A 115,343-nucleotide genomic window follows, 5' to 3' on the forward strand; every position below is an offset into this window, starting at 1 on the left:
AAGTGGAAGCTTCCAAGCGATGGGCTCGAAGGTTTCGCCGGCTATGCGAAGGAAACGAGCGGCAGGCAGAAAACAGGCACGACCGGCGGGCTGCTCGGAAAAGTCGTCTACGTCAACAACCTGGGCGAACTGAAGGCCAATATTGAAGATTCAACACCGCGCACCGTTGTCGTCTCCAGCAATATCGGTGCTTCAGCCAAAACGGTATTGACGGTGGGCGCCAATAAAACGATTGTCGGCTCGTTTGAAAAACATAAGCTGAACAATGTTTACTTTAAAACAAAAGCGGAGTCTGGCAACGTCATTTTCAAAAACCTGGTCATTGCCCATGATCAATCGATTCACGAAAACAATGACATCCCTGTTTATATTACAGATTCGCGAAACTACTGGATTGACCATGTTACATTCCAGGGCCACAGCTATTCGGCAAACGGCCACGATCTCGACAAGCTCTTATACGTCGGCGCCAAAGCCGATTACATCACACTGTCTCACAGCATGTTCACAGACCACAGGTACGGCCTGATTCTCGGCTGGCCTCAAGATGACAAGCAGTACCACAGTATCTATAATGGATATCCGAGAATGACGATCAGCCACAATCGGTTCGAGAATCTCTACGTCAGGGCGCCCGGGTTGATGCGTTACGGTTATTTTCACGTAAAAAACAATTATATTAACAATTTCCATCTCGGCTTCACGATTACGACATTGGCCAAAATATATTCTGAAGCCAATTACTTTGGCACGGGCAACGAGAAAGGCATATTGGATGATTACGGAGACGGTGCGTTTAAAGATGTCGGGTCATACCCGGCGATAAAGGGGCAGAAATCACCCGAGACAAGCTGGAAACCTTCATCCAATTACAGCTATCGAACGATGAAGGCGGGTAATGCCAAAGCTTTTGCCGAACGGTACGCAGGTGCGCAAAATTCCGCATTGTATTACGCGAATTTCAGCCAGTTCAAGCAATATTGAACAAAAAAATGAGTGCGGTTTTCCCGCACTCATTTTGACCATCTCTCCAGAAGGTCTTGAAGCTGTTTTTCCGTGTCCTTCAGGCTGCCGCTGTTATCTATGACCGCGTCGGCCTTTTTCTTTTTTTCATCAAGGGGAAGCTGGGCTTGAATTCGACTAAGCGCCTCTTTTTCATTGAACTTGTTTCTTTTCATCAGCCGCTTTAGCTGAAGCTCTTTTGGGACCCAGACGACGATCACTTTGTCTGTCAAATGTTCAAGCCCGCTTTCATATAAAAGCGGAATATCAAGAACAACAAATTGTTCTCCGGCCGAAACGGCGTCATCGCGTTGTTTGATCATCGCTTTTCTCACTTCCGGATGGACGATCTCGTTTAATTGCACCCTTTTTTCTTCGTTCGTAAATACAAGCTCTCCGAGTTTTTTCCGATCGATATCGCCTGTCTCAAGCAGGATGCCATCGCCAAATGCCTCGACGATTTTCCAATATGCCGGCATTCCCTTTTCGACGGCTTCTTTTGCGATGACATCGGCATCAACCACTGTGATGCCGGCCTGCTGAAACATTTGCGCGACAGTGCTTTTTCCGCTGGCGATGCCTCCGGTTAAACCGATGACCAATGTCACGTGCTTAGCACCCCCTTCTTACAGTTTCCAAATTCCGATCATGATCAGCAATATACCGGGAAGGAAAGTCAGTTTATCCATCCAGTTCCATTTTGATAAAAAACGGCCTGACTTCATGCCAAAAAAGACAAATAATGAACTCATCACGGCTACGGTTATGCTCATCGGAACCGGTGAAAAACCGAGTGCCGCTGCTCCGATCCCTGCGCCAAAGGCGTCAATCGATAAAGCGAAGCCGAGCAGTACCGCTTCCATGCCGGTAATGATTCCCGATTTATCAATATCGGCGCTTGTCGGCGTTCTTAAAATATGAATGACGATTCCCAGGGATTTCAATTCAAGGTTCAACAAGGTTTTTTTCGAAATGGCAACTTCCTGCTCTTTCTCCGGCCTGAAAAATTGGTACAGCACCCAAGCGCCGATCCCCATTAAAATAACGGCGCCGAGCCTTTCCGTTACAACAACGGGGAGGAACTTCTCCAAAAGCGATCCGATCATCATAGCAGTCAGCATAACGGCGCCCGAACAAAAAGCGATGATCAATATCGCTTTAAAAGGAATTTTCAGCTTTCGCAAACCATAGGTTAATCCGACTGAAAAACTGTCCAGGCTGACGGCAAATGCCAGAAGCAAGAAAGATGCAAATATCATATCCGGTCTTCCTTTCTGTTGATGCAGCGGTGCAAGTTTTTAACCTTAGGCATATTTTTTAGGCTTCTTATATATATGAGAAAAGAAAACCATCTGTGTATTGTTCATTCTAAAAAGCAACAATACCTAAGGGTTGCACCGAAAGGATTAAACAAGGATACGACTCGATTTGCCTTTATCCGCTACTGTCATTTTTTTTGGCATTTCACACAGTAATGTGTACCTCTTCCTCCAACGACCGTTTTTTCAATTTCAGATCCGCATGTTTTACAAGGTTCACCTTTTCGTCCGTAGACGTACAGCTTGAGCTGGAACATGCCGATTTCCCCTTGTGAATTAATGTAGGATCTGACTGTGCTCCCTCCGGCTTCAACAGCTTCTTTTAACGTCTGGACGATTTCTTTATGGAGGAGAACCGTCTGTTTTTTCGTCAGCCTGCTCGCAGGTGTTTCCGGATGGATTCCCGCTCTGAACAGCGCTTCATCCACGTAAATATTCCCCAATCCGACGACCGTCCGCTGGTCGAGAAGCGCGGTTTTCACCGAGCGGTTTGTTTTCATCAAGCGCTCTCTTAAATATCCGGCTGTAAATTCGCTGCTGAACGGCTCCGGGCCGAGCTGCCTGAGCGGCAGCTCTGTCTGTTCTTCACCCGGCTTAAACAAATGCATCGTGCCAAACTTCCTGACATCCCGATAGCGCAGCTCCGTTCCGTCCGTGAACTTGAAAATGACATGCACATGTTTATCAAGGGGCTCTCCGTTTTGATGGAGACCGTACTTCCCTTCCATTCTCAAATGGGAAACCATGACGCAGTGATCAAGATGAAACAATAAAAACTTTCCTCTTCTGTCTATCGACTGAATCGTCTGACCGGCAAGAAGTCTGGCGAATTCTTCAGGTTCCGCCGGACGTTTAATGATGTTCGTCCATCTAATATCAACCGCATCTATTGTTTTTCCTTTGACAAGTCCGGCAAGAGTGCGCCGGACCGTTTCAACTTCCGGCAATTCCGGCACATGATCACTTCCTTTTTTTATTTTGCGTCATACCATGATGGGCCTGAAGAACAATCCACTTTCAACGGAACATCGAGCTCCAATGCGCTCTCCATTACTTCAGGGACCAGCTTTTCAAGCTCTTTAATCTCTTCTTCAGGCGCTTCAAAGATCAATTCATCATGCACCTGCAGCAACAATTTGGCCTGAAGGCCTTTTTCTTTCAGCTTTTTCGCCATTTGGATCATCGCTTTTTTAATAATGTCAGCGGCGCTTCCCTGGATCGGCGTATTCATCGCCGTCCGCTCGGCAAAGCTGCGGAGGTTGAAGTTCCGGCTCGTCAATTCCGGAATGTATCTTCTCCTGCTTAAAAGCGTTGTGACATAGCCTTTCTGCTTGGCTTCCTGAACGGTTTCTTCCATGTATTCCTTGACTCCCTGGAAGCTGTTGAAATAGCGTTCGATAAACGCGGCGGCTTCCTTCCTTGTAATGCCCAGGTTTTGCGAAAGCCCGTAGTCGCTGATGCCATAGACGATGCCGAAATTGACGGCTTTCGCCTGCCTTCTCATCGCCGATGTGACTTCTTCTTCAGCCACATGAAAAACATCCATCGCCGTTTTCGTGTGAACGTCCATGTCATTTGTAAAAGCTTCGATCAGGTTTTTATCCTTCGAGATGTGTGCGAGGACCCTCAGTTCGATCTGCGAATAATCCGCGGCGAACATCAGCCAGCCTTTTTGAGACGGAACAAACGCCTGCCGGATCTTCCGGCCTTCTTCAAGACGGATTGGAATATTTTGCAGGTTTGGATCTGTCGAGCTCAGCCTCCCGGTCTGTGTTAAAGCCTGATTGAAGCGCGTGTGCACCTTATGGCTGTCTTTGCGGATGACTTTTAAAAGCCCTTCAACATATGTGGACTGCAGCTTGCCGATTTGCCTGTAATGCAGGATGTCTTCGATAATGACGTGTTTGTCGCGCAGCTTTTCCAACACATCCGCCGATGTGGAATAGCCCGTTTTTGTTTTTTTGATGACGGGCAGGCCGAGTTTTTCGAACAATATCACGCCGAGCTGCTTCGGCGAGTTGATGTTAAAGGTCTCTCCAGCCGACTCATGGATTTTCTTTTCATACTCTTTTAATTTTCCTGAAAGCTCTTCACCCATTTTTTTCAGCCTGTCCACATCGACCTGGACGCCGATGGATTCCATTTCACCGAGAATATGGGCCAGCGGCATTTCGAGATCTTCAAACAGCTCGAGCTGTTCGTTCTCTTCCAATTCATCAAGCAGTTTGTCGCGGAGCAGGGAAATCGCCTTTCCTTTTCTGGCCAAATGATCGGCAAGTTCCTGTTCAGCGGGAACCGCCTGTTTGGCACCTTTTCCATAGACCGCTTCATCGGAGGATACAATGCTCAGCTGATGGGTCTTTGCAACGCTTGCGACATCATCGTACGAGTGGCCAGGATTGATGATGTAAGCCGCGAGGAGAACGTCAAATTCCGCGCCTTTCAGTTCAACCCCCTGCCAGCGCAAAGCGACCGCCGCACGCTTTACATCAAATACCCATTTCTTTTTCGAGTCGTCCTGAGCCCATTCTTTAAAACGTTCGGAAGCAATGGCCGTCTCTTTCGGGATAAAGAAAGCGCCGTTTTCATTCACGATCGAAAAACCGAGTATCGGGGCCTCGTGATAATTGTCTCCAAGCTGTTCGACAACGAATGAAGCCGGTGACGCAAACAATTCCTCAGTGATCTCATTTGTGATCTTGACGTCGAGCTCCTCGAACTGTTCCTCTTCTTTTTCTGCGGTGTCTTCCCCGAGCCTTTCAAGCAGCGAATGAAAGCCGAGGTCCTTAAAGAGCTTAATGACGGCTTCCCTGTCAAAGCCTTCATAGCCAAGGGCGTCCAATGTAATCTCAAGGGGAGCTTCAGTGGTGATCGTCGCGAGCTCTTTGCTCATCAAAGCCTGGTCTTTAAATTCCTCAAGCTTTTCTTTTAGTTTTTTTCCGCTGACCTCGTCGATTGACGATAAAAGCTTTTCGACCGTATGGAACTGCTTTAGGAGCTTGATCGCCGTTTTTTCACCGACGCCGGGAACGCCGGGAATATTGTCTGAGGCGTCGCCCATCAGTCCTTTCATGTCGATGATTTGCGGAGGTGTGAGCCCGTATTTTTCCCGGACGTGTTCAGGCGTATAATATTCAACATCTGTGATGCCTTTTTTCGTGATCGCCACCGTTGTTCCTTCCGTCGCCAGCTGTGTCAAATCTTTATCACCGGAGAAGATCTTGACCTCAAAGCCGTCTGTTTCGGCTGATTTAGCCAGCGTTCCGATGATATCGTCGGCCTCGTAATTTTCAAGCTCATACCTGGAGACCCGGTAGGCATCGAGAAGCTCCTGAATAAACGGCATTTGCTCGGAAAGTTCGGGCGGCGTTTTTTGCCGGCCTCCTTTATATTCTTTAAACGTTTTATGCCTGAACGTCGTTTTTCCCGCATCAAAAGCGACCAGCATGTGGGTCGGCTTTTCTTCTTCAAGCATTTTCATCAGGATCATCGTAAAACCGTACACGGCATTTGTATGTATTCCTTTTTCATTGCTGAGAAGAGGCAGTGCGAAAAACGCACGGTATGCCAGGCTGTTTCCGTCAACCAACACTAATTTTTTTCGTTCTGTCATCTTGATCCTCCTAAGAAGCCGTGATTTTCCAGCTTCCATTCAACTTCATACACATATTTGCTTATTTTATTTTAGCAAAGTTCATTTTGAAAGGAAAATCAGAGTCCTTTTTTTAGAAAGAAAACAAAAAAAGGGACGCGCTTGATGATCGCGTCCGTCCATATGGCTCCTTGGATGAAGGGGTTCACTAATGATCCTATCAGCCAAGTTTTAAACGTGTTTATCAAAGTTGTAAAGCCTTTGTAAAGTTTCTTTTATTCCTCACCGTTTGCAGCAGCTCGTGTTAAGCGGACCGTAAACACAGTGCCTTTTCCCCGCTCGCTTTCGACATCGATTTCTCCGTGATGCGCTTCGATCAAATGCTTGACGATGGCAAGGCCGAGACCTGTTCCCCCCGAATTCCTGCTTCTGTCTTTGTCAATCCGGTAGAACCGTTCAAAAATCCTCGGGATTTCCGAGCGCTTGATGCCGATCCCCGTATCTTTTACTTTGACCTGAACCGCATCTTCCAGCACTTCCGCATGAATCGTCACACTGCCTTTTTCCGGTGTGTATGTGATCGCATTGTTAACCAAATTCAAAAAAACCTGCTTTAGTCTGTGCGGATCTCCGGAAGCAACGGCAGGCACTGCCGGTTTTTCCAGGGTCAGCGCAATCCCTTTTTCCTCCGCTTTATTCTTTAACAGCATCTCGATCTCTTCGAGAATTTCGCCGATGTCACATTTTTGAATATTTAAGGTGAAGTTCTGCTGTTCGATTTTCGAAAGGTCCAATAGATCCTGAATGAGATTTTGCAGGCGGCCGCTTTCTTTTAAAATGATCGAGAGAAACTGCAAAAGGGTTTCCCGTTCGTTCATGGCTCCGTCCAACAGCGTCTCTGTGAATCCTTTGATCGAGGTAATTGGTGTTTTCAGCTCATGAGAAACATTCGCGACAAAGTCCTTCCTCATTTCTTCAAGCTTCTTTCTCTCCGTCATATCATGAAAAACGAGGACGATGCCTTTCCATTCATCATTGATGCCGATAATCGGAACACCGTCGACTTCAAAATATCTTCTCTCGATTTTGATCGGCAGCTTAAACATCTTGCGGACCTTTGTTTCCGTCATAAAGATTTCTTCGATGAGATTGATGATCTCTTCATGTTCAAGCACTTCATGGTAGAAGTGGTAGAGAAGCTGGTCGGCTTCTACATGGAACTGCTTTTGATAGGCCCGGTTTACAAGATGGATATAGCCTTTGCCATCGATTAAAATCAGGCCTGAATCGATATTTTCAATCACGGTTTGCAGCCGGTCCCGCTGCATTTCCTGCGCTCTTGTCATGTCCTGCAAATTTTGGGCGAGCATATTGATGGACTGGCTCAGCATCGTTTCATCTTCATTGAACGTCCTTGCTTTATAGTTTCCTTTCGCAAGCTCAATGGCAACTTGTGTCGCGGATTCAATCGGATTCGTGTATTGGGACGTAATTCTCGCCCCAAGCCCGGCAATGATTAAAAAAGCCGTTCCCAGGCTGACACCTAGAAGAATCCAAATTTTTTGATTGATATCCTGCAGAGAATCGACCGGAGAGCTGATCAGAATATAGCCTTGCAGCTCCCCCGCCTCTTTGAGCGGCTGGACATAGCGGAACACAGACTCATCACTCGGCCTGATTCTGAAGCCTCCGCCTTCGCCATCCAAATCGGTTTCAACCGCTTGTTTGATGACGGACTTGTTTGCCGCATGCTCTCCAAAATGAAAAAGAACCTGACCTTTTGTATCAATCAGTGATACATCACTGTCCAGTTCACGGCTTGCTTTCTCTAAAATTGCGCCTTGTTCAGAAGACTTAAGGTTTCCGGCATCCGTCAGCGAGGCTAGCAAGCCGGCCTCTTTTTCAATGTGGCTGCTTAATTTTGCATTGTAAGAGGAGTGGAACAAGTGAACAAGCAGAAAACCGAGTGAAGCAAATACGAGAATCAACAGCGTCAGCAGGGCAGCTAAAAGCCTGGTCCGGAATTTAATCATTCAGTTTCGGCTCCTCCATTTTGTAGCCAAGACCTCTAATCGTTTTAATGTATTCCGGTTTTTTCGTGTTTTTTTCGATTTTATCGCGAAGATGGCTGATATGGACGTCGACGATGCGCGTGTCTCCGGCAAAGTCGTAATTCCAGACAGCGTTCAAGAGAAGATCCCTTGTCAGCACCCTTCCTTTATGTTTTCCAAGATACAAAAGGAGCTCAAATTCCTTCGGCGTCAGCTCGAGACGCTCATTTTGAAAATACACTTCGTAATGTTCAGGCAGTATTTTTAGGTCGCCGATAATCAATTCACCCGCATCGATTTCTTCAGGTTCTTCGGGCTGAACAGACATCGTCTGTGTTCTTCTTAAAATCGCTTTGACCCTAGCCGTCACTTCTCTCGGGCTGAACGGCTTTGTCATATAATCGTCTGCGCCCAGCTCAAGTCCGAGCACTTTGTCAAATTCATCGTCCTTTGCGGTCAGCATCAAAATCGGATACATCAGCTTTTTCTGCCTAAGTTCCTTGCAGACTTCGATTCCGTCCATTTTCGGAAGCATCAGATCGAGCACGATCAGATCAGGCTTCTCTTCTATCGCCTTTAACAGGCCCGCCTCTCCGTCCATGGCCGTCACAACGTGGTAGCCTGACCTTTCAAGGTTATATTTAAGAAGCGTAACAATTGATTCCTCATCGTCTACAACTAATATCTTTTTGCTCATGACATGCCTCCAGGCTTCATATTTCCCCGACATCTCTATCTCTATTTTTATATGTGCGAAACGTTTTCACTCTTATTTTAACGAAAGCCTTTCTGTTCGACAATTTGATTTTTCATTGTTTTGAATAAAATCTCTTTTTTCTGCCAACATCCGGCCGTTCAATGGTGAAAAGTGAGATGACTGGTTCAAATTCCATTCAAAGACGAAAATGTCCGGGCAGATGATTATGATTAGGTATATGCTGACAGCCTCTGTTTATGTCTTTCATTTTCATTTTCTATATTATGTAATCCGAAAAACAGGCAGGCTTTTTATTAAGCCTGCCTGTCTGTTTGTTTTATGAGAGTACTTTCATCACGTTTTTAACCGATTGTACGGATTGATCAAGCTGACTTTTTTCAGACTCGGTCAGATCAAGCTCAATGATCTTTTCAAGACCGTTTCCGCCGATAATCGTCGGTACGCCGAGGTAAATACCGCTGTAGCCGTATTCGCCTTCAAGGAAGGCAATGGTCGGCAGCACGCGGCGCTGGTCTTTCAAGATCGCCTCAACCATCTCAGTCAGAGAAGCGGCTGGCGCATAATAGGCGCTTCCGTTTCCTAACAGGTTGACAATTTCTCCCCCGCCTTTTCTCGTCCTTTCGACAATGGCATCGATCCGGTCTTTTGGAAGAAGCGTTTCAAGCGGAACACCGCCTGCATAAGAGTAACGAACGAGCGGTACCATATCGTCGCCATGACCGCCCAGCACAAAACCGGTGATGTCTTTGACAGACAGGTTCAGCTCCTGAGCGACAAACGTTCTGAATCTTGCAGTATCCAGAATTCCGGACTGTCCGATGACCCGCTCTTTCGGAAAGCCCGATTCTTTGTATACGGCGTAAGTCATCGCATCAACAGGGTTTGTCAACACGATGATGATACAGTCAGGCGAATATTTGACAATTTCTCTGGTTACACTTCTCATGATTTTTTCGTTCGTAGCCACGAGGTCGTCCCGGCTCATTCCAGGCTTTCTTGCGATGCCCGCCGTAATGACGACAATATCAGAACCGGCCGTGTCTTCATAGTTCGCCGTCCCTTTCACATCCGCGTCAAATCCTTGGACAGGACTCGCTTCAAGCATATCGAGCGCTTTCCCTTTCGTAGGGTTCTCCAGCTGCGGAATGTCGACCAAAACGACGTCGGCCAATTCTTTTTGAGCCGTTAAGAATGCAGTTGTTGCACCTGTAAAACCCGCTCCGATGACAGATACTTTATTTCGCTTCTTTCCCATTTTTTCTACCCCTTTAATTGTTGTTTTTTTGTTATGAAACCCAGTTGCCGCTTAAGACATGTTTTTGATGAGCTCATCCCCGAACTCAGAGCATTTTACTTCTGTCGCGCCGTCCATCAGGCGGGCAAAATCGTAGGTCACGACTTTGGAAGCGATGGTTTTTTCCATCGATTGAATGATAAGGTCGGCAGCTTCATTCCAGCCTAAATGCTCAAGAAGCAGAACGCCGGAAAGGATGACCGAAGACGGGTTTACTTTGTCCAGTCCGGCATATTTAGGCGCTGTTCCGTGTGTCGCCTCAAAGATGGCATGTCCTGTTTCATAGTTGATGTTTGCTCCAGGTGCGATGCCGATTCCGCCCACTTGTGCTGCAAGGGCGTCTGAGATGTAGTCCCCGTTCAGGTTCATTGTCGCAACGACGTCAAACTCGGCCGGACGCGTCAGAATCTGCTGAAGGAAAATGTCGGCGATGCTGTCTTTAACGATGATTTTTCCGGCTGCTTCAGCTTCGCTTTGCGCTTTGTTAGCCGCGTCTTTGCCGTCTTTTTCGACGATGCGGTCGTATTCGGCCCATGTGAACACTTTATCGCCGAATTCTTTTTCAGCCACTTCATAACCCCAGTTTTTGAAGGCTCCTTCAGTGAATTTCATGATGTTTCCTTTGTGTACGAGTGTGACAGATTTGCGGCCGTGTTCAATCGCATACTCGATCGCCGCTCTGACAAGCCTTGATGTTCCCTCTTCAGAAACAGGCTTGATGCCGATGCCTGATGTTTCAGGGAAGCGGATTTTGTTGACACCCAGCTCGTTTTTCAGGAAAGAAATCAGCTTTTCAACTTCTTCAGAGCCTTTCGCATACTCGATGCCGGCGTAGATATCTTCGGTATTTTCACGGAAGATGACCATGTCTGTATCCTCAGGGCGCTTAACCGGGGATGGTACGCCAGTGAAGTAGCGGACAGGGCGCAGGCATGTAAACAAGTCAAGCTCTTGTCTGAGAGCGACGTTTAATGAACGGATTCCGCCGCCTACAGGAGTTGTTAAAGGACCTTTGATCGCGATGAGGTATTCGCGGATCGCGTCAAGCGTTTCCTCTGGAAGCCATTCACCGGTTTTGTTGTATGCTTTTTCCCCGGCGTAAACTTCTTTCCAGGTAATCTCTTTTTCGCCGTTATAAGCTTTTTCAACGGCTGCTTCCAAAACCCTGGAAGCCGCTCTCCAAATATCAGGACCGGTTCCGTCCCCTTCAATAAACGGGATGATCGGGTTGTTTGGAACGTTTAATACTCCGCCAGAGACTGTAATTTTTTCACCTTGTGCCACAATAAAACCTCCCATAATATGTAATTCATATAGAAAAACATCTGTTTCCCCCGTGAGTGCGGGGGACAAGCATGTTTTTTTCATAGATTCAATGTTTTAGAAAGAACCGTAAGAGGCCGGCCAGACGAGTCGCGGGCAAACCTCTTTACATCGGTCAGCTTCTTTCTTCAATCGGAATGAATGTCTGCATGTCAGGGCCTGTATAATCTGCGCGCGGGCGAATCAGACGGTTGTTTTCATACTGTTCAAGAATATGGGCAAGCCATCCTGATACCCTGCTGATCGCAAAAATAGGCGTGAAAAGATCATGGTCGATTCCTAAGCTATGATAAACCGATGCAGAATAAAAGTCTACGTTCGGCGGGAGCTTTTTTTGAGATGTGACGATTTGCTCAGTCCGCTCGGAAATCTCAAACCATTTGCTTTCACCGGTTAAATTCGTCAGCCGCCTGCTCATTTCCTTCAAATGTTTTGCACGCGGATCTCCCTGACGGTATACGCGGTGGCCGAAGCCCATAATCTTTTCTTTCTTTTCGAACTTGGCTTGAATATATGAATCTACATTTTCCACTTCACCAATCTCTGAAAGCATTTTCATAACAGCTTCGTTTGCTCCCCCGTGAAGCGGGCCTTTCAAGGCGCCGATTGCCGCTGTTATACCTGAGTAGACGTCAGAAAGCGTGGCTACGCATACTCTGGCCGTGAAAGTCGATGCGTTCAGTTCATGATCCGCGTGCAGGATCAAAGCTTTGTCAAACGCTTCCACTTCTATCGGCGAAGGTTCTTTTCCATTCAGCATGTAGAGAAAATTAGCGGCAAAGCCGAGTTCCGGATTTGGCTCGATCGGCTCAAGCCCTTTGCGGATTCTTGAAAATGCGGCGACAAGCGCAGGCATCTTGGCCTGTAGACGGACCGCTTTTCTGTAATTTGCATCCGAATCCATTTGATCTGCTTCTTCGTCGAACAATCCCAGTAAAGAAACGGCTGTGCGCAGTGCTGCCATCGGGTGGACTTTTCCATTTGAGTAGGATTTGAAATGATCAATTACTTCTTTGGGGATACCGGCATTCTCAGAAAGCTGTTTTTTTAGCTCGGTAAGCTCTTCCCTGTTCGGCAGCTTTAAATGCCAAAGCAGATACACAACTTCTTCAAAGCTGGCTTTTTGTGTCAAATCATCGATGTTATACCCTACATATGTAAGGGTGTCATCAATAATTGAACTCACTGATGATGTAGTGGCGACTACCCCTTCTAGGCCGCGTGTTGCTGTCATATACATCTCTCCCTTATTTAAAGATTTCCCCTTTTAAAATTAAACCAAAACCCTGGAGCAAAAACAACGCAGAATGTAAACACCACCTTTTGGCTCAAAAGAAAATGCTTACATAAAATCGTTTTTCAAATAAAACAATCGCGGTGTTTTATATACCATTCAATACTCCGATATGCTTAATGAAGATTAAGCCTATTTATATTATAAACAAATTTCAGACATTTGTTAAATGTTTAACTATAGTTTTTTTTTCTTATTTTCCCCCCCAATCGGCTTTTCTTTACAGATTTCTAGTAGTTTTACAGGCTTTATTTATATTCAATTATGTTTTTTTGAAAAAATACGATGCTGAAATTTTTTCGGTTCCGAAACGTTTTATTCTCTTATCAAACGAAAAAACCCCTTTTTTAAAGGGGTGCATTTTTTCGAGACTGTCTTGCCATGTATGCCTACGGAGTGAAATGCTGTACCGCCTGCATGACAAGATATGCGATGCCGGCGCCGATTAAAGGGCCGACCGCGACACCTTTAAATAAAGCGACGGCTAAAATCGTTCCGAACACAAGGGCGGTTGTAATATGCGGATCTTCCGCAAGCAATGTGATGCCGTTTTTGGCGATCAGCGCTACGAGGATGCCGGCGCCGAGGGCGATCCACGCATAATATGATTTCACCGCTTCACCGAGCTGCTTAAATCCGATCTCGCCTGTTGCAATCGGCACTAAAACGGCGATCGTAATCACCGTCACGCCCCAGTTGATTCCCTTGGATTGTATGGCGGGAAACAGCTTTTGGTCGAGGCCGACCAGCTTGATTAAAAGCAGGACGGATACGGCAATGATTAAAGACTGGTTTTTCGCGACTAAAGCGATCGCCAGCAAAAGTAGCAAAAATAAATTGGCTTGAGTAAACATCTGCTTTCATCTCCATTTTTTATTGACCTTTCTCATAATAACAAGACTCATGAATAAAATGAAATTAGGACACGCTTTCTGATCAGGAGGATTTTGACGTGAATCAATCCCATCTTGCAATTGCACTTCGGGCGGGCTCTGTGCTCATCCTCGCTGCGGCTATCGGAACGCTCGGCTACTACTCTTTCCCGTTAACCTATCCTTTTGTGATTGCCCTTATTCTCGCTGTCATCATCAATCCTTTTGTGGAATGGCTGGAAGAGCGGTCGGGCTTTCCGAGGGGTCTTAATGTCGCCATTGTACTGTCCGCTTTTTTGACAGCGGGGGCCGGTTTTTTAACATTGATCGTCGCCGAAATCGCCTCCGGTGCTGCTTATTTGGCCAAAATACTGCCCGCCCAGCTGAATCGGGCAGCTCTTTATGTCGAGCATTTTTTCACAAACAGAATCATGCCGCTGTACAATCAGCTTGCCGCATATTTTGACGGGCTCGAAGCCGGCCAGCAGGAATCCATCATCACGCAGATCGAACATTTGGGCAGTAAAATCGCTTCAAGCACCGCCTTATTCCTTTCTAAAATTCTTGAAACGGTGCCGCTTTTTTTCGCATTTCTGCCAAATACGGCAGCCGTGCTGATTTTTTCACTGCTGGCCACTTTTTTCATCAGCAAAGATCTTCATAAATTGAAAAAAGGAGCGCAGGCATTTTTACCAGAACGCCTGGTCTCGGGGGCAGCTGCGGTCTATGCTGAATTGAAAAAAGCACTAGCGGGATTTTTAAAGGCTCAGCTTGCACTCGTGACCATCACGATGGTTCTCGTGATGATCGGACTGTTCGTATTAAAGGTCAACCACGCGATCGCCATCGCCTTTTTGATCGCGATTGTCGATCTTCTCCCATATCTCGGGGCGGGGTCTGTGTTTGTCCCATGGATCGTCTATTTAGCGATAACCAAACAGCTGCCGCTTGCGATCGGCCTCGGGGTTTTGTACGTTGTGGTCCTGCTTTTCAGACAGCTTGCCGAACCAAAAATTTTGAGCAAATCGATCGGACTTCACCCTTTAAGCACGTTAATCGCCCTTTTTGCCGGGTTCAAGTTGTTTGGGTTTCTCGGACTGATCATGGGTCCCGCGCTTCTCGTCCTTATTCAAGCGCTCTTTACGACGGGGATTTTAAAAGATATATGGCTATTTATTATAAAAGGAGAGCAAAAATAAACGACAATCCGCATTACAGCAGGCTGCCGCACCAATAAAACTATTTGATGATTTTCACCCGCCTGCCTTCAGACATCCTTTTCAGCTTGCGGGACAAGAATGGCTTCAGACGGTTGCGTGAAGCCGGAAACAGAAGCAGCAATCCGATGATATCCGATAAAAACCCGGGCAAAAGAAGCAGCATGCCGCCAATGAAGATACAGAGCCCGTCTAAAATCGCATCTCCGGGCATCTTTCCGTATTGAAGATCCCGCTGCACCTTGTGGTATACCTCGATCCCTTGTTTTTTTGCGAGAGCTGCACCGAGAAAGCCCGTCAGGATGATCAGCAAAACGGTCGGAAGCACGCCGATCCAATTAGCCGACAATAAAAACAGACCGATTTCACTAGCGGGGAAGATGACGAGAAATAATAAGAAAAACTTCATTGCTTTCACCTCGTGTTCTTAGATAGAAGCGAACGGCCGCTCTTTTTTTGTGCACGTTTTCATAGCTTGCAAAAAAAGAAGGGAAATGGATTCCCCTTCTTTTCCGGAAAATGACAAGATATTAAAGAACGCTTGCACGTCCTCTGTAAACTGCTCCTCTGGCTGAGTCGACCGTAATTTCTTCACCTTGTTTCAAGATGGAAGTGGCATTTTCGACACCGACAATAACAGGAATGCCGAGGCTTAAGCCTACAACAGCCGCATGGCTTGTTAAGCCGCCTTCTTCCGTGATCAAAGCACCCGCTTTTTCGATCGATGCGATCATATCGCGGTCCGTGCATTTTGTCACCAATACGGCGCCGTCTTTCATTTTTTCGCTCGCGTCTTTCGCGTTTTCGGCAATGACCACTTCTCCTATCGCCGATTTACGGCCGATTCCTTGTCCTTTTGCCACCACATCACCGACAACATATACCTTCATCAAGTTCGTTGTACCGGCTTCACCGACAGCACCGGCTGTAATCACAATCAAATCGCCATGGCGGACAAGGCCTGTATCAAGCGACTTTTGCACCGCATTTTCAAGCATCTCATCCGTAGAGCTGTGATTTTGGCCGCTCGTAGCGAAAACGCCGAAGACAAGAGACAGCTTTCTTGAAACGGAGTCATTGACAGTAACGGCAACGATCGGCGCCTGCGGGCGATATTTGGAGATCATTCTCGCTGTATGGCCGCTTTCTGTAGGCGCCACAATCGCCGAAACATCGAGATTAATCGCTGTGTGTGCAACGGACTGGCCGATTGCATCGGTAATCGACATACCGACTTGTTTGCTCCTTGCAGAAAGAATTTTTTTATGGTTGAGCGCTTCTTCTGAGCGGGATGCAATATTGTGCATCGTCTGCACGGCTTCTACCGGATAATTTCCGGCTGCCGTTTCACCTGAAAGCATGATCGCATCTGTGCCGTCAAAGATCGCATTTGCGACATCGCTCGCTTCAGCGCGCGTCGGACGCGGGTTGCGCTGCATGCTGTCCAGCATCTGTGTTGCCGTGATGACAGGCTTGCCGAGCGCATTACATTTTTTGATCAGCTCTTTTTGAACGAGCGGCACCTCTTCCGCCGGGATTTCAACGCCCAAATCGCCGCGGGCAACCATCAGGCCGTCAGACACTTCCAGAATGCGGTCGATATTATCGACGCCTTCCTGATTTTCGATTTTCGGGATAATTTGGATGTCTGTTGCGCGATGCTCTTCAAGCAATTCGCGGATTTCAAGAACATCTGACGGGCGGCGCACAAATGACGCAGCGATGAAATCGACGCCTTGTTCAATTCCGAAGACGATATCCTTCGCGTCCTTTTCCGTAATTCCCGGAAGGTTCACACTGACACCCGGCACATTGACGCCTTTTTTATTTTTGAGTGTTCCGCTGTTCATGACTTTCGTCAAAATTTCGCCATTATCTGCGTTCACTTCGATGACTTCAAGACCGATCAGGCCGTCGTCAAGTAAAATGGTTGAACCTGCTGACACATCATCAATCAAACCGTCATATGTAACAGAAATTTTTTCTGTCGTCCCAATGACTTCCTCCATTGAAACGATCAGCTGTGAACCGGCTTCCAGCTCAATTGCACCATTTTCCATCGTGTGCGTGCGGATTTCCGGCCCTTTTGTATCAAGAAGAATCCCTACATCTTTTCCGAGCTTGGCGGCCGCTTCGCGGATGTTTTTGATCCTTGCGCCGTGCTCTTCAAAATCTCCGTGGGAAAAGTTGAGACGCGCCACGTTCATTCCGGCTTCCATCAGCTGAGTGAGCTTTTCCACACTTTCGCTGGCCGGACCTATTGTACAAACGATTTTAGTCTTTCTCATATTGCTTCCTCCTCGGGTTTACACTAGATTGACAGTTCTTGAGACAGGCGGTACATGCTCTGGTCAACGGTATGTTTCTGATCAAGAATTTCAATGATATCATGATGAACAAGTTTATTATTTTGAATGCCTACACAGCGTCCGCCTTTTCCTTCAAGAAGCAGTTCAACCGCAAAGGCTCCCAGCCGGCTCGCCAATACGCGGTCAGCGGCCGTCGGTGATCCCCCGCGCTGAATGTGTCCAAGAACGGATACTCTAGTTTCGAGATTTGTGGCTTCTTCGATCCGTTTGCCGAATTCAACTCCGCTTCCGACACCTTCTGCAACGATGATGATGCTGTGTTTTTTGCCGCGCTCATGTCCTCTTTGCAGTCTGGCGAGGATCTCTTCCATATCGTAGTCGGCTTCAGGAATCAGAATCGATTCCGCTCCTCCGGCCAGACCTGACCATAGTGCGATATCTCCGGCATGGCGGCCCATTACTTCGATCACATATGTACGTTCATGAGATGTCGCCGTATCCCTGATTTTGTCAATGGCGTCAATCACGGTGTTTAAGGCCGTATCAAAGCCGATCGTCAAATCTGTTCCAGGAATGTCGTTGTCGATCGTTCCCGGTACGCCGACGCAAGGAAAACCGTGTTCTGTCAGCTTCTTGGCTCCCATATAAGAACCGTCTCCGCCGATGACAACTAATCCTTCTATCCCATATTTTTTCAGGTTCGCTATGCCTTTTTCCCGTCCTTCTACCGTTTTAAACTCTGGACATCTTGCTGTATAAAGCTTTGTTCCGCCGCGGTGGATGATATCTCCGACAGAACCGAGTTCTAGCTTTTCTATTTTGCCGTTGATTAAACCTGAATAACCATTATAAATTCCGTAAACTTCCACATTATGGTATATCGCTTTCCTGACAACCGCGCGAACAGCCGCGTTCATTCCAGGGGAATCCCCGCCGCTCGTCAATACTCCGATACGCTTCATCTTTTTCACCTCTAAAACTTATATAATTTACCTTAACACGTACATTGCCGCAAAAACAATGAAAAAGGGATGTAATTTTTCTGAAAATCCCTTATAAAACCTTAATCATTATACAATTAAACAAACAGTTTTTAAATAAATTTTAAACAAACTCTTTGAAAAATCGCGGCAAATGACACAATCCTTTCACTTTCTTCGCTCTCATAAAAAATAAACGTGAGCCAAAAGGCCTCACGTTTACTTATTTTACCCCAACATATTGGTTTTCAGTCGAGATTTTTCCAATTGATTTATATTTGTCATATCTTTGCTGGATTAACTCCGTTTGATCCAGTTTCAACAGGGACTTGAGCGCATCTTTCAGCACTTCATCAATATATCCGGCCTGCTTCTTCACATCGCGGTGTGCTCCGCCTCTTACTTCTTTTATAACATGATCGATAATATCTAATTCTTTCAGATCGGGAGCGGTGATTTTCATTGTTTCAGCCGCTTTTTTGGCGAGCCCTGAATCCTTCCAGAGAATCGCTGCCGCGCCTTCTGGAGAGATCACCGAATAAGTTGAGTTTTCCAGCATGAATAAGCGGTTTGCAACGCCGAGCGCAAGGGCTCCCCCGCTTCCTCCTTCGCCGATGACGATGGAGATGACGGGCACGGAGAGTCCTGCCATTTCAAAAAGGTTTTTCGCGATGGCCTCGCTTTGCCCTCTTTCTTCAGCCGCTTTTCCCGGATAAGCTCCTTTTGTATCGATAAAGCAAATGATCGGCCTGTTAAATTTATCAGCTTGATGCATCAGCCTCAGCGCTTTTCGGTATCCTTCCGGATGCGGCATCCCGAAATTGCGGCGGATGTTCTCTTTTGTATCCTTCCCCCGCTGTTGGCCGATGACGGTAACAGGAAGCCCCTTGAACTTGGCGATGCCGCCGACAATCGCTTCATCATCACCGAAATAACGATCCCCGTGGCATTCGAAAAAATCGGTAAAGAGATGTTCGATATAATCGAGCGTTGTCGGACGGTTCGGATGCCTTGCAATCTGGACTCTGTCCCAGGCTTTCAGGTTTGTATAGATATCTTCTTCAAGCCGTTCCAGACGCGCTTCAAGCTTTGTAATTTCAGCGCTTAAATCCATATCCGAATTCTGTGTAAACTTTTTCAGTTCGGCAATCTTATCGCGCAGTTCGATTACCGGCTTTTCAAATTCTAATTCTCCAGCCACTCGAGATCACCTCCAGTTTGGTGCATGCTTAAAATGCTGCCGAGCGTTTTTCTCATGTCGGCTCTGTGAACGACGGAGTCAAGCTGTCCGTGTTTCAGCAGGAATTCTGCCGTCTGAAAATCCTCGGGCAGTTCTTCACGGATCGTTTGTTCAATAATTCTTCTGCCTGCAAAGCCGATCAGGGCGCCTGGCTCGGCGAGATTGTAGTCTCCGAGGGACGCAAAGCTTGCGGACACCCCGCCTGTCGTCGGATGTGTCATCACCGAAATGATCAAGCCTTGTTCTTCGCTGAAGAGCTTCAGTGCGGAGCTTGTTTTCGCCATCTGCATCAAACTGAGAAGGCCTTCCTGCATTCTCGCTCCTCCGGAAGCTGTAAAAATGATGAAAGGAATTTTTTCTTCTCTCGCTTTTTCAATCGCCAGCGTAATTTTTTCACCGACAACAGATCCCATGCTTCCCATTCTGAAGCTTGAGTCCATTACTGCGACGACCGCCGGATGCCCGTCGATCATGCCTTTTCCGGTTACGACAGCCTCGTTTAAAGACGTCTTTTCCTTGTCTTTTTCAAGCTTCTCCAGATAACCCGGGAATTCGAGCGGATTTTCCGAGACCATATCCTGATTAAATTCTTCAAAAGTCTGGTCGTCAACCAGGCTTTTTATACGCTGCTTCGCGTTCATTTGCAGATGATAGCCGCAGTTCATGCAGACCCTTAAGTTTTTATCGAGCTCTTTTGTGAGCATGATTTTTTTGCAGTTGGGGCATTTGGTCATAATCCCTTCCGGCACATCTTGCTTCGCCTTTTCCGCGGGAACGGAAGCGTATTTCTTTTTCTTTTTAGTGAATATATCTTTTAACAAAAGATTACCTCCCTTTTTGAAGGGTTCTTCATATATGCCTGTCCTGCTCATAGACTAGAACATCACTATACCGAAACTATTGTACTTTTTTTGTCAAACCGTGTCATCCTCAATTCGACATTTTTAATCGGCAAACGCGGAAATCAAGGTGAACGGGATCAGCGGGCGGCAATTTGATATATCAGCCTTGAGAGCGGATACAAAAGATTGAAAAAGCAGGCCGAAAAAAATTTCCCGGAAGCGTCTGACTCCCCTGGCGCATCTCCAATAAGAGGAAAAAACGCGCAGTTCATTTGAGAAACAGCGCGTGACAGCTCCCTGAAACAGGGCTGTCACGCGCTGATCAAAATGAGAAGTTTTAGTTTTCTTCGATCACTGCCAGTTTTCTTGTTTTTTCAGCGACTTCTTCAGGATCTACATCGATCCTCGCCACCCCTGTCTCCATCGCGGCTTTGGCAACAGCTTTGGCAACGGCCGGGGCGACCCTCTGATCAAATGGAGCCGGAATCACGTATTCAGGTTTTAGTTCTTCGTCGGAGACGAGCGATGCGATCGCTTCAACAGCGGCGATTTTCATCTCTTCGTTGATGTGGGTTGCGCGTACGTCAAGCGCTCCGCGGAAAATGCCCGGGAATGCGAGGACATTGTTCACCTGGTTAGGGAAATCTGAGCGGCCTGTGCCGACGACGCTTGCTCCGGCTTCATGCGCTTCGCTAGGCATAATTTCCGGATTTGGGTTGGCCATGGCGAAAATGATCGGCTGATCCGCCATGCTTTGAACCATTTCTTTTGTCAGGGCTCCTTCTACAGATACACCGATAAAAACATCCGCATCCTTGATCACGTCTTGAAGCGATCCTTCTATTCGGTTTTTATTTGTGTACTTGGCAACCTCGGCTTTTACAGCGTTCATGCCGTTCGGACGCCCTTCATAAATCGCGCCCTTTGTATCGCACATAATGATGTCGCGAACGCCAAAATGATAAAGCAGCTTGATAATGGCGATTCCGGCCGCACCGGCTCCGTTGGCCACAACTTTAACGGAGGACATCGATTTGCCTGACAGCTTAAGGGCATTGACAAGGCCTGCTACAGTAACGATTGCGGTACCGTGCTGATCATCGTGGAACACCGGAATTTTCGTTTCTTTTTTGAGGCGTTCTTCAATGACAAAGCAGTTCGGAGCCGCAATATCTTCCAGGTTGACACCGCCGAATGTCGGCTCAAGCAGCTTGACCGTTTCAACAATTTTATCCACATCCGATGTATTTAAACAAATCGGGAAAGCGTCCACACCAGCGAAGCTTTTGAAAAGCACCGCCTTTCCTTCCATGACGGGAAGGGCGGCTTCAGGGCCGATATTGCCGAGGCCGAGCACAGCCGTCCCGTCTGATACGACTGCTACCATGTTTCCCTTCATTGTATAATCATATACTTTGCTGTTGTCATCATAAATGGCTTTGCATGGCTCCGCTACACCGGGAGAATACGCAAGGCTTAAATCATCCGCATTTCGAACCTGCACTTTTGATTTTGATTCTAATTTACCTTGGTTTACTTTGTGCATATGCAGCGCTTTTTCTTTCAATGACATATTAACAAACACTCCTTCAAGGGAATTCTGTCTAAAATTTTGCTTCGGGTCCTGCTAAGATTCTTGTAAAACGAGCAATAGAATCTTAAAAATGATAACACAATTCCCGCATTTTTTTAATCGAATATGCTCATATCGGCTGCTATCTGAGCACAACATTTCTTTCGCCGACGACGCTTTTCAGCCTGTAAAGCACGGCGTGATCGGCCGTTATGCTGTACGCCTCGGGAAGCTTCATCGTTTGTTTTTTCTTTTCGTAGTAGATGCAGACCGGTGTACCGCCTTTGTGCTCAAGCAAAATGCTGCTGATTTTTTCAAGGATTTCTTGGTTATGCTGATTTTCCTCCACTTTGATATAAACGGAAGGCTGCCTTTTGGTGTGCAACGATTCAAGCAGGGAAACTGAGGCGACAATCAGCTGGCGCTTTTCGTTTCTTGTCTCGATGCGCCCCTCCGCAAAAACTTGCGCCCCCTCTTCCAATATCGGCGAAAGCTGTCTGAACTGCTCTGGAAAAACGACCGCTTCCATTTCCCCGCTTTCATCGCTCAATTCAAGAAAAGCCATCGTCTGTCCCGTTTTTGTCCGGATCGTTTTCATTTTGGTTAAAAGCGCGCCGAGCGCGGCTTTTTTCTGATCTGAGGCGAGAAGCTGAATGATCGGATGCGCCCCCGCCTCAGCCAATCGCTCGCGATGAACGGAAAGCGGATGGTTTGAGAAGTAGATGCCGAGCGTTTCTTTTTCGCGGGCAAGCAGGTCGACGAGCGGCATTTCTTCCACTTCTGCATATTTCGGCTTGATGGTCAAGCCTTCATCAAGGAAGAAGCCGAGCTGGTCATTGTCCCCGGCAAATAATTCAGCATGCTCCAATGCGATGTCTATCGAAGCCAGCAATGTGGCGCGGTTTTCGCCGAATTCATCCATTGCCCCGGCGAATATTAACGCTTCGATCGTTTTCCTGTTCACGCTTTTCACAGAGGTCCTGACGCAGAAATCGAACAGGTCGGAAAATGGCTTTTCCCTTCTCGCTCTGTAAATGTCTTTCACCGCGGAAATGCCGACGCCTTTCACTGCTCTCAGGCTATAGCGGAGCGCGCCGTTTTCAACAGTGAACGGGTAGCCGCTTTTGTTGATCGAAGGCCCCAAAACGTTCAACCCTTTGCCTTTTGCTTCATAGATGTACTGGGCAAGCTTCTCCTCATTGCCGATCGCGCTCGTCAAAAGCCCGCACATAAAATACAGGGGAAAATGAGCTTTTAAATAGGCGAGCTGATAGCCGATCATGCTGTAGGCAACCGCATGGCTGCGGTTAAAACCGTAATTGGCAAATTTCACAATCAGATCGTATACCTCATTTGCTGATTGAGCGGAATATCCTTTTTTCAAACACCCATTAATAAAATGATTTCTCTCTGTATCAAGGATTTCCTTGTTTTTTTTGCCGACGGCTCTTCTGAGAAGGTCGGCTTCCCCCAGTCTGAAGCCCGCCATTTTTGATGCAATCATCATGATCTGCTCCTGATAGACAATGACTCCGTACGTGTCTTTTAAAATGTCCTTCAGATCTTCGTGCGGGTAAAATACCGGAGATTGGCCGTGCTTTCTCTTGATGTACAGCGGAATATTTTCCATCGGTCCGGGGCGGTACAGGGCGTTGACGGCGACAATATCCTCAAGGCTAGTCGGCTTCAGCCTTTTTAAGACATTTCTCATGCCGGCTGATTCGAGCTGAAAAATACCCGTTGTATCCCCTGCCGACAACAGTTGAAACGTTTGCTCATCGCGATAGGAAATATCCGAGAGATCAATCTTGATCCGTTCCTTTTTTTCAATCAGCGCCTTGATCGACTCGATGAGCGTCAAGTTGCGCAGGCCGAGAAAATCCATTTTCAAAAGTCCCAAATCTTCCAGATAGCTCATGGAATACTGTGTTAAATATACGCCGTCATGGCCCTCCTGTATCGGTATTACATTGGTCAGGGGCTCTTCGCTTAAGACGACCCCTGCCGCGTGAATCGATGTATGGCGCGGCAAACCTTCGATTTTTTGGGCCGTTTTAAATATCTCCTGCAGCTTTTTTGATTCTTTGAGTCGTTTGCCGAGCTCTGAAGAATGTTCCAGGGCTTCTTTTAATGTGACTCCCGGCTTGGAAGGAATCAGCTTCGCCAGCTGATCGGCTTCCTTCGGGCTGATGCCCATCACCCGTCCGACGTCTCTTAGCGCCGCTTTGGCGGCCAGTGTTCCAAATGTAATAATCTGGGCAACATGCATGTCGCCGTATTTATTTTTGACGTACTGAATGACTTCATCCCTTCGCGTATCCGGAAAATCGATATCTATATCAGGCATGCTGATCCGCTCGGGATTTAAAAACCGCTCGAACAGCAGCTTATGTTTGATCGGGTCCACATCTGTGATAAACAGCGTATAGGCGACAAGAGAACCGGCCGCAGATCCGCGGCCCGGGCCTGTAAAAATTCCGTTTTCGTGCGCAAATTTCATAAAATCCCAAACGATTAAGAAATAGTCGCTGAAGGCCATGTCTCGAATAACGGCAAGCTCATATTCAAGCCGCTCGGCATATTCCTGTGAAGGCGGTTCGGCAAGCCGCTTCCTAAGCCCTTCAAAGCAAAGTTCGGCTAAGTAATCGTCGGGATTCTTCCCGTCCGGCGCCGGATATTTGGGCAGACGCGTCTGGCCGAGGCTCAAATCGACGCGGCATTGCCTTGCGATCTTGATCGTGTTCTCCAATGCGTCGGGCTGGTCCTGATAAATCTCCAGCATTTCAGCTGGCGGTTTTAAATCAAGATGCTGATCGTTCTTCCCCTCCAGGTTTTCTCCGAGTTTTTCCCCCGCTTTAATCGCTTTTAAGCACGTATAGGCTGTGACATCCTCTTTCTCGATGTACCTGACGTCTCCAGAGGCGGCGATCGGAATTCCCGTTTTTGCCGACAGCTCAAGAATGCGTTCAGAAAGGAACGGGTCTGCTTTGTACGGCTGATATGACAAATAAAAGCTGCCTTCGCCAAAGATGGACTGATAGCGGAGCGCGGCCTCTTCGGCCTCTTTTGTCAGACCCTCTTTTAAAAGGGTTTCAACATAGCTTGTCTCACCTGTTGTCAGCGCGATAATGCCTTCATGATAGCTTTTGAGCCATTTTTCCTTGATGCCTGTTTTTGATTTTGACTGTAAAACACTGCTGATTTTCAGCAGATTATTGTATCCGTTATTTGTTTTCGCTAACAGAACGAGCGGATATGAAAGCTGTTCTTTTTCATCTGTCAAAACGGCTGCGGTCAGCCCGATAATCGGCTTGATGCCGCGTTTTTTGCACGCTTTGTAAAACTCCACCGCTCCGTACATGACCTCATCATCCGTCAAGGCCAGTGCGCTGTAACCCAGCTCTTTCGCCTTGGCCGTGAGATCCTCTACAGATGCGGCGCTGTTTAACAAGCTGTAGCCGCTATGTACTTGCAGGTGAACAAAAGGCATTCTGTCACCCCTTCCTTTTTCGAGCCATCTCTTTTCATTATAAGATGTGAGTGAATGAGAAACAAATGTTCTTTCTTGTCTTTTCGATCATACTTGTCTCGCTTTGTCCATATCATGTTAAAAGGTGAGGTGATCGAAATGGACCCTGAACAGCCCTTTTTGCCAAACTTTATCAGTTCTTATTTTATTGCGCTCGGCGTTCTTCTCGGCGGTGCATTGATCGGCGGCATCGGCGCTTACCTGTCGGGGCAGCCGCCTTTGTCGATTATTACAAGTCTTGCCAACCGACTGAAGATCTGGGCACTGGTCGCCGCCATCGGCGGTACATTCGATGCCGTTTACAGCTTTGAAAGAGGCATCATTGAAGGCAATACAAGAGACATCGTAAAACAGCTTCTCCTGATCCTTTCGGCGATGGGAGGAGCGCAGACAGGGTTTTTGATCATCAATTGGCTCACACAGGAGCATATCTCCTCATGAGAATTCCTCCTTACTATAAAAAGCCGGGATGGCAGCGTTTTTTTGCCGGAATGATGTGCGGAGCCATCGTCAGCTGGCTCGTTTTTCTGTTTACGTACGGCACCTTTCAGGAAAAGCAGGTCGTGATGATTCGTGAACAGAAGGAGCGCATCGAAGACTTGAATGACCAGATCACCATTTACCGGGAGGATCTCCATAAACTGAATGAAGACAATAAAAGAAGACTGTTGATTCAAAGCGTGGACGTCAAGCTGATCAACGGGAAACAATACAAGCTGTCACAGCCTGACATGATGAATTTTGAAGAGCACATTCGCGATGATATTTCAGATGTCATTACAAAGGATATCGAAAGTGTTTACCGGACAAAAGAGCTTTTAAAGCGCACGATTGAAAACAAGGAATATACGATTAACGATAAAACCTACAAAGCCAAAGTGACAGAATTGACGATCTATACGAGGCTTTCTGTGGAAATTAAAATATCTTTTTCAGAATGAAAATATGGATTTTTTTTAACTATTTAAAGACATTCGTCGCTTTTTTCCATATTTTATTTTAAACTGACAGTAAGCGATACGAAAGCTAAAAAAGGGAGGAAGGCAGAATGTACATTTACAGTTACCATCAGCTGGCAAGAGATAAAGTCAACCGGATCAAGCTCGGCTACTCGGCTTATGCGGAAACTGAAAGTCTCGCGTCCCTTATCAAAAAAGAACTGCAAGCGCAAAACATTCATGTCTACGAAGATGTGACAGATCTCGGTTCCTGGTTTATTCCCGAGTAAACCGGAGCGCATGCAGCCCGTGCCGTCCAGGCTTTCTTATCTGACGGCGTATCAATAACGCAAAAATTGCAAACGCATACAATCATACTGCAAAAAGAGGGGATCCCCCCTCTTATTTGTATTCCGTGCAAATACGCTCCAAATCAGCGATGACCAAATCGGTGTCTTTCCAGTCATAAATGGAAGCCCCTGCTGCAAGCGGATGGCCTCCGCCGTTGTATTTTTTGGCCACTTCATTGACAATCGGCCCCTTTGATCGAAGCCTTACGCGGATTTGATCGCTTTCCTCAACAAAAAACACCCAGGCCTTGATACCGGAAATATTGCCGATCGTGCTGACGAGCTGTGAGGCTTCAGACGGCGTGATATTGAACTGATTCAAAATATCCTTTGTAATAAAAACGGAAGCCACACCGTTTTCCGATAACGAGACATTTTGATAAATGTATCCGTTCAAACGCACAACATTTAATTTCGTCTCATATAATTGATCGAAAAGTTCCTGTGAAGAAAACGGATATTCGATCAGCTCGCCGGCGTATTTTAACGTCTTTTTCGTTGTGTTCGGAAAGAGAAAGCGGCCGGTATCACCGACGATGCCGGCGTAAATCAGTTCTGCTCCTTTCACGGGAAGCTTCCATCCCGCCTCTTCTTTTCCGGTCAAATACAGTTCATAAATCATTTCACTCGTTGAGCTCGCGCTTGTATCCACCCACAAAAGGTCGCCATACTGATCTTCATTCGGGTGATGGTCGATTTTGATCAGCTTGCTGCCCAACTTGTAGCGCTGATCGGAAATTCTCGCTTGATTGGCCGTATCACAAACGATGACGAGTGCATCTTCGTAAACCGAATCTTCAATCTCATCAGGGGTATATAAAAACGACAGCGATAGTTCAGGCGCTCCGACTGCAAAAATATTTTTTTCCGGATACGTTTCCTTCAGGATTTCCGTAAGGCCGCATTGAGATCCGTAGGCATCCGGGTCAGGTCTCACATGTCTATGTATGATGATAGTGTCATATAATGATATGGTTCTGATCAATTCTTTTTTCATGCCGTGCCCCTTCTTTACTTGTTTTTAACCATTAAATCATAATAAGTTGTTGGTGGAAAGTGAAAGTCATGACTTTTTATTGTAGAAAGCGGACCCGTTTATGTATACAATGGGTTTGTAAAACTTACAATGGAGGATGTCGATTATGCCGTTTTTTGTTTTTTTCATTGTGGTTTCAGCCATTTTGTATGTGTTCTACAAAGTAAAATATGTGCGCACAAAAAGGGCGGTTGAAAAGGAATACTTCTCCGCCAAATCGAGTATGAGCTTAGGCCTTTTTATCATGTTTTTCGGGATCAACCAGCTGTTTTTATACAGAGGGGCGCTCACCGCCGTGATCGGCGTCATTTTTGTGTTGACCGGACTCGGAAGCATGTGGGCCGGATATAAAGCTTATAAGCACTATGTCCCTCTCCTTGCCAAAGAAAACGAAAGGGAAAACGCCTGAGAAAAAAAGAGGGACATCGGCACGTCCCTTAGCTTCTTTCCATCAGCTGAATCATCATCATCGCTTTGCCGACGAGAGCACCTTGGTGAAAGACTTCTATATCCATTTTTCCGAATTTCCTTCCGGCTTCAAGTATGTTCGGTTTAATTTCAATGACAGACTCCATTTGCACCGGCTTCAAAAAATAAATCGTCATGCTCTCGATGACAAGGTCGCCTTTTTTGCGCGAACGCAAAAAGCGGTTTGCCGCTTCGGTCAGTATAGTCGTAAATACGCCGTAGGAAATCGTCCCCAAATGATTCGTCATTTGCGGTGTAACTTCATATTGATATACAGGTGTGGGCTTGGTCTTGTCGTTTTCCGATTCCTTGAAACCGCCCGTTATGATGTCATCGAGCTTTTCACCGACCTGCGGCTGTTTTTGAATCATTTGCAACGCTTTTAAAACATCCTGTCTGCTGATCATGCCGATCAGCTTTTGGCGTTCATCGACAACAGGAAGCACTTCAATTCCTTCCCAGACCATCATCTGCGCCGCGGAAGCAACAGATGTTTTGCCGACCACCGTAATCGGATTTTTCGTCATGACTTTTTCAATCAGCACAGAGCGGTCATACCCCGCCACATCCTTTGAGGTCAAAATGCCGTGGATTCTCATCTGATCATCAACGACCGGGAAGCGGCCGTGACCCGTTTCAAAGTTTTTTTCATACCATCTTTCCAACTTTTCATGCGGTGATAAGCAGACCGTTTTTTCGAGCGGGGTCAAAATGTCTTCAACAAGCACGACTTCTTTTTTGATGAGCTGATCATAGATCGCCCTGTTGATCATCGCTGCGACGGTAAAGGTGTCATAGCTTGTCGATATAACCGGCAGCTCGAGCCTGTCAGCGAGCTCAATAATTTCCGGCTCCGTGTCAAAGCCGCCTGTTACCAAAACAGCCGCACCCGCTTCCAAGGCCTGGCGGTGCGCATCGAACCGGTTTCCGACAATCAAAAGGTTGCCGGCTCCGGTATATCTCATCATCGCATCAAGCTTCATGGCACCGATGACGAATTTATTGAGCGTTTTATGGAGCCCTGCTTTCCCGCCGAGGACATGCCCGTCAATCACATTGACTACTTCTGCATAGGTCAGCTTTTCAATGTTTTCTTTTTTCTTCTGTTCGATTCTGATCGTTCCGACTCTTTCGATCGTGCTGACATACCCTTTGTTTTCAGCTTCTTTAATCGCTCTGTAAGCCGTCCCTTCACTCACTTTCATCTCTTTGGCAATCCGTCTGACAGAGATTTTTTCGCCGACGGGTAAGGAATCGATATATTTTAAAATCTGTTCATGCTTTGTTGCCACTCGTTTCACCTTCATCCTCTGACTGCTAGATATGATTTTATTATAAATGCTTGGGCGTTTTGACCGCAATCCGGCTCAAGGCATTCAAGCAGGGGGCTCGCCATCCTCCATCAGCTTCAGCGCGTTCTCCAGCCAGGAACAATAACCATTTTCCCGCTCCAGCGCCCTTGTCAAAACCAAGTAATGGCCGAAGTGCGGAGACTGAAAGGAAACCGGATCATCCGCTTCATCTTTCAGCTCTTGAAGCCTTTCTTTTAAAAAGGCGGCTTTTTTCCTTCGTTTCAGAAGCTGGTCGGAAAAAAGGCCTCTGGCTTCATCAAGCTCCATCGAAGAGATAAAATATGCCTTTAGCATAAATTCGTCTTTCACCGTATCGGGGACAGGCTTGTAGGCTGTGAGCCACTCGTGGAGCTCGCGCTTGCCTTCCGGTGTGATGGAGTACATTTTCTTTTCCAATTTCTCCCCTTGAATCACGGTTTGAAATTCAATAAACCCCTCATCTGTCAGCTTTTTCAGCTCGGGATAAATCTGGCTGTGCTTCGCTGACCAAAACTGGCCGAGCTCAGCTTTAAAACGGCTGGTCATATCATAGCCGCTGAGGCTGCCTTTATCAAGCAATCCTAAAATCGCGTATTTCAATACCCTCATCATCATCCTCCAACACTGCTTTAATCGTCTCTCGCTCTATTTTATCATGATCGACATGTTTTGATTGACATATAAGATCAAAAGACCCCATAAATCTCTTCCCGTTGAGGTTCCATGATTCATAAAAATCATGATTTTAATCTTTTTCTAGTGATCTCCAATCAGGGTCTTTTATATCATCCTTATTTGGTTTTCGAACAAATTCAATACATCTTTCTTCACAAGCCCCAAATTCAAGAAAGTTTTTTTGCGCTTGCTTTAATGAAGGAATATTGGCACCGCCGGAAAAATCGGGATCATCGTATTGGACTTCGTCATCCTCCCAAAAACAAACAGCGCAAATGTCAAATGTGCCTGGGGGTTTTTCATCGAGGGTTTTGTAACCACAACATGGACAAGTATATTTCAATTTTCACACCCCCAGTTCACATCTATTTTTGCACATTCGTTCTCACCGCACAACAATATTCATACGTAAAAACCTGAAGCGAAATGGATAAAACACTGGGTTCGTTATCAATCAAAATAAAAGCGTGAATTCATTTGCGAATCCACGCTTAAAAGCTTATTGCGATTGATCCCGTTAGAAAATCCGGTGCGGCCAGGCCTATTTCAATTCGATCGAACCGCCGACCTCAAGCACCTTTCCGACGCCGCCCGGCAGGCTGTCTGCAAAGGCGTGCGGATCCTGCTCGATCACAGGGAATGTGGAATAATGGACGGGAACGACTTGTTTCGCCCTGAGCCACTCTGCAGCAAGCTTTGCATCTTCCGGGCCCATCGTAAAATTGTCGCCGATCGGCAAAAATGCGAGATCAATATGATTCAGTTCACCGATAAGCTTCATATCTGAAAAGAGACCGGTATCCCCTGCATGAAAAATCGTCTTCCCTTCAACAGTCAAGAGAATCCCGGCAGGCATTCCCGTATAGACCAGCTTATGGCCGTCTTCTTCGGTATAAGCTGAGCCATGGAAAGCCTGGGTTAATTTCACTTTCCCAAAATCGAACTGATGAGAGCCGCCGATATGCATCGGGTGTACATTCAGCCCCTTCCAGCCGAGATAAACCGCCAGTTCATTCGGAGCTACGACAAGCGCGTTGTTACGCTTGGCGATGTCCACTGTGTCGCCGACATGGTCATTGTGGCCGTGCGTTAGAAGAATCACATCCGCTTTGACGTTTTCAGGCTTTAAATCTGTTAATGTGTTTCCTGTGATAAACGGATCAAATATGATATTATGCTTTCCCGTCTCAACTGAGATCACTGAATGGCCATGGTAAGTCACTTTCATCATATCCACCCCTAATATCTTTTTTAAAAACGGCTTAGAGAGAATGGCGGTTTATCACATTTAAGCCGCCTGTCGCCTCAATCACCGTTCCTGTAATGTAGTCTGAATCTTCGTCACAAAGAAATGCGATGATCCTCGCGATGTCTTCACCCGTTCCCGACCTGCCGATCGGTGTTTCGTTGTCAAGCGAAGCCCTCGCTTCCGAGATCGAGGCTTCCTTCATCTCCCCGACGATGTTGCCCGGGCAGACCATGTTGGCCGTAATGCCCGAGCCCGCTTCCTCGATGGCGATCGTTTTCGTCAATGAAGCAAGTCCGACTTTCGCCGCTCCAAAAGCGGAGCGGTGCAGCCAGCCGGGCGCGTGATCTGCTCCCTGAAATCCGTAGGTGATAATACGGCCGAACTTGCGGCTTCTCATGCTTGGAATGACCGCTTTAAACAAATGGAAGACAGCGCTTAGATTGCCTTCAAGCATGTTATACCATTCATCATCAGTATAATCCGCCAGCTTTTTCCGTTCAAATATGTATGGGCCGGCATTATTAATCAGCAGGTCGATTTTTCCAAACCGCTCGAGAGCAGCGTTCACCATGTGAAGCAAATCTTCCTTTTTCGTGACATCTCCCTTTACAAACTGCAGACGGTCGAGGCATGACCGCCATTCTCTTTTGAGGCGGCTGACGGCTTCTTCATCCTGCCTGTAATTGACCGTCACTGAATACCCTTTCTCCAAGAGCGCTTCGGTCACTTTACGCCCCAAACCTTTTGAGCCGGCTGTAATTAACGCATGGCGCACATCATTTCCCCCCAAGCATTGGTTCTCGGAATTCTCCATCATTGGCATGATATTCTTTTCTACTTATACTTTACTACAAAACCATGAGGATATCACATGTAGAGCATCGGCATTTTTCAAAAATGCAGCCATTAAAAAAAGCTGAAGCCGTCGATTGTTCAATCGGGCTTCAGCCTGCGCCGGCTTTTTATTGTTTGTCTTGATCTAAAAGCGGCTGTTCGTCATCATGAGCTACAAATCCGCTGAAATAGGCATCAGAGATTTGCTGGACGGTTTCTTTCTCGCCATCGGCATCAAACAAATATGCCGATTGTAACTGATCCTTTTTCATTCCTACACCCCACTTTTTCGATTCACAGCTTTATTTTGCCTTTGATCAGCATAGTTATGAATCGAAATCGGGTCATGTTAAAAATTGTTTAAAGATTGTTTTGCTTTTTGGATCGCTTCCGCCACTTTTTTAAATCCGGTTCCGCCTTCGCTCATTCTTTTCTCAACCGCATGATGGGGGTCAAGCACGATGTAAACATCTTCCTCAAAAAGCCCGCTCGCCTTTTTGAATTCTTCCATCGGCAGACCCTTCAGGAAAATGCCTTTCTCAATACAAGTATAGACAAGCTTGCCGACGACCTCATGCGCTTCTCTGAACGGCATTCCCTTTTTCGCCAGATAATCGGCAAGCTCTGTTGCATTTGAAAAGTCCTGTTCCGTCGCTTTTTTCATCATGCTTTTGTTGACCGTCATCGTTTGAATCATGCCGGCAAAGATCTCAAGGCTTCCTTCCACCGTTTGAACCGTATCAAACATGCCTTCCTTATCTTCCTGCAAATCTTTATTGTAAGCCAGCGGAAGACCTTTCATGATCGTCAGAAGCCCAAGAAGATCGCCGTATACCCGCCCGGTTTTTCCGCGGATGAGCTCAGCCATGTCGGGATTTTTTTTCTGCGGCATCATGCTGCTGCCTGTCGCATATGTGTCGTCAAGTTCGATAAACTTAAATTCCTGTGAGCACCAAAGGATGATTTCTTCGGAAAATCGCGACAAATGCATCATCAAAATGCTGCTTGCACTTAAAAACTCAAGGATGAAATCCCTGTCGCTGACCCCGTCAAGACTGTTTTCATAAATCGAATCAAAGCCGAGCAGTTCGGCCGAATATTCACGGTCAATCGGAAATGTCGTCCCTGCAAGGGCTCCGCAGCCCAGCGGCGATTTATTGATCCGTTTTAACGAGTCATTGTAGCGTTCTTTATCACGCTCAAGCATCCAAAAGTATGCTAAAAGGTGATGGGCGAAAGAAATCGGCTGAGCCCGTTGCAGATGCGTATAGCCGGGAAGAACCGTCTCCACATGTTCCTCCGCCTTCTCGACAAGCACACTTTGAAAGGCGGCAATCAGCTCGATGATATGCTCTGTATGCTGTTTTAAATACAGATGCATATCGGTCGCAACCTGGTCGTTTCGGCTTCTGGCCGTGTGAAGCTTTCCGCCGAGCGGTCCGATTTCATCGATGAGCATTTTTTCAAGATTTAAATGAATGTCTTCATAATCAACCGAAAAATCGAGTTCGTTTTTTTCCGCTTTATTTAAAAGAGATGTCAGACCTTCTTTTATTTTGGACGCTTCAGCTTCGGTTAAAATGCCGCATTTTTCAAGCATGGAAGCATGCGCGAGAGACCCGGCGATATCTTCTTTTACAAGCGCTTTGTCAAAGTGGATCGAGGCCCCGAACTCATCGACCCATTTTTCCGGTGTTTTTTGGAACCGGCCTCCCCAAAGCTTTTTCATGCTTTAATCTGCTCCTTTTTTTTGACGATGCTGTTTACTTTTGTCGGAAGTCCCCACAGTTCGATAAAACCGACTGCCGCATGATGGTCAAAAGCATCATCTTTCGTATATGTCGCCAGTTTTTCATCATAGAGAGAGTACTCGGAATGACGGCCTTCAACGATGGCATGGCCTTTAAACAGCTTGACGCGGACGACGCCTGTGACATGCTGCTGCGTTTCTTTCAGGAAAGCGAAAAGGGCATCTTTCAAAGGAGAAAACCACAGTCCGTTATAAATCACTTCCGCCATTTTTTGCTCGATCAATGGCTTAAAGTGCGCCACTTCTTTCACCAATGTCAAATCTTCCAGCTCCTTGTGCGCTTTGATCAAAGTCATCGCGCCCGGACATTCATAGACTTCACGGGACTTGATGCCGACAAGGCGGTTCTCCACATGGTCGATACGTCCCACGCCATGCTCGCCTGCCAGTTCATTCAGCTTCAAAATCAAGTCTGACAGGGAATACGGAACACCGTCGATTGATACCGGAATTCCTTGTTCAAAAGCAATTTCGATCACTTCAGGCGAATCAGGGGTTTTTTCAAGCGGCTTCGTCAAATCATACGCTCCTTCAGGAGGCGCTGCCCATGGATCTTCAAGAACGCCGCATTCATTGCTTCTGCCCCACAGGTTCTGGTCGATTGAATATGGGCTGTCAAGATTGATCGGAATCGGAATACCGTGTTTTTCTGCATATGCGATCTCTTCGTCGCGGGACCACTTCCATTCGCGGACGGGCGCAAGAACTTCCAGATCCGGATTCAACGATTTAATGGACACTTCAAAACGGACCTGGTCATTTCCTTTTCCGGTGCAGCCGTGTGCTACGGCTACGGCATTTTCCTTTTCTGCCACTTCAACCAGCTTCTTTGCGATCAGCGGTCTTGAAAGAGCTGAGACAAGCGGGTACTTCCCTTCATACAGCGTATGAGCCTGAAGGGCGATCAGAGCGAAATCCTGTGCAAATTCTTCTTTTGCATCGATGACATAAGAATGAACAGCTCCAACCTGAAGCGCTTTTTGCTGAATGAATGCCAAGTCCTTCCCTTCGCCGACGTCAAGGCAGCAGGCCACCACATCATATCCCTGCTCCTGAAGCCATTTGATCGCGACAGAGGTATCAAGCCCTCCCGAGTATGCTAAAACCACTTTTTTCTTTTGCGTCATTTTGTAAAACTCCTCTCATCTAGGTGCTCTTTTTTGTATAAAAATAAGTTTTGTCTAATAAAAATACATTTAATATGTATACACTTTAACAAGGAAGTCTCGTTTTTTCAACCTTTTTATAAAAAAAACTTCATTCATTTTTAATGAATGAAGTTCATATTCAGCCTGTTTTGGTTGCATCAATCGGATTTTGTTGACTGCTTGTCTTTTCTCAGCTCTCTGATGACATGGGCGATTTCAGGAACAATCAGCATTGACATCGCAAGCTTCACCGCACCGCTTGAACCAGGCGTCGCAAAAACGGCCTTGTTTTGGATAACGCCCGCCGCCGCTCTTGAAAGAATCGCGCTTGCACCGATATCCTCCGTGTAGCTGAGCATGCGGAATATTTCCCCGAAACCCGGAATCTCTTTTGAAAAGAGGGGGACAATCGATTCGATCGTCACATCCCTTGCTGCTATGCCTGTCCCGCCGTTCAGCAAAATCGCATCGATGCGGTCATCAAGGCAGCCTTCAAACACTGCCGCCTGAATGGCTTCTTTTTCGTCTTTGACAATGTCATATGAGATCACTTCATGGCCCGCTTCCTTCAAGAATTCTTTCATCAGCCGCCCGCTTTTATCCGTTTCTTCCGATCTCGTATCACTAACAGTAATGACCTTGCAGAAGACCCGGTCGGGCGCTTCTTTTTTGTGCTGCTCAACACTCATGGATGACGCCTCCTTTTTTGCATTCCTTTTTTATTATAAAGGGAAGCGGTGATAAAAAAACAGCCTTCTCTCTAGAGAAGGCTGCCATTTTAAAATTACTGGGCCAATCTTACAACATCTCTTGCAATCATCACTTCTTCATTCGTCGGAATGATGATGACTTTGACAGGAGAATGCGGATAGCTGATAAACGCTTCTTTTCCGCGGACATTATTCAGTGCAGGGTCCCAATATACGCCCATGAACTCCAGTCCGTGAAGAACGCGTTCTCTGACTTCAACGCTGTTTTCGCCGATGCCGGCAGTGAAAATGATCGCGTCTACACCGCTCATTCTTGCTGCATAAGAACCGATGTATTTATGAATTCTGCTTGCGAACACTTCGAGCGCTGTTTCCGCACGCTCATTGCCTTCTTTAGCCGCTTCAACGATGTCGCGCAAATCGCTTGAGAAACCGGAAACACCCAAAAGACCGCTCTTTTTGTTGAGCGTGTTCAGGACTTCGTCAGCTGTTTGTCCCGTTTTTTCCATAATGAACGGAATGAGTGCAGGGTCGATGTTTCCTGAACGCGTCCCCATCGCCACACCCGCAAGCGGAGTGAAGCCCATTGATGTATCGATTGATTTGCCGCCTTCAACAGCTGCGATGCTCGCCCCGTTTCCGAGGTGGCAGGAGATCAGGCGAAGTTCTTCAAGCGGACGGCCGAGGAGCTCTGCCGCACGTTCAGTTACATATTTATGCGATGTACCGTGGAAACCGTATTTACGGATCCCGAATTTTTCATAATATTCATATGGCAGACTGTATAAATAAGATTGTTCCGGCATCGTTTGATGGAATGCTGTATCAAAAACGGCCACGGCAGGAACATTTGGAAGAACTTCTTTAAACGCTTTGATTCCGACGATATTGGCCGGGTTATGAAGCGGCGCGAGTTCTGAAATCTCTTCGATCTCATGGATCATTTCATCCGTCAATAAAACGGAGTCGCTGAACTTTTCGCCTCCGTGAACGACGCGGTGGCCGATTCCGTCGATTTCATTTAAATCCTTGATGATGCCGAATGTTGTCAGTTTATCCAGCAGCATTTTTACGGCTACGGAATGATCCGGAATATCAGTTGTTTCACTTTTCTTTTCATCGTTGACAGAAATGGTGAAGATGCCGTTGTCCAGCCCAATTCGTTCAACTAAACCTTTTGTTAATACTTTTTCGCTGGGCATGTCGAACAGTTGAAATTTCAGTGATGAGCTTCCAGCATTGATTGCGATAATTTTGGACATAAAATGACGCTCCTTTTTACCTATAGTCCGGTGACTTTATGTTCGACCCGGATCATAAAAAATATGTATAAAATCGTTCTTAGTAAATTCAAAAAATATCTGCCTTACTCATTTAAACACTAAAGAACAATCCTTTTCAAGTCGAGATCTTGAATGATAGCGTTTTCAACAAGAAATTATTATTTTCTGAAAATAAAAACAGTCAGAGAATACCATCTCTGACTTGCTTAGTTCTTTTCCTGCCGAATCCAATTGTCGAGTTTAGCCGTCATGTTGAGCATCGCTTCTTGATTTGAAAACGACGGGATTTGAGCAAGCAGCACCTGTTTCGGCGCGATCGCCTGTTCCCCGTGCTTTTGCAGGATCAGGATGCTTTTGGCATGCGCCTCATCTTTAAAAATCGATGATGGCAGCTGGAGAACTGCATTAATATGCGCATGATCCTTTAAAAAGGTGCGCAGTTTTTCACTCTGGCTGCTTTCAAACAAATGGTTCGGAATCATGAAAAATAAATATCCGCCCGGCTTTGCGTATGTCAGGCTTTGTTCAATGAACAGATGATGTGAAAAAGAGTGTCCCTCATCGGCTTTCAGCTGGAATGCCGCAGCGCTTTCATCATCCGGATAGTATCCGACAGGAAGATCGCAGAGAACCGTATCGACCGGGTCCATAAAAATGGGCTGCAAGCTGTCCTGGTTAAACAATTCAATTTCTTTTTGCTGAAGGTTGGCCTGAACATACGCGAGCTTGATCAGTACATCGTCAATGTCTGAGCCGAAGGCTTTGCCCGCCTCATGAGAAAGCTGGTTTAAAACGGCAAGCAAAAGGTTGCCGGTGCCGACTGCCGGATCAAAAAGCGTCATCCCTTTTTTGCTCTCCATGAATTTGTTGACAAGATATCCGATAAATAAGCCGATGGTATCCGGCGTCATCTGTCTGTTCGGATGGGGAATTTCCTTCTGGCCTTTCAGTATGGCCAGCTGGAACGCTTTGCGTATCGATTCATGGCTGCATTCAAAAAAGCGGACTTTGCCGATAAGAGCCTCCAGTTTTTGTGCAGCTGCTTCAGACAATCCGCGGTTTGCATCCTCAGAAAAGTACGCCTCGCCAGCCTCTGCCAGAGCCTCTAAGTATGGAATGTCCCGATCGCCGGCAATGATGTTCGCCCCTACGTCAAGCCATTCATATATTGTTTCCACTTGATTGTTCTCCATAATGTCTCTCCTTATTAAAAAATCAGAGTCCATGAAAAGAGCTCCGGGGAGTTGATCACCTGGAGCCCTTTAAACGTTCATTTTACTTCACGAGCGATTTGGCAGCTTCAATCGCTTTTTCATAATCCGGATGATTTGTCGCTTCACTGACATATTCAGTATAGACGACTTTTCCGTTTTCATCTAAAACAAATACAGCGCGGGCAAGCAGCCTTAATTCCTTGATATAAACGCCAAACGCTTCCCCGAATGACATCTCGCGGTGATCTGACAATGTTTCCACATTTTCGATACCGTTTGCCCCGCACCAGCGTGCCTGTGCAAACGGAAGATCTGCACTGATTGTATACACTTTCACTGAACCGAGGCTTGCGGCTTCTTCATTGAAACGGCGGGTCTGTGCATCACATACCCCTGTGTCAATAGATGGGATGACAGAAATAATCGCCGGTTTGCCTTTGATATCTTGAAGTGTCACTTCTTCTAGCGAGTTGGAGAGCACCGTGAAATCTGGAGCCTGGTCTCCGACATGCACCTCTGACCCTACCAGTGTCACAGGGTTTCCTTTAAATGTAATTGAAGCCATCATCATTCCTCCTTCACTTATGTATGACTCTACTATAAAAGAGTTTAGGCCAAACTGCAAAACTTACGTTTAAAAACGAACAGAAAAAAGTTAACTGCATCAGGCAGTTAACTTTGAAGGGCTGCTATTCTTTAAAACGGTGTGTTGTTTTGCTGATTCATCTGTTGTTTTTGCTGGGCGTTTTTCTTAAACATTTGCTGAATCCGTTCAATCGTTTGCGGGGCCGCTTCCAAAATTTTGTCAACGACATGCGTATTTTCATCCAAATGCAGAATTTTGACGCCCGATGAGCCGACAATCAAAAAGGCGATCGGTGTGATTGAGACACCTCCGCCGCTGCCGCCTCCAAACGGAAGCTTCGCTTCCTTCCGCTCGCGCTCTCCGTCGCTTGCTTTTGATTCCGCTGGTTTATTGCCGCTGAACTCGCTTCCTCCCGCTGCAAACCCGAAGCCGACTTTGGAGACGGTTAAAATGACACTGCCGTCAGGTGTTTCTACAGGATCTCCGATAATGGTATTGACATCGATCATTTCTTTTAAATTTTCCATTGCGGTTTTCATCAAACCTTGAATTGGGTGTTCAGCCATATTCATTTCCTCCTATACTGATGAATCATTCTTTGTTGAACCCGACAGATGTTTAGGCAGCTTAAACAAGCCGCGCATTTTCCCTTTCCAATGAATAACGATTCTGAAAGCTGCGGTTATAGCATGTCCAAGGCGAAAATGGAATATACATGTCAGGTGCGTTTTGGAGGACGGCTGGTTAAAAGCAGGGATCACTTCATAATCGGGTTGATGATCAAAGCAAAAAAGCAGATCCAGCACAGCGATCACCCATGCCTTAACAGACCAGGCAGCACCCGTGATTATTCCGGTTAAAGCGGCATCGGAAAATCCGAGTACAGACGTCCATTCCAGTTTTGTCACATGTATTCGCTTCAAAAATCCGCGGACGATCGGCTGAAGATTGATGACCTGTTCGACCAGCTGTTTCATCTGCCTTATTTGATCCAGCATTTCCCCGTGGCCGACTTTTCTTTTCTTTTGATCTTTTTTTAAGGCTGTTTTCGTCCGTTCTTTCACATCGATCGTCATATCATCCGGATTGACTTTTATCAGGGGAATTTCCTTTTTGATGTGAAGAAGGCCGAATCCCGTTCGAATCTTAACTGTCAGGCGGTCATCATCAGATGAATGAAGGTATTCAACCGCCACGCGGATTTTCATGATCAAAACCGCTGCCAACAGAAGCAGCGCTCCGGCAATCCATATGTATACCATGATTTCACTTCCTCTTATACTAGGCATTATGGGAAGAAATCCGACAAAATAAACATGGCGGCTTCAGACAGCAAAAAACCCGGCTTTAAATAGCCGGGTTTTCATCTGCTTTATTTGTTTTCCGATACAATTTTTCATGTACAACTGCTGTATCGGCTATAAAATCGTGGACACCTTGTTTTTTCGGCGAAAACGCCACTACGATATACGTGATATACAGGCTGTTGATGTAGCGGCCGATGAATTCTCTGAAGAGGATAACATCCCATGTCAGCCCCTTTTCCGGAATCAGTGACACAACCTTCAGTCCGAATACCATTTTGCCCAATGTCTGCCTAAAGTACTTTGTCATGACGGCGAAGTAGGCAAAAAACACGATAGCCGTCGTGACCGAGTATAGTGAAAACGTAAATAACCCAGATTCTTTCGGTAGATTGAGCAAGCTGAAAACAGGAGATATCACTAAGCGGTTCAAGCTGCCGACGACAATGCCGTCGAGCAGAAAAGCCCAAAATCTGATCCAAAAACCGGCATAGGCATGCTCCAACAGCGGGGCCGATTGTTGCTCAGAAGCTTCAGCGGGCGGTGTTAATTCATGATGACCTTTTTCATCATAAGTCATATCCATTTTTCGGTCCCCTCCTATTTAGCGTATAAATACATCGCTCTCGGTGCGCCTGCTTGCGAAATCGCTTCTTTAATGTTTAAGAAGTCCACTTCGCTTTTAAAGATTTTGTTGGCGCTCATAGATAAAAGCGATGAGAGGCCTGTTGATTCTTTATAGCTGACAACGGATGCGCCCGCCATGCTTTTATGGTCTTTTTTCATCGCTTTCACCACATCTTCATAGTAGCCGAGTTCATCAACGAGATTGATCTTCTTCGCCTGGCGTCCGTCGTAAACACGGCCGTCGGCGATTTTCTTCACATCGCTTTCCGACATATGGCGTCCGTCAGCGATGACATCTACAAATCCTTCGTATGCATCATCGACCATGCCCTGCATGATTTCCCGTTCTTTTTTCGTCATGTCGCGAGTCGGAGACATGATGTCTTTAAATTCTCCGCTTTTAATCGTTTCGGTTTTTAGTCCGAGTTTTTCCGCAAGTCCGCTGTAGTTCAGGCTTTCCATAATAACCCCGAGAGAGCCTGTGAGCGTATCGGGGGCTGCGTAAATTTTATCGGCTGCCGTTGAAATATAATAGCCGCCTGATGCAGCCATAGACCCCATGGAAACGTAGATCGGCTTTTTCGTTTCCTTTTTGATTTCTTCAAGCTTCTTATGTATCTCAGCGCTTTCGTATACTCCGCCTCCCGGAGAATTGACGCGCAAAATAATCCCTTTTACCGCGGAATCATCCTTTGCTTTTTCAAGCGTTTTTAAGAATGCTCTGTGATTATACCCATCAGACCCGAGCAGGCTTGAAGCACCCCCATTATCGGCGATCGTTCCATTCACTTCAAGCACGGCGATTTTGCTTGATGAGCTGCCTTGTTCAAGCACCGTTTCCTCCTGTGTGTCATTGAGTCCAAACTGCATCTTGCCGTCCTCGCCAAAGCTGTCAAATACAGACAGCACAAGACTTATAACCGCAGAAAACCCGAAAATCCCCAATGCGATTACAAGCGCGATCCATCTTTTAGGATTCATCCTTTGTTCTCCTCCTTTAACATTTAAACGCTGCATGTCTTTGTACGTATATGAAGAGAAAAAGTTCATTATGATATGGCTTCATATACAAGAAATATTTAGGACATGGTAAACTAGGGTCACTGGTCATTTTAACACAATGTGAAATGGCAGAAAAATCTAAACTTCAACAGACAAAGGGGAGAATGATTGTGACAGACCGCCGGAACATTTATTTCTTTTACAAAAAAAGCGAAGAAACCGACGAACAGTGCAACAATCTGAAACAGCTCGCGGGAGAACACGGATTTCGCGTCGTTCATCATCATGAGGATGCCAATATTATCGCAAGCATCGGCGGTGACGGCACCTTTTTGCAGGCGGTGCGAAAAACGAATTTCAGGGATGACTGCCTTTACGTGGGTATCGCGAAAAAGGGGAAAGCTCATTTATATGCGGATTTTAATATACATGACACCGATAAAATGATTGAAGCGACAAATTCCGAACAAATCGAAGTCAGAAAATATCCGCTGATTGATGTGACAGTCGACGGAACCAACCGTTTTCAGTGCCTGAACGAAGTCTCCATTCGCTCCAGCATCATCAAAACGTTTGTCATGGATGTGTTTATTGATGATCTTCATTTTGAAACATTTCGGGGAGACGGTATGATTGTCTCTACTCCTACGGGCAGCACCGCCTATAATAAATCTGTCGAAGGTGCCGTTGTCGATCCGCTCTTGCCTTGCATACAAGTCACAGAGCTCGCATCGCTCAACAACAACACTTACCGGACGCTGGGGTCTCCGTTTATTTTAAGCGCGGACCGCAAGCTGACGTTAAAAATCGTCCAGGACGGCAATGATTATCCGATCATCGGCCTTGATAACGAAGCCTTCAGCACGATGCATGTAAAAGAAGTCGAGGTCAGCCTTTCCGGCAAGGTGATCAAAACGATTAAATTAAAAGACAACTCATTCTGGGAAAAAGTAAAGCGCACATTCCTTTAATTTTTTAAAAAAAGAGCAAGACTCCCGTCTTGCTCTTTTTGATGAAACTTATAGCGTAATTTTAACTTCTGCATTCATGCCGGGCAGCACTTTGGCGGACGGATTTTGAATCGAGATCTTCACTTGGACTTTTTCGGTGACTTTCGTATAGTCCCCGCTTGTATTGATTTGCGGAAGCATCGAAAATACCGAATTTGTCACATATCCGATCTCCTCGACTTTTCCTTCAAACGTTGCATCAGGGTCTCCATCAACTGTAATCTCCACTTTATCGCCCTTTTCGATGTCGTGCAATTCCGTTTCTTTAATATTGGCTGTAATATAAAGGTCATCCATATGAGCAGTTTGGCCGATGACATCCCCCGCGTTTACGATTTGATGATTGACGGCTGCATGTTTGACCAGTGTTCCGTCGGATAGAGCCTTGACGGATACCGACTGCTGGCCGTCTGATATTTCTCCGAGCTTGTCTCCGTCTGAAATATGATCACCTTCTTTTGCACTCCAGCCGCTTAATTTCCCTGATGCCGGAGCCGTTATTTTTGTCATGTTGGCGGAAACCTCTGCTTCATCTGTCGTGACATAATGTTGATTTTGATAATAGTAATACCCGCATACAGCGATAAGCGTTAAAAGTGCGATAATACCGATCATATTGATGATCACCAAACGTCCTTTACTCATGTTTATCCTATCTCCTTTTGTTGATTTGCTGAAGGCTCAGGCAGATGAAGCCGCTTTTGAACGAGCGATCTTCCCTTTCCGGTCGCCGCCTTTCCAATCGAAGCCGCGAGCATGATCACGCTAAGCCACAGCAGTATGGTAAACAAGTCATGATATGCACCGAGAGCTGAAGCTTTTCTGGCATTCGCAACAACCGTATAGGCCGCCATGTTTTTCGCATCACCGAGAGAGAGCCCGGTGCTGACAAAATGATGAATCATTTTTGACAATTCCAGCTGGATTTCAGGATCAGTCTCGCTGACATGGCCCCTGATCATCTCATAGTGGACGGCATTCTTCATTGAAGCAAACCAGCCGAACACCGGCGCAGCCCAGGCGCCGGCGAAATTGCGGATAAAATGAAGCGAAACCGACCGTTTTGAAGCTTGATGGATATCGCCGGCCAGCGCTGTGCCAAGCGCTCCCGACACCAATACCATACTGACGCCGCTGCCAAGCAAAAAGGCATGAAGATATAACGATTCCATCGGAACACCCGGTTGAACCGATCTCCATTCCAATCCGACGATGATCATTTCCACAGCGCCGACGCAGCCGAGCAATCCGGCGCCAACCTGATCATATAAAAGCGTGCTGAGCACGGCTGTCGCTAAAATCCCCGTGAAAAAACACATATAAAAGCGGGTGAGATTGTCAAAAGAAGCATCTGCAATATTTTCCAAAAATCCGTTTATCCCGGCAAGAGAAACAATGAGTGCAATGTGTGACACAACGGCCATGACTGTCCCGGAAACGGCTTTTGCAGACCACAGCGAACGAAACGGCACAAGCGGATCCGGGGGGCGCAAGTCTGTGATGATAAACAACGCCAAGATGATGAATCCAGCCAAAAAGAACGGCCACACATAAAAAGAGTGAACACCCGTCTTCTGCAAATTGATAAGCGGCACCGCCAACACAATCATGAGTAATGAGAGCATCAATACTCCCGTCTTATCAATCGAATGATGCTCCCGCTCTTCTGCTGTTTGTTTAGGCAAAGAAAAGAAACCGATCACCAGACAAAGGGCAGGCGAACAAATATTTAATATAAACACCCAGCGCCATGCATCCGCGCTCAATGACAGCGAACCAAACACCGCCCCGATGGCAGAGGCGCCGAACAATCCGCTGATGACGAAAAACAAAAACAAGTTGCGGATCTTGTTCGGAAACGAAATCAATTTGACAGGGAGAATCGTCAAAAATAACATCCCGGCGCTCAATCCCTGTATCACCCTTCCGGCGATAAGCGACAGCAAACCTGTTGAAAACGCGTCAATCAGTGAACCAAATAAAAATAAGGTGATGAAGGTCAAGTAGCTGTTCCTAATCCCGAACCTTCTTGAAAATATACGTCCAAGCGGAACACCGAGAGCAAAAGCAAGGTTTGACAAAATGGACGGGATCCGCATATCGTCCGGTGACAGATGCAGTCCATTTTGAATGACGACCTGGCTCAGCGTATAGGAAAGATTGAGAAAGTATTGCGGGCCAATGGCCAATATCGTTAAAACCGAAATGATAAAATATTTCGGAATGCCCATTTTTTTAGACCCTTGAATTGTCGCAGCGGATGGACCCATAAGAGCCCCTCCTTTCATTATATATTTCATAATACAAGTTGTATAATACAAGTTATATTATACATCCTTCTTTCAATAAATCAACAGGTTTAAAAAAGAAAAAGGCTGGTGATCTTCTGATCAACAGCCTTTAGCCGATTATTTGCTCCACTTTTTAAAATCCCGATTCAGCCTGGTTAAATGAGTTTCCAACGTATTCAGCTCTTCTTTTGTCCAGTCTTGAAGAACTTCGGTGTATACATGATAGCGGGCTCTTTGCACTTTGTTCAGAGTGTCAATGCCTTCTGAAGTCATTTCGACAAGGCTGATCCGGCCGTTTTTAGGATCGGGAAAACGCCTGATGAGCTTTTTCCGTTCCAAAGCGGAAACCTGCCGGCTTGCTGTCGAAAGGTTCAGCATTAAAGTTTCCGCCAGCGAGTTGATGGCAAGAGGACTTTGCTTATCAAGCTCACTCAGCAGCAGATATTCCGAGCGGTCCAGATTTCCAAACCGCGGACTGTAAGCTGTTGTCAGACGGACCAAAAGCGCGATTTCCTTCTCGATGTTCCGGAGTGAGTCACGCCCCAAAGGATATTCCCCCTCTTGTTTGGTTATTCAGCTTTCGTTTTACGGGCGATTTCCCGTTGTCTGAGTTCAAAACGCCTGATCTTCGCTGAAGGCGTTTTCGGCAATTCTTCAATGAATTCAATCTCCCGGGGATATTTATAAGGCGCGGTCATGGCCTTCACATGATTTTGCAATTCTTTTGCGAGGCGTTCGTCCCCACGGGACATATCCTTTAAGACAACGTACGCTTTGACGATCGATCCCCTAATGTCATCAGGGCTCCCGACCACCGCACATTCATTGACCTCCGGATGTTTGATGAGCGCATCTTCGACTTCAAAGGGCCCGATCGTGTAGCCGGAACTGATAATAATGTCATCGCTGCGGCTTTCAAACCAAAAATACCCGTCTTCATCTTTCCGGCCCTTATCCCCGGTGATAAAATAATCCCCTCGTCTTTGGTGTTGCGTTCTTTCCGGATCTTGATAATATTCTTTAAACAAAGCCGGTGTGCTCAAATGCACGGCAATATCCCCCGTTTCATTCGGGGCGCAGACTTTCCCGTCCACGTTCACAATGTCAACGATGTTTCCGGGAGTCGGTTTTCCCATGCTTCCAGGCTTGATTTCCATCCCTTTCAGCACACCGACGAGCAGCGTGCTCTCCGTTTGTCCGTATCCGTCGCGCACATCCACATGAAAATGCTTTTTAAACGTGTCGATGACTTCCCTGTTTAAAGGTTCACCCGCTGAAACCGCGCTATGTACGGATGAAAGATCAAAGGTTGACAAATCATTGACCTTCGCCATAAACCTGTACTCTGTCGGGGTGCAGCACAGCACATTGATTTGATAGCGCTCCATCAGCTCCAAATAGGTTTCCGGATCGAATTTTCCATGATAGACAAATCCTGTCGCACCGCTTCCCAGTACGGCTAAAAAGGGACTCCACACCCATTTTTGCCATCCGGGTCCAGCCGTCGCCCAGACGAGGTCGTTTTCTTCGATCGCAAGCCATGCGGCAGCCGTCGTTCTTAAATGGGCATACGCCCAGCCGTGTGTATGAACGACGCCTTTCGGCTGACCTGTCGTGCCTGATGTATAGGAAATAAATGCAATATCATCCCGGGATGTATCCGCAGCTTGAAATTCCGCTCCGTTTGCTTGGTCCATTTCTTTAGAAAGATCGATCCATCCTTCTTGGCCTTCTCCGACTGAAAATGCCGTCAGCCCACCGACAGACTCGACTTCCCGGAAAGAATCGGCAAATGACGAATAGACAATTGCCCCCTTTACACCGGCATGTTTGATTCTATATTCCAAGTCTTTTCCCCGAAGCATTTCAGAGCAAGGGATGACCACCATTCCCGCTTTTAAAATCGCCATGTAGACAGCATACGTTTCCAAAACGCGCGGCATCATCACGATCAGCTTGTCGCCTTTTTTCAGTCCCTTCCCCGTTAAAACGCTGCCGATTTTATCCGCCTTTTCGATCAGATCATGATAGGTCCACGACAATTTGCGCCCTGCTTCATCTTCCCAAATGAAAGCCGTTTTATTTGAAGAAGCCTTAAACTTTTCAATTTCATCAACCGCATTGTACTTAAGCGGCGCTATCAAATCTTCTCTTCTCAACGCATACACCTCTCATCTTTTGCCGTCTTTCTATTATACATAACCCTTTATGTATTCTGAACCATTTTCCTTTTTTGCCAATATAAAAAGAGTGGGGAAAACCCCACCCATTATCCATTGCTTTTCAATTTTCAGGTTATTGTTGTGGTCCACCCATTTGCTGTTGAGCGAAAGAAACTAAACGCTTAGTGATTTCTCCTCCAACTGAACCGTTTGCACGAGAAGTAGTGTCTGCACCAAGGTTAACGCCGAATTCAGAAGCGATTTCAAACTTCATTTGGTCGATAGCTTGAGCAGCGCCAGGAACCAATAGTTGGTTAGAACTGTTTTGTCTGTTTTGTTGAGCCATGTGTTCTCACCTCCTTGTGAGTATAGATTGTGTAAAAACACATGACTTCATGCAAATAATGATTGGTAATTGTATGCAATAAAAACAGACAAAACGGTGTGCCGCTAAACAGCTTTAAAAAAAGTCGGCAAATTTATCTTTCGCTTCTTTTTTGCTGCTTAATACGATCGTTTCCGTTTTTTCGACCGCTTCTTGAATGAGCGGTTCAAAATCCGTATAGCTTTCAAAGTGCTCGATTTTTTCTTTTTTCGGGCGTGTTTTCGGCGCTGTAGGAGTAAAGATCGTGCAGCAGTCTTCATATGGACGAATGCTGATATCATACGTGTCGATTTCTTTCGCTTTTTCGATGATCTCTGTTTTATCCATTCCGATCAGCGGCCGCAAAACCGGTGTGCTCGTAACGGCATTGATGGCATACATGCTCTCCAGCGTCTGGCTTGCCACTTGCCCGAGGCTTTCTCCGGTAAAGATGGCCAGGGCATTATGCCGTTCGCGAAGCTTGTCTGCAATCTGCAGCATGAGTCTGCGCGTCGCAGTCATCGAATAGTTTTCCGGAATTTGTTTTTGAATGAGTTCCTGCGTTTTTGTAAACGGAACGATATGAAGCTTGATGTCCCCGCCGAACGCTGTGAGACGCTCGGTCAGATCAATGACTTTTTGCTTGGCCCGTTCACTTGTGTATGGCGGGCTGAAGAAGTGGACGGCTTCAATTTCAAGTCCGCGCTTCATTGCGTAGAAGCCGGCAACAGGGCTGTCAATCCCGCCCGAGATCATCAGCATCGCTTTTCCTCCGCTTCCGACAGGCAGACCTCCGGCGCCTTTTTCATCCCTGAATGTCAAATAAGTGGCATCCTCTCTGATCTCGATCCTTAAATGGATATCAGGCGAGTGAACGTCAACGGACAGGCCGTCTGTATTTCGCAAAATATGACCGCCGATTTCGGCATTCATTTCATTCGTGTTTAATTCAAACTGCTTATAGGCTCTTTTAGTGGATACTTTAAATGTGTCCCCAGGCTTGTATTGCTGTTGAACAGAGGCGAGAGCCGTCTCTTTTATGCTGTCCAAGTTTGTCTCGCATTTGACGGCGAGGCTGAAGGACTGAATCCCGAACACATGCTTTAAGCGGGCGATGACGGGCTCCGCATCCTCGCCGTTTAACATCAGGGTCATTCTGTCACGGGTTGACTCATAACGGATGTTCTTAAAATCGCGGAGGACCATTTTCATGTTCCTTTTCAGCCGGTCGACAAAAAGCCGTCTGTTCTTTCCTTTTGTTGAGATTTCACCAAAGCGGATTAAAATGTAATCGTATTTCATCTGTTTCCCTACCTCATAATTCCTTTTAATTTGTGTAAACTTTCTTTTAAGGCCGTCATAAACGGCTCGACTGTTTCTCTGCCATCGCGGTAAGTCAGGCTGACTCTGATGCTGCTTTTGGCGGCCTCGTCCCCTTTGCCCATGGCTGACAGCACCTTGCTTGGTTTATGCTGTTTTGATGAACATGCGGATGTCGTCGATACAAAAATATCTCGTTCTTCAAGCATATGCAAGAGAACTTCAGCTTTCATTCCGGGAACGGAGAAATTAATAATATGCGGCGCACTGCCGGTTTCCGGCGTATTTAATATCACACCTTTTATCTCTTTTAGCTCTCTGATCATGTCCGATTTTGCCGCTTTCATTTCTTCTATATAATCGTCATAATCCTTTGAAGACATGTTGACGGCTTTTGCAAGCGAAACTGCGCCTGCGGTGTTTTCGGTTCCGGCTCTTCGGTTGTTTTGCTGTTCTCCGCCCGAGATTAACGGAAAAAGCGTAAGCTCCTCTTTTAGTATAAGGGCGCCGGTTCCTTTTAACCCGTGAAATTTATGGCCTGAGATCGTGCAAAGGTCAATCGCTGAACGGGTGATGTCGAGAGGAACCTTGTTGATGCCTTGAACATAATCAACATGAAAGTATGCACGGCTCTTTTCTTTAACGATTCTTCCGATTTCTTCTATCGGCTGAATGGCGCCTGTTTCATTATTGACATGCATAACGCTGACAAGAATCGTATCTTTGCGAAGCGCTTTTTCCAACTGTTCGGGTGAAACAAAGCCCTGGCCGTCAACAGGGAGATATGTGACCTCAAAATCGAACGCCTCCTTCAGCTGCTCCAATGATTCTGAGACTGAAGGGTGTTCTATGGAAGAAGTGATGATATGTTTTCCCTTATGCTGATGAGCCAGTGCCGTTCCTTTGAGCGCCATATTGTTGGCTTCTGATGCACCTGATGCAAATACGACATCATAGCGGCTGAGAGACAGAGCCGATTTGATCTGCTGTCTCGCCTCAGTCAATAATTGATCTGCTTCAACACCATGGCGGTGCAATGACGAAGGATTGCCAAAGAAGCGCTGATTTACTTGTTCATAAATTTGTAATATTTCCTGATAAGGTTTGGTTGTCGAACTGTTATCAAGATAAATCATGACCTTCTCCTTTAAAATTGAACGTTCTTTTTCATGACTGTATATGTTATCATAACAACTTGTAATTGAAAATTAAAAATAAAAGTGTTTGACTTCTCTGATTTTTAAAATATAATAGTCTTTGGACTTTTGTCATACTATATCGCAAAACTAATTGACAGAAAATTTAAACATCGCCAGGAGGTTCTTTTTAATGAAAACTTCACTATCCGCTAAGGAAACGACTGCGATCGGGCTCATGCTCTTCGCTCTCTTTTTCGGAGCGGGAAATATGATATTTCCTCCCCAGCTTGGTCAGGCTGCGGGAGAACATGTATGGCCGGCCATCACCGGATTCTTGCTCACAGGCGTCGGGCTGCCGCTGCTTGGGGTTATTGCGGTCGCTCTGACCGGGAGCGCAAAAGGATTGGCCGACAAAGCGCACCCGGTTTTCGGAACGATTTTAATCGTCAGCATCTATTTAACGATCGGACCGTTGTTTGCGATCCCGAGAACGGGGAACGTTTCGTATGTTATCGCTGTTGAACCTTTTTTAGGAAAACATTCATCAAATCTTTACCTGTTTATTTTTACCTTAATTTTCTTCGGTATCACATACTTTTTAGCATTAAATCCAAGCAAGCTTGTTGACCGGATCGGCAAAATATTGACACCGATATTATTGGCTGTCATCGCCATCTTAGTCATTAAAGCGTTTGTGACGCCGATGGGCAGCATTGGTTCTGTGACAGAAGCTTATCAGTCCGCACCGCTGTTCGTCGGATTTTTGGAAGGCTATAAAACAATGGATGCCATTGCATCGATCGTTTTTGGAATTGTTGTCATCAATGCGATTAAAGATCGCGGTGTAACAAACCCTAAATCAATTGCCGCTTCCTGCATCAAAGCAGGGGTTGTGGCTGCCGTCGGTCTTGGATTGGTATATGTCTCACTCGCTTATTTGGGAGCCACGAGTGTTGATACAGTGGGATCACTGGATAACGGCGGGGAAATCCTGTCAAAAGCTTCGGCGTATTTATTCGGATCACTCGGCAATGCCGTTCTCGGAATCGCGATTTTGTTCGCCTGCCTGACGACGAGTGTAGGACTTGTCTCTTCTTGCGGCGAGTACTTTTCAAAGCTGATTCCAAAGCTTTCCTATAAAACTGTCGTGATCATCGTCACTCTTTTCAGTCTTGCGATTTCCAATTTCGGTCTGACTGAAATCATTTCGTTTTCCGTGCCGATTCTTTCGGCGATTTATCCGCTTGCCATCGTCGTTGTATTGTTTTCATTTATTGACAAGCTGTTTAAAGAACGGCGCGAAGTGTATATCGGCGCCCTAATTCCGACCGGAATTTTCAGTATTATTGACGGTTTAAACGCTGCTAAAATTCCGTTAGGACCGCTTAATGACATTTTAGGCCAATACATTCCGCTCTACTCTAACGGTGTCGGCTGGGTTGTTCCGGCCCTCATCGGTGCTGTAATCGGATATATTACGACCTTTTTCATCCCTTCACAGGCCGACCGTTTAAGAAAAGTAAGCTGATGCAGACAACAAACCCCTCCGTGTGATGCGGAGGGGTTTTGATGAGGGGAAATCGAAAAGACCGGCACTTTCTAGAAGTGCCGGTCTTTTTATTCAGTGTCGCGCGCCTCTGCTTCCAAACGGCCTACCGCTCCGGGAGACGCTTTTTCCACCGCTCTTGCGGCTAACTCGTAAGCTTCATCATACTCATAGGAGTAGAAGCGGTTCTCCGCTTCCTTCAACTGCTCAGAAAGCGCATGGTTCTGACTTCTGAAGCGGTTGCCGTACTGAATGATGCGCTCGATCATCCTTACTTTATCGACTAAATCATCTGTTTCTTGTTTCACTTCTGTGACAAGGCTCTCAGCGCCCTGTAAACGCTCGTTGACCGCCTCCATGTTGAGCGGCAGCATTTGCAGCTGCTCATTCACTTTTTGTACGGCGGAGCGGGACTGCTCTATTCTTTCTGTTATAGATGCCGGAATTCCCGGTACATTGCTTTTTTCCAAGCGCCTTGCGGTATGTGTAATCGTCTGCTTCAACTGCTGAAGGAGCTCTCTCGCCTGGAGTTCTTCTTTTCTCAGCAATTGCAGCATGTCTCTGTACTCATCATACTCCTTTTGAGCCGCTTCCAGCTGCTTTTCGATGTCCAGAAGCTCTTCCTTCAGGAGGGAGTATGCGACATGCTTCTGATCAAGCCTCTCTTTTACCTGTTCAAATTGTTTTTCTATCAGTTCAAGACGCTTTTCATACGACTGCTGCTTCTCCAGTTCACCCGTTGAAAGCCGATAGCTTTCCTTCACAAGATCGGTCTCTGCTTTTGTATCCTGCTTGTTGGTTTCAAGCTTTTCCAATGCGGCGGCCAGCTCAGGCATTTTAGCGAGGATCACCCTGCCGGCTTCGACCTCTTGTTCAAGCTGGGTGTACAACGTCTGAATCGTTTCTTCAATCATCTGCATCGTCGCAGCGGCTTCTTCCAAATTCAGCTCGCTCAAAAGCGCATCTTCCGCGCGTTTCAGTTCTTTTTCAAGGTTTTCCAGTTCCTTTTCAATTTGAATATGATCGAGCTTGTAGCCTTTATCGATCATTTCCTGATAGCCGGCTTTCAGCTTCACCAGCTCGTTCGGCACCGTCTGTTTGCAGCCGGCAAGCAGCTTCGGCACGTCGTCTATATGTGATTGAAGCTCTTCAAGCAAGCGGTCCTGCGCAAGCAGCACTTTTCTTGCTTCTATGTAGTTCCCGCCGTCTGTTTCGGCTTCGAACTGTTTAATTCCTTCCCACACCGAATCAAGATCCGCCTCTATTTTCGGATAGAGATCTCCGTATAGATGGCTGTAAGCCAACAGATTTTTGCGTATTTTTGTATACTGCTCTTTAATTTCTTCAATTTCCTTGCGGTTTTGTTCTTCGCTTGAGACGAGATTGGCGATTTCCTTTAAAATCTCTTCAATATTGGATTCAGCCGCCGACAACAGGTTCTCGATGTGGGCGAGCACCTGCTTTGATTTTTGAAAGCGGTACTTGTCGGCGCAATCCTCCGCCTCAAACAGCAGCTCTTCAACTTTGGGCATGTGCGCAGTCACGATTTCATCCCATTCATTGCGCCATCTCTCAAAGAACTCTTCCGTCTGACCCGTCATCTTTAAATGCTTGATTTTTGACATCTCTTCCACAATTGAACGGTTCAGTATTTCAATTTTCCACGCTTCCAAACGGTCAATTTCTTTATATATATTTCTCCTGAATAAGTAGCCTGTAGCGAATAAGATTAAAAATAACGCCAATAAGCCGATGACAAACTCCATAATGAGCCCCCTTGCTGTTTAACTTGTTCTGTCAGGGTATGATATTTGAAATTGTATGTAAAACTAAAAGTTTAGCTATCGTTTTCATTGTTCTTATGATACCATGTAACCAACATTTTTTGAGCAGAATTTTTAATTTTTTTACATCAAAGTGACAACATCTGACTATTTTTTTACGGGGTGACATCATGCTGAAACGAGACGGTCATGTTCATTCTCCTTTTTGTCCGCACGGATCAAACGATCAATTCAGATATTATATAGAAGAATTATGCAAAAAAGGCTTCGATTCCGTTTCCTTTACGGAGCATGCTCCGCTTCCGCCCTCTTTCATCGATCCGACCCCCAAACAAGACAGCGCCATACCGATGTCCGCCCTTGAGGATTACCTTGGAATCCTCAAGCGCTTGAAGGAAGAGTATACAGGACAGATCGATATTTTGATCGGCCTGGAAGTTGACTATATCCGCGCCTTTGAGCATGAAATCAAAACGTTTCTTGATACGTACGGGTCTTTCCTTGACGACAGCATCCTTTCGGTTCATTTTTTGCCGGCGGACTCCTCACACATCTGCCTTGATTATGATGAAGATGCATTCCAAAACCTGATTGACTGTCATGGGAGCATCGAGCAGGTGTACCTAACCTATTTTCAGGAAATCTTTTCTTCCATTGTATCACCGCTCGGCACCTATAAGCCAAAACGAATCGGCCATATAACGCTGGTGAAAAAATTTGTTCAGCTCTACCCTTATTCCATGTCTGAACCTGTCCGGAGGCTGGCTTCCTCCTGTTTGGACGAAGCCGCAAAACGCGGCCTTGAGCTCGATTTTAATACAGCGGGTCTGCGCAAGCCTTATGCCGGTGACATTTATTTGGAAGAGTGGATGATCGAGGAAGCGGCGAAAAAAAACATCCCGCTTGTTTATGGGTCTGATGCCCATCAAGCTAAGGATGCCGGGTTTGGTTACGAACATTTTGAACGCCGCTTTGGCTAAATGGCGGCAATGTGCTGCTGTTCTCTGTACAAGAGGCTGATGATCCAAGTTTTCACCTCTTTATAATACGCCTGATAAAAATAAGGTTCATGAGGCTGCAGATAAAGCACTTCAGAGATATACTGAGGCTGCAGATAGGGCATCATCAAAAGGGACTTCAGCTGAATCATAAAATGAGAAAGCGGAAAACGGGAGAATTCACCGTCCTGTTTTCCTTTTTCGATGATCAGGTGGAGAATGTACTTTTCTTTTGTCAAATATGTCGACATCACTTCGCGGATCAGCGTCGAATCAATCGTCACTTCACGGTAGACGAATCGAGTTAATTGACGGTGTTCATGCTGATACGATAGAATATCAAAAACCAATTGAAGAAGGCAGTCTTTTGCATTGAGGTCCTGAAGACGCTCATGGCCGTTCTCAAGGATTTTTAAATAGCCTTCATAAAAACGGGATACTAAATGCTCCATCAAACCGCCTTTTCCGTTAAAATAATAGGAGATGTGGGCCACATTGACATTCGCTGCTGCTGCAATTTCACGGACGGACGTTCCTGTAAACCCCTTTTGGTTAAACAGCGCAATAGCGGATTCGATGATCCTGTCCTTTGTGGTTAAAAAAGAGTTTGATCCCATTTTGCTTCACCCCTTCTTACTTAAAACAATTCCACTTCATCTGGGATTGTTCCTGTAAAAAGTGCTCGACAAATAGCATCACGCCAAGCGCAAAATTGGCATTTTAAAGAAAAAGCGAGGGAAATACAATGTTTCATGTCGAAAAAACAGAAGGCGGCAAAGAAAAAAAATACGAGCTGCTTCTCAAACAAATCGATGCGCTCACAGAAGGCGAAACCGATTTGATAGCGAATGTGTCGAACGCCTCCGCACTCTTGTATCACTCATTGGAAAACATCAACTGGGCCGGCTTTTATTTCGCCAAAGACGGTGAGCTTGTGCTCGGGCCATTCCAAGGGCTCCCTGCCTGTGTGCGGATTCCGGTTGGAAAAGGGGTCTGCGGCACAGCTTATGCAAACGCCCGGATCGAACGCGTTGCCGATGTCAACGCCTTCCCGGGACATATCGCATGTGATGCGGCATCACAATCCGAAATCGTGATCCCTCTTGAAATCAACGGAGAGATGGTCGGAGTGCTTGATATAGACAGCCCGATTAAAAACCGTTTCGATGAAACCGATGAACTTTACTTGAAAAAATTCACCGAAAAACTTGGAGAACGCTTAAGCGAAAAGAGCCGGTAAAACCGGCTCTTTTTTCATGAAGAAGCGTTGTAGACGCTAAGTTTGTTTTTACCGTTTCGCTTGGCATCGTACAGGGCAATATCCGCCTGTTTTACAAGAGACGCCAAGGTTTTCGGACAATTCATTGACCAACAGGATATCCCGCAGGAGATCGTGACTTGCGGATTCGTGCACTCCCTGACAAGCGCAATCAATCGGCCTGCCAGCATTTTCCCAGCATGCAAATCGGCTTTCGGAAGGTATATCGCCAGCTCTTCTCCGCCCCACCTTGCCCCGACATCCTGCTCGCGAATGTTTCGCTGAATCGCCCGGGACACTTGGATGAGAATCTCATCGCCTTTCTGGTGTCCGTAGGTGTCATTGATCTGTTTAAAATCATCAATGTCGATTAACAAAAACACTCCGCTTTGGTCAGCCTTCATGCTGTGTTGAATCTTTTCATCAAGAAAGCTTCTGGAATATAGCTCTGTCAGGCGATCCGTCTGAACAAGATACTTCAGCCGATCGCGAAGCATTGAATTTGAAACGGCCAGAGTGGAATGCCTGATAAGCGTCTGGAACAGCTTGAACATCTCAAAAGTAAACGAACAGGCGTTTTTTTTCAAAACGATGACAAACCCTTTGTTTTCATTATTTTCAAGCATAGGAACACCCATTAATGAAGCATATCCGTCCTGTCCGAACAGTGTAGAGCCGTTTCCGACAAACACTCCGTTCTCTTCGGATACTTTTTCTTTAACATAGCGAATATAAGGATCTGCTGCATCCGTTTCAAAAAAGCTTGTGCTCCCTGGCAGCAAATTCTCTTCTTCCAAATGATTGTGATAAAAAAAGCCGACTTCCTCAGCCCCGAATGAGCCGATCAGCCTGTCGGACAAGTTTTTCATCATATCAGGAAGCTGTTTTGTCCTGTTCAGCTGATGGGAGGTTTCGTTGATCAGCTCCAAATTCGAAATCATATTTTTGGATTGCTCATAGAGCCGGGAATTTTCAAAGGCTGTACCTGCCGCATTCGAAATGACGCATATTTCCTCAGCCATTCCGGCAGCATCGGGTCCCGATGCTTTCAAAACACCGTAAGTCCCCTGTCTTCCTTTAATCGGAATATAAACGATTGAATCATCCTTCTGCTTCCGCTTCCCTGACAAATAAGCCTCCAATGCAAAGGGATCAGTCGTCTCATTTTGAACATCGATTTCTTTTGCAGGAAGATTGATGTATTGATCCTGATCAAAGGATAAAAAAAGGCAGTAGGTTAAATCAGGAAAAATACCCCTCAAACTCTCGAGCATCGTTTTGAGAACTTTTTCTTGATCCATCAGCCCATGAACCCGTTCCGTCTCTTTATAAATTCTTGTTTTGCGAAGCGTATCCCTATGTGTTTTTTCGAGCTCTGTACAATGTTTCAAAAACATATAAATCGATTCAGCCAGATTTTTCGGTATTTTACGATTCTTTAGACTTATAAGTTCGATATATTTACTGTTTCTTTCTATTGTTATAATGGTATAATAATCATTGATACAGCTGATTGAATCGTTACGGTCTTTCAGCTTCGCCGGCTTATGAGAAGAGGCTTGCAAAGTCAAGGAAATCGGCGAGAAAAATGACTCTGCTGCCTCTTTCAGCCAAACGACAGAGTTATTGTATGAAAGAGCCGGCTTTTTTAACAAAAATTGGAGAATCTCCTGATGAAAAGATAGATATAGGTCTTCAGTTTGTCTATTCATTAATATCACCCAAAAACATCCATTGAAATCTAATCTTATTTTCCTAATTATATCATAAAAACAGGACTATATCCCGGTATGTGTTTTAAATTCATTTTAAGCCTGTCCATATGTGGTTGACTTTAACCCTAGGACATTATATAATCGACTTTGTGTGAAATATTGCAGCCTTTTTGTTCTGCTTCCGTGTTTCATTTTGTTCCTTATATATAAGGTGTATCGTGTAACTCTTTGCTGCTGGAGCGAGGATACATGAAAACAAAATGGACATGGCTGAATTGAACAGATGGGTTTTATTTTCACAAAAATAAAACCAAAGGAGGAGTCACATTATGGCTCGCTATACAGGTCCAAGCTGGAAAATATCCCGCCGTTTAGGAATCTCCTTAAGCGGGACGGGTAAAGAATTAGAAAAACGTCCTTACGCGCCAGGTCCGCACGGTCCGGGACAGCGTAAAAAATTATCAGAATATGGTTTGCAATTGCAAGAAAAGCAAAAGCTTCGCCATATGTACGGTGTAAATGAGCGCCAATTCCGCAATCTTTTTGACAGAGCTGCGAAAATGGCCGGTAAACACGGTGAAAACTTCATGATTCTTCTTGAATCTCGCCTTGACAACATCGTATACCGCCTTGGCTTAGCGCGCACTCGCCGCCAAGCACGCCAATTGGTAAACCACGGTCATATTCTTGTTGACGGAAGCCGCGTTGATATTCCGTCTTACCAAGTAAAACCTGGTCAAACAATCGGCCTTCGCGAAAAATCAAAAGATCTTTCCATCGTCAAAGAAGCGGTTGAAGTGAACAACTTCGTTCCTGAATACGTAACATTTGACGCTGAAAAACTTGAGGGTACGTTCTCTCGCCTTCCAGAGCGCTCTGAGCTCCCTGCTGAAATTAACGAAGCGTTGATCGTTGAGTTCTACTCTCGTTAAAACAAATGCTCTGTAAAGAGCATCGGCAAAAACCCTAGAATCGTTGATATACCAACGATTCTAGGGTTTTTTGTTTGCTCTCTGCTTTGTGGAATATTGTATTCTCTCCCCCATTGGTTTGGGGGAAGTTTGGGAGCCGTTCCCTTTTTAAATGGAGCGGAAACCGGGGAGATCATTTATATGGAAGGAAAAATTCATTACATAAATCAGATCCGCAAGGTTTTTTTCATGTCGGGATTCAAAAGGAAACACCAACAACCTCATTAAATTTAAAATGTCGTCGGCGTGGAAATAAAGTAAGCCCTTCTCACAGCTGGAAGGGCTTTACTCATCATAGGGTCTGTATTTTTTCGCCATTTCAATCAGAAAGGATCAATTTTAAAGCCAGATGAGATGGATACCCTGAGTGGAAATCAAGAAACAGCGATGGGTGTTATGTTGAAAAAAGTCGGAAACAAAGAAGACACTGAAATGAATACTCTCGCCGACCCTGATCGAACAACAAAATTGGCGGCACAAAAAGTTTCTAAGAAAGTGTATAGTGAAGAGGAGTTAGAAAAGCTAGAAAAGAAATATACTCTTTATAATGACACAGTGTACTGAGCTTATATAGATTGTGATATAATCGTCAAGCTAGAACCTACTTACACCGTTCCTGAAGATGTTGAAAAAAGCGAATGGGAAAGACTGGTTTGGAATTTGCAGGAGTTTATGATGAGTTAGAGCCGGATTTGGGTACGACCTTGAGAGCTTATTGAGGAAACTATAGAGGAATTAGAAGGAAACGTTGAAAATCCGTATTCAAGATTAGAATAAAGTAAGAAACAAACATAATTTTTGTTTTCAAGGCGCCGGTTGCGGCGCCTTCTTTTCTATTTCAGTAACGACTCAAGTTTCCCCTTAGTCTTTGGTCCGTAAATGCTATCTGCCGCAATTCCCGCTCTTTTTTGAAGGGATTTGACAGCCTGCACAGTTTCATACCATAAGAGCCATTGGCCTCGAATTTAGGTAACGAGAAGCCCGCGGCAATCAGACGTTTTTGCAAGGTCTTGACTTTGGGTCCTGACGATCCTTTTTTCAAGATCGTGCCGGTGGATTTGCTCGACTGGCTTGCGGATGCTTTCTTTTCTGATACCGTTTGACCGAGCAGGCTGTCAAATTTTTTGCGTAATGCCGATAATTGACTTGAATCTCTTACCCACGGAGCCGGGCAATTTTTGTTTGTTACGTCGTAATGGCGAACGATCTTATTTGTAGACAAACCGTAACGCTTGCACAGATGGGTGACCAGTTCAGCAGTATTCTGAACTGTTTCACTGTGAATCTTGCCGTCTTTTTCGACACACATTTCAACGTCTATCGCTGTTGTATTTTCGCTCGGCTTTAAAAAACTGACATAACAGCGATTTTTGTCGTGTGCATATGTAGGTGCCCTCATTTTCAGGAATAATGTACTGATACCCCGGCTGATGTTCATTCATTTCTGCTTGAATCCCTTCATCCCAAACTGTATCTCCTGCTGCATACAACATCTTCTCCTCTTCCGCGTTCGCCTTTTGATTTGATGAATTGAATTCCCTCAAAAACCGCATCTTTTGTTAAAACCTCTACATTAGAAAACCGGTCTTTCTCTCTTCCCCAGCATCCGCTTCATTTTGGACAAGCACTTCTTTGACAGCATCATCAAAATGATCCAAATGCGGATATGTTACAATCACAGCATCCGGATTCCGAATCAAATGATCCATTGATGTCGGCAGCCTTAGCGAATTTGGAAAAGGCGGTAAGTCCCTTTCCCAGCTAACATTGGATCTATGAGAAACTTTTTGCCTGCATATTCGACGACTAGTGTAGCATTGCGAATTTGTTGAATATCCATGGTTATGATTCCTTTTCTTTGTCTTATCGATAGTTTATACTATGATCCCTTGAGATTTACATAGTTAAGATCAAGTCTTTTTTCTGTTTGACTTGATGTTTGAAAAAACGTATTTTATTTTGTGCCGGAATGTTTTAGGTCGATCGGATTTGAGAAAGGATTTGATTAGATGCTTGATCATACAGATTTGCGGATATTAGAAGAGCTTTCGAAAAACAGCCGGATGACGATGAAGGAATTGGGAGAAAAAGTTCATTTGACAGGGCAAGCTGCCGCAACCAGAGTTGCGAAATTAGAAGATAGCGGGGTGATTGAAGGCTATACCATTAAAGCGAATCAAGTGAAACTAGGGTGTTTTATCCACGCGTTTATCAATATCTACACCAAAAGCACTCATCACCAGCCTTATCTTTCATTTATCAACGCACAAGAGAAACACATCATCAACAACTATAAAATCAGCGGGGATGGCTGCTATCTGCTTGAATGCAAATTTCCATCCAATGAACATTTAGACCAATTTTTAATCGGCTTGAACAAGCATGCCAATTATAAGTTGTCGATTGTGATTAGTAAATAGTGCATCCATTCTTTGCGGGATTATATTGCTCTGCTCTTTGATATTCTTGGATCTAAATGAATGCGCGTAGAAGAATATGAATCTATTTGGTGGGGCTCGGCATTATTCGCATTCATATTTTTTCGATTAATAACATCACAATGTCGGCATTTTTAATGAATCAACACAAAAAGAAAAAGCGGGATGATCCCTGCTTTTTCGGTTCCATTTTATTAGAACGTTTCCGGGTTCGAATGTCCCGGGCTCATACGTTGCTTTATAATGTCTGCTAAAAGCCGTCTGCTTTAGAACGGCGAATTCATGATGACAGTGCCCCCCGGCATGAATTCGCCGTTTTTTTATTTTAAACGCTTCGTCTCTTCCGAATCGTTCAATTGATTAAAGCCGTCCACTGTCTGTTCGGCCTGTGTTTTTCGTACAGCTTCAAGCTGCTTTTGATAATCTTCTTTGAATTTTTCTTTCGCGGCAATAAACAAGTTCATTCTGAATTCCTCCCGACTAGAGAATGGAAACGCTTTACTTTCTATATCTATTTTTGACATTTCCTGAATGAACATACATCAAACGTTTTGATAAAAAAACCCTTGCCGTTTAAGCAAGGGTTTCAATGGATTATTTGTAAGTCAGCAGGAAGTATTTCTTTTTCCCGCGGCGAATGACGGTAAACTGGCCTTCGATGCGGTCTTCGCTGCCTAGGACGGCGCCTACGTCATTACGGCGTTCGCCGTTGATGTAGACCGCGCCGTTTGTAATGTCTTCGCGAGCCTGACGTTTTGAAGGCGAAAGTTTTGATTGGACGAGCACATCGACAAGCGGCAATTCGGCTGTCTGATCGAGTTCCAGCGAAGGTACGCCTTTAAAGCCGACCTTCACTTCCTCAGCTGTCAATTGTTTGATATCTCCGCTGAACAGTGCTTTTGAGATGTTGACAGCCTGCTCAAGTGCTTCACGACCGTGTACAAGATCGGTTACTTCTTCGGCGAGGCGCTTTTGCGCTTCGCGTTTTTCAGGCGCCGTCTCTGTTTTTTCAGCGAGATCTTCAATTTCTTCTTTGGACAAGAAAGTGAAGTATTTCAAGTATTTCACGACATCTCTGTCATCTGTGTTGATCCAGAATTGGTAGAACTCGTAGGCCGATGTTTTCTCTTTATCAAGCCAGATCGCGCCGCCTTCGGTTTTTCCGAACTTCGTGCCGTCTGCTTTTGTCACAAGCGGAATCGTCAATCCGAAAGCTTTTGCATTCTCTTCGGATTTGCGGATGAGCTCGAGGCCTGATGTGATATTACCCCACTGGTCGCTTCCGCCGATCTGCAGCTTGCATTCCTTGTTTCTGTACAAATTCAAGAAATCGAGAGACTGCAGGATCATGTAACTGAATTCAGTATAAGATATGCCCGTCTCGATTCTGGAGCTTACCGTATCTTTGGCAAGCATGTAGTTGATGCCGAAGTTTTTGCCGACATCGCGCAGGAAATCAATGACGTTCATTTGCCCGATCCAGTCGTAGTTATTCGCCATCACCGCCGGGTTGTCACCGGCTTCAAAATCAAGGAAACGCGAAAGCTGATTTTTGATTTTTTGCGACCATTCGCGGACGATTTCTTCATTGTTCAGCGTGCGCTCCGCTTTCTTTCCGCTCGGATCACCGATCAGACCCGTTGCTCCGCCTACGAGTGCAATCGGACGATGTCCGGCCAGCTGGAAGCGGCGAAGCATTAAAATCGGCAGCAGATGCCCGATATGCAAACTGTCAGCTGTCGGATCAAATCCGGAGTATAAGCTGATTTTCTCTGAATCCAGCAGTTCTCTCAAGCCTGCTTCATCGGTTTGCTGCTGAATCAGTCCCCTGAAGGACAAATCATCAAGTAAGTGTGTCATCATCATTTAGCTCCTTTTTTCCAAAAATAAAACGCCCCTTCGCAAAAACGAAGGGACGATAAAAATCGCGGTACCACCCTGCTTAAAAGAACGCATGACCGCGCTCTTTTCACTCTCATTGATAACGGAAAAGCTTCCGTTCTTCTGCTACACAAAGCCCGGGAGGCTTTTTTCGCAAAAGCGGTTCATGAGTGTAATTCAAACCATCCATATGTGCTGATTTTCACCGGCCATCAGCTCTCTAAGACAGGGAAGGATCGTTCTACTGGTCTCAGTCTTCACCTTTTAAATATTCGACTAAATCTTTTTTAACATAATATTTTTTCATTGTCAATGAGACATCAGTCTTCCATTGTGGAAAGATCCCCGGCCGGCAGGTTCAATTCCCAGGCTTTCAGGACACGCCTCATGATTTTGCCGCTTCTCGTTTTCGGCAGTTTATCCTTAAACTCGATTTCCCTTGGCGCGGCATGTGCGGCCAAGCCTTGTTTCACGAACTGCCTGATTTCTTCTTTTAACGAATCTGACGGTTCATAACCTTCTCTAAGCGCGATGAACGCTTTAATAATTTCTCCGCGGACCGGATCCGGTTTGCCGATGACACCCGCTTCGGCGACAGCTTGATGCTCGACAAGCTTGCTCTCGACTTCAAACGGGCCGACGCGCTCGCCTGATGTCATGATGACATCGTCGATCCGTCCCTGGAACCAGAAGTATCCGTCTTCATCCATGTAGGCGGAATCGCCTGACACATACCAATCACCCGGCATAAAATAGGAGCTGTATTTTTCAGGGTTGTTCCAGATCGAATGCATCATCGACGGCCAGCCTTTTTTAATGGCGAGATTCCCCATTCTGTAAGGAGGCAGTTCATTTCCCTGATTGTCGACGATCGCAGCCTCTACGCCGGGAATCGGCTTGCCCATTGATCCCGGTTTAATTTCCATGCACGGGTAATTGCAGATGAGCTGCGCTCCTGTTTCAGTCATCCACCATGTATCATGAATCCGGTTGCCGAAGACTTTATGCCCCCATCTGATGACTTCAGGATTTAACGGCTCCCCTACGCTTAAAACATGCCGTAGTGAACTCAGATTGTATTTGTTCACAAGATCGTCGCCTGCACCCATCAGCATCCGGAAAGCCGTTGGCGCGCTGTACCATACCGTCACTTCCATTTTTTCAATTGTTTCGTACCATGCCTCAGGACTGAATCTGCCGCCTACGACGACATTCGTTGCTCCATTCAGCCACGGACCGAAGATCCCGTAAACCGTTCCGGTGACCCAGCCGGGATCAGCGGTGCACCAATAGATGTCATCATCATGCAGATCAAGAACCCATTTGGCTGTTTGATAATGTTGAATCATTGCTTTGTGGACGTGGAGAACCCCTTTTGGCGCGCCGGTTGAACCCGATGTATAGTGAAGCAGCATCCCGTCTTCCTGATCCATCCATTCAATCTCAAGATCAGTGCCTGCTTCCGCCGCTTTCGCGTAATAATCGATGACAGGTCCTTCTTCCTTTACGCCTTCTCCAACGACAATGATTGATTCAAGGTCCGGAAGTTCATCGGCCGGCACCCGTTCAAGCAATTCCGGCGTCGTCACGATGACCTTCGCTCCGCTGTTTGCAAGCCTGTCTTTGACGGCACCTTCCATAAATGCTTCAAATAACGGCCCGACAATCGCTCCCAATTTGACAGCGCCGAGAAGAATAAAATAAAGCTCGGGTGATCTCGGCATAAAAACAAACACACGGTCTCCCTTTCTCACATTGGCATGCTGCTTTAAGACATTCCCGGCTTTATTGGTTTCATTTTTCATCTCTCTGAAGGTGTACTTTTCTTCGCGGACCGGATCTTTGTAGTAAAATGCCACTTTGTTTTTCAAATTTGACTCAGCGTGGCGGTCGATCGCTTCATAAGCTGCATTGATTTTTCCCGTTTTGTACCATGAAAAATGCTTTTCGGCATCCTTCCAGTCAAATGTCCGATATGTTTCATCATAGTCAGTCAAGTTGTAATTTCCCTTTTCTTCCGGCAGCGCTTTCAATTCCATGTCCATCCCCCTTTGTTCGATCATCAAAATATATTATAGTATAGATTTTTTATTTTCTCAATTTTTAAAAAATACTGTTCTATCCTATGAAAACGCTTAATATTTTGGTATGTTATGTATAAAAGACTTCAACTAAGATGTAAGGCGGTGGATACGTGGAGCATCACAAAACCTATCATGCCAAAGAATTGCAGACCGAGAAAGGCGCATTGCTGATAGAAGGTCCTATCAGTCCCGAAAAGCTTGCAGACTATCAATTTCATGGCGAGCTTACAGCCTTTCGCCCATCTGAAAAACAGCACGAAGCATTGATCGAAATCGCAGGACTTCCCGAAGGAAGGATCATCATCGCTCGTTTCAATCACACCATTGTCGGCTATGTCACCTATGTTTATCCGGATCCGCTCGAAAGATGGTCAGAAGGAAATATGGAAAATTTAATTGAACTCGGCGCCATCGAGGTGATCCCTATGTTCAGGGGGCACTCCGTCGGAAAGACGCTTTTAGAGGTCAGCATGATGGATAAGCAGATGGAAAAATACATTATCATTACAACCGAGTATTACTGGCACTGGGATTTAAAAGGGACAAATATGGATGTTTGGGAATACAGAAAGATGATGGAGAAGATGATGAATGCCGGAGGGCTTGTCTGGTTTGCAACAGACGACCCGGAAATCAGTTCTCATCCCGCCAACTGTTTAATGGCCCGCATCGGAAAAGAGGTCGGTCAGGAATCGATCGAGCAGTTCGACAGGCTCAGATTCCATAATCGTTTTATGTACTAAGGGAGCAAAGGGGATGTGAATATGATTGTTGAAAAGATCATGAAAAGGGATGTTGTGACGCTTTCCAGAACAGATACGATCGAAGAAGCGATCAGGCGGATGCGGATGTTCCATATCAAGCACCTGCCTGTCATCAATGAACGAGGCACTGTCGTAGGCATCGTCACCGACAGGGATGTGAAGACGGCAGCCCCGAGCATCTTTAGTCAAGGCAGCTCCGCAGAGGAACTGCAAAAGCCTGTTGACCTGATCATGTCAAAAGAAGTGGTCACAGGACATCCGCTTGATTTCGCCGAGGAGATATCCGCTGTGTTTTTCGAACATGATATCGGCTGTCTCCCGATCGTGAAAAACGGAAAGCTCGTCGGCATCGTGACAAAGTCAGACTTGCTTCATACACTTGTTCAGCTGACAGGCGCTCATCATCCAGGGTCGCATATCGAAATTAAAACCCGTGATATCGCGCAGAGCCTCGCCGATATCAGCGCGATATTCAAAAAGCGCCAAATCGGGATTTTGAGCGTACTCGTATATCCAGGCGATGAAGAAAGTTCGAACATTCTCGTTTTTCGCGTGCAGACAATGAACCCCGCCTCCATCATAAAAGACGTGAAGTCAAAAGGGCATCAGGTGCTCTGGCCGGCTGAACAAAGGGAACAGCTATGAAGGACAGCGTGTTTATTTTCTCTCCCTCCTACCAAACCTATCAATTTCATCAAGACCATCCATTCAACCAGCTCAGAGTGTATGTGACATACGATCTTCTGGGCGCCATGGACGCATTCGAACAAGGGGAGATCATCCCTCCGCGCATGGCGTCGGAATCCGAGCTCGCACTCGTTCACACAAGCGATTACATCAGCGCCGTCAAGCTGGCCGGGGCGGGGAAACTGCCGGCCGCTGAAAGCGAAAACTACGGTCTTGGAACAGAAGATACGCCCGTATTTGCCGGCATGCATGAAGCCGCCTCTCTTTTGGTCGGAGGAACACTGACAGCCGCCGACTATGTGATGACGGGAAAAGCCAAACACGCCCTTAATCTGGGTGGCGGGCTTCACCACGGATTCAGAGGGAGAGCATCGGGTTTTTGCGTTTACAACGACAGCTCAGTCGTTATTCGCTACTTACAGAAAAAATACCACGCCAGAGTGCTATACATTGATACAGACGCCCATCACGGAGACGGTGTGCAATTCACGTTTTATGATGACCCTTCGGTCTGCACGGTATCGATTCATGAAACCGGCCGCTATCTTTTCCCAGGAACGGGCCAGGTTCAGGAACGGGGTCATGGGAAAGGTTATGGATATGCTTTTAACATCCCGCTTGATGCGTTCACTGAAGATGAATCTTTTCTGGACTCCTACCGAACGGCTGCGGCTGAAATCGCTGAATTCTTCAAACCGGATGTCATTTTGACGCAAAACGGGGCTGACGCTCATTACTATGACCCGCTCACACACTTATGCACAACGATGAGGATTTACGAAGCGATTCCAAAGCTCGCCCATGAATTGGCGCATGCCCACTGCAGCGGAAGATGGATTGCCGTCGGCGGGGGCGGCTATGATATTTGGCGGGTCGTGCCAAGGGCATGGGCAAGAATTTGGCTTGAAATGAAAGGGATCAAAGCTGAGGGGAACCTGCCTGAAAAATGGCTGAAAAGATGGGAAAAGCAAGCATCGGTCCCGCTCCCTGGAAAATGGTGTGATCCCGAAGCATTATATCCTCCGATTCCCAGAAAAGCGGAAATTACAGAAAAAAACGCGCAAACCGTAGCAAAAGCTCTTTTCCCGATTCGCTCTGCCCGGCGGATGATGTAGCCGACTGAAAGACCCGGAATTTCTTTTATCGATCGCGTAAAACATAAAACAAGCCTTGCTTGCGGCAAGGCCTTTATTTCTTTTGGTTCAGTTTTCCAATTACGATCTCGACACGCCTGTTTTCTTTCATATGGCTTTCGGTGCGGTTGTCCCTGACTGGTTTTGTATCCGCATAGCCGACGGCTGTAAACCTGGAAGAATCGAGTTTTTCTTTTTCCGTGAAGTACCCGATCACAGTGCTCGCTCTGGCTGCAGAAAGCTCCCAGTTGGAAGGAAAACGGTAAGTGGAAATCGGCCTGCTGTCTGTATGCCCCTCTACACTGATCGGATTGGACACCGTTTTGAGCAAAATGGCGATTTTATCGAGGACAGGGTAAGCCTTATCTTTGATATCCGCTTTTCCCGAATCAAAGAGCACCGCTTCCTGAAGGACAAGAATGACGCCGCGGTCATCACGTTTAGCTGTAATCGTGCCGGACAGCTGATTTTTTTCAATATAGTCATTGATTTTCTTTAACATATCATCTTCGCTTTTGGCCGCTTTTTTCGAATGACGATCATGGCTCTCCACTGTGTGCTCCGCGGCGGACTTTCCATCGGCTCTCTCCTGAAACGAACCTACCGCCGCTTTAAATTTATTTAAATCGATTTGCGACATCGAAAACAGCAGAATAAAGAACACGAGAATCAGCGTAATCAGATCCGAAAACGTGATGATCCAGTTTGACGATTTGCGGCCGGGTTCACGCTTTCTTCTCTCATGCCTAAGCTTCATGAGCCGTACCCTTTTGCTTCGTGTTTTCCGCCTGCTTTTTTCTCCACTCTTCCTTGGAGCCGAAAACGACAAGCTGGCTTTCAAGGTTGCGCGGATTTCTTCCCGATTGAATGCCGATGATGCCTTCTATCATCACCTGCTTCTTGAAGATTTCATTTTCCGTCTTTTCTTCAAGCTTCGCGGCGATCGGAATAAACAGCATGTTGGACAGAAGCGATCCGTAAAGCGTCGTCAAAAGGGCGATGGCCATGTTCGGCCCGAGAGTTTCAGGTTTGTTCAGATTTTTTAGCATCATCACAAGCCCCACGAGGGTACCGATCATTCCCCATGCAGGTGCAAACTCCCCCGCTTTTTCAAAGATTCTCCTTCCCTTTCTGTGCCTTTCTTCCATCGCTGCGATTTCGGCGTTCATCACATTGCGGATTGTCTCCTCATCCCAGCCGTCAATAGCCAAGAGAAGGCCCTTTTTTAAAAACGGATCTTTCATTTCATTCACATCAGCGTCAAGCGATAATATGCCTTGCTTGCGCGCCTGTTCGGAAAGAGTGACAAAGGTTTTGACCAGATTCCGCACATCGTCATCTTCCGAAATAAACACCTGCTTCAATACAGATGGGGCTTTTTTTAAGTCTTTTGGAGAAAAACTGATGAATACAGCTGCACATAATCCGCCCGTCACGATAAAAAAGGACGTTAAATCGATAAATGAATAAAAACCGGAAAGACCCGCTCCCGAGACAACGCCGATCACCAAAATGAAAATGCCTAAAATCAAGCCGACCGGTGTCAGATAATCAAATCGTTTCATATTTCATTCTCTCCAGCTCATGGAAAAGAAAGCAAGGCATCCGTGTCAAAAGCCCGCGGATACTTGCTTTCTTTTCTTGGTTTGTTATGTTTAAGATGTAGTTGATTGTCTTAATTCAATTCGGTGCGGAAGCTGGACAATGTGCTCTTCGACCTCTTCCTTGTTCATCAGTTTTGTCAAAAGTCTCATGGCCACTGCACCGATGTCATACGTCGGCTGCACGACTGTTGTGAGCTGCGGACGAACCATTAGTGAAAGCCTTGTATTGTCAAATCCGATGACCTCAAGATCGTCCGGAATGGAAAGACCTTTGTCCTGAGCGGCATGAATAATGCCAAGCGCCATTTCATCGGTGGCCGAAAGAATCGCCGTCGGTTTTTCATCGAGCTTCATCAGCGATTCGAGTGCTTCCATACCGGAATCGTACGTATAATCGCCTTCTGCGAGATATTCTTCTTTAAAGTCGATCCCTTGATCCTGAAGCGCTCTTTTGAAGCCTTGGAGCTTCTTGGCTTTATTGATCGGCTCCAAGAGCGGTCCTGAAACAAACGCCAAGCGCTTATGGCCTTTTTCAATCATCATGCTTGCAGCATCATATATGGCCTGTTCATAGTCGATGGCAACGGACGGCGTCTCTCCTTTCTCTTCGACAGACGCGGCAAGAACGATCGGCACCGGTGAACGCTTGAATTCTTCAACATGTTCTTCTGTAACATTCCCGCTCATAAAGACGATTCCATCGACTTGCTTTCCAAGCATCGTGTTGAGCAGGTGCAGCTCTTTGTCCATATTTTGGTCAGAGTTGCTTAAAATAATGTTGTATTTATACATTGTGGCAATATCTTCGATTCCCCGGGCAAGCTCTGAATAAAAGATGCTTGAAATATCGGGGATGATCACGCCGACGGTCGTTGTTTTCTTGCTCGCCAGTCCTCTTGCGACGGCATTTGGACGATATCCGAGGCGCTCGATTGCTTCAAGCACCTTTTTCCTCGTTGTCGGCTTCACATTCGGATTGCCGTTGACAACCCGTGAAACCGTCGCCATACTTACATTTGCTTCCCGTGCTACATCATATATTGTCACATTACTCATTTTTACCACTCCTTCAACTGGGTACACTTTTCTTATTCTATAGCATAAACATTTTCATGTAGAGAAATGTCAAAATGTAATACTTTATGTAAAATAAACAGATCACCAGTTTACATTATTTTTCATAATTGTTCAAAGCATAAGCTCTCTTCTGAAATTATACACGGTTTTACCTAATATGAAAACGTTCCCTTTATTTTTATAATTAATTTAAATAGAAAAAAACAGCTTTTTAATTAAAAATAAGAAATTTTTTCGACAATTTGCACATAAAAAAGGACCGCTGTGCGCGGTCCTAAATGAAATGAGCGGCTTATGCCTTTACTTGTACAAGCGGCTTCAATTCGTTCAGCCACTTTTCAAATGTCGGAATATCCATTTGCTGAGCGGAGTCGGATAGTGCGACTGAAGGATCAGGGTGAACCTCGGCCATTACGCCGTCAGCTCCGATCGCAAGCGCTGCTTTTGCCGTAGGGAGCAGGAGATCGCGGCGTCCTGTTGAATGAGTGACATCAACGAATACCGGAAGATGCGTTTCCTGTTTAAGAATCGGCACCGCAGAAATGTCCAGGGTGTTTCTCGTCGCCGTTTCATACGTTCTAATGCCGCGCTCGCAAAGGATGATCTGGTCATTTCCTTGAGACATGATGTACTCCGCTGCATTGATGAATTCCTTCAATGTTGCAGCAAGTCCGCGTTTTAGGAGAACAGGCTTTTTCACAGATCCGGCCGCTTTCAAGAGCTCAAAGTTTTGCATATTGCGGGCGCCGATCTGAATAACATCGATGTAGTCGAGCGCCTCTTCGATATGCTGCGGATTCACGATTTCACTGATCACCGCCAGATCATATTCATCAGCAACACGCTTCAAAATCTGCAAGCCTTCAACACCGAGGCCTTGGAAATCGTACGGGCTTGTACGCGGTTTGAAGGCTCCGCCGCGCAGCAGCTTCAAGCCTTGTTTTTTAGCCGCCGCTGCTACTTCTGCGACTTGCTCATAGCTTTCAACTGCACAAGGACCGACGATGAATCTTTGCTCGCCGTCACCGATTTTTTCGCCTTTCAGGTCGACAATCGTATTTTCCGGCTTTTTCTTCCGGGAAACCAGCAGCGCTTTGCTGTGATCATCTTCCTGTAATTCAAGCCCCGCTTTGAAAATTTCTTTGAAAATATGCTGGATTGTAGAATCCTCAAACGGGCCGTCATTATTTTCAATAATGCTGTTCAGCATCGTTCTTTCCCTGACTGGATCATAGCGGTTAATCCCTTGCGCTTCCTTCGCTTTTCCAATCTCTTGGACGATCCTGCCCCTCTCGTTAATCAGCTTTAAAATCTGCAAGTTTAATTCGTTCGCCTGCTGCCTCAGCAAATCAAGTTCAGTGTTGCTCATGTTATTCATCCTTTCTTTTTGGCTTCACCCTATATGAGAATAAAAATGATTCAGGTTGATTAGGGTTAATTATAAACAATGTTTACTGAAATGTCACGAAAAAATTCTTTATTACCCAAACGCTTTTAAGCGATAAAGTATTATATGCGCTTTCATCGTTGTTGTGTAGGTTTTTGATCGAAAATTTTACAAAAAAAAAAGAATCCATGCATGATTCTTTAACTTGATTGTTTATATAATCGCTGTATCTCGGTTTCTACGGCAAAAACCCGCTGATTGAGAGCGGCGCTCTTAACATCGACGTATTCAGTAATGTTGTCCGTATAGCGCCCGATGCTTTCAATGATATTTTTTTGCAGCAGCTCCTGCCCTTTTTTCAAGTCTTTAACATCTGTTTCAAGGCGGTTCAGACGCTGATCCATTCCGTCAAAGCGCTTGTCCATTTTATTCAAGCGCTGATCTACTCCGTCAAAGCGCTTGTCCATTTTATTCAGACGCTGATCCATTCCGTCAAAGCGCTTGTCCATTTTATTCAGGCGCTGATCTACTCCGTCAAAGCGCTTGTCCATTTTATTCAGACGCTGGTCTACTCCGTCAAAGCGCTTGTCCATTTCACCCAGACGCTGATCCATTCCGTCAAAGCGCTTGTCTATTTTATTCAGACGCTGGTCTATTCCATCAAAGCGCTTGTCCATTTTATTCAGACGCTGGTCTACTCCGTCAAAACGCTTGTCCATTTCACCCAGGCGCTGATCTACTCCGTCAAAACGCTTGTCCATTTCACCCAGACGCTGATCCATTCCGTCAAAACGCTTGTCCATTTCACCCAGACGCTGATCCATTCCGTCAAAACGCTTGTCTATTTTATTCAGGCGCTGATCCATTCCGTCAAAGCGCTGGTCCATTTCATTCAGACAATGATCAATTTTGTCTAGTCGTTGATTGACTGGGTTTAGCTCTTCCTTTAGGACAGATTGAAGCATATCCTTTAATTCGCTGTTCACCACTTCACCTCCCGCTTGTTTTATTATATCGTAGTCCAACGGTACTCACTATGCATCTTGGTAAAAAGGCATTTCTAAGAGGTAAAAGGTGAAAAGACCAGTAAAAAAGACCAAAACGCTGGATGCGATTCGGTCTTTTTGATTACGATTATGTTGTATTCGGCTTCAAAAAGCCTATTGGCTGTTTGCTTCAAGCGCTGGCTCGGTAATTTGTGAATGGGAGGCATGCCATTTGACTTTGCCATCTGTAAAAATAATCGCTTGAGGGCTTTCATGCTTAATCCCGTACCGTTCAGCAATATAATTTGAGAGCGGACGGCTTTCCTGCACCTTCAGATAATAGGCGGGAATGTCTTCATGATGTTCGGCGAAAGCATTAAATTCCTCGAAGGCGCGCCTGCTGATCGGACATGTTGTGCTGTGCTTCAAAAAGACAAACGTGCCGTCCGATTCTTCAAGCCGTCTAAATTCGTCCTCTGTTTGAATGAGCTGCTTCGACATGGTGAACTCCCTTTCCGTATTTATTTCTGGACTGTGTCCGCTGGTTCTGCTTCACTTTTCATTTCGTTTTCAGCGACCTCTGCTGTTTCTTCGATTGCGGATGAAGTTTCCTCCTTCATCTCATCCGCTTTATCGGCACCCTTGCTCCGCAGATCTTTGACTTTCTCCATAAGCTGTGAGGATTGATCCGCCATGAGCTGTGAAATCGAAGATGTCTTCTCCTTTGCGAGGCTGACATATTCGGAACCTTTTTCTCTCGCTTCATTTGTCAGTCTTTCGGTTTTGTCTTTAAGAACAGCGGCCTGCTGACCGATATCGCCGCGAAGCTCTTTTCCCGACTTCGGCGCCAGAAATAAGGCCGTTGCCGCACCGATGATGCCTCCTACAAATGTCCCGATGAGAAAATCTTTAGCATTCATTCCTTCTTTACTCATTTATGATTCCTCCTTCATCTTCTTTCGCTTCCATTTATTCCAAATTTCCAAAGCTGCATTGCTCCAGCTGACAACTTGAGAAATTTTTTCACGGTTTTCTTCCGCGGCGGTTGCAACCGAATCAGACACCTGCTGTATGGAGCTGTTAAACTGTCTGACAGAAGTTCCGACTTCCTGAACGGCATCAACAACACGATTCAATTTCAACGATTTTTCCTGAATATCCTCCGCAAGACGGTTTGTTTTATGAAGGAGCTCTGTAGTTTCTGCCGTAATGCCCTTCATCTGACCTTCAAGTCCTTCTAAGGTTGAAGCGACATGTTTCAGCGTCATTTGCAGCGATTTTAGCATTTTTGATAAATAGATTACTAAAATGAAAAAAGCGATGGCAATAAGTGCGGCGCTTAAATAAAGAATAATTATCATCATATCCTCCTTAAAGCTTCCGGGCTTACAGTTGATGTTTACCCATTTGGCCAACTTGTAAACCCCTTTGTATATTTTTTTCTACACATCCGGGTGAATTCCTTTAACAATTGCTTCGTCGATATGTACAAAAAAGCAGCGGATCGACTCACACTGCCTTTTTTATCTTATGCTAAAACATTTTCATATGCTCTCAGATATTTCTGAATGTCTCCTGCACCCATAAAAATTAAGACTCCGTTTTCATGCTCTTTTAAAATGGATGTGTCATTTTCATCAATCAGCTTCGCGTGAGCGATTTTTTCCTGAAGGTCACCGATCGTCAGCTTGCCTGCATTTTCACGGGCTGATCCGAAAATGTCGCAGAGATAGACATAATCGGCTTTCTTCAGGCTTTCGGCAAATTCCTCAAGAAAAGACTGTGTCCGTGTAAAAGTGTGCGGCTGAAATACGGCGACAATGTCGCGTTCCGGATACTTTTGCCTTGCAGCTTCAATCGTCACCTTGATTTCGGTCGGGTGATGGGCATAATCGTCAATCAGCACTTGATTTCCGATGATTTTTTCGTTAAATCTCCGTTTTACGCCGCCAAAGGTTGTAAGCCCTTCTTTAATAATGTCGACATCCACTTGCTCGTAATGGCATAGGGCGATGACAGCCAAAGCGTTCAGAACGTTGTGGTTTCCGTATGCCGGTATATAGAATGTGTCATAGAATGTATTTCTGACGAAAACGTCGAAGGTTGTGCCTTCAGTGTTTTTGATGACATTTCTCGCCTGAAAGTCGTTTTCCTCGGCAAAGCCGTAGTAGACGACCGGAACGTTGGCATGGATCTTCATCAAATACTCGTCGTCACCGCAGGCGATAATTCCCTTGTTCACCTGAAGAGCCATCGTTTGGAACGCGTCGAATACATCATCGATATTGGTGAAATAGTCAGGGTGGTCAAAATCGATATTTGTCATGATGGCATAATCCGGCTGGTAGCTCAGGAAGTGCCTCCGGTATTCACAGGCTTCAAGGACGAAATACTCGCTGTTTTCGCTGCCTTTTCCCGTACCGTCTCCGATCAAATAAGATGTCGGTTTTGCTTTCTGGATCACATGGGACAGAAGTCCTGTCGTTGAAGTTTTGCCATGTGCTCCTGTTACAGCGATGCTCGTGAACTTTTTCAGATAGTCACCGAGAAATTTATGGTATCGCACGACAGGCAGTCCTTCGGCATGCGCTTTTTCGATTTCGGGATGAGTGTCGGGAAAGGCATTCCCGGCAATAACGGTCATTCCCGGCTTAATGTTTTCCGGGTCAAATGGAAAAACAGGAATGTTTCTTTCTTCCAACGCATTTTGTGTAAAAATATACTTTTCGATATCCGATCCTTGGACAGTATATCCATTATCATGGAGTATTTGGGCAAGCGGACTCATACCTGTCCCTTTTATTCCGACAAAATGATAAACAGTCATAATTGTACCTCCAACAAACGTCTATCTGCTTTCCAGTATATGACGCCTATTTCAATTTGCAACCTAAAGCCCGGCCGCATCAATTTTTATTCTTAGTGTGAACTATATTCATTATCAGGCATTTTTAAGAGTGAATAAACCCGTTACTTGAATGATTTTTTCATCCTTTCAGCAAAGCTCTTAAAAACCGATTAAAACGCCGCAAGCGGCGCTTTCATACGCGGCGCTCTAAAAAAGCGCCCATCAGCTATCATACCACGTTTAGCTGAAAAGTGAACTACTTTCTATGAGCTGTTCCAGATCTGCCTTTGTAATCAGCACTTCTCTCGGCTTGCTTCCTTTTGCTTCCGAGATCATGCCTTCGCTTTCCATCATATCGATTAATCTGGCGGCTCTGTTGTAGCCGATGCGGAAACGCCGCTGCAGGCTTGAGGTGCTGGCGCTGTTTTGTTCCACGGCAAATTCGCATGCTTCAAGAAACAGTTCGTCCTGATCAAACCCAGCCGGATTCTGTCTGATTAATTCTTCCTGTTCAAATAAATAGGACGGTTTCTGCTGCTTTCTGACATGTGAGACGACCCGGTCGATTTCATGGTCGGACACAAAGTTGCCTTGAAGGCGGACCGGTTTTCCGGACCCGTTCTCCAAGAAGAGCATATCCCCTTTTCCAAGCAGCTTTTCCGCTCCAGCCATATCGATAATCGTTCTGGAATCGACGCCGCTGGAAACGGAAAACGCGATTCTGGTTGGAATATTAGCTTTAATTAAGCCGGTGATGACGTCGACAGAAGGCCGCTGTGTCGCGATCAAAAGGTGGATGCCGCAGGCTCTGGCTTTTTGTGCGATCCGGCAGATGCTTTCCTCGACTTCATTTGGCGCAACCATCATTAAATCGGCAAGCTCATCAATTACGACGACAAGATACGGAAGCTTTTCACCCATTTTCGTGTCGCGAACCTTTTCGTTGAAGCGCTCGATTTCCCGGACACCGGAATGAGCAAATAATTCGTAGCGCCGCTCCATTTCTTCAACAACCCATTTCAAAGCAGCAGTGGCCGCTTTTGCATCTGTAATGACAGGGCTGACGAGATGCGGAATTTCATTGTACGGCGCAAGCTCAACCATCTTAGGGTCGATGAGCAGAAGCTTGACATCAGTCGGCGCCGCTTTAAACAGCAGGCTGACTAAAATCGTGTTGATACAGACGCTTTTCCCTGATCCTGTGGCGCCTGCGATCAATCCGTGAGGCATTTTTTTCAGATCGGCCACAACCGGTTTTCCGGAAATGTCGAGCCCTAGTGCCGCCGTCAGAGGGGACGGATTCGTTCTGAATTCCGAGCTGCGAACCATTTCGCGCAAATAAACCATTTTGCTATGTAAGTTGGGTACTTCGATTCCGATTGTATTCTTTCCCGGAATCGGCGCTTCGATGCGAATATCTTTCGCTGACAGGCTGAGCTTAATATCATCCGAAAGATTTGTGATTTTATTGACTTTCACTCCTGGTTCAGGATGCACTTCAAACCTCGTCACAGATGGGCCTTGTGTGACATGTACGACATTGGCTTTAACATTGAAGTTTTCAAGCGTCACATCCAAGAGCTCGCGCTGCTCGTTTATCCATACATGGTCATCCTGCTTTTGGGCAGGAGGCACATCAAGCAGAGACAGGTTCGGGAACTGATAACCGGAAGGTGTCTTCTCTTTCTGCTTATCTGTCGGAAGCATCATCACATTAAACGGCACGGTGCCTTGGCTCGGTTTTGAGGTGTGTTTTACTTCCGGTTTGTGCGGTACTGTTGGAGAATGTTCCGCTTTTTCGGCTATTGGCTGCTCATCTTGAGCCTCGCTGTCCGCATGATCAACATCTCGGGCTTGATCTTGTGCCGCGGTCTGTTCATTCTGCTCATCCGCATAGGGCTCTACGCCTTGTTCAGGTGCGGCTGATTCTTCTAGCCCGCCGGTCTGCACTTCATCCTCGAAAAACACCGCTTCCCCGGCGTATATTGCTGTTTCACCTGTCTCCGCCGGACCAGCCGATTCGGCGGACGCTTCCCGCCATTCATCTTCTGCAGGTGATTGCGCATCTTCGTAAAAGCTCCGGTTCTTTTCGGCTTCTTCTGTTAACGGGAGAGCGATATCTTCGGCTTCTTCTTCCGCGCCGACCGGTTCATCTATATCGTGCGGCACAGATTTTTCTTCGTTTCCTTCTGAATGCGGTTCTCTTCCCATGCCGTCAGGGTTCTCTTGGACACTGATTTGCGGTACAGACTGTTCTTCCGTTCCTTCTGGTTCTCCGCTTTCTGCCGGCTGTTCCATACCGGCCGGCGGTTCCTGCACGCTGATTGGCGGCTCAGGCTCAGGTTTTTCTTTCGTTCGTTCCGGCCCTGGACCGCCTTTTTCTGCACGTTTCTCCATGGGTGCATGCGGCTCCTGCATGCTGACTTGCTCCATCGTGCTTTCCTTATCGAAAAAATTCCGGCTTTTTTCAGCTGCTTTCGGGCGTAACTGCGGATCGTTTGCAAAAGGCGTTGGATCCGTTCCGGCCGGCTGCTCTGGCATTGGCGGTTTGCTTTCGGCGAAGTTCTGCTGATTTTTGATTTCTTCACTAAAAAGCGTTACACCTTCTTGCCTTCGACCGCCGTATGTATTGTTTTTGGCCAAATCATTCGGTCTGGCCCTTTTTTGCTCGTTAAAGCCATAAACCGGTGAAGGTATGACAGAGGGTCTAAACGGCTTTTTGGCCGTTTGTTCCGCTCCCTTCGCCGAATGGTTGGTCTTTGGCTGATAGGCTGAAGGCCGGCTGCCGGTGCGGCGGTTCCTTGTATGGCGCCCTTCGTTTTGTTCCCTTTGCGGGGACTTTTGGTCAGGTATGACCGGAAAGCGGAATTTTCCCTTTGGGTATTCATAAACAACTTTTGCATCCGCGATTTGCGGCATTTCTTCATTTTCTTCAAAAGACGAATCCGACATGGTTTGCTCTGTCTGGTTCGTCTGTTTTTCACTATTTTCATCATCGCCTAAAAACAGGCTGAACATTTTATTAAACCAGCTCATGAATCATCACTCTCTAACTCCCTTATATTTTTCGGGGACGATTTTTAGTATACCACTGCTTCATCAGTCAGAAAAGGACAAGGTCATCCTAATCCGTTTCGTCCGCCGAATAAAAAAACCGCTAAGTTTGGCTACCCAGCGGCTTCTTTTTACATGTATTCGAAAGTTTGTTTCATTTTATGCCGTTTTAAAATGTGAAGGCTTCCCCTGTCTGATGACTGTCATCAAGGACGAGGATTCCTTTTTCCTTCGGTGCATCGGGAAGGTTCAGTTCTTTTGCCGAGCAGATCATGCCGCTTGACGCCACACCCCGAAGCTCTGCATCTTTGATGATCATACCGCTTGGCATCACAGCTCCCACTTTTGCGACGACGACTTTCTGTCCGGCCTCGACATTCGGGGCACCGCAGACGATCTGCAATGTCTCGCTGCCGACGTTTACTTTGCAGACGCTTAATTTATCGGCGTTCGGATGTTTCTCTTTTTCCTCGACATAACCGACGACAAATTTTGGCGAAAGATCAACCGTCAGTTCATCTTTCAGACCGTTGCGGATCAATATTTCGTTTACATCCTGTACAAAGCTTTCAGAAAGAGCGATTGACCCGCTTTCCTCAAGACTTATATAGGATGAAGCGTTAAAAATGTTGTAGCCTGCCGTTTCTTTTGTGTCTTTGTGAAAAATTTTGACGACATCTCCGTGGCGTTCAAAAGCGATATCTTCACGGGGAACATCTTGAAGGGCGATCAATAGCGTGTCGCCTACTCCTTCGCGGTTAAAAAAAACATTCATTGAAAAATTCCTTTCTAATCATTACTTTTTAGGGCGGTTTTTAGCGAGAATGAAAATCGGTTCGAGCTTTCCCTCTTCATATAAAAAAGAGAGCGCTGTGATCGGCACCGTGCCGTTTGCAAAAAAGCTCATCGACATTTGTCCGAGAATATCATACCCGCTGTTGTTGCGGATATCGGCGATGATCAGCACATCCTGATGAGGGACTGACACCGCAAGAGCACCCTGCGCTTTTTTTTCATATTCAGAGAGAATCGATTCATTTAAAACCCGGCTGGCATCGTAGCCGTCATTTGATCTGAAAAAGTAAAAATGGTTGCCTGCGACAACATCTTCTTTGACAACCGTGCGAAGCGAGCGGAGGTTGAACGACGCCGTCTCCCTGATTCTTTCCTTCGTCCAGCCCTCTTTTTCAAGCATGTTCTCATCAATGAGCCGATACGTTTTGCCAAGATCAAGCGCATAATAAATTCTCGTCTCGGCTGTATGGTCATCGAAAATCAAGGGAATGCCGGCGCTGGACTTATCGGGGAATGACGTCGAGCGGATCACGGGATAAATCAGGCTTTCCCGGCCTTCCATCTCCTGTGACTGGCCTTTCATGGCATTGAGCGCTTCCTCCGTATAATAGACGACTTCGTCGATGGCTTCTTCTTTTTTCTGCTCCCATTTCGCGATAATGCCCGGAAGCTCAAGGGTGATGCCTTTTTTCGTGTGTTTATCCTCGATTCTCAGGCTATCTTTTTCCCTGTCAAAATGAAAGGCCCAGCTGTCATTTTGCAGGCGTTTTTTCAATATATCGGAAAGTTTCCTTGACGTCATTTTCATAGAGGAACTCTCCTTTCTGCTACTTGTTCAGAGAATCCGTCAAAAATTGCTCGATTTCCTCTTTCGTTTTTCGATCCTTGCTGACAAAGCGATTGATTTCGTTTCCGTCTTTGAATACGAGAAAGCTCGGAATTCCGAAAATGTCCCATTCAGCGCATGTGTCGATAAATTTGTCACGGTCGACATAGTAGAATGTGAACTCCGGATAGTTCGCCTCAAGCTCCGGCAAAAACGGTTCGACAAAACGGCAGTCAGGACACCAATCCGCCGAAAACATCAACAGGGACAAATCATCATTGACAGCTTTTTGCAATTCTTCATTAGACTCGATTTTTTTCAATTTACAACGCCTCCAATATATAATCTGATCATCCATTCGGATCATACCAGACAACCGGCTGTATAGCCAGACTTTTGCAACCTTCCGCAACAGATGAACGCTTCTTTATGTATCATACCCTTATGACGATTAGGCAACCTTACCTAACAGCCTACTTCATATCATTAGCATAATTTTTTTGCTTTATCAAGCCATCCTCGTTTAACATGGTGAATGAAAGGGTAAAAATATCCGTTAAGGCGCCGCAGCCATTAGCCGGGTCCGCTGCCCTATGAAAAATCAAAGTCAGGAGGAAGTTGTATGGAATTCATCGTTTATCTTGCCGGAGAAATACATAGCAACTGGCGCGAGGAAGTAAAGGAAAAGGCGAAATCTCTTAAACTGCCGATCACATTTGTAGGGCCGATGGAAAACCATGACCGTTCCGACAATATCGGCGAAGAAATTCTCGGAAAACAGGCCGATGCAATCGCTAAAGATGATGCTGCCTCCGATTTAAACAACTTTAGAACCTCAGTTTTAATGAACAAGGCGGATGTCGTCATCGCGCTTTTCGGAGAAAAATATAAACAATGGAATACAGCCATGGATGCGTCCTATGCGATCGCAAAGGGAAAACCGCTGATCATCATTCGTCCCGAGTCTCTCCACCATCCATTAAAAGAGCTGTCCAACAAAGCGAACATCACCGTTGAAACTGTAAACCAGGCGATCAAATCGCTGTCATACGTGTTCGAAAGCAAATAAAAGAAAAACCTGTGCATCTTGCACAGGTTTTAGTCGTTTTCAATGATTGACCTGACCAGGGAATCATCGCACACCTTCACCAGCTTGATGAGCAATTCTTTTGCCGCTTGATAGTCATCAACATGGATGATGGATGCTGATGTGTGGATGTACCTTGAACAGATGCCGATGACGGCTGAAGGGATGCCTTCATTTGAAATATGGACCCGCCCGGCGTCTGTTCCTCCCGGGGAAACAAAATATTGATAAGGAATGCCATTGGATTCAGCGGTATCAAGGACAAAATTCCTCATTTCGCTGTGCGTCACCATCGTCCGGTCGAAAATCCTGAGCAACGCTCCTTTTCCAAGCTGGCCAAATTGATGTTTGTCGCCGCTTGCATCATTTGCCGGGCTTGCATCCAGCGCGAAAAACAGATCCGGCTGAATCATATTGGCCGCCGTCTGGGCGCCTCTTGTTCCGACTTCTTCCTGTACGGTTGCCCCGGAGTAGAGCGTATTCGGGAGTTCTTCGCCTTGCAGCTCTTTCAGCAGTTCAATGCTTAACCCGCAGCCATAACGATTATCCCAGGCTTTCGCCAATATTTTCTTTTCATTGGCCATCGGGGTAAACGGACAGATCGGCACGATTTGCTGTCCCGGCCTGACACCGATTTTTTCGGCGTCTTCCCTGTCGTCCGCTCCGATATCAATCATCATGTTTTTAATGTCCATCGGCCGTTTTCGCTGTTCATCTGTTAAAAGGTGCGGAGGCGTGCTTGCGATCACACCTGGTATCGGCCCGTTTTCCGTATGAATTTCGACCCGTTGCGCCAAGAGAACCTGGCTCCACCATCCGCCGAGTGTTTGGAAGCGAAGCATGCCGTTGTCTGTAATCGATGTCACCATGAATCCCACTTCATCCATATGACCGGCCACCATAATTTTCGGGCCGCCTTTCCGGCCGTTTTTAACGCCGAATACGCTTCCGAGTCTGTCCTGAATGATCTCGTCTGCATATTTTTGGAGCTCTTTTTTCATGAAAGCCCGGACAAGATGTTCATTTCCGGGAGCTCCCGGAAGCTCCGTCAGCGTCTGAAAAAGCGTTTTCGTTTCCTGATTCATCAGTTTCCCTCATTTCATATGTATCTAGTTCACATTTTACATAAGTGTGCAGTATGTTTCCAGAAGAGAGCCCATTCTTAACATCAAAGGACATGTTCTGTATAATGGAAAAAAGAAGCTTTGGAGGTGCCAAAAATTATGAAATTGCGCCATTTTCTTCTCGGAGCCGGAATCGGCATCGCCGCAGCCGTCGTTGTCAAACAATATGTGATGACGCCTTATATTTCTTCAGAAAAGGCGCTCCGCATTGTCAAATCTGCATTTAAGCAGAGAGGACCGATTGACGGCTCATGGATATATACCGTTCCAGAGTCATATACCGTAAACGGAGAAACCGTCATGGTGTATAAAACCGGCATTACCCGTTCCGTTTTTGGAGAGCTTGAGCAATATGAAGTCATGGTTGACGCTCAAACAGGAATGATCGTTGATGTGATTGACACGGCGGCATAAAAAGCTGCGGCAAAAAGGCCGCAGCTTTTTATATAGCGCGAATCGGCCGATAGACAGGATGCCACATAGCGTCCTGCACAGCCTGTATGACATCTTTCGGCTCTTCTTCTGCCACACCGTCCTGAACGGCCGCTTTGATGACCGCCGCTGCAACGGTTGCCGATACCGTCCGCAATTCCTCGACCTGCGGAAGCAACGCGGCACCGGGTCGGCCGGTATCAACCATATTCGCAATCGCTTCAGCGCTTGCGTAAAACATATTGTCGGTAATCCGCCGTGCTTTTGCAACAAGTGTGCCAAGTCCCAGCCCCGGAAAAACAAAAGCATTGTTCGCCTGGCCGATGACATATTCTGTACCGTCATATTCCACTGGATCAAACGGGCTACCGGTGGCTACAAGCGCCCGGCCTTCCGTCCATTTGATCAGGTCGATCGGCTTCGCCTCAGACAGCGGTGTCGGATTAGACATCGGAAATATCGCCGGCCTTTTGACATGAGCCGCCATTTCTTTAACAATTTCTTCGGTGAATGCCCCAGATACGGTCGAAGTACCGATCAAAATTGTAGGCTGAACCTTTTTGACAACTTCAGCCAAATCAATCGTTTGCCCCGGTCCGTTTCGTTCAAACCCCTTGACCTCTTCGGCGGGCCTTGCATACGGCTTTTGCAGTTCCTGCAGATCGTCCATGTCGTCCGTCAGCAGTCCGTTCCGGTCCACACACCAAAAACGGCGGTAGGATTCTTCTTCTGACATCCCTTCCTTCAATAAAGCGGCACGAATCTGCTCGGCATTGCCGATACCGGCGGTACCCGCTCCAAATATGACGATTTTATGGTCTTTCAGCGGCATTTTCGATATTTTGACAGCCGCCAGCACCGCTGCAAGCGTGACAGCGCCCGTTCCTTGGATATCATCATTAAATGTGCATACCTTGTCTTGATATGTTTTTAAAATCCGGCGGGCGTTTTGCGTACCGAAATCCTCCCAGTGCAGTAAGACACCCGGGAAAGTCTCGGTCGCAGTCTGAACATACTGTTCAATAAAGGAATCATAGCGCTCGCCCCTGATTCTAGAATGCTGGTTTCCGACATACAGCGGATCATTGAGAAGCTTTTCCTGATTCGTCCCGGCATCAATCACCACAGGCAGCACCCTGCTTGGATCAATGCCGGCTGCCGCGGTATATACGGCAAGCTTTCCGATAGAAATGGCGATGCCTCCTACACCCCAGTCCCCAATGCCGAGAATTCCTTCGGCATCTGTTGCAACAATCAACTCAATATGCCCCTTTTTGGCCGCCATGTTTTTAAAAGCCGTTTTCATGCCTTCCGGGTCATTGACAGATAAAAACAGGCCCCGCGGCTTTCTGTATTCATGGCTGTACTGCTGGATCGCCGTTCCGACAGTCGGGGTATATACGATCGGCAGCATTTCTTTCATATGATCATTCAGCAGCCTGTAAAATAAAACTTCATTCCGGTCATGAAGCGCCGTCAAATAGACGTTTTTGCTTAAGTCATCAGGCTGTGAACGGAATTGCTGATACGCCCGCTTCGCTTGCTCTTCAAGCGTCAGTACCTTCGGCGGAAGAAGCCCCGTCAGCCCCAGCGCTTTCCTTTCTTCGACGGTAAATGCAACCCCTTTGTTAAGGAAGGGGGTTGACAGGACTTCAAATCCCCTTAATTGTGTTTCGATGACTTGTTCATTCCCTTTTGTCTGGCTCACCCGTCTTCTTCCTTTCACATGTTCATTATCTATAGCATGTTTATCAATCGGGCAAACCATTCACCAAAAGCGCAAGCTTATCGTCTTTCTCTTTTCACGGATTCCGTGATATCGCCGTTTTCATCCCATTTTAAAGCTCTGTAAATGGCATCATGGTAAAAAATGTACCATGCATGTTGTTCAGCGGCTTTTTTCTGCCATGTTTGTTTTGCGGTGATCGATGTCATCGGATAATCATCATAAGCGAGCACCCACAAAGGATTCCGGTGGGCATGAGTCGGCATGATATCCGCCATATGAAGAGCCATTTCCCCCGAATCTTCGAGTGTGATGACAGAGTGGCCGTCGCTGTGGCCGCCTGTATGGTGCATTGTGATGCCTTCCAAAACCTCAAGTTTTTGTTCAAAGGTCTTCACTTGATGCTGAACCGCTTCCCAGTTTTCTTTCCAATATGTATTCTTGGAGCGGATATTCGGATTTTTCATTTCTTCCCATTCTATAGAGGATGTATATATTGCAGCATTCGGGAAAACGGAGACAAGATCATCTCCCTCATAGCGCGTCAATCCGCAGGCATGGTCAAAATGAAGATGTGTCATGAGAACAGCGTCAATATCCGCTGTTGAAAGCCCGATCGTCTGTAATGATTCGTCAATTGACGATTCCTCTGTCACACCATAGTTTCGTTTTTGTTTGTCCGTCAGTTTTCCGCGGCCGATTCCCGAATCAATCAGCAGCCTGTCCCCGTCCTTCTCCACAAGAATCGGATCTGTTCTAAGCTCAATCTGATTTTGGTCATTCACGGCATATTTTTTCGACCAAAGCGGCTTCGGGACAACGCCGAACATGGCTCCCCCGTCCATATGTGTCACACCGCCGTTAAGCCATGTCAGCTTGATATCTCCAATGTTCAAAGTTTCCATCATCATCCCTCCTACGTCTTATCGTAGCAAAAACAAATAAAAAAAACAGACGGAATGTCTGTTTTTTTATGCTCTCCATTCAGCTTCGACTCTGTAGATCGGCTGGCCTTTGGCGGCAAATTTTTCTTCATATTCGGTCATGACGTTTCCTTCAAAGCCGCTCTGGTGCAGATCAAGGCTGACAAACGTCAAAACGAGTCCGTATTGAGAGAAGCTTGTTAGAGAATATTCAAATAGCCCGCGGTTGTCCGTTTTAAAATGGATCGCTCCCTTTGCGCCGAGGACCTGCTCATACTTTTTCAAAAACGCGTGATTGGTGAGGCGCCGCTTTTCATGGCGCTTTTTAGGCCACGGATCAGAAAAGTTCAAATAAACGCGATCGACTTCTCCTTCCGCAAAAACATCTGAAAGCATATCGGCATTGATGTTCAACAGCCTTGCATTAGGCGCTTCAGCTTGTTTTACTTTATCTACCGCGGTGACGATGACGCTCTTAAATAATTCGATGCCGATATAATTGACATCCGGGTTCTGCCGGGCCATTCCTGAAATAAACTGCCCTTTCCCGGTTCCTACTTCAATATGGATCGGATTGTCATTCCCAAAAACGGAATGCCATTTCCCTTTATATTGGGACGGTTCGCTGATGACAATATGAGAGTTTTCAGCCAAATAATCATCCGCCCAAGGCTTGTGACGCATTCGCATGTACTTACACCTCTATCTGTTATATCGTCTTACAACATACCATGAAATACAAGAGCCTCGCAAGAGCTCTTTTCAAAGCAAAAAGAACCCGACGATCGCCTTCGGGTCCTTCATGTATAAAAATAAACTTTATGAACATTTTAAACCATATACCTTTAGAATGAAGGGATGTGCCAATATTATGGGCTTAAATCGAGAAAATCAAATTCATCTATTAAAAGACATTCTCTCAGACCACCAAGCAGATTGCTCCGGTACTGTTGCCGAATGCGAACAGGTGGAACGGATCATCAAGTCTTTAATGGCGAACACAAATCTGGACGGCAATCTGAAAGGCGTCCTTGAAGATATTTATCTGTACAGCCAGAGAGGAAGATCGTCCAATTCGCTCAACGACCACATCCTGGAGCACCAAGACCGCCTCACTCAGTGGGTGGAAGAAATCGGCTCACTTTCATGAAGATCTGGCGAGCCGCTGCAACAGCAAATGCAGCTGTTCAAGCCCCTGGTTGAAGCCGTCCTGATTTCCTTTCGCCTTTTGCCAGACGGTATTCATCGCAGCTTCTGCCAAGACGTACCACGCCATTCTTAGCTTAAGATTGTCCGTTAAAGAGGCGCCGTAGCGTTCAAGCCAGCTTTCCCATTCCTGCTCTTCAACATAGTGATAAAGAAGCGGCCCCAAATCGATCGCGGGGTCCGCAATCATCGCTCCATCCCAATCGATTAAATAAAGTTGATCCTGATCTGTTAGAAGCCAATTATTATGATTGACATCGCAGTGGCAGACGACTTTTTCCCCGGACTGCACATCTTCCAGATGATGCTCCAGATAAAAAAGCGCTTGATCCAGCTGCGAAATTGGATATTGCCGGGCCTGGATAAACTGCTTTAATTGAGTGATCACAGAGATTGGCTGGAAAGGCTGTTTTCCAAGCCTTTTCAGCATGTCTAAAAGCTCTTTGGAGCTGTGGATTTTCCGAAGCATTTCAGCCACCGCCTGACTGTTCATATCCTTCGGTTTCAGCTCTCTGCCTTTGAGCCAGTGCTGTGCTGTAATCACATCCCCGTTTTCCATTCGTTTTGTCCAAACGAGCTTAGGAACAATTCCTTCCGCGGACAGGACAGCCAAAAAAGGAGAGCTGTTTCGCTTTAAAAAAAGCTGTTGTCCGTTATGTTCTGCATAATATGCGTCTCCTGTAGCTCCTCCTGCGGGGGAAATCTCCCATTCGCTACCTAGTAATTGTCCCAACCAGTTCATATCGATTTTCAACCCATCATTTCATTAAAAGATTTTAAAAGCATCTGCATCCCTTGAAGGGAGACAAACCGCCTGTATTGATCGTCTCTTTGTTTTCAAATAAAAAGACGGCTATTGAGAGTCATTTGTGCTAAACAATAGCCGTCTTTTAAATTTTAGCGCTATACGCTAAACTTCGTCAAGCAAAACTAAAAAATCCCTTTTGGTTCGTAAAGAACATACGTACCGATGCCGTTCAGCTGAAGCCATCCGCTGACCGGGACCATCTCCTGAAAAAATGTAAAAGGATCGCAGTATAACAAATAGCTTTTCTCATCCGGAAGCTTCAGCTCTTCCTGTTTCGCAAATGGACAGTGGACGACAATGATTTCATTCCAGCCGTCAATCTTTCCAATATGATACAGCCTGTAAGCGATCGCCTCTTTCGTTTCTTCCAAAAAAGAAAGGTGTTTCTTGACCTCTCCGTGTGTTCGGAGGCGAAAAGCAGGATGGGCTTTCCGCAGGGCAATCAATTTTCGCACATATTCTATATCCCCATGAAGCGCCGCTCTTTTTTTCCAATCGAGCCGATTGATCTGATCGCTTGCTCTGTAGCTGTTTTGATTCCCCTGCTTTGTACGGCAAAACTCCTGTCCGCTATGAAGAAACGGGACACCTTGCGACAGAAGGACGATCGCGATGGAAAGCCGCTGTCTGAGCCGTTTGGTCTTTTGATCTTCCTGCAAACAGAAAGCCATCTTATCCCAAAAGGTATGGTTGTCATGAGATTCGACATAATTGATCGACTGTTGCGGCGATAAAAAGCCTGGGGAACCGGCGATTCCATCCTGAACCGCCGCTTTCTTCCGGACATCTCCCAACGCAAATCCGCGGTCTTCAAGGTGGAACGTGCTCCCCTTTACGGCATCCCTGAATCGGTCGTTGAAAAAGCCGATCCCCGGCATATTCCCCGCATTGTGGAGCGCTGCCTTTTGTCCGTCTGGAAGCGGCGTGTTCAAATCCCAGCCTTCACCGAACAGCAGCACCCCCGGTTTGACACGCTCGGCAAGCTGTTTGATCCGGCGAACCGTTTCGATGTCTAAGATGCCCATTAAATCAAAGCGAATCCCGTCGACATCATAGTCTTCCAGCCAGAAGCGGATGGAGTCGAGTATAAATTTCCTAGCCATCAGCCGCTCTGAGGCGATGTCATTTCCCACACCCGTTCCGTCAGCGGGAAAGCCGAATTCATCGTGACGGAAAAAATACCCCGGAACCGTTCTTTCAAAAGGGGAATCCTCCCTCTTGTAAACATGGTTGTATACGGCATCCATGATGACGTTCAGCCCGTTTTTGTGCAGCGCCTGGATCGCGGTTTTGAGCTCGATGATCCGCTTTTTCGGACCTTGAGGATCAAGGGAATAGCTTCCTTCAGGCACGTTAAAATGGAGGGGATTGTAACCCCAATTATATGATGTCCCCGGATCAAGCTCGTCAACCCCGGCAAAGTCGTTGAAAGGGAGGAATTCGACATGGGTGATCCCGAGTTCTTGCAAATAGGATACCCCTGTTGAGAAACCGCCGGCCGTTTCGGTATGTTCTTCTGTTAACGCTAAATATTTCCCCTTATACTGCATGCCGCTCTCATCATGAATCGAGAAATCGCGGATATGCGCTTCATAAATAACGGCATCACACGGACTTTGAAAAGCTTGAGGATCGTGCTTTTCGACTTTTAACTCGTCGGGATCAAGGACAACTCCTTTTTCACCGTTGGCCGTCACGGCCTTTGCATACGGATCGGCCGTCCTAAACCGTTCTCGATTGACATAAATGTGATACATATACATCCAGCCGTTCATATCGCCGTCGACGGTGATTTCATAAACACCTTTATGTTTTCGGACCATTTGAAGCACCGTTTTTTGCGTTCCATCGGGGCTTTGGAGTTCAAGCATAGCTGCGGAGGCACTCGGCGCCCACACTCTGAATATGGTCCGTTCTCTGGAATAAATGGCGCCCAGTGTGCCTTCGTAAAAAAAAGCTTGATCAAATTCCGCCGTTCTGATGACGGCTCCGATCTGCAGATCCGTCCATTCGCTTCCTCGGCAGCGGACTTTATGGACCCGCCCCAAAGGAACGGGTCCTTCGCTTTCCAGCACATATTTGCGGTGCTCTTTCAGTTCTCGCGTTTCCTTTATCAAAAGTCCGCTCTCCTTTCCCTGTTCATCTTCAAGCAGGAAAGGCGGGCCAAAGCAATCAGTCCGGTTTCCCGAAACCAATACGGTGATTGTGCGCATCTCATCCAGATAAGCTTCAAAAGGGCGGCTGATATTCAGCATCACAGTCTCTCCTTCATCCGGAGGATTTATGCTTTTAAGCGGAGAGATTCCGTCCCGGTTTTCACAAAAACAGGTGTTGAACCGATCAATTCTCCGTCCGCTTGGAAAAGCACTCTCTCATTGGTATGAAAATAGATGTCTTTCGTTTTAAACGAGGTGACCCCTTTTTTTCCGATATGTTTGCCAAACATCATCGCAAACAACAGCCCGGCTTTTTTCAGCGCCGGGAGATCTTCAATGATCATCACATCCAACTGCTCCTCCCGCGGATTTGCGTTTGGCGCAATCTTCATTCCTCCGCCGTAGTATGGGTGATTGGAAACAGATGCAAACCAGATTTTTTTAAACGTCCGTTGTTCAGCACCGCTTTCATAGGACAGGACAAACGGTTTGAACGTAAAAGCGGTGGCTAAGAACAACAGCGGCTGAATCAGGTGATTCAGCCGGAAAAAGAACGTCCATTTCGGCATATCAGACATTTTCTTGAGAAAACAGGCGTCAAAACCTAAACTGAGATGATTGACAAAGTAAAGTTCATGTACACTATCTTTTGTCCGGAAACCGCCGAGCGCATAAGTGCGGGTCAGCGAGTGTCCGCCCCGTTTCATTCCCTTGAATACGTCCGATTTTTTAACAGAAAATCCGCGCTTAAAGTCATTTGCCGAGCCTGCGGGTATGACGCTCAGCTGAATATCTCCCAGGTTGACCAATCCGTTCAAGACTTCGTGAATGGTGCCGTCGCCGCCGATGACGAGCAGACGTTTCAGTCTGTCATCCTGTATCGTCGATATTTGCCTCGCCAGCACTTCGGCATGTCCCTGATGCTGAGTCAAAAACGAGCGATACGATATGTTTGCTTTTTGGAGTTCTTTCTGCAATGATTTCCATACTCTGAGAGCCGCTGAGTTTCCGGCTTTCGGATTGATGATGATATACCATTCACTCATGATTCCATTCTCCATCTTCATAATATGAAATAAAACGGGAATTAATCCAGCCATTCCTTTCTCCGCTTCGATTCCGACACTCCGTAAGACAGCAAAATTTTCGCAGCTTTCAGCTGCCGGCTTTTGATCGGGGCAAAGTTTTTCTGCTGCTTCGCCAGCCAGTCACTCCATTGTCTTCGGTCATAAATCTCGATCCCGTAGGGAGGTTCGGGATAATCGATATATGATGTTCTGCTGATGATGAATTTGCGCACCGGCAGTTCGATATCCGATCCTTTTAAGAGCTGTGAAAGGATCGAACCTGTTCTGAGAAGTTCGGTGGTCGGATTGAGAACAGACCTTTCCTTGCCTCTGACGGTTTTCTCCTTCCAAAAACGGTCTTTGGAACCGATAAAGGCGCTTTCTTTATCACCTTCAAGAAATGCCAAACAATAGATTTCAAGCGGCGTCAGGATGATGATGCTCAACTCAGCCGCCGCCTGGCTGACCTGCAAAACCGGATGATACATAATAAAATACGAATCCGGCAGCTGCTGCGCCAAAATTTGCAGAATTTTATCGCTTTTTATTTCCCGGGAAAGGCCTGATATGTCTGAAATCGTCGAGCTCGCCCATTTTAATTGAAATTGATAAAGGCGCTCTTTAAAAAAAGCAGCCAGCTCTTTTTCACCGGCGGGAATTCTGGCGATCAGATCCCCATCCATTTCCTCTTCCAAACCGTTAAACCATTGATCAACGGCTTCTTTTCCATTATTAATATCGGATAATTCTTTTTTTCTTTTTAATGAAAATGTTCTCTTTTTTCGGCTGCCATCGTTTTCTGAAGGAATACTTTCACCGCGGAAAAATCCTTCCTCTTTTTTTTCCGCCATTTCTTTCAGCGACTGCCAGCGCTGCTTTTTTAAGCGGATAAACTGATTCATATAGTGATAAGGGTCTTGCTCATATCTTGAAATGCAATCCTGAATTTTAACAATCTGTGCCATCGCTGTTCATCTCCGAATCCTGCTTTCTGATTTGCTCCCCGTTGCCGAACAGAAAAACGGCTTTATGTTCATATTTGGGAAGCCTGTCTAAATGAGTCTGAAAAAGGGTGCACTGCCGGGCAGTGAATGAAATCCCGCCTTCAAGCGGCTCCAGGCACCCGCTAAACGGAGCGGAGCCTTTCCACTTCCTGGCGACAGTCATATGCGGGTGGAAAGGCCGTTTCTCAATGTCAAAACCGGCAGCAGCCGCGGCTTGCTTGACGCGTTCCCTCAGCTGAAAAAGGGGGGCGGAATGCTCCGGTTCTACATGAAGAATCCTCGGCTCTGACGGTTTTCCAAAGGTCCCGAGCTGTTTTAAACAGAGCGCAAAAGGAGGCGTTTCATCAGAAATAAGCGCAAGCTTCTTCTCCAGCGCGGAAAGCTGCTCCTTACCCGCTGGTCCGAGAAAGACGAGGGTAAAATGATAATCTAAAGGATGCACCCATCTATGAAAAGAAAGTTCCGGACGGCCGCTGATCGTTTGATGTAACGGCTCTGCAAGCTCAGCCGGAAAAGGGATTCCGATAAAATAATGCGGTTTTGCTGGCATATGTATGACTTCCTTCCATTGATCTTCTTTACATTTTAACAAAAAACAAAGGGACTTATAACCTCTCCATTTTTCACTTTTCAATACCTTATGTTAGGATATTGAAAAAGAATGTTTTCTAGAAAGGGTGCCCAATGTGAAAGATGTGCAGAACATCGCGGAATTAATCGGGGATACGCCGCTCGTCAAATTAAACCGGGTGCAGCCTGAACACGCGGCGCAAGTTTATGTAAAGCTTGAATCCTTTAATCCAAGCGGCAGTGTGAAAGACCGGGCCGCTTATCAAATGATTCTTGATGCAGAAGAAAGAGGCCTTCTCAAACCAGGCTCTACAATCATTGAGCCGACAAGCGGAAACACGGGGATCGGGCTGGCTATGAATGCGGCCGCGAGAGGCTACAAAGCGATTCTTGTTATGCCTGATACGATGACGAAAGAACGGATCAACCTTTTAAAAGCCTATGGCGCGGAGGTCGTTCTGACTCCAGGGGACGAAAGAATGCCGGGGAGCATCAAAAAAGCGCAGGAGCTTGCAGAAGAGATCCCCGGAAGCTTTATACCGATGCAGTTTGACAATAAAGCCAACCCTGATGCGCACAGAAAAACAACAGCTTTGGAAATTGCCCGGGCAATAGAAGAAATCGGCAAACCGCTTGCGGCTTTTGTAGCAACTGCGGGGACAGGCGGAACGATAACCGGAACGGGTGAAACCCTGAAAGAGCTGTTCCCGGACATTACCGTTCATGTGGCAGAGCCGGCCGGCTCCCCTGTTTTGTCAGGAGGCAAACCGGGCAAGCACAAACTCGTCGGGACAAGCCCCGGCTTCATTCCGAATATTTTAAATGAGGATGTCTATGACGAAATATTAAAAATTACGGATGAAGAAGCTTATGAGATGACGCGCAGATTGGCGCGTGAAGAAGGAATTCTCGTCGGACCTTCTTCAGGAGCTGCCTGCTTCGCTGCCGTTGAAACCGCAAAAAAACTGCCGCCGGGAAAAATTGTCGTCTGCATGACAGCCGACACCGGAGAACGCTACTTATCGAGCGATCTATTTTCTTTTTCTGAAGCTTGAGTGAAAACTCTCGCAGTCTAGGAAGGCCGAGAATCGGAGCGGGCTTTCACCAGCACAGAACTGCCAACGAAGGCAGGGGTTTGCCGCCACACTGAAAGCTTGATTTCTGATCAGAAATCAAGCTTTTTTATTAGGAGGAAACCGATGATTGTACGGCGGCAGCTTTCTTCGACAGGATATACATGCCTGCGATCAGCAAAAAAGACAGCGTGGATAATATGCCAAAGAACAAGTAAACATAAAGCGCGGAAGAACGCTCATAGATGAGCCCGCCCATAAATGTGCAAAACCAGTTCCCCAAACCGTTTCCGACGGCTGTATATAAACTGATCGCCGTCGCGCCTAAATGATCCGGCGCAATCTTTCTGACATACTGCAGGGCAGCGGGAATGAACAAGCCGACGGAAAATCCCTGCACGATGCATGTCGCATATACGAGCGGCAGCGAAGGCGCAGCATAATAGAATATCCAGCGGAGCGAGGAGATGAGAATGGCAAACATCAAAACTTTTTCAATCCCAAACCGCTGAATCAAACGGCTTGCTGCTTTCATGAAAGGGGCTTCACTGCCCGCCGCAATTAAAAAAGCGATCCCCACTCCCGCGAGCGTTCCGCCGATTTCCTGAATATAGATTCCGAAATAAATATTATGGGCTAAAGTAGGGCCCATCATAAAAAAAGCTGCCGTCAAAAACAGAAAATACTTCTTCAGCTTAAAGAGTTCTTTGATTCCGGCCCTCAAACTGATGTTCATCGCTTTATTTTCTTTTGGGAGCCTTGCAGAAAAGAAAGCCGACAAGATTAAAAAAACAACATACGTATAAAAAATGAGTGCCAGATGAAAGGTTTCAGCCAGATTGCCCATAAAGAAAACGGCTCCCGCAAAACCGAGCGCCCCCCACAGCCGGATTGATCCGTAGGGGACCCCGGACTTTTCAGAAAAGCCGAGTGCAATGCTGTCTGAAAGCGGAACGACAGCGCTCTGACATGCAGCCAGGAAAATCATCGCCACGATCAAGACCTCATAAGATGCGGACAGCGAAAATAGCAGTGTGAACAATGCGGTCAACAATAATGCAGTCGTCAGCAATGCGGTCGGTCTCCTCGTCAGATCGCTCATCAATCCCCAAACAGGCTGGATGAAAATCATCACGACGGGGCTGATCGACATGATCAAGCCGATTTGGCCGCCGGACAAATGGACGGCATCTTTCAAATAAACGGACAAAAGCGGATAAAACGCCCCATAGCCAAAAAAGAACAAAAAATAAAAAGAATAAAACCGTTTGTTCATATGTAAACTCTCCCTCTTAAAGAGCTTCATTCCACCTTAACTATATGTCTTATTTCCAAATCCAGCAATCCTTTATTTAAAAAGGCCGCTCCAATAATGAGCGGCCTAAATGATGTCCGTTTCATGTCAGATGTTGTGCGATCGGTTTTGCGGCCGGACGGGAAAACATCCATTTATTTTGCCAGTTCGTATATCGCCTGGGCATAAAGGGAAACTGACTGCAACAGATCATCCACTTCCATGTATTCGTCCTTTTGGTGGGCGACGTCAGGCCGGCCCGAGAAAAGCGGTCCGAACGCGACTCCGGCTTGTAAGGACCTGGCGTATGTCGCACCGCCGATCGAGATTAATTCCGCTTTCTTTCCTGTCTGCTCCTCATAAACGCGCTGAAGCGTTTGAATCAACTCATGATCTTTTGGCACATAGTGGGGCTTGCTGTCTTTAAAGCTGACAAGCTCCGTCCCTGGCATGCTCTCAAGCGCGTTTTTCACACAGCCGCTCTCCCCTGTTACCGGATAGCGGATATTGATGCCGATCTCGCCGCCTTTGCCATTTGCATAAGACAGCCGGCCGACATTTAATGTCAAATCTCCGCTGATCTGATCGGTTGCGGCAATCCCGATCTTTTTCCCTCTCGTGTCACCAGCGAAAGCATTGGTGACCGTTTCGACAAAATGGAGGCCGGCTCCATCAAGCGCCTGTGTATGTAAAAACTCTGCCAAAACAAGACCTGCGTTGACCCCGTTATCGGGTTCCATCGCGTGGGCTGATTTGCCGTGCACCTTTAAAACTGCCGTATCACCTTCCTTAAGCAGCCGTCCATCGGCATGTTTTTCCTTGACGAAAGAGGTGAAAGATTCTTCAAAATCGCTTGTGATCGGCCCGGCCAGAACAGCTTCTGCATCATCAGGCACCATGTTTAAGCGGCGGCCTGATCCGAATGACTTCAGAACCAGATCAGCTCCTGGATCAGCCGCGGGACATTTTATTTTCAAAGCCGCATCAATCAGTCCTTTTTCAGCATAAATGATCGGAAAATCAGCATCAGGCGCAAAACCGGCTGAAGGCATGTCTTCATGTTTAAAATAATGTTCCACACATCTCCAATCGCTTTCTTCATCCGTTCCAATAATGATTCTGACCCGCTTTGATAAAGGCAGATTCATTTCTTTGACGATTTTCAGCGCGTGAAACGCGGCCATTGTCGGTCCTTTGTCATCGAGCGCTCCCCTTGCGTATATCCGTCCATCTCTGATGTCGGCGGCAAACGGGTCACTCGTCCATCCGTCTCCAGGGGGGACGACATCGATATGACACAGCACTCCAATGATGTCGTCTCCTTCCCCCCATTCAATATGACCTGCATACCCATCAAGATTTTTCACCGTGAAGCCGTTTTCTTCACCTTTTTCCAAAAGCGTTGTCAAGCATTGATGGATTCCTTCTCCGAACGGCTTTTCAGGGCTTGCCGTCGCTTCATCAAGGACGCTGTTGATTTTCAAGAAATTTTGAATATCCCGGACAATCTCATTCTTTCTTTTTGATACTTCTTGTTCCCAGTTCATATTTTCGCCCTTTCTTTTAAAAGATTAACCTGAAACACTTGCAAAACCAGCTGATAACGAATAATATAGATATTGTTTTGTTACAATGTTCGTTATTGGAGGAAATGATGTTTAACATAAAAGAAAACCAAACCACTGTTAAAAAAGAAATACTTGCCGGCCTTACAACATTTTTTACGATGGTTTATATCGTCGTCGTCAATCCCGGCATTCTCTCAGGCACAGGTGTCCCTTTTGACCAGGTGTTCACCGCTACGATTATTGCCGCAGTCGTCGGAACGCTTTGGATGGCGCTGGCCGCAAACTTTCCGATCGCGATTGCGCCGGGCATGGGGCTCAACGCCTATTTTGCGGTTTCAGTCGTCGGCTCATCAAATGGCGAGATTTCGTATCAGACGGCATTCAGCGCTGTCTTCACAGCGGGTATTCTCTTTATTATCTTATCGCTAACACCGCTTAGAAAACAACTGATCGAAGCCATCCCGGCCAATTTAAAATACGGCATTACAGCGGGAATCGGCCTGTTCATCGCGTTTGTCGGCTTAAGAGGAGCGGGTATTATTACGGCAAACAAAGCGAATTTAGTCGGACTCGGCGACTTGCGCTCCCCTGAAGTGATCCTAACATTGATCGGACTCGCTTTTTCCGTCATCCTGATGGTCATGAATGTAAACGGAGCCCTGTTTTTCGGGATGGTGTTGACCGGGCTGATCGCCTTTTTCACCGGGCAGCTGAGCTTTGCCCAAGGGGTTCTGTCACTGCCCCATCTGCCGGAAAAACTGATTGTCACAAACCCTTTCGCCGCCTTCGGCGATGTCATCCATTACGGCCTCTACTCGGTTGTCTTCTCTTTTCTCTTGGTAACGATTTTTGATACGACAGGGACGATGATCGGTGTTGCCGAACAGGCGGGGCTGATGAAAAAAGGCAAGCTGCCGAACGCGAGAAAAGCGCTGCTTGCCGATTCAACAGCGACGACGATCGGCGCCATGTTCGGGACAAGCCCGACAACCGCCTATATCGAGTCATCGGCTGGAGTTGCCGCAGGCGGAAGAACGGGGCTTACATCGTTGACAGTCGCCGTCCTCTTTGGTGCGGCACTGTTTTTCAGTCCGCTTGTCAGCGCCGTCTCAGGCATTGCCGCCATTACGTCCCCGGCATTGATCATTGTCGGAAGCATGATGATCGGAGCTGTCACAAACATCCGCTGGAAAGAGCTTGATGAAGCATTCCCGGCTTTTCTCGTCATCTTGGCAATGCCACTGACATCCAGCATCGCAACAGGCATCTCGCTTGGATTTATCTCATACCCAATTGTTAAAGCGGCAAAAGGAAAATGGCGTGACATCCATCCGCTTGTCTTAGTGTTTGCGATTCTATTTTTCATACACCTCTTCTTTTTAGAAGGACATTAAACTGCGAACCCCCGTTTTTACAAACGGGGGTTTTATATCTCCTGGACGACAATGCATCCCATCTTAAAAAGAAGACGGAGCTTTGAACAATAGGCTGACGGCCAGGTTGACACAGCACCAGATGAGCCCCGGGAAAAACAGCCAATTGATACAGCTGCGCCTTGCTTCACGATAAGCGGTGCTGTCATGATCCGCCCCCAATAAATAAGAGCGTTCCATCACCTTGTCAAACTGGATGGCCACCAGATTTCGGTAAGCGGCGGCAAAAATCAAAAGGGCTATCGCTTTCAGCCAGACCGGCCCTAACAGAATCAGCGCCGTAAAAATGCTGATCAGTCGAATGAGCTGTCTTTTATAATCGGGATGGCGCAGCATCACTTTGAAAAACACTTCCCGGCAGCCATTTTGCACCGTTCGCGTTTGAAAAAGGGGCTGAGACTTTCTAAAAAACAGCCTCGGCTTTTTCGCCCTCATTGTTTTCCCGGGCTTGGGGATGGTGCCATCCTGGTTAAAAGATAAGAAAAATGCAGCCAGCTTCAGCTTGTGCTTCGTCTCAGCATCAACTTGATCGTAAAAAAGAAACAGATCCTTAAGCGAAGCCATGATGCTGTACACCGCCGCCACAGCCAGCACCAGTGCGACCCCTATAAGCACATACATAGAAGCGGATAGAACGGCGAACGAAGCGCAGATCAAAACGAGCAGCACCTCTCCCGCATGCAATAGCCGGTATTTCAAGCGGGGCGGCCTTTTGAGGTGCAGCTGTTTTAAACTAATCATGAACAGATTGATACAGAGATAGAAAAAGAAAACAGCGATACAAACTGACAGATCCATCTGCAACTTATTGATGTAAACAGGAGCACAAACCGCGATTAACAACAGCCATTTCCAAAGCTGAAGCAACAGGCAATAAACAAACCCGCATACTTTCATCTCAAAAATGACGGTTTTTTTCTGTAAAAGATACAGCTGATCCGCTTCCATCAGAAACGTCCGCACCGATCCAAACAGCGTAAAAAGCGCCGGGATCAGTAAAACCATCCCCGCATGCCATTCATGTTGCGTCACAGCTCCGCCATTCACCCATTTGATATACTGATAGACTAAAATCGCGATACCGGGCAAAACGATATACAGCCAAACCGTCCAGTCAATCACCAGGTTCAGGACGCGGAGCTGATACCGATAATCCGCCTTGAGCCTGCTTCGAAACAGTGATTGTCCATTCATAGGGCTCCACCCTTTACCGCCTCATAAAAACAATCGAGCAGCGATCCTTCCGGCAAGCCGGTCTTCATTCGGAGCTCTTCAAGCGTTCCCTGCATCACCAAGCTGCCGTTTGTAAGCAGCAAAAAGCGGTCGCAGATTTTTTCCGCGGTATCGAGAACATGTGTGCACAGGAGAATCCCCGCTCCCCGCTGTTGCTCTTCTTTCAGCATATCCAAAAAAAGCCGGTTTGCGATCGGATCAAGTCCGATAAACGGTTCGTCAATAATATATAAATCGGGCTTCATCAGAAAAGCATGGATGAGCATCAGCTTTTGCTGCATCCCTTTTGAAAATGTACCCGGATACTCATGAACGGCATGCTCCAATGAAAATTGCTCCATGAGCCGATTGGCTCTGCGATAAAAAACAGACTCGTCCTCCTGTAAAAAAGTCCCTAAAGCTGTGATGTGCTCCCAAAGGGTCAATTCATCATAAAAGCTTGGCTGCTCTGGTATGTATGCATATTTTGGTGTTTCATTCCAGTTTATCTCGCCGGTCACATGCCTAGTTAAACCGAGAATCGTTTTGATCGTCGTGCTTTTTCCCGCCCCGTTCGGACCGATTAAGCCGACAAGCTCGCCTGCTCCAACAGTAAATGCAATGTTTTCAATCGTCGGTTTCTCCTCTTCATATCCTGCTTGTTCAATATGTACTGAAAGCTTCACCGAATTCACCACCTCTGTTTTTTATTACGTATCAATCAGGAAAAAGTTTGTTTTTTTTATTAAAATGAACGTTGGTGTATGGGGATTTCCCCGCGTTTTTCGTTTTTTTCATGAATTTGGAACGGGTTTTTTGCTGGATATTTGTCTAGATCATCGTGTATAATATTTATTGATCATTTTCAGGGAAAGTGATCACAAATCGTCCATGCTGCATTTTGGAGTCGTAAGTTGTGGTAGTCAAGTCCATTCGATCATACGATAGGGAGTGGTTGTTTGAAACCTTCAACAAACCGAATGCTAACCAGGATCAAATCAGTCTACATGTTCATTCAAGAAAAAGGACTCGTTACAACCCAGGAACTGGTTGATGAATTTGGCACTACACCGAGAACAATCCAGCGTGATCTGAATGTGTTGGCATACAACGATTTAGTTCATAGCCCCAGCAGAGGCAAATGGGAAACAACAAGAAAAAAAGTAAAAATCTCCTCGTAGAAATATTCTGAAAAATAGAACATTAACGCAAAATATCATATAAGACAACCATTAAACATACAAAAAGCACCAAACGTCAAGTACGTTTGATGCTCCACTGCTTTTCATAGAATACGGGCTCTGCCAATTCTTTCAGACACTCGAATGATCAGAGTGTCTTTTGTTTTTTAATGCCTCAAGTTCGGATTCTTTCAGCTCCCTGTATTCTCCAGGCAGAAGCTTTGGATCGAGCTCGACATCCCCCATTTTCAGCCGCTTCAAAAAGATCACTTCGCGGCCGACGGCCTTCAGCATCCGCTTGACCTGATGAAACTTTCCTTCCGTGATCGTCAAAAGCAGCCGGCAGCTGTTTTCATCCTGTATCACCGCTTTGGCAGGCTTAGTCATATATCCTTCGCCGATGTCAACTCCTGTCTCAAGCTGAGCGGCAGCCTCCGGTGTCATTGGCTGATCAACATGCACTTCATATGTTTTCGGCACGTGTTTTTTAGGCGACAAAAGCTGATGCGACAGCTGCCCGTCATTGGTAAGAATCAGCAGGCCTTCCGTATCTTTGTCAAGCCGTCCGACAGGAAACGGCTCAAACCTTAAAAGCTCGGGATCGAGCAGATCAACAACCGTCTGCTGACGGCTGTCCTCCGTTGCCGAAAGCACCCCCTGGGGCTTATTCATCATCAGATAGATGAACTCCTGATAAAAGACGGGCTCACCGTACACCGTCACTTCATCCGCATCTGGATCAACCTGTGCTTTCGCATCCTTGACCATTTTGCCGTCTAATGCCACCGCGCCGTTTTTCAGCATTTTTTTGACATCTTTTCTCGAGCCGTAGCCGCTGTGCGACAGAAACTTATCCAATCTCATACAGCATGTCTCCCTTCCAGATCAAAAGAAAAGCCTGCTCATCAGGCTTTTCTTTTGAAAAAGCGATTTAGCCGCTGACCGAAGATTTTTTCCAGCAGTTTCAGCCGATAAGCCAAATACAGATAGATCGCACTGCCGGCCGCGGATGTGATGAGGATCACGATGGCGGAACGAATCGGTCCGCCTTCATAGGAAATAAATAAGCCGAGCAACGCTTGGACAACCCATAAAACAATTCCCATAACCGCCGTCAGAATCATCATCAGCAAAAGCCTTTTAAACAATTTTCGATAGGAATATCCTGCATGGCGTTTGATCATAATGAAACCGTATAGCAAGGATGCTGAATAGCCGAGGGCTGTCGCCAAAATCGAACCGTTCCCCTGAAACAGCTTGATCAAAGAAACGTTGAGCGCGATTTTGATGATGATTCCGATCAACAGGCTGACCACCGCAAATTTCTGCTTGTTCACACCCTGCAGCATCGCTGCATTGACAGTGAATAGAGAAAATAACAAGGCCAGGGGTGCATACCAGAATAGGATATTTTGTCCCATTTCAGGGTGCAGGTTATCAGATCCATAAAAGAACGTGTACACCGGTCCTGAAAGGAGCGCCATACCGACTGATGCCGGAAGGACGATGAAAAGAATGATCTGCATCGCCTGATCAATCTGTCTGTTTAAAGCGGGAAAATTTTTGTTGGTGAAGTTTTCGGTCATCGCCGGGATCAGCGTCAGTCCGAAGGCCGTCGCAAGAGATACCGGGATCATCACCAACTTGGGAACATACAGCGTCACAATCGCCAGCATGTCCTGGCTGATGTCGCCATAGCCCGCTTCAATCATCGCCTTATTGAACGTATTCGTATCAATATACTGATAAAGCGGAATCGCCAGCCCGACAAACACGTAAGGAGCGGCATAGCAGAACAGCTCCTTAAACATCTGCGTATACGTAATATTGGATGGCGGAACGAGATTCGGCTTTAGCGCCAGCAGTGCGCCTTTCCGTTTCTGCCAGGAAAAATAAAGGGTGAAAAGCCCGGCAAACGCACCGATCAAAGCGGCGAAAGTCGCATAGCCGACAGCTACGACGAGACCGCCGTTCAATACTTTCATCACCAAATATGTGGCGGTTAAAAGAAAGACGATTCTGGCAATTTGCTCAACCACTTGTGAAACGGCTGTGGGCCCCATCATCTGATGACCTTGGAAAAATCCCCTGACAAGTGCTAATATCGGCACGACCAGTAAAGCCAGACTGACCATGCGGATGACGTAAACGACATGTTCAATCGTCAGTCCGTTGTTCTCTGCACCGCCGAGGGCCACCTGTGCAAAAAACGGAGCGGACATGTAAAGAATCGAAAAAGCAATAATGCCCGTGACGAGCATCATCGACATTCCCGCGCGCAGCATCCTTCTCGTTGTCTCGTAATCACCGATCGAATTATATTTCGACACAAACTTGGACACAGCCGCCGGAAAACCCATCGTGGCAATGCTCAAAAACATCGTGTATTGATTATAACCGTACTGGAACAGGGCACCGCCCGTGGCACCGACCATAGCTCCGAACGGAATCAAATAGATCATTCCAAGGATCCTTGAAATATAGGTACCAAGCGTTAATGTAAACGTGCCTCTTAACAGTTTGCTTGACATGTTCCCAATCACCATTTTTCTACAATAGATTCAACTTTTCTATTTTAACACACAGGTGCTTCACCTAGGTAATAATAACATGGCTAAATTTTAACAGAACTTGCTTCATCGTTTTCTAAAGGGGGCGTTATTTCGTTATAATATAAAATGAAGCGCGGATGATGATTTGTCACTTTCTGAGGCATCTCTGCATCCGACAGGCTTTACACAAAGGAAAGTTGAGGATATGTTTATGAGTCAATTCGATTGTATTGTCATCGGCGGAGGACCTTCCGGGCTTATGGCCGCCATCGCGGCCGGTGAGCAAGGGGCCGATGTTCTCTTGATCGACAAAGGTAACAAACTCGGACGCAAGCTGGCCATTTCAGGAGGCGGACGCTGCAATGTCACCAACCGTCTTCCCGTGGATGAAATCATCCGCCATATTCCCGGAAACGGACGCTTCCTATACAGCGCTTTTTCCGAATTTAACAATGAAGACATCATCGCATTTTTCGAGCGCCTCGGTGTCAAGCTGAAGGAAGAGGACCACGGAAGAATGTTTCCCGTTTCCGACAAAGCGCAGAGCGTTGTCGACGCCCTGTTGAAAAGGCTTGAGCAGCTGCATGTGACAATCCGGACGAACGAAAGTGTCAAATCGGTCATATATAAGGATCAGAAAGCATGCGGCATCATCACAAACAACGGAGAAAACATTCCAGCCTCATCAGTCGTTGTGGCGGTTGGAGGCAAAAGCGTGCCCCATACCGGGTCGACGGGAGACGGCTATGCATGGGCTGAAAAAGCGGGCCACACGATTACAGAGCTCTTTCCGACAGAAGTTCCGGTCACATCGGCCGAGCCTTTTATTAAACAAAAAACCTTGCAGGGCTTATCATTGAGAAATGTCGCCGTCAGTGTGCTGAACAAAAAAGGAAAGCCTGTCATCACCCACAGGATGGATATGATTTTTACGCATTTTGGCCTTTCAGGCCCCGCCATTCTGCGATGCAGTCAATTTGTCGTGAAGGAATTAAAGAAACAGGAAACAGTCAGACTGAAGATCGATTTGTTCCCTGAGCTTCACGAAGAGCAGCTTTTTCAACGGATGCAAAAAGAGCTGAAAGACGCGACGAAAAAAACGCTGAAAAACGCGCTGAAATCATGGATGCAGGAAAGGTATCTGCTCTTTCTTTTCGAACGCAATCAGATCGATCCTTCTGAAACCTTTTCATCTCTTTCCAAAGACCGTTTCAGAGCGTTCGTCAAAGATTGCAAGGAGCTGACCGTCAGTGTGAACGGCACGCTTTCGCTCGATAAAGCCTTTGTGACAGGCGGCGGTGTTTCCGTAAAAGAAGTCGATCCTAAAAAAATGGCCTCCAAAAAAATGGACGGTCTCTATTTCTGCGGGGAGATTCTTGATATTCACGGATATACAGGTGGGTACAATATCACATCAGCCCTTGTCACCGGAAGGCTGGCCGGCTTGAATGCAGGCGAATTTTCAATCGCTCAAAGAAAAAAATAAAATAACCTCAACCCCTTGACAAACAAGGATTTGCGAGGCATCCGCGCCAAGATTCAGACTTGTGCCTTTTTTGAAAAGTATGTTACGGTTAAAGAGTTTTGTTTCACCTGATTGTGGGGTAATAGGAGAAGCTAGGCCAAACCTCCTGAGAGAGAATGAAATTTTTATGTGCAACTCATACTAAACATATGGATGGGAAGAAGGACGAAAAATGATTTAGAGGGTGAGGATGAATTTGAAAAATATCTCAAGCGTTTTTTGGATTGTGATTGTTATCACATCAGCAGCAGTATTATGGGGAATCGTTGCTCCGGATAACCTACAAGCGTTAACGAGTTCGATTCAAGGATATATCACGAATACACTTGGATGGTATTACTTATTGGTGGTTTCTCTATTTGTAGCGTTCAGCATCTTTTTGATCTTCAGTCCGATCGGAAAGATCAAGCTGGGGAAACCGGAAGAAAAACCTGAATTCTCTCGCTTATCTTGGTTTGCCATGCTTTTTAGCGCAGGTATGGGCATTGGTCTCGTATTTTATGGCGCGGCTGAACCGATCAGCCATTATGCCATTAGCTCTCCATCAGGTGAAACAGAAACAGCCCGGGCCTTCAGAGATTCTCTGAGGTATACATTTTTCCACTGGGGATTGCATGCATGGGCAATTTATGCGATCGTCGCTCTTTGCATCGCGTACTTTAAATTCAGAAAAGATGCGCCTGGCTTGATCAGCGCGACTCTGTTTCCGGTCTTCGGCGACAGAGTCAACGGACCGCTTGGAAAAGGGATTGACTGCATCGCTGTATTTGCAACCGTCGTCGGTGTAGCGACAAGTCTCGGAATCGGCGCCACGCAGATCAACGGCGGACTCCATTATCTATTCGGAGTACCGAACAGCTTCCAGGTGCAGCTGGCGATCATTGCAATCATCACCGTTCTGTTCTTAATTTCCTCATGGAGCGGAATCGGAAAAGGCATCAAGTACTTGAGCAATACGAACATAGTGCTGGCCGGCATCCTGATGATCTTTATGCTGTTCGTCGGACCGACGGTATTGATTATGAACTCGTTTACGGACACGCTTGGAACGTATATCTCCAACGTAGTGCAAATGAGCTTCCGCCTTGCGCCTAATGATCCGGACAGCCGTGAATGGATCAATTCATGGACGATTTTCTACTGGGCTTGGTGGATCTCCTGGTCGCCGTTTGTCGGTATTTTCATCGCCCGCGTATCAAGGGGGCGCACAATCAGGGAATTTTTGATTGCCGTCTTGTTTGCGCCTACTGTGCTGGCGTTTCTATGGTTTTCAATTTTCGGGGTTTCAGCGATGGATCTTCAGCAAAAAGGGACCTTTAACATTGCAAAACTGTCTACAGACACGATGCTGTTTGGAACATTTGACCACTACCCGCTGACTATGATTACATCTATCGTTGCCTTGGTGCTAATTGCCGTATTCTTTATCACTTCTGCAGACTCGGCAACATTTGTTCTCGGAATGCAAACGACTTACGGTTCACTGAACCCTGAAAATTCGGTCAAGATATCATGGGGCATCATCCAGTCAGCAATGGCTGCGGCGCTTCTGTATTCAGGCGGACTATCGGCGTTGCAAAACACCGCGATCCTGGCCGCTCTGCCATTTTCAATCGTGATCATCTTCATGATCGTATCGCTTTACAAATCTCTGTCCCAAGAACGGAAAGAGATTAAAAAGTCCGAACAATTTCAAAAACCGAGAAGCCCTCGGGTGAAAAAAGCATAACTGAATAACTTCAATAAAAGCCGGCTAAAGCCGGCTTTTTCTTTATCTTTGAAATGCGCTGGCGACAGGAGCAGGAAGCTTTGGGAACTTATACGATGCTTTCCGCCGTCACCGCAGTATCAGATCTTGTGTGTACAATCATTTTGGATGTTTTTAATGGCCTATGAAGTATCATTCCAGCATATAAAGAAGATCACGTTTTCTGTACAAGCTGATGCTACTCATTTCTTTTGTTCTGAAATCATCTTTTATACTTCTCAAGTTCGACTGTTTACTACATTCTTTATTTATCATTTGCTTGAATAACACATGAAGACTTAAATTAATTTTTCTTTTTTTTACTAAATTTCCCTTAGAATTTGCCGATAAAAAAATTGGAGGAGGTGCCATTTCATAACATTCATTAAAATTGTTTAAAGGAGCGTTTAAAATGAAAAAAATCATGATCAGTTTGGCTTCATTAGCAGCCGCAATTTCTCTTTTTGTTTTCCCTAGCAGCAGCTCTGCAGCAACATACTACAGTGCTGGACCAAGCACTCCAAGTCTACTAGTTGGTGTTTATGGAAAAAATGTATGGTCTCAAAAAGCGTACTGGGATCTTAGAAACATTGACAGCATTCCTGATACAGCTGTAATAGAATCGATCAATATTCGTTATGGATTAGATTCCAATGCAGGCATGAATTTCAGTAATACCCATGTGGCTTTATTTAATGAAAAAGGTGAAGGCAAATATACGTATACTGGCAATCCAATTCCTTCTTATGGTAGTTTAATGGATTCTGGTTTAGCAAACCCTTATTTTAGAGGTCAAAAAGTGAAACAGCTATGGAGTGTTCAATACTATACTTCAAATAGTCTTCGCGGCTATATAAAGCCTAACTTGAATATTTTTTGGAAAGATCCCAGCTTAGGACATTCAGGAAGTGTCGCAATCCAATAATGATTTTTAACTAAAGGGCTGAAAATCAGCCCTTTATTCATATTTTTATCTCTCATCCGATCACGACTTTCCAGCGCCTAGTTGATCTCGTTTTCAATGTTGTCAATAATAGATTATAAAGTCTGTTATTTCCTGTATAAAATAAGTGCCGAAAAACAGTAAAGCTGTTCGCCTTGAGGGTCGCATGCGGCAGATACGTCATATTTTATATCGACCAGCTGGTCTTCGGACAGCTTTTTTAAAAATTCGTTGATTTCGTGCTGCAAATCTTTTTCGTGTTCTTCATCAAATACGGCAACCTTCAGCATACGCTCTCTCCTTTCTATATGAAAGGTATTCACGAACAGCCGAAGTTATGATCAAAAAAGAGACTGTGAGGCGCTTGGCGACGTTCGCATTGCAAAATGAAAAAGCTTCTTACCGCCAAGATAAGAAGCTAAGACCTTATGTTGTTTTCGGCTTCGTATCGCCGGTCCACTCAAGCATGCCGCCGATCATGTTTGTCACGTCAAATCCTTTGTCCTTCAGGTAGAGGCAGACGTTCTCACTGCGCTTCCCTGAGCGGCAGACAAAAATATAAGATTGATCTTTTTGAAAGATGTCGATCTTTTCCGGTATGTCACCCATCTTAATATGAACGGCTTCCGGGATCATGCCTTCGGCCACTTCTTCATCTTCCCTGACATCAATGATGTTGAGCGTTTCTCCTTTTGAAAGCTTTTCCTGCAGCTTGTCAGGTGTGATTTCTTTTACTGTCATATTTCCAGCTCCCTTTATCATGTACGTGAACATATTATAGCAAAAGTCAGGAGCGGATTTCTATCGGAGGGTGCTTTGGTTCAGCTTGTTGTCGGGAAAGATCGATTTTCCAAACGATTGGAAAGATCCGCTGCCCGCGGCGGCTCCCTCTGCCATGCCCGCTCCAACCAGACAGACCAGCATGACAGCTGAAAAGCAAATGACCTTTTTCATATGATCCCCTCCTTCACTTTGCATATTTGATTTCTTGCACAACGGGATTTCTCAAGATACAAATCACTTTTTTTGTCATCACCCGAGCACAGATAGTAATCGGCAATATCTTTTGTCAATTCGGCGACATCCACCCACAGCTTCTTACCTGCCAGGTATTCCAATGAAAATTCGATATCCAGCGGATTTCCGGTATCATACAAGGCAAAAATAAGCCTGAATTTCGCCGTATATTCTTCCTCACCATCTTCGACAGACCTGGAAAAGCCCTTTTTGCAGAGCCGGCTCGCTTCTTCGCGGCGGCCGTTTTTATACATGAGATGAGAAAGTTCGAAGATGGTGTTGATGCCAAAAACGGACCGCTTATGGAGATCAACGGCAAGCGCCTTTCGAAAATGCTCCTCCGCCAAAAGAGGCATGTTCCGATTCGCATACTTCAGTCCCATATTATGATGGATGAGTCCGATAATTCTTTCATTTTGAAGAGAAACGGCCTGATCCAATGCCCGTCGGTAGTGCTTCTCCCCCTGCTTCATGCGGAACAGGTCAAACTGGTTCGAACCGAGAATCATGTCGCATCCAATCGCTTTATCTATGTAATCGTCATGTTTGCTGAAGATGGAAAGCGCTTTTTCGGCATGGTTCATCGAACGGAAATGATCATTAATCTGATAGTAGGCGCCCGCGATTTTATAATGAAATTCCGCTTTTTCGATTTCATCTGTCAGTTTATATAGTTTGTTTTCCGCTTTCTTGTAGCAGCTGATCGCCTCAAGATAATTTTTCTCATGAAATTCGTACATGCCGAAAAAAAAGTAGAAATAGTATTGAATAACATCATCAGCATGCACAATCGTTTCCTTCTGTCGTTTGATTTCTCTGAAAAGCTCGGCAGATTCGGCAAACTGTTCGGTCATCAATTTGAACCTGTAATCGAGCAGATGAAAATAAAGCTGTAAATCTCCTTGTTTCTCCATTCCCGAAAGCAGCCTCTTAATCTCGTACTTTAAAGATACAGCTTGGAGCGCTTCATGGCGCTTGATCATGGTATACCATCGGTTTAAAAGTCCGGCCGCCTTTTCGTACGCCGTTTTCGCATCCACTTCTTGATTCATCCTTTCTTATTTTCAAAAAATGGCCATACTATTATTTCCTTTTTATAACTTTATTTTACAGAAAATGATTGTTGTTAGCAATTAATTTTCTAATCGGTCAGCTCCAGTGCTTCAGCTGGCTTTCGAGATTTTGCGCTGTCACAAGGCCCTTTTGGAACTGGCTTGGACAGGAAAGATTGTATTTTTTGATTTTCCGGTTGATGTCTTCAATCTCTTCTTCCCGTTTATTCGATTTGCTGGCTTTTTCGATTTCTTGCTTTATTTCCTTTTGCAGCTTCAGCCATTCGGGCAGATATTTGGCGTTTTTCAGCGTGCTGGAAAGCGCGTCTCCTTGAAGCGCTTCTTTTGAGAGCGGTTTGCCGAAGCCGGGCAGAGATTGAACACCGCCGTCTTGATTAAGACTGTCTTGAACAGCCTGATCGATCCAGTGAATATAGCGTTTATCATTTTCTTTGCTCATGTGTACCGCCTCCTTTCATGAAAAAACACACCCGCTTCATAAACGCAGGTGCAGTGTCACGCTTCCGCTGAGTGAGACCGCTCCGCCGGACCCGTTGCTTCCGCCTTTTTCAGGACTTGATAGGCCAGCCACATGATCGAATAACCGAGCAGGCTGACGCTGAAAAATGGAACGATTCCCGGCAGATAGGCAAAAACGGCAAACAGCAAGGCGGTAAGCGCGATCATCGTCAAGGTATATTGCAGGTACGAAATCCCGAGAAGCAGGGAAAATTTTAAATACAACCGCTTTTTCCAGTCGAAATGGGCCAGAAGCGGAAACACATAGAACAGCATGATGACGTATAAAAACCCGAACACCATAATGACGAAACGAAGAATGTGCAAAAATAGATTTTCCGGATGAATAAATGCCAGATCAACATAAATAATCGCTCCAACGATCAATAGAATGAAGCCGATTGCGTTCGCGCGGAAAAATTCCCCGCGGTACGCCTGCCAAAACGTCCGAAAGATCGGAATGTCCGAGCGGCCCATCACCCATTTCCTTGTGACGGCAAATAAAGCGGCGGTCGCCGGCATAAATCCGAATACACCAAACCCGAAAAGTGTAAACGCAAACCACAGCAGATTGGCATAAGAAAATCTCATCACCCACTCGCAAAAGCTCAGCACTCTTCCCATGGAGACATCCTGTTCCACGTTTTTAGCCCCCTTTTCAGTGTATGGCTTGGACCTGAAGAAGCTCTCGAATGTCGATCGGCCTTTTTTCCTTGATGGAACGCCACAATCCTTCCCCGGCTGCGATCGAATAGGCGCCGGCTTCAGCCCCAGCCAGAATCTCGTAATCCCTCAAAGGGTCTTTTCCTGAAAACAGCTCCTCCATAAGCAGGGGATCTCCGCCGCCATGTCCGCCGGGCTTCTGAACGACGCGGATCGTTTCTTTCGACTCGAACAGCGGAAAATAGTCGATCGTCTGCTCATCCACTTCAAAAGGAATTCTTCCTGGAGCATGGTATTCTTTCGTTTCCAGCCTTCCTTTTGTACCGTTGATCACAAGGCGGTAGCCTTCATACGGAGCGGAAAAAAGCAGCGAATAATTCAATATGGCACCCCCGTCATATTTCAAAACGGCGGCGTAGGTGTCTTCGATGTCGATTTCTTCATCGAATATACAAGCGTCAGGCCGGTAGCCGGAGTATAAAAGATGCTGATTGTCATCCGCTTTGATGTGGTCATCCTCGGGATCGCCGTCTTTCCATCTCATATAGTAACGGCATTTCTTTTTGACGTGACATGTCCCGCAATAACGCGGCTCCCCTTTTTCAGGGTTCATTTCACCGTCCGGTCCGTAGTAGTTCAGACCGCCGTAGGAAAAGACTTCACGGGGTTTTTGATCAAGCCACCAATTGACAAGATCGAAGTGGTGTGTGGACTTATGGACGGAAAGCCCGCCGGAGTACTTTCTCATTCTGTTCCAGCGCTTAAAATAGCTCGCTCCATGGTACGTGTCGATATACCAGTTCAGGTCAACCGATGTAATGGTGCCGAGCTTTCCTGCAAGAATCATCTCTTTAATTTTGCGGTGGAATGGATTATAGCGGTAGTTGAACGTGACGGTCACTCTGCCTTTGCTGGCCTTTTCGGCTTCCAATACAGCTCTTGCATCCCCGGCTGTTGTCACCATCGGCTTTTCAGCAATCACGTCGATATTCTTTTTTAAAGCGCCCAAAATATAGCGGGCATGTGTATCATCGCGGCCCGCAACAATCACAGCGTCAGGTTTGACCTCCTCAAGCATGGCCTCAAATCGTTCAGCGCGAAAAAAAGGTACCGGCCCAAGCTCCGGAAATCTCTTTTTGCAGACGGCTTCCCGCAGCGGATCATCATCCAAAAGCGCGGCGATCGAGTGCTTCCGTCGGTATTGCTTCAGAAGAGGCTCGATAAACATATTGATGGCGCGGCCGCTCAGCCCGCAAATCGCATATTTTTTCATTGGCACCCCTCTGTTCATTGACCTTGAAGCGTCTGAATGAGCTTCACCGCTTCAGAGGTTTTCTTTGCATAGACCGGAATAAAGGCAGCCATATCCGTGTTCAGTTGAAACGTGTAGCCGTTCAAACGTTTTTCCCCTTTTTTAATGATGGCGGCATACATCTGCTCCCGGCCGTTTTTGCCGGCAGCACTGTATGGCGACCGCTCTTCTGATCGAGCCTTGAGCGGCTGAAGTCCTTCAGGATCGTAAAAAGGTTCAAACATGTCTTCTGGAACGATAAACAGATCTCCTTCTTTCGCTGCGATTTCAACAAGCAATTTTTCGGGTGAAGCCGGGAAAGCCGTAACATGCAAGCCCTCTTTCCCGGCGGCTTTCCCGATGTTCTGCTTAACTTGTTCCGGCGCATCGGAAAAGACAAAAACATCCGTCCCCGCCGCCTCGCCCTTTCCGCAGGCAGAAAGAATAAAGGCAGCGATGGCCGGCATGAATAGCCAAACAAGCTTTCTCACCTTTCTCCTCCGTCCACAAAGCGGCTGCTTCTCTCAAGCTCTGTAAGCGCCATGATCAAGGCGCCGACTCCGTGCAGATCATTGGTGCTTTTGTCGCGGCCGACATAATACTCATACGTTCCTGCTGATGTGCCGACGCAAATGTCTTTTAGCAGCAGGCCTTCCTCAAGGCTGAACTCGATTTTCTCCGCCAGAAGCCCCCTGTATCCCTTTAGCGCCTTTTTTTGATATGACGGGTCGATATAGCCCATCCGCGTCCCTTTTGCCATCACGTATATATACAGGCATGAACAGGAGCTTTCAAGCCAGTTGTCCTCCCGTCCGCCTTTATCAACGACCTGGTACCAGAGCCCTGTTTCCTCATCCTGAAAATCGGCGAGGCTTTTCACCATTTCTTGAAGCGTTGCCGTCCATTCCCGTCTTTTTTCGTGATGCTGCGGGAGGAGCTCGATCATATCGCTCAGTGCAAGGGCGTACCAGCCGATCGATCTTCCCCAAAACTCAGGGGAGCAGCCTGACTCCGGATCGGCCCACGGCATTTTTCTTTTCTCGTCCCAGGCATGGTAATACAATCCTGTCCGAGCGTCTTTTGTATGCTTTCTCATCAAATTTTCTTCGAGGACGACCATATCGTGAAGCTCCGGCTCATTGAAGGCCCGCGCGAATTTCAGGGCGAATGGTCCGCACATATACAAACCGTCAAGCCACATTTGGTAAGGGTATTTATCTTTGTGCCAAAAGCCGCCTTCTGCCGTTTGATTGAGCGTTTCAAAAAGGCCCCGCAGCTTTTTCGCCGCCTTCAGGTAGCGTTCATCTCCCGTCTCTTCATACAAAGGAAATAAGAGAAGCCCTGCTTGAATGGCATCCAGCTCATCTCTTGCGAAATAAAAGTTTCCGTACTCATCAACGAGATCATCAACGTAATCTTTTACATAATTAAAATACGTCTGTTTTCCCGTTTCATTCCAAAGATGAATAAGACCGCACAAAAACACGCCTTGATGGTAGTGCCAGCGTCCGGCGGGGGGCAGCCTGTCTACTGTATACGCTTTCATTATTGTTTTGGCTGCTTCCTCAGCAACAAAAAGCGGTGATTTTGTGGCGAGAGATTGGTTCATTTCACTCAAATCCTTTCATTCAAGAATTTTTCAGTAAATTCCTTCTTCTCCAAACTTCTTGGCCATCCTGTTCGCAAACATGACCAGCACGAGTCCCACAGCGGCTTTGAACAAACCGACAGCCGTGCTGTAGCTGAATTGCCCCTGCTTTAACCCGGCCGTATACACATACGTATCAAAGATCTCGGCTACTTCCCGGTTCGTAGCATTCAACAGCAGGTACACATGCTCAAATCCAAGCTCCAAGGTATCGCCGATTTTCAGAATCAGCAGTACGACAATCACGCTTCTGATCGCCGGCAGGGTAACATGCCACATCCTCCGCAGGCGATTGGCCCCATCCATTTTTGCCGCTTCGTAAAGCTGCGGATCGACCGCGGTCATCGCCGCCAAATAAATGATCGTCGACCATCCGGCCTCCCTCCAGATGACCTGAAGAATATACATCGGCCTGAACCAGTTTTCATTCAGCAAAAAGTTGATTTTTTCCCCGCCAAAATAGGCGATCAACTCATTAATCAGCCCTCCGTCTACCGTCAACAGGACAAATGAAAGCGAAACGACGATGACCCAGGACATAAAATGCGGAATATAAATCATCGTCTGGACAAATTTTTTAAAAAGTGCGATTCTGACTTCGTTGAGCAAAAGAGCTAAAATAATCGGAATCGGAAAAAATACGACAAGGTTTAAGAAAAACAACACCAACGTGTTCTTCAGCAGCATAAAAAAGGTCGGTTCTGTAAACAGTCTTTCAAAATGCTTAAATCCGACCCATTCGCTCCCCGTTATGCCGAGAAATGGCTGGTAATCCTGAAAGGCGATGACAATTCCCCACATCGGTACATACTTGAAAAGAAGAAAGTAAATCAATCCCGGAAGGATCATTAAATATAAATATTTTTGCTGAAGGGCTTTCTCAAAAAAACGCGTCTTTCTCTCTTTTCCGACAATCAGGGCCTTTTCCTTCCCGGTCGGAACTTGTGCAGCTTTCATAAACGGCCTCCCTTCACGGTGTTTGCTTCCACTTTAAATCAGGCCGCAAAATGCAGTCTACAATCATATCATCACATCGCCCGCTGCTTTCTTTGCACTCTTTAAGATCTAATAAAATGAAACGTTGATTAGGAAATGATTATTGACAAATTCACACAAAAGTCGGATTAATTATATATGAGCAATTCATTTCCAGACTCGGTTGGGGGGGAATTTATGAAAAGGAAACAATATAAGTTTTACTATAAGCTGGTGACCTTCTTTTTGATTCTCAGCACCATTCCGGTCGTCATCGTCGGCTTTTTTTCCTATCAAAGATCAGCGGAGACGATTGAACAAAACGTCACAAACGAAAAGCTCCAAACCGTTGGCCAGGCGCAATTGAATATCGAACATATTTTAAAAACGGTTGATCATTCCTTCACCCATTATGTCCGTTCCTACCCTTTAATTCAGACGCTAAGCCTGAGCATCACGCCAGAACGCTTTCAGCTGTACAACCAAATCAATAAAGAATTAAACAAGCTGCAGACATTTGACACCGACTTGAGCGATATCACCTTGATCAGTGAAGAAAAAAAGTGGTATATCAACAATTCGGGGCTATACCATTTGGATCAGCGGCGGCAAGCCCTGATGATCTCGCTCTACAACTCGCTAAAAAGCCGGTCAAGCTGGGTGCTTGAAAAAAACAATGCCCTTGTCGCAACAAAGGAAGGAACAGCTGAACACTGCCCGTACAATATCAACCTGGTCAAACAGCTTCCTTTGAACAGCATGGAAAACAAAGGTCTTGCGATCGCAAGTATTCCTTCCTGCTCGCTCGTGAAAAGAATGCCGCTCAAATCAAAAACAAGCAGCATGATGGCGCTCGATGACAACGGCCGGATTATGCTGCATCCCAAGCCCTCCATGATCGGACAATCGATCAAAAATGAAGGGTACTTCAAAAAAATCCGCAGGCTGTCAACAAAAAACGGGCAGTTTGATACAATGATCAATGATACAAATTACAACATTACATACCAGAAATCCGACTATAACAACTGGATATACATTTCTCTCACGACCATGCCTGAGCTCTATCAGCAAACCACTTCAATCGGCTGGTTCACCTTTACGATCTGCGCCATTTTGTTAGCGCTTTCATGCTTGTTTTCCTGGTTCGGATCACGCCATTTCTACAAGCCAATCAAGGTTCTTTATGAATCCGTCTCAGGCTTCACCTCAGGAACCGACTCCGGGAAAAAGCGGCCTGAAAGCGAATTCGAATTGATTGAGCGGAATATTAAAGAGATGAAAGATAGAAATCATGACCTCACGATACGGGTGAAGCAGCAGGTCTCACAATTGAGGCAGTATTTTTTGACAAGACTTTTGCTCGGCAAGCTGACGGAAGAGGAAATCAAAGAGCGCTTCTCAGGGCTCGGATTTCCCGAAGATTGGAGCCATCTCTCCATCTTTAGTTTGCAGATTGATACACTGAAAGGTACGGCATATGAAAAAAAGGATCTCGATGTCCTGCTGTTTGCGATCAACAGTCTTGCGGAACGCGCCGTGCCGCAAGAAAAGCGGCTGCCGCCAGTCGTCATCGACAAAACGCAAACAACCATCATCATCAACCGCGGCCAGTCACTCGACAGATTTCACCAATATTTAAAAACGGCCGCCGTGTCCATTCAGGAAAAAATCCATAAGGAGCTCGGACTCCATGTCAGCATCG

111 protein-coding genes, 2 pseudogenes and 1 other annotated feature (2 of these 114 running past the window's edge) are annotated in these 115,343 nt (G+C 46.2%); of the genes and pseudogenes, 26 read left to right on the top strand and 87 right to left on the bottom strand.

Going from position 1 to position 115,343, the window contains the following annotated elements:
• Positions 1-984, top strand: the 3' portion of a protein-coding gene (locus ACINLD_RS16930; protein ID WP_026588219.1) for an RICIN domain-containing protein. Its footprint begins 501 nt before the window's first position; only the last 984 of its 1,485 coding nucleotides appear in the window; its start codon lies beyond the left edge, outside the window; the stop codon is at positions 982-984.
• A gap of 29 nt (positions 985-1,013) precedes the next feature.
• On the opposite strand, the gene coaE is transcribed toward ACINLD_RS16930, so the two are convergent.
• The 10 genes from coaE to ACINLD_RS16980 form a co-directional block, all read right to left on the bottom strand.
• Positions 1,014-1,610: a dephospho-CoA kinase gene (gene coaE, locus ACINLD_RS16935; RefSeq protein ID WP_026588220.1), complete on the bottom strand. Its 597-nt coding sequence runs from the start codon at positions 1,608-1,610 to the stop codon at positions 1,014-1,016.
• An 18-nt stretch (positions 1,611-1,628) separates the two neighbouring features.
• A complete protein-coding gene (gene ytaF / locus ACINLD_RS16940) occupies positions 1,629-2,261 on the bottom strand; it encodes a sporulation membrane protein YtaF (protein WP_026588221.1) in 633 nt (210 codons plus the stop codon).
• A gap of 188 nt (positions 2,262-2,449) precedes the next feature.
• The gene (gene mutM / locus ACINLD_RS16945; protein WP_026588222.1) at positions 2,450-3,277 is read right to left on the bottom strand and encodes a DNA-formamidopyrimidine glycosylase; all 828 of its coding nucleotides are present in this window, start codon (positions 3,275-3,277) and stop codon (positions 2,450-2,452) included.
• 17 nt (positions 3,278-3,294) lie between these two features.
• Positions 3,295-5,934 (bottom strand): DNA polymerase I, encoded by a 2,640-nt coding sequence (gene polA, locus ACINLD_RS16950; RefSeq protein WP_026588223.1) that lies wholly within the window; start codon positions 5,932-5,934, stop codon positions 3,295-3,297.
• 254 nt (positions 5,935-6,188) lie between these two features.
• Complete coding sequence (gene pnpS, locus ACINLD_RS16955; protein ID WP_026588224.1) at positions 6,189-7,946, bottom strand: two-component system histidine kinase PnpS; 1,758 nt, start codon at positions 7,944-7,946, stop codon at positions 6,189-6,191.
• The gene (locus tag ACINLD_RS16960; RefSeq protein WP_026588225.1) at positions 7,939-8,661 is read right to left on the bottom strand and encodes a response regulator transcription factor; all 723 of its coding nucleotides are present in this window, start codon (positions 8,659-8,661) and stop codon (positions 7,939-7,941) included. The genes pnpS and ACINLD_RS16960 overlap by 8 nt, the downstream gene beginning before the upstream one ends.
• A gap of 337 nt (positions 8,662-8,998) precedes the next feature.
• Positions 8,999-9,937, bottom strand: coding sequence for a malate dehydrogenase (mdh, locus tag ACINLD_RS16965; RefSeq protein ID WP_026588226.1), 939 nt, complete (start codon positions 9,935-9,937; stop codon positions 8,999-9,001).
• 51 nt (positions 9,938-9,988) lie between these two features.
• Positions 9,989-11,260, bottom strand: a complete 1,272-nt coding sequence (gene icd, locus ACINLD_RS16970) for an NADP-dependent isocitrate dehydrogenase (RefSeq protein WP_026588227.1) — start codon at positions 11,258-11,260, stop codon at positions 9,989-9,991.
• A gap of 154 nt (positions 11,261-11,414) precedes the next feature.
• Positions 11,415-12,533 carry a citrate synthase gene (gene citZ, locus ACINLD_RS16975; RefSeq protein WP_026588228.1) on the bottom strand — a complete coding sequence of 373 codons (1,119 nt, stop codon included), beginning with the start codon at positions 12,531-12,533 and terminating at the stop codon, positions 11,415-11,417.
• A gap of 449 nt (positions 12,534-12,982) precedes the next feature.
• Entirely contained in the window at positions 12,983-13,447 is a 465-nt protein-coding gene (locus tag ACINLD_RS16980; RefSeq protein ID WP_026588229.1) for a DUF441 domain-containing protein, read from the bottom strand.
• Positions 13,448-13,545: 98 nt separating this feature from the next.
• On the opposite strand from ACINLD_RS16980, the gene ytvI reads away from it, so the two are divergent.
• Complete coding sequence (gene ytvI / locus ACINLD_RS16985; RefSeq protein WP_077736213.1) at positions 13,546-14,664, top strand: sporulation integral membrane protein YtvI; 1,119 nt, start codon at positions 13,546-13,548, stop codon at positions 14,662-14,664.
• A 40-nt stretch (positions 14,665-14,704) separates the two neighbouring features.
• Here the strand turns inward: ytvI and ACINLD_RS16990 are convergent, their stop codons facing one another.
• The 7 genes from ACINLD_RS16990 to dnaE form a co-directional block, all read right to left on the bottom strand.
• The gene (locus ACINLD_RS16990; protein ID WP_026588231.1) at positions 14,705-15,091 is read right to left on the bottom strand and encodes an FxsA family protein; all 387 of its coding nucleotides are present in this window, start codon (positions 15,089-15,091) and stop codon (positions 14,705-14,707) included.
• Positions 15,092-15,212: 121 nt separating this feature from the next.
• A complete protein-coding gene (pyk, locus tag ACINLD_RS16995) occupies positions 15,213-16,970 on the bottom strand; it encodes a pyruvate kinase (RefSeq protein WP_026588232.1) in 1,758 nt (585 codons plus the stop codon).
• A gap of 23 nt (positions 16,971-16,993) precedes the next feature.
• Complete coding sequence (gene pfkA, locus ACINLD_RS17000) at positions 16,994-17,953, bottom strand: 6-phosphofructokinase (RefSeq protein ID WP_026588233.1); 960 nt, start codon at positions 17,951-17,953, stop codon at positions 16,994-16,996.
• Positions 17,954-18,194: 241 nt separating this feature from the next.
• Entirely contained in the window at positions 18,195-19,172 is a 978-nt protein-coding gene (accA, locus tag ACINLD_RS17005) for an acetyl-CoA carboxylase carboxyl transferase subunit alpha (RefSeq protein WP_026588234.1), read from the bottom strand.
• On the bottom strand, positions 19,157-20,032 hold the full coding sequence (gene accD, locus ACINLD_RS17010) for an acetyl-CoA carboxylase, carboxyltransferase subunit beta (RefSeq protein ID WP_026588235.1): 876 nt from the start codon (positions 20,030-20,032) through the stop codon (positions 19,157-19,159). The genes accA and accD overlap by 16 nt, the downstream gene beginning before the upstream one ends.
• Positions 20,033-20,390: 358 nt before the next feature.
• Positions 20,391-21,626 (bottom strand): NADP-dependent malic enzyme, encoded by a 1,236-nt coding sequence (locus ACINLD_RS17015; RefSeq protein WP_409444485.1) that lies wholly within the window; start codon positions 21,624-21,626, stop codon positions 20,391-20,393.
• Between the two features lie 142 nt (positions 21,627-21,768).
• Complete coding sequence (dnaE, locus tag ACINLD_RS17020; protein ID WP_409444484.1) at positions 21,769-25,116, bottom strand: DNA polymerase III subunit alpha; 3,348 nt, start codon at positions 25,114-25,116, stop codon at positions 21,769-21,771.
• 138 nt (positions 25,117-25,254) lie between these two features.
• On the opposite strand from dnaE, the gene ACINLD_RS17025 reads away from it, so the two are divergent.
• The 3 genes from ACINLD_RS17025 (at position 25,255) to ACINLD_RS17035 (ending at position 26,383) form a co-directional block, all read left to right on the top strand.
• Positions 25,255-25,596: a YtrH family sporulation protein gene (locus tag ACINLD_RS17025; protein ID WP_026588238.1), complete on the top strand. Its 342-nt coding sequence runs from the start codon at positions 25,255-25,257 to the stop codon at positions 25,594-25,596.
• On the top strand, positions 25,593-26,096 hold the full coding sequence (gene ytrI / locus ACINLD_RS17030; protein ID WP_026588239.1) for a sporulation membrane protein YtrI: 504 nt from the start codon (positions 25,593-25,595) through the stop codon (positions 26,094-26,096). Before ACINLD_RS17025 ends, ytrI begins: the two co-directional genes overlap by 4 nt.
• Positions 26,097-26,203: 107 nt before the next feature.
• A complete protein-coding gene (locus ACINLD_RS17035; RefSeq protein ID WP_026588240.1) occupies positions 26,204-26,383 on the top strand; it encodes a hypothetical protein in 180 nt (59 codons plus the stop codon).
• Positions 26,384-26,495: 112 nt separating this feature from the next.
• Here ACINLD_RS17035 and ACINLD_RS17040 read toward each other — a convergent pair whose 3' ends face one another.
• Positions 26,496-27,440, bottom strand: a complete 945-nt coding sequence (locus ACINLD_RS17040; RefSeq protein WP_410207093.1) for a DHH family phosphoesterase — start codon at positions 27,438-27,440, stop codon at positions 26,496-26,498.
• A gap of 145 nt (positions 27,441-27,585) precedes the next feature.
• On the opposite strand from ACINLD_RS17040, the gene ACINLD_RS17045 reads away from it, so the two are divergent.
• Complete coding sequence (locus tag ACINLD_RS17045; RefSeq protein WP_026588242.1) at positions 27,586-27,888, top strand: YtpI family protein; 303 nt, start codon at positions 27,586-27,588, stop codon at positions 27,886-27,888.
• Positions 27,889-27,916: 28 nt separating this feature from the next.
• On the opposite strand, the gene ACINLD_RS17050 is transcribed toward ACINLD_RS17045, so the two are convergent.
• The 16 genes from ACINLD_RS17050 to sppA form a co-directional block, all read right to left on the bottom strand.
• Positions 27,917-29,239, bottom strand: coding sequence for a DRTGG domain-containing protein (locus tag ACINLD_RS17050; protein ID WP_410207094.1), 1,323 nt, complete (start codon positions 29,237-29,239; stop codon positions 27,917-27,919).
• Between the two features lie 84 nt (positions 29,240-29,323).
• Positions 29,324-29,887 carry a PadR family transcriptional regulator gene (locus ACINLD_RS17055; protein WP_026588244.1) on the bottom strand — a complete coding sequence of 188 codons (564 nt, stop codon included), beginning with the start codon at positions 29,885-29,887 and terminating at the stop codon, positions 29,324-29,326.
• A 136-nt stretch (positions 29,888-30,023) separates the two neighbouring features.
• A complete protein-coding gene (locus ACINLD_RS17060) occupies positions 30,024-30,296 on the bottom strand; it encodes a CPCC family cysteine-rich protein (RefSeq protein ID WP_410207095.1) in 273 nt (90 codons plus the stop codon).
• 198 nt (positions 30,297-30,494) lie between these two features.
• Positions 30,495-31,181, bottom strand: coding sequence for a metal-dependent hydrolase (locus tag ACINLD_RS17065; RefSeq protein WP_026588246.1), 687 nt, complete (start codon positions 31,179-31,181; stop codon positions 30,495-30,497).
• Between the two features lie 34 nt (positions 31,182-31,215).
• Entirely contained in the window at positions 31,216-31,977 is a 762-nt protein-coding gene (locus ACINLD_RS17070) for an SDR family oxidoreductase (RefSeq protein WP_026588247.1), read from the bottom strand.
• A 187-nt stretch (positions 31,978-32,164) separates the two neighbouring features.
• The gene (locus ACINLD_RS17075; protein ID WP_179115701.1) at positions 32,165-32,308 is read right to left on the bottom strand and encodes a hypothetical protein; all 144 of its coding nucleotides are present in this window, start codon (positions 32,306-32,308) and stop codon (positions 32,165-32,167) included.
• Between the two features lie 77 nt (positions 32,309-32,385).
• Complete coding sequence (gene argH, locus ACINLD_RS17080; protein ID WP_026588248.1) at positions 32,386-33,765, bottom strand: argininosuccinate lyase; 1,380 nt, start codon at positions 33,763-33,765, stop codon at positions 32,386-32,388.
• Complete coding sequence (locus ACINLD_RS17085; RefSeq protein ID WP_026588249.1) at positions 33,762-34,973, bottom strand: argininosuccinate synthase; 1,212 nt, start codon at positions 34,971-34,973, stop codon at positions 33,762-33,764. Before ACINLD_RS17085 ends, argH begins: the two co-directional genes overlap by 4 nt.
• 179 nt (positions 34,974-35,152) lie before the next feature.
• Positions 35,153-35,683: a molybdenum cofactor biosynthesis protein B gene (locus ACINLD_RS17090; RefSeq protein WP_410207096.1), complete on the bottom strand. Its 531-nt coding sequence runs from the start codon at positions 35,681-35,683 to the stop codon at positions 35,153-35,155.
• 95 nt (positions 35,684-35,778) lie between these two features.
• On the bottom strand, positions 35,779-36,966 hold the full coding sequence (locus ACINLD_RS17095; protein WP_026588251.1) for an acetate kinase: 1,188 nt from the start codon (positions 36,964-36,966) through the stop codon (positions 35,779-35,781).
• Between the two features lie 227 nt (positions 36,967-37,193).
• Positions 37,194-38,180, bottom strand: coding sequence for a class I SAM-dependent methyltransferase (locus tag ACINLD_RS17100; protein WP_026588252.1), 987 nt, complete (start codon positions 38,178-38,180; stop codon positions 37,194-37,196).
• An 82-nt stretch (positions 38,181-38,262) separates the two neighbouring features.
• Entirely contained in the window at positions 38,263-38,766 is a 504-nt protein-coding gene (gene tpx / locus ACINLD_RS17105; protein ID WP_026588253.1) for a thiol peroxidase, read from the bottom strand.
• A gap of 131 nt (positions 38,767-38,897) precedes the next feature.
• Positions 38,898-39,353, bottom strand: a complete 456-nt coding sequence (gene ytfJ, locus ACINLD_RS17110) for a GerW family sporulation protein (protein ID WP_026588254.1) — start codon at positions 39,351-39,353, stop codon at positions 38,898-38,900.
• A gap of 12 nt (positions 39,354-39,365) precedes the next feature.
• Positions 39,366-40,049, bottom strand: a complete 684-nt coding sequence (locus ACINLD_RS17115; RefSeq protein ID WP_026588255.1) for a DUF2953 domain-containing protein — start codon at positions 40,047-40,049, stop codon at positions 39,366-39,368.
• An 85-nt stretch (positions 40,050-40,134) separates the two neighbouring features.
• Positions 40,135-40,677 (bottom strand): RDD family protein, encoded by a 543-nt coding sequence (locus ACINLD_RS17120; protein ID WP_026588256.1) that lies wholly within the window; start codon positions 40,675-40,677, stop codon positions 40,135-40,137.
• A gap of 14 nt (positions 40,678-40,691) precedes the next feature.
• Positions 40,692-41,699 carry a signal peptide peptidase SppA gene (sppA, locus tag ACINLD_RS17125; protein WP_026588257.1) on the bottom strand — a complete coding sequence of 336 codons (1,008 nt, stop codon included), beginning with the start codon at positions 41,697-41,699 and terminating at the stop codon, positions 40,692-40,694.
• Positions 41,700-41,890: 191 nt separating this feature from the next.
• Here sppA and ACINLD_RS17130 point away from each other — a divergent pair, with 191 nt between their 5' ends.
• Positions 41,891-42,691, top strand: coding sequence for an NAD kinase (locus ACINLD_RS17130; protein ID WP_026588258.1), 801 nt, complete (start codon positions 41,891-41,893; stop codon positions 42,689-42,691).
• Positions 42,692-42,739: 48 nt separating this feature from the next.
• Here ACINLD_RS17130 and ACINLD_RS17135 read toward each other — a convergent pair whose 3' ends face one another.
• The 7 genes from ACINLD_RS17135 to ACINLD_RS17165 all read right to left on the bottom strand — a co-directional run bounded on the left by ACINLD_RS17135 (position 42,740) and on the right by ACINLD_RS17165 (position 50,003).
• Positions 42,740-43,375, bottom strand: coding sequence for an HlyD family efflux transporter periplasmic adaptor subunit (locus tag ACINLD_RS17135; RefSeq protein WP_077736208.1), 636 nt, complete (start codon positions 43,373-43,375; stop codon positions 42,740-42,742).
• Between the two features lie 2 nt (positions 43,376-43,377).
• Positions 43,378-45,000 carry an MFS transporter gene (locus tag ACINLD_RS17140; RefSeq protein ID WP_077736207.1) on the bottom strand — a complete coding sequence of 541 codons (1,623 nt, stop codon included), beginning with the start codon at positions 44,998-45,000 and terminating at the stop codon, positions 43,378-43,380.
• Positions 45,001-45,138: 138 nt separating this feature from the next.
• Complete coding sequence (locus tag ACINLD_RS17145) at positions 45,139-45,567, bottom strand: MarR family winged helix-turn-helix transcriptional regulator (RefSeq protein ID WP_026588261.1); 429 nt, start codon at positions 45,565-45,567, stop codon at positions 45,139-45,141.
• 23 nt (positions 45,568-45,590) lie between these two features.
• Complete coding sequence (gene mbcS / locus ACINLD_RS17150; protein WP_410207097.1) at positions 45,591-47,180, bottom strand: acyl-CoA synthetase MbcS; 1,590 nt, start codon at positions 47,178-47,180, stop codon at positions 45,591-45,593.
• Between the two features lie 136 nt (positions 47,181-47,316).
• Positions 47,317-47,529 carry an alpha/beta-type small acid-soluble spore protein gene (locus ACINLD_RS17155; protein ID WP_077736206.1) on the bottom strand — a complete coding sequence of 71 codons (213 nt, stop codon included), beginning with the start codon at positions 47,527-47,529 and terminating at the stop codon, positions 47,317-47,319.
• A gap of 114 nt (positions 47,530-47,643) precedes the next feature.
• Entirely contained in the window at positions 47,644-48,849 is a 1,206-nt protein-coding gene (gene thiI, locus ACINLD_RS17160) for a tRNA uracil 4-sulfurtransferase ThiI (RefSeq protein ID WP_077736205.1), read from the bottom strand.
• 8 nt (positions 48,850-48,857) lie between these two features.
• Complete coding sequence (locus ACINLD_RS17165) at positions 48,858-50,003, bottom strand: cysteine desulfurase family protein (protein WP_077736204.1); 1,146 nt, start codon at positions 50,001-50,003, stop codon at positions 48,858-48,860.
• A gap of 193 nt (positions 50,004-50,196) precedes the next feature.
• Between ACINLD_RS17165 and brnQ the strand changes: the two genes are divergently transcribed.
• Positions 50,197-51,534 (top strand): branched-chain amino acid transport system II carrier protein, encoded by a 1,338-nt coding sequence (gene brnQ, locus ACINLD_RS17170; protein ID WP_026588266.1) that lies wholly within the window; start codon positions 50,197-50,199, stop codon positions 51,532-51,534.
• An 89-nt stretch (positions 51,535-51,623) separates the two neighbouring features.
• Here the strand turns inward: brnQ and ezrA are convergent, their stop codons facing one another.
• Entirely contained in the window at positions 51,624-53,318 is a 1,695-nt protein-coding gene (ezrA, locus tag ACINLD_RS17175) for a septation ring formation regulator EzrA (RefSeq protein WP_026588267.1), read from the bottom strand.
• Positions 53,319-53,506: 188 nt separating this feature from the next.
• On the opposite strand from ezrA, the gene hisJ reads away from it, so the two are divergent.
• A complete protein-coding gene (hisJ, locus tag ACINLD_RS17180) occupies positions 53,507-54,316 on the top strand; it encodes a histidinol-phosphatase HisJ (protein ID WP_026588268.1) in 810 nt (269 codons plus the stop codon).
• Here hisJ and refZ read toward each other — a convergent pair.
• Positions 54,313-54,951 carry a forespore capture DNA-binding protein RefZ gene (gene refZ, locus ACINLD_RS17185; protein ID WP_077736203.1) on the bottom strand — a complete coding sequence of 213 codons (639 nt, stop codon included), beginning with the start codon at positions 54,949-54,951 and terminating at the stop codon, positions 54,313-54,315. The two genes, hisJ and refZ, sit on opposite strands and share 4 nt — an antisense overlap.
• A 128-nt stretch (positions 54,952-55,079) precedes the next feature.
• Here refZ and ACINLD_RS17190 point away from each other — a divergent pair, with 128 nt between their 5' ends.
• Positions 55,080-55,574, top strand: coding sequence for a GAF domain-containing protein (locus tag ACINLD_RS17190; protein ID WP_026588270.1), 495 nt, complete (start codon positions 55,080-55,082; stop codon positions 55,572-55,574).
• 14 nt (positions 55,575-55,588) lie between these two features.
• Here ACINLD_RS17190 and ACINLD_RS17195 read toward each other — a convergent pair whose 3' ends face one another.
• Positions 55,589-57,304 (bottom strand): GGDEF domain-containing protein, encoded by a 1,716-nt coding sequence (locus tag ACINLD_RS17195; protein WP_410207098.1) that lies wholly within the window; start codon positions 57,302-57,304, stop codon positions 55,589-55,591.
• A gap of 332 nt (positions 57,305-57,636) precedes the next feature.
• On the opposite strand from ACINLD_RS17195, the gene rpsD reads away from it, so the two are divergent.
• The gene (gene rpsD / locus ACINLD_RS17200; RefSeq protein ID WP_026588272.1) at positions 57,637-58,239 is read left to right on the top strand and encodes a 30S ribosomal protein S4; all 603 of its coding nucleotides are present in this window, start codon (positions 57,637-57,639) and stop codon (positions 58,237-58,239) included.
• Positions 58,240-58,632: 393 nt separating this feature from the next.
• Complete coding sequence (locus ACINLD_RS17205) at positions 58,633-58,842, top strand: hypothetical protein (RefSeq protein ID WP_026588274.1); 210 nt, start codon at positions 58,633-58,635, stop codon at positions 58,840-58,842.
• Between the two features lie 278 nt (positions 58,843-59,120).
• Here ACINLD_RS17205 and ACINLD_RS17210 read toward each other — a convergent pair.
• Positions 59,121-59,696: pseudogene (locus ACINLD_RS17210) on the bottom strand (peptidoglycan-binding protein); the annotation flags it as partial.
• Between the two features lie 6 nt (positions 59,697-59,702).
• Positions 59,703-60,118 (bottom strand): annotated as a pseudogene (locus tag ACINLD_RS17215) (MBL fold metallo-hydrolase); the annotation flags it as partial.
• Between the two features lie 169 nt (positions 60,119-60,287).
• On the opposite strand from ACINLD_RS17215, the gene ACINLD_RS17220 reads away from it, so the two are divergent.
• Positions 60,288-60,698 carry an Lrp/AsnC family transcriptional regulator gene (locus ACINLD_RS17220; protein WP_026588275.1) on the top strand — a complete coding sequence of 137 codons (411 nt, stop codon included), beginning with the start codon at positions 60,288-60,290 and terminating at the stop codon, positions 60,696-60,698.
• 338 nt (positions 60,699-61,036) lie between these two features.
• Here the strand turns inward: ACINLD_RS17220 and ACINLD_RS17225 are convergent, their stop codons facing one another.
• The 3 genes from ACINLD_RS17225 to acsA all read right to left on the bottom strand — a co-directional run bounded on the left by ACINLD_RS17225 (position 61,037) and on the right by acsA (position 64,636).
• The gene (locus ACINLD_RS17225; RefSeq protein ID WP_179115700.1) at positions 61,037-61,180 is read right to left on the bottom strand and encodes a hypothetical protein; all 144 of its coding nucleotides are present in this window, start codon (positions 61,178-61,180) and stop codon (positions 61,037-61,039) included.
• 130 nt (positions 61,181-61,310) lie between these two features.
• Positions 61,311-62,576 (bottom strand): tyrosine--tRNA ligase, encoded by a 1,266-nt coding sequence (gene tyrS / locus ACINLD_RS17230; protein WP_026588277.1) that lies wholly within the window; start codon positions 62,574-62,576, stop codon positions 61,311-61,313.
• Positions 62,577-62,624: 48 nt separating this feature from the next.
• Positions 62,625-62,864: a binding site (T-box leader), on the bottom strand.
• A gap of 53 nt (positions 62,865-62,917) precedes the next feature.
• Positions 62,918-64,636, bottom strand: coding sequence for an acetate--CoA ligase (gene acsA / locus ACINLD_RS17235; protein ID WP_077736199.1), 1,719 nt, complete (start codon positions 64,634-64,636; stop codon positions 62,918-62,920).
• A 155-nt stretch (positions 64,637-64,791) separates the two neighbouring features.
• Between acsA and ACINLD_RS17240 the strand changes: the two genes are divergently transcribed.
• From ACINLD_RS17240 to ACINLD_RS17250, 3 genes are read left to right on the top strand one after another with little or no spacing between them, the layout of a single operon-like run.
• Positions 64,792-65,424, top strand: a complete 633-nt coding sequence (locus tag ACINLD_RS17240; RefSeq protein ID WP_026588279.1) for a GNAT family N-acetyltransferase — start codon at positions 64,792-64,794, stop codon at positions 65,422-65,424.
• A 21-nt stretch (positions 65,425-65,445) separates the two neighbouring features.
• A complete protein-coding gene (locus ACINLD_RS17245) occupies positions 65,446-66,090 on the top strand; it encodes an acetoin utilization AcuB family protein (RefSeq protein ID WP_026588280.1) in 645 nt (214 codons plus the stop codon).
• Positions 66,087-67,247 (top strand): acetoin utilization protein AcuC, encoded by a 1,161-nt coding sequence (locus tag ACINLD_RS17250; RefSeq protein ID WP_026588281.1) that lies wholly within the window; start codon positions 66,087-66,089, stop codon positions 67,245-67,247. The genes ACINLD_RS17245 and ACINLD_RS17250 overlap by 4 nt, the downstream gene beginning before the upstream one ends.
• 73 nt (positions 67,248-67,320) lie before the next feature.
• Here ACINLD_RS17250 and motS read toward each other — a convergent pair whose 3' ends face one another.
• From motS to ACINLD_RS17315, 13 genes are all read right to left on the bottom strand, one after another.
• Positions 67,321-68,022 (bottom strand): flagellar motor protein MotS, encoded by a 702-nt coding sequence (gene motS, locus ACINLD_RS17255; protein ID WP_026588282.1) that lies wholly within the window; start codon positions 68,020-68,022, stop codon positions 67,321-67,323.
• On the bottom strand, positions 68,012-68,830 hold the full coding sequence (gene motP, locus ACINLD_RS17260; protein ID WP_026588283.1) for a flagellar motor protein MotP: 819 nt from the start codon (positions 68,828-68,830) through the stop codon (positions 68,012-68,014). The genes motS and motP overlap by 11 nt, the downstream gene beginning before the upstream one ends.
• A gap of 90 nt (positions 68,831-68,920) precedes the next feature.
• Positions 68,921-69,925, bottom strand: coding sequence for a catabolite control protein A (ccpA, locus tag ACINLD_RS17265; protein WP_026588284.1), 1,005 nt, complete (start codon positions 69,923-69,925; stop codon positions 68,921-68,923).
• A gap of 313 nt (positions 69,926-70,238) precedes the next feature.
• Entirely contained in the window at positions 70,239-71,315 is a 1,077-nt protein-coding gene (locus ACINLD_RS17270; protein WP_026588285.1) for a bifunctional 3-deoxy-7-phosphoheptulonate synthase/chorismate mutase, read from the bottom strand.
• Positions 71,316-71,533: 218 nt separating this feature from the next.
• Entirely contained in the window at positions 71,534-72,319 is a 786-nt protein-coding gene (locus ACINLD_RS17275; protein WP_256860338.1) for a tropomyosin, read from the bottom strand.
• A 174-nt stretch (positions 72,320-72,493) separates the two neighbouring features.
• A complete protein-coding gene (ytxJ, locus tag ACINLD_RS17280) occupies positions 72,494-72,820 on the bottom strand; it encodes a bacillithiol system redox-active protein YtxJ (protein ID WP_026588287.1) in 327 nt (108 codons plus the stop codon).
• A gap of 20 nt (positions 72,821-72,840) precedes the next feature.
• A complete protein-coding gene (locus tag ACINLD_RS17285) occupies positions 72,841-73,254 on the bottom strand; it encodes a YtxH domain-containing protein (protein ID WP_077736198.1) in 414 nt (137 codons plus the stop codon).
• A complete protein-coding gene (locus ACINLD_RS17290) occupies positions 73,255-73,680 on the bottom strand; it encodes a DUF948 domain-containing protein (protein WP_026588289.1) in 426 nt (141 codons plus the stop codon).
• Positions 73,681-73,847: 167 nt separating this feature from the next.
• Positions 73,848-75,146 carry a UDP-N-acetylmuramate--L-alanine ligase gene (murC, locus tag ACINLD_RS17295; protein ID WP_026588290.1) on the bottom strand — a complete coding sequence of 433 codons (1,299 nt, stop codon included), beginning with the start codon at positions 75,144-75,146 and terminating at the stop codon, positions 73,848-73,850.
• A 261-nt stretch (positions 75,147-75,407) separates the two neighbouring features.
• Positions 75,408-78,203 carry a DNA translocase FtsK gene (locus ACINLD_RS17300; protein WP_077736197.1) on the bottom strand — a complete coding sequence of 932 codons (2,796 nt, stop codon included), beginning with the start codon at positions 78,201-78,203 and terminating at the stop codon, positions 75,408-75,410.
• A 187-nt stretch (positions 78,204-78,390) separates the two neighbouring features.
• Entirely contained in the window at positions 78,391-78,996 is a 606-nt protein-coding gene (gene ytpR / locus ACINLD_RS17305) for a YtpR family tRNA-binding protein (RefSeq protein WP_026588292.1), read from the bottom strand.
• 21 nt (positions 78,997-79,017) lie between these two features.
• Complete coding sequence (locus ACINLD_RS17310) at positions 79,018-79,824, bottom strand: DUF1444 domain-containing protein (RefSeq protein WP_077736196.1); 807 nt, start codon at positions 79,822-79,824, stop codon at positions 79,018-79,020.
• A gap of 19 nt (positions 79,825-79,843) precedes the next feature.
• A complete protein-coding gene (locus tag ACINLD_RS17315; RefSeq protein ID WP_026588294.1) occupies positions 79,844-80,164 on the bottom strand; it encodes a thioredoxin family protein in 321 nt (106 codons plus the stop codon).
• A gap of 300 nt (positions 80,165-80,464) precedes the next feature.
• Between ACINLD_RS17315 and ACINLD_RS17320 the strand changes: the two genes are divergently transcribed.
• The gene (locus tag ACINLD_RS17320) at positions 80,465-80,911 is read left to right on the top strand and encodes a YtoQ family protein (protein ID WP_026588295.1); all 447 of its coding nucleotides are present in this window, start codon (positions 80,465-80,467) and stop codon (positions 80,909-80,911) included.
• Between the two features lie 29 nt (positions 80,912-80,940).
• On the opposite strand, the gene ACINLD_RS17325 is transcribed toward ACINLD_RS17320, so the two are convergent.
• Positions 80,941-82,014, bottom strand: coding sequence for a M42 family metallopeptidase (locus tag ACINLD_RS17325; protein ID WP_026588296.1), 1,074 nt, complete (start codon positions 82,012-82,014; stop codon positions 80,941-80,943).
• A 138-nt stretch (positions 82,015-82,152) separates the two neighbouring features.
• Between ACINLD_RS17325 and ACINLD_RS17330 the strand changes: the two genes are divergently transcribed.
• A complete protein-coding gene (locus ACINLD_RS17330) occupies positions 82,153-82,467 on the top strand; it encodes a hypothetical protein (protein ID WP_026588297.1) in 315 nt (104 codons plus the stop codon).
• A gap of 28 nt (positions 82,468-82,495) precedes the next feature.
• On the opposite strand, the gene ACINLD_RS17335 is transcribed toward ACINLD_RS17330, so the two are convergent.
• The 3 genes from ACINLD_RS17335 to trmB all read right to left on the bottom strand — a co-directional run bounded on the left by ACINLD_RS17335 (position 82,496) and on the right by trmB (position 85,824).
• Positions 82,496-84,211, bottom strand: a complete 1,716-nt coding sequence (locus ACINLD_RS17335) for an NAD-dependent malic enzyme (protein ID WP_372708979.1) — start codon at positions 84,209-84,211, stop codon at positions 82,496-82,498.
• Between the two features lie 59 nt (positions 84,212-84,270).
• Positions 84,271-85,116 carry an MBL fold metallo-hydrolase gene (locus ACINLD_RS17340; RefSeq protein ID WP_077736194.1) on the bottom strand — a complete coding sequence of 282 codons (846 nt, stop codon included), beginning with the start codon at positions 85,114-85,116 and terminating at the stop codon, positions 84,271-84,273.
• Positions 85,117-85,182: 66 nt separating this feature from the next.
• Positions 85,183-85,824 (bottom strand): tRNA (guanosine(46)-N7)-methyltransferase TrmB, encoded by a 642-nt coding sequence (trmB, locus tag ACINLD_RS17345; RefSeq protein ID WP_026588300.1) that lies wholly within the window; start codon positions 85,822-85,824, stop codon positions 85,183-85,185.
• Positions 85,825-86,005: 181 nt separating this feature from the next.
• Between trmB and ACINLD_RS17350 the strand changes: the two genes are divergently transcribed.
• Entirely contained in the window at positions 86,006-86,284 is a 279-nt protein-coding gene (locus tag ACINLD_RS17350) for a YtzH-like family protein (protein ID WP_026588301.1), read from the top strand.
• Here ACINLD_RS17350 and ACINLD_RS17355 read toward each other — a convergent pair.
• From ACINLD_RS17355 to thpR, 5 genes are all read right to left on the bottom strand, one after another.
• The gene (locus tag ACINLD_RS17355) at positions 86,279-87,082 is read right to left on the bottom strand and encodes a phosphotransferase family protein (protein WP_026588302.1); all 804 of its coding nucleotides are present in this window, start codon (positions 87,080-87,082) and stop codon (positions 86,279-86,281) included. The two genes, ACINLD_RS17350 and ACINLD_RS17355, sit on opposite strands and share 6 nt — an antisense overlap.
• 188 nt (positions 87,083-87,270) lie before the next feature.
• A complete protein-coding gene (pulA, locus tag ACINLD_RS17360) occupies positions 87,271-89,403 on the bottom strand; it encodes a type I pullulanase (protein ID WP_409444474.1) in 2,133 nt (710 codons plus the stop codon).
• A gap of 26 nt (positions 89,404-89,429) precedes the next feature.
• Positions 89,430-90,350: a YegS/Rv2252/BmrU family lipid kinase gene (locus ACINLD_RS17365; protein ID WP_077737184.1), complete on the bottom strand. Its 921-nt coding sequence runs from the start codon at positions 90,348-90,350 to the stop codon at positions 89,430-89,432.
• A gap of 41 nt (positions 90,351-90,391) precedes the next feature.
• Positions 90,392-91,336: a hypothetical protein gene (locus tag ACINLD_RS17370; RefSeq protein ID WP_077736192.1), complete on the bottom strand. Its 945-nt coding sequence runs from the start codon at positions 91,334-91,336 to the stop codon at positions 90,392-90,394.
• The gene (gene thpR, locus ACINLD_RS17375; RefSeq protein ID WP_077736191.1) at positions 91,320-91,925 is read right to left on the bottom strand and encodes an RNA 2',3'-cyclic phosphodiesterase; all 606 of its coding nucleotides are present in this window, start codon (positions 91,923-91,925) and stop codon (positions 91,320-91,322) included. The genes ACINLD_RS17370 and thpR overlap by 17 nt, the downstream gene beginning before the upstream one ends.
• Before the next feature lie 136 nt (positions 91,926-92,061).
• Here thpR and cysK point away from each other — a divergent pair, with 136 nt between their 5' ends.
• A complete protein-coding gene (cysK, locus tag ACINLD_RS17380) occupies positions 92,062-93,000 on the top strand; it encodes a cysteine synthase A (protein ID WP_077736190.1) in 939 nt (312 codons plus the stop codon).
• A gap of 130 nt (positions 93,001-93,130) precedes the next feature.
• Here the strand turns inward: cysK and ACINLD_RS17385 are convergent, their stop codons facing one another.
• Complete coding sequence (locus ACINLD_RS17385; protein ID WP_026588308.1) at positions 93,131-94,294, bottom strand: MFS transporter; 1,164 nt, start codon at positions 94,292-94,294, stop codon at positions 93,131-93,133.
• Positions 94,295-94,467: 173 nt separating this feature from the next.
• Positions 94,468-95,859, bottom strand: coding sequence for a dipeptidase PepV (pepV, locus tag ACINLD_RS17390; protein WP_410207099.1), 1,392 nt, complete (start codon positions 95,857-95,859; stop codon positions 94,468-94,470).
• A gap of 107 nt (positions 95,860-95,966) precedes the next feature.
• Here pepV and ACINLD_RS17395 point away from each other — a divergent pair, with 107 nt between their 5' ends.
• The gene (locus ACINLD_RS17395) at positions 95,967-97,274 is read left to right on the top strand and encodes an NCS2 family permease (protein WP_026588310.1); all 1,308 of its coding nucleotides are present in this window, start codon (positions 95,967-95,969) and stop codon (positions 97,272-97,274) included.
• A gap of 63 nt (positions 97,275-97,337) precedes the next feature.
• Here the strand turns inward: ACINLD_RS17395 and ACINLD_RS17400 are convergent, their stop codons facing one another.
• Both ACINLD_RS17400 and ACINLD_RS17405 read right to left on the bottom strand, forming a co-directional pair.
• Positions 97,338-98,507, bottom strand: coding sequence for an ABC transporter permease (locus ACINLD_RS17400; RefSeq protein ID WP_077736188.1), 1,170 nt, complete (start codon positions 98,505-98,507; stop codon positions 97,338-97,340).
• On the bottom strand, positions 98,504-99,211 hold the full coding sequence (locus ACINLD_RS17405) for an ABC transporter ATP-binding protein (protein ID WP_372708973.1): 708 nt from the start codon (positions 99,209-99,211) through the stop codon (positions 98,504-98,506). The genes ACINLD_RS17400 and ACINLD_RS17405 overlap by 4 nt, the downstream gene beginning before the upstream one ends.
• Positions 99,212-99,484: 273 nt before the next feature.
• Between ACINLD_RS17405 and ACINLD_RS17410 the strand changes: the two genes are divergently transcribed.
• A complete protein-coding gene (locus ACINLD_RS17410; protein ID WP_003184500.1) occupies positions 99,485-99,706 on the top strand; it encodes a DeoR family transcriptional regulator in 222 nt (73 codons plus the stop codon).
• 132 nt (positions 99,707-99,838) lie between these two features.
• Here ACINLD_RS17410 and ACINLD_RS17415 read toward each other — a convergent pair whose 3' ends face one another.
• Both ACINLD_RS17415 and ACINLD_RS17420 read right to left on the bottom strand, forming a co-directional pair.
• The gene (locus ACINLD_RS17415; protein ID WP_026588313.1) at positions 99,839-100,570 is read right to left on the bottom strand and encodes a pseudouridine synthase; all 732 of its coding nucleotides are present in this window, start codon (positions 100,568-100,570) and stop codon (positions 99,839-99,841) included.
• Positions 100,571-100,611: 41 nt separating this feature from the next.
• Entirely contained in the window at positions 100,612-102,237 is a 1,626-nt protein-coding gene (locus tag ACINLD_RS17420) for an oligosaccharide flippase family protein (protein ID WP_409444473.1), read from the bottom strand.
• Positions 102,238-102,469: 232 nt separating this feature from the next.
• On the opposite strand from ACINLD_RS17420, the gene ACINLD_RS17425 reads away from it, so the two are divergent.
• The 3 genes from ACINLD_RS17425 (at position 102,470) to ACINLD_RS17435 (ending at position 106,455) form a co-directional block, all read left to right on the top strand.
• Positions 102,470-103,744 (top strand): NAD(P)/FAD-dependent oxidoreductase, encoded by a 1,275-nt coding sequence (locus ACINLD_RS17425; RefSeq protein ID WP_026588315.1) that lies wholly within the window; start codon positions 102,470-102,472, stop codon positions 103,742-103,744.
• A gap of 229 nt (positions 103,745-103,973) precedes the next feature.
• Positions 103,974-105,512, top strand: coding sequence for a BCCT family transporter (locus ACINLD_RS17430; RefSeq protein ID WP_035428239.1), 1,539 nt, complete (start codon positions 103,974-103,976; stop codon positions 105,510-105,512).
• A 430-nt stretch (positions 105,513-105,942) separates the two neighbouring features.
• Entirely contained in the window at positions 105,943-106,455 is a 513-nt protein-coding gene (locus ACINLD_RS17435; protein ID WP_026588318.1) for a hypothetical protein, read from the top strand.
• Positions 106,456-106,580: 125 nt separating this feature from the next.
• On the opposite strand, the gene ACINLD_RS17440 is transcribed toward ACINLD_RS17435, so the two are convergent.
• The 10 genes from ACINLD_RS17440 to ACINLD_RS17485 all read right to left on the bottom strand — a co-directional run bounded on the left by ACINLD_RS17440 (position 106,581) and on the right by ACINLD_RS17485 (position 113,620).
• Positions 106,581-106,763: a sporulation protein Cse60 gene (locus ACINLD_RS17440; protein WP_026588319.1), complete on the bottom strand. Its 183-nt coding sequence runs from the start codon at positions 106,761-106,763 to the stop codon at positions 106,581-106,583.
• Positions 106,764-106,899: 136 nt separating this feature from the next.
• Entirely contained in the window at positions 106,900-107,214 is a 315-nt protein-coding gene (locus tag ACINLD_RS17445) for a rhodanese-like domain-containing protein (RefSeq protein ID WP_026588320.1), read from the bottom strand.
• Between the two features lie 60 nt (positions 107,215-107,274).
• A complete protein-coding gene (locus ACINLD_RS17450; RefSeq protein WP_179115699.1) occupies positions 107,275-107,427 on the bottom strand; it encodes a hypothetical protein in 153 nt (50 codons plus the stop codon).
• Positions 107,424-108,530: a hypothetical protein gene (locus ACINLD_RS17455; protein ID WP_409444472.1), complete on the bottom strand. Its 1,107-nt coding sequence runs from the start codon at positions 108,528-108,530 to the stop codon at positions 107,424-107,426. Before ACINLD_RS17455 ends, ACINLD_RS17450 begins: the two co-directional genes overlap by 4 nt.
• Positions 108,531-108,639: 109 nt before the next feature.
• Positions 108,640-109,002 (bottom strand): DnaJ family domain-containing protein, encoded by a 363-nt coding sequence (locus ACINLD_RS17460; RefSeq protein WP_026588322.1) that lies wholly within the window; start codon positions 109,000-109,002, stop codon positions 108,640-108,642.
• Positions 109,003-109,058: 56 nt separating this feature from the next.
• Positions 109,059-109,703 (bottom strand): YesL family protein, encoded by a 645-nt coding sequence (locus tag ACINLD_RS17465; RefSeq protein WP_026588323.1) that lies wholly within the window; start codon positions 109,701-109,703, stop codon positions 109,059-109,061.
• A gap of 16 nt (positions 109,704-109,719) precedes the next feature.
• Positions 109,720-110,997 carry a Gfo/Idh/MocA family protein gene (locus ACINLD_RS17470; RefSeq protein WP_409444471.1) on the bottom strand — a complete coding sequence of 426 codons (1,278 nt, stop codon included), beginning with the start codon at positions 110,995-110,997 and terminating at the stop codon, positions 109,720-109,722.
• A gap of 14 nt (positions 110,998-111,011) precedes the next feature.
• Positions 111,012-111,482: a hypothetical protein gene (locus ACINLD_RS17475; RefSeq protein WP_026588325.1), complete on the bottom strand. Its 471-nt coding sequence runs from the start codon at positions 111,480-111,482 to the stop codon at positions 111,012-111,014.
• 20 nt (positions 111,483-111,502) lie between these two features.
• Complete coding sequence (locus tag ACINLD_RS17480) at positions 111,503-112,624, bottom strand: glycoside hydrolase family 105 protein (RefSeq protein ID WP_026588326.1); 1,122 nt, start codon at positions 112,622-112,624, stop codon at positions 111,503-111,505.
• Between the two features lie 30 nt (positions 112,625-112,654).
• Positions 112,655-113,620 (bottom strand): ABC transporter permease, encoded by a 966-nt coding sequence (locus ACINLD_RS17485; protein ID WP_026588327.1) that lies wholly within the window; start codon positions 113,618-113,620, stop codon positions 112,655-112,657.
• 216 nt (positions 113,621-113,836) lie between these two features.
• On the opposite strand from ACINLD_RS17485, the gene ACINLD_RS17490 reads away from it, so the two are divergent.
• Positions 113,837-115,343: the 5' portion of a helix-turn-helix domain-containing protein gene (locus ACINLD_RS17490; RefSeq protein WP_409444470.1), read on the top strand. 803 nt of this gene lie beyond the right edge of the window; 1,507 of the gene's 2,310 nt are visible here — the first part of the coding sequence; its start codon is at positions 113,837-113,839; the stop codon falls past the right edge of the window.

This window comes from Bacillus sp. z60-11, from assembly GCF_046464135.1.
Taxonomy (GTDB): domain Bacteria; phylum Bacillota; class Bacilli; order Bacillales; family Bacillaceae; genus Bacillus; species Bacillus sonorensis_A.

Excerpts from the sequence above, each read along its gene's own strand:
- ACINLD_RS17190 (WP_026588270.1), top strand. The coding sequence starts at position 55,080 with ATGTTTCATGTCGAAAAAACAGAAGGCGGCAAAGAAAAAAAATACGAG.
- ACINLD_RS17450 (WP_179115699.1), bottom strand. The coding sequence starts at position 107,427 with ATGAAAAAGGTCATTTGCTTTTCAGCTGTCATGCTGGTCTGTCTGGTT.
- ACINLD_RS17350 (WP_026588301.1), top strand. The coding sequence starts at position 86,006 with ATGGGCTTAAATCGAGAAAATCAAATTCATCTATTAAAAGACATTCTC.
- ACINLD_RS16980 (WP_026588229.1), bottom strand. The coding sequence starts at position 13,447 with ATGTTTACTCAAGCCAATTTATTTTTGCTACTTTTGCTGGCGATCGCT.
- ACINLD_RS17015 (WP_409444485.1), bottom strand. The coding sequence starts at position 21,626 with ATGTCATTGAAAGAAAAAGCGCTGCATATGCACAAAGTAAACCAAGGT.
- ACINLD_RS17445 (WP_026588320.1), bottom strand. The coding sequence starts at position 107,214 with ATGACAGTAAAAGAAATCACACCTGACAAGCTGCAGGAAAAGCTTTCA.
- ACINLD_RS17140 (WP_077736207.1), bottom strand. The coding sequence starts at position 45,000 with ATGGGTCCATCCGCTGCGACAATTCAAGGGTCTAAAAAAATGGGCATT.
- motS (WP_026588282.1), bottom strand. The coding sequence starts at position 68,022 with ATGAAGCTTAGGCATGAGAGAAGAAAGCGTGAACCCGGCCGCAAATCG.
- tyrS (WP_026588277.1), bottom strand. The coding sequence starts at position 62,576 with ATGACACACTTACTTGATGATTTGTCCTTCAGGGGACTGATTCAGCAG.
- citZ (WP_026588228.1), bottom strand. The coding sequence starts at position 12,533 with ATGACAGCAACACGCGGCCTAGAAGGGGTAGTCGCCACTACATCATCA.
- ACINLD_RS17415 (WP_026588313.1), bottom strand. The coding sequence starts at position 100,570 with ATGAGATTGGATAAGTTTCTGTCGCACAGCGGCTACGGCTCGAGAAAA.
- ACINLD_RS17165 (WP_077736204.1), bottom strand. The coding sequence starts at position 50,003 with ATGATTTATCTTGATAACAGTTCGACAACCAAACCTTATCAGGAAATA.
- ACINLD_RS17205 (WP_026588274.1), top strand. The coding sequence starts at position 58,633 with ATGGATACCCTGAGTGGAAATCAAGAAACAGCGATGGGTGTTATGTTG.
- ACINLD_RS17065 (WP_026588246.1), bottom strand. The coding sequence starts at position 31,181 with ATGAAAGTGACTTACCATGGCCATTCAGTGATCTCAGTTGAGACGGGA.
- pnpS (WP_026588224.1), bottom strand. The coding sequence starts at position 7,946 with ATGATTAAATTCCGGACCAGGCTTTTAGCTGCCCTGCTGACGCTGTTG.
- ACINLD_RS17025 (WP_026588238.1), top strand. The coding sequence starts at position 25,255 with ATGGACCCTGAACAGCCCTTTTTGCCAAACTTTATCAGTTCTTATTTT.
- hisJ (WP_026588268.1), top strand. The coding sequence starts at position 53,507 with ATGCTGAAACGAGACGGTCATGTTCATTCTCCTTTTTGTCCGCACGGA.
- ACINLD_RS17400 (WP_077736188.1), bottom strand. The coding sequence starts at position 98,507 with ATGAATGGACAATCACTGTTTCGAAGCAGGCTCAAGGCGGATTATCGG.
- polA (WP_026588223.1), bottom strand. The coding sequence starts at position 5,934 with ATGACAGAACGAAAAAAATTAGTGTTGGTTGACGGAAACAGCCTGGCA.
- ACINLD_RS17195 (WP_410207098.1), bottom strand. The coding sequence starts at position 57,304 with ATGAATAGACAAACTGAAGACCTATATCTATCTTTTCATCAGGAGATT.
- ACINLD_RS17055 (WP_026588244.1), bottom strand. The coding sequence starts at position 29,887 with ATGAGGGTATTGAAATACGCGATTTTAGGATTGCTTGATAAAGGCAGC.
- ACINLD_RS17300 (WP_077736197.1), bottom strand. The coding sequence starts at position 78,203 with ATGAGCTGGTTTAATAAAATGTTCAGCCTGTTTTTAGGCGATGATGAA.
- ACINLD_RS17290 (WP_026588289.1), bottom strand. The coding sequence starts at position 73,680 with ATGATAATTATTCTTTATTTAAGCGCCGCACTTATTGCCATCGCTTTT.
- ACINLD_RS17115 (WP_026588255.1), bottom strand. The coding sequence starts at position 40,049 with ATGGTATACATATGGATTGCCGGAGCGCTGCTTCTGTTGGCAGCGGTT.
- tpx (WP_026588253.1), bottom strand. The coding sequence starts at position 38,766 with ATGGCTTCAATTACATTTAAAGGAAACCCTGTGACACTGGTAGGGTCA.
- ytaF (WP_026588221.1), bottom strand. The coding sequence starts at position 2,261 with ATGATATTTGCATCTTTCTTGCTTCTGGCATTTGCCGTCAGCCTGGAC.
- brnQ (WP_026588266.1), top strand. The coding sequence starts at position 50,197 with ATGAAAACTTCACTATCCGCTAAGGAAACGACTGCGATCGGGCTCATG.
- ezrA (WP_026588267.1), bottom strand. The coding sequence starts at position 53,318 with ATGGAGTTTGTCATCGGCTTATTGGCGTTATTTTTAATCTTATTCGCT.
- ACINLD_RS17395 (WP_026588310.1), top strand. The coding sequence starts at position 95,967 with ATGTTTAACATAAAAGAAAACCAAACCACTGTTAAAAAAGAAATACTT.
- ACINLD_RS17470 (WP_409444471.1), bottom strand. The coding sequence starts at position 110,997 with ATGAAAAAATATGCGATTTGCGGGCTGAGCGGCCGCGCCATCAATATG.
- ACINLD_RS17370 (WP_077736192.1), bottom strand. The coding sequence starts at position 91,336 with ATGGCACAGATTGTTAAAATTCAGGATTGCATTTCAAGATATGAGCAA.
- ACINLD_RS17340 (WP_077736194.1), bottom strand. The coding sequence starts at position 85,116 with ATGGAAACTTTGAACATTGGAGATATCAAGCTGACATGGCTTAACGGC.
- pulA (WP_409444474.1), bottom strand. The coding sequence starts at position 89,403 with ATGCTGAATATCAGCCGCCCTTTTGAAGCTTATCTGGATGAGATGCGC.
- ACINLD_RS17320 (WP_026588295.1), top strand. The coding sequence starts at position 80,465 with ATGGAATTCATCGTTTATCTTGCCGGAGAAATACATAGCAACTGGCGC.
- ytpR (WP_026588292.1), bottom strand. The coding sequence starts at position 78,996 with ATGAATGTTTTTTTTAACCGCGAAGGAGTAGGCGACACGCTATTGATC.
- ACINLD_RS17480 (WP_026588326.1), bottom strand. The coding sequence starts at position 112,624 with ATGAACCAATCTCTCGCCACAAAATCACCGCTTTTTGTTGCTGAGGAA.
- ACINLD_RS17330 (WP_026588297.1), top strand. The coding sequence starts at position 82,153 with ATGAAATTGCGCCATTTTCTTCTCGGAGCCGGAATCGGCATCGCCGCA.
- ccpA (WP_026588284.1), bottom strand. The coding sequence starts at position 69,925 with ATGAGTAATGTGACAATATATGATGTAGCACGGGAAGCAAATGTAAGT.
- ACINLD_RS17135 (WP_077736208.1), bottom strand. The coding sequence starts at position 43,375 with ATGAGTAAAGGACGTTTGGTGATCATCAATATGATCGGTATTATCGCA.
- ACINLD_RS17285 (WP_077736198.1), bottom strand. The coding sequence starts at position 73,254 with ATGAGTAAAGAAGGAATGAATGCTAAAGATTTTCTCATCGGGACATTT.
- ytrI (WP_026588239.1), top strand. The coding sequence starts at position 25,593 with ATGAGAATTCCTCCTTACTATAAAAAGCCGGGATGGCAGCGTTTTTTT.
- ACINLD_RS17035 (WP_026588240.1), top strand. The coding sequence starts at position 26,204 with ATGTACATTTACAGTTACCATCAGCTGGCAAGAGATAAAGTCAACCGG.
- ACINLD_RS17155 (WP_077736206.1), bottom strand. The coding sequence starts at position 47,529 with ATGGCTCAACAAAACAGACAAAACAGTTCTAACCAACTATTGGTTCCT.
- rpsD (WP_026588272.1), top strand. The coding sequence starts at position 57,637 with ATGGCTCGCTATACAGGTCCAAGCTGGAAAATATCCCGCCGTTTAGGA.
- ACINLD_RS17485 (WP_026588327.1), bottom strand. The coding sequence starts at position 113,620 with ATGAAAGCTGCACAAGTTCCGACCGGGAAGGAAAAGGCCCTGATTGTC.
- motP (WP_026588283.1), bottom strand. The coding sequence starts at position 68,830 with ATGAAACGATTTGATTATCTGACACCGGTCGGCTTGATTTTAGGCATT.
- argH (WP_026588248.1), bottom strand. The coding sequence starts at position 33,765 with ATGAAAAAGCTTTGGGGAGGCCGGTTCCAAAAAACACCGGAAAAATGG.
- ACINLD_RS17120 (WP_026588256.1), bottom strand. The coding sequence starts at position 40,677 with ATGGATATGACTTATGATGAAAAAGGTCATCATGAATTAACACCGCCC.
- ACINLD_RS17225 (WP_179115700.1), bottom strand. The coding sequence starts at position 61,180 with ATGAACTTGTTTATTGCCGCGAAAGAAAAATTCAAAGAAGATTATCAA.
- ytxJ (WP_026588287.1), bottom strand. The coding sequence starts at position 72,820 with ATGTCGAAGCAGCTCATTCAAACAGAGGACGAATTTAGACGGCTTGAA.
- ACINLD_RS17425 (WP_026588315.1), top strand. The coding sequence starts at position 102,470 with ATGAGTCAATTCGATTGTATTGTCATCGGCGGAGGACCTTCCGGGCTT.
- ACINLD_RS17270 (WP_026588285.1), bottom strand. The coding sequence starts at position 71,315 with ATGAGCAACACTGAACTTGATTTGCTGAGGCAGCAGGCGAACGAATTA.
- ACINLD_RS17085 (WP_026588249.1), bottom strand. The coding sequence starts at position 34,973 with ATGACGCAAAAGAAAAAAGTGGTTTTAGCATACTCGGGAGGGCTTGAT.
- ACINLD_RS17310 (WP_077736196.1), bottom strand. The coding sequence starts at position 79,824 with ATGAAAATGACGTCAAGGAAACTTTCCGATATATTGAAAAAACGCCTG.
- ACINLD_RS17100 (WP_026588252.1), bottom strand. The coding sequence starts at position 38,180 with ATGGAGAACAATCAAGTGGAAACAATATATGAATGGCTTGACGTAGGG.
- pfkA (WP_026588233.1), bottom strand. The coding sequence starts at position 17,953 with ATGAAGCGTATCGGAGTATTGACGAGCGGCGGGGATTCCCCTGGAATG.
- thiI (WP_077736205.1), bottom strand. The coding sequence starts at position 48,849 with ATGAAATACGATTACATTTTAATCCGCTTTGGTGAAATCTCAACAAAA.
- ACINLD_RS17325 (WP_026588296.1), bottom strand. The coding sequence starts at position 82,014 with ATGAATCAGGAAACGAAAACGCTTTTTCAGACGCTGACGGAGCTTCCG.
- ACINLD_RS17220 (WP_026588275.1), top strand. The coding sequence starts at position 60,288 with ATGCTTGATCATACAGATTTGCGGATATTAGAAGAGCTTTCGAAAAAC.
- ACINLD_RS17475 (WP_026588325.1), bottom strand. The coding sequence starts at position 111,482 with ATGCCGGCCATCGCTGCCTTTATTCTTTCTGCCTGCGGAAAGGGCGAG.
- murC (WP_026588290.1), bottom strand. The coding sequence starts at position 75,146 with ATGACTGTTTATCATTTTGTCGGAATAAAAGGGACAGGTATGAGTCCG.
- ACINLD_RS17355 (WP_026588302.1), bottom strand. The coding sequence starts at position 87,082 with ATGAACTGGTTGGGACAATTACTAGGTAGCGAATGGGAGATTTCCCCC.
- ACINLD_RS17045 (WP_026588242.1), top strand. The coding sequence starts at position 27,586 with ATGCCGTTTTTTGTTTTTTTCATTGTGGTTTCAGCCATTTTGTATGTG.
- ACINLD_RS17365 (WP_077737184.1), bottom strand. The coding sequence starts at position 90,350 with ATGAGTGAATGGTATATCATCATCAATCCGAAAGCCGGAAACTCAGCG.
- ACINLD_RS17090 (WP_410207096.1), bottom strand. The coding sequence starts at position 35,683 with ATGAGTGTTGAGCAGCACAAAAAAGAAGCGCCCGACCGGGTCTTCTGC.
- mdh (WP_026588226.1), bottom strand. The coding sequence starts at position 9,937 with ATGGGAAAGAAGCGAAATAAAGTATCTGTCATCGGAGCGGGTTTTACA.
- ACINLD_RS17385 (WP_026588308.1), bottom strand. The coding sequence starts at position 94,294 with ATGAACAAACGGTTTTATTCTTTTTATTTTTTGTTCTTTTTTGGCTAT.
- thpR (WP_077736191.1), bottom strand. The coding sequence starts at position 91,925 with ATGCCAGCAAAACCGCATTATTTTATCGGAATCCCTTTTCCGGCTGAG.
- ACINLD_RS17245 (WP_026588280.1), top strand. The coding sequence starts at position 65,446 with ATGATTGTTGAAAAGATCATGAAAAGGGATGTTGTGACGCTTTCCAGA.
- ACINLD_RS17040 (WP_410207093.1), bottom strand. The coding sequence starts at position 27,440 with ATGAAAAAAGAATTGATCAGAACCATATCATTATATGACACTATCATC.
- ACINLD_RS17460 (WP_026588322.1), bottom strand. The coding sequence starts at position 109,002 with ATGAGCAAAGAAAATGATAAACGCTATATTCACTGGATCGATCAGGCT.
- ACINLD_RS17440 (WP_026588319.1), bottom strand. The coding sequence starts at position 106,763 with ATGCTGAAGGTTGCCGTATTTGATGAAGAACACGAAAAAGATTTGCAG.
- acsA (WP_077736199.1), bottom strand. The coding sequence starts at position 64,636 with ATGGAATTGAAAGCGCTGCCGGAAGAAAAGGGAAATTACAACTTGACT.
- sppA (WP_026588257.1), bottom strand. The coding sequence starts at position 41,699 with ATGAATCCTAAAAGATGGATCGCGCTTGTAATCGCATTGGGGATTTTC.
- pepV (WP_410207099.1), bottom strand. The coding sequence starts at position 95,859 with ATGAACTGGGAACAAGAAGTATCAAAAAGAAAGAATGAGATTGTCCGG.
- trmB (WP_026588300.1), bottom strand. The coding sequence starts at position 85,824 with ATGCGAATGCGTCACAAGCCTTGGGCGGATGATTATTTGGCTGAAAAC.
- ACINLD_RS17435 (WP_026588318.1), top strand. The coding sequence starts at position 105,943 with ATGAAAAAAATCATGATCAGTTTGGCTTCATTAGCAGCCGCAATTTCT.
- ACINLD_RS17430 (WP_035428239.1), top strand. The coding sequence starts at position 103,974 with ATGAATTTGAAAAATATCTCAAGCGTTTTTTGGATTGTGATTGTTATC.
- ACINLD_RS16960 (WP_026588225.1), bottom strand. The coding sequence starts at position 8,661 with ATGAGCAAAAAGATATTAGTTGTAGACGATGAGGAATCAATTGTTACG.
- ytfJ (WP_026588254.1), bottom strand. The coding sequence starts at position 39,353 with ATGGCTGAACACCCAATTCAAGGTTTGATGAAAACCGCAATGGAAAAT.
- ACINLD_RS17075 (WP_179115701.1), bottom strand. The coding sequence starts at position 32,308 with ATGAAAAAGGATCAGTTACAATCGGCATATTTGTTTGATGCCGATGGC.
- ACINLD_RS16990 (WP_026588231.1), bottom strand. The coding sequence starts at position 15,091 with ATGAAGTTTTTCTTATTATTTCTCGTCATCTTCCCCGCTAGTGAAATC.
- dnaE (WP_409444484.1), bottom strand. The coding sequence starts at position 25,116 with ATGCCTTTTGTTCACCTGCAAGTACATAGCGGCTACAGCTTGTTAAAC.
- refZ (WP_077736203.1), bottom strand. The coding sequence starts at position 54,951 with ATGGGATCAAACTCTTTTTTAACCACAAAGGACAGGATCATCGAATCC.
- ACINLD_RS17250 (WP_026588281.1), top strand. The coding sequence starts at position 66,087 with ATGAAGGACAGCGTGTTTATTTTCTCTCCCTCCTACCAAACCTATCAA.
- ACINLD_RS17095 (WP_026588251.1), bottom strand. The coding sequence starts at position 36,966 with ATGTCCAAAATTATCGCAATCAATGCTGGAAGCTCATCACTGAAATTT.
- pyk (WP_026588232.1), bottom strand. The coding sequence starts at position 16,970 with ATGAGAAAGACTAAAATCGTTTGTACAATAGGTCCGGCCAGCGAAAGT.
- ACINLD_RS17420 (WP_409444473.1), bottom strand. The coding sequence starts at position 102,237 with ATGTCAAGCAAACTGTTAAGAGGCACGTTTACATTAACGCTTGGTACC.